Origin of the sequence: Roseovarius sp., assembly GCF_965228755.1 — a bacterium.
Taxonomy (GTDB): Bacteria; Pseudomonadota; Alphaproteobacteria; order Rhodobacterales; family Rhodobacteraceae; genus Roseovarius.
Window position 1 is genome coordinate 113,921 of sequence record NZ_CBDDIG010000005.1, and the last position, 113,306, is coordinate 227,226.

General features: G+C 64.6%; 103 protein-coding genes and 5 pseudogenes (2 of these 108 running past the window's edge). 58 read left to right on the plus strand and 50 right to left on the minus strand.

Features of this window, described 5'->3' with window-relative positions; genetic code table 11:
* The 8 genes from ACO07J_RS03875 to ACO07J_RS03910 all read left to right on the plus strand — a co-directional run.
* Positions 1–208: the end of a branched-chain amino acid ABC transporter permease gene (locus tag ACO07J_RS03875; protein ID WP_422026499.1), read on the plus strand. It extends 839 nt beyond the left edge of the window; 208 of the gene's 1,047 nt are visible here — the last part of the coding sequence; its start codon lies off the left edge, out of view; the stop codon is at positions 206–208.
* A gap of 49 nt (positions 209–257) precedes the next feature.
* Positions 258–1,436, plus strand: a complete 1,179-nt coding sequence (locus ACO07J_RS03880) for an ABC transporter substrate-binding protein (protein WP_422026501.1) — start codon at positions 258–260, stop codon at positions 1,434–1,436.
* 63 nt (positions 1,437–1,499) lie between these two features.
* Positions 1,500–2,990: an acetyl-CoA carboxylase biotin carboxylase subunit gene (locus ACO07J_RS03885; RefSeq protein ID WP_422026503.1), complete on the plus strand. Its 1,491-nt coding sequence runs from the start codon at positions 1,500–1,502 to the stop codon at positions 2,988–2,990.
* Entirely contained in the window at positions 2,990–3,493 is a 504-nt protein-coding gene (locus ACO07J_RS03890; protein WP_422026505.1) for a biotin/lipoyl-containing protein, read from the plus strand. The genes ACO07J_RS03885 and ACO07J_RS03890 overlap by 1 nt, the downstream gene beginning before the upstream one ends.
* Positions 3,486–5,093, plus strand: a complete 1,608-nt coding sequence (locus tag ACO07J_RS03895) for an acyl-CoA carboxylase subunit beta (RefSeq protein WP_422026507.1) — start codon at positions 3,486–3,488, stop codon at positions 5,091–5,093. The genes ACO07J_RS03890 and ACO07J_RS03895 overlap by 8 nt, the downstream gene beginning before the upstream one ends.
* The gene (locus tag ACO07J_RS03900; protein WP_422026509.1) at positions 5,090–5,710 is read left to right on the plus strand and encodes a 2-hydroxychromene-2-carboxylate isomerase; all 621 of its coding nucleotides are present in this window, start codon (positions 5,090–5,092) and stop codon (positions 5,708–5,710) included. Before ACO07J_RS03895 ends, ACO07J_RS03900 begins: the two co-directional genes overlap by 4 nt.
* Positions 5,707–6,465 (plus strand): enoyl-CoA hydratase-related protein, encoded by a 759-nt coding sequence (locus ACO07J_RS03905; protein ID WP_422026511.1) that lies wholly within the window; start codon positions 5,707–5,709, stop codon positions 6,463–6,465. Before ACO07J_RS03900 ends, ACO07J_RS03905 begins: the two co-directional genes overlap by 4 nt.
* Positions 6,466–6,492: 27 nt before the next feature.
* Positions 6,493–7,191, plus strand: coding sequence for a transglutaminase-like domain-containing protein (locus ACO07J_RS03910; RefSeq protein ID WP_422026513.1), 699 nt, complete (start codon positions 6,493–6,495; stop codon positions 7,189–7,191).
* Between the two features lie 4 nt (positions 7,192–7,195).
* On the opposite strand, the gene ACO07J_RS03915 is transcribed toward ACO07J_RS03910, so the two are convergent.
* The gene (locus tag ACO07J_RS03915; protein ID WP_422026515.1) at positions 7,196–7,765 is read right to left on the minus strand and encodes a dihydrofolate reductase family protein; all 570 of its coding nucleotides are present in this window, start codon (positions 7,763–7,765) and stop codon (positions 7,196–7,198) included.
* Between the two features lie 208 nt (positions 7,766–7,973).
* Between ACO07J_RS03915 and ACO07J_RS03920 the strand changes: the two genes are divergently transcribed.
* Both ACO07J_RS03920 and ACO07J_RS03925 read left to right on the plus strand, forming a co-directional pair.
* Positions 7,974–8,459 (plus strand): hypothetical protein, encoded by a 486-nt coding sequence (locus ACO07J_RS03920; protein WP_422026517.1) that lies wholly within the window; start codon positions 7,974–7,976, stop codon positions 8,457–8,459.
* A 9-nt stretch (positions 8,460–8,468) separates the two neighbouring features.
* Positions 8,469–9,155: a TetR/AcrR family transcriptional regulator gene (locus ACO07J_RS03925; RefSeq protein ID WP_422026519.1), complete on the plus strand. Its 687-nt coding sequence runs from the start codon at positions 8,469–8,471 to the stop codon at positions 9,153–9,155.
* An 18-nt stretch (positions 9,156–9,173) separates the two neighbouring features.
* Here ACO07J_RS03925 and ACO07J_RS03930 read toward each other — a convergent pair whose 3' ends face one another.
* Entirely contained in the window at positions 9,174–9,830 is a 657-nt protein-coding gene (locus ACO07J_RS03930) for a winged helix-turn-helix transcriptional regulator (RefSeq protein WP_422026521.1), read from the minus strand.
* 110 nt (positions 9,831–9,940) lie between these two features.
* Here ACO07J_RS03930 and ACO07J_RS03935 point away from each other — a divergent pair, with 110 nt between their 5' ends.
* The 4 genes from ACO07J_RS03935 (at position 9,941) to ACO07J_RS03950 (ending at position 13,692) form a co-directional block, all read left to right on the plus strand.
* On the plus strand, positions 9,941–11,434 hold the full coding sequence (locus ACO07J_RS03935; protein WP_422026523.1) for an MFS transporter: 1,494 nt from the start codon (positions 9,941–9,943) through the stop codon (positions 11,432–11,434).
* A 121-nt stretch (positions 11,435–11,555) separates the two neighbouring features.
* Positions 11,556–12,206 (plus strand): dihydrofolate reductase family protein, encoded by a 651-nt coding sequence (locus ACO07J_RS03940; protein ID WP_422026525.1) that lies wholly within the window; start codon positions 11,556–11,558, stop codon positions 12,204–12,206.
* A gap of 7 nt (positions 12,207–12,213) precedes the next feature.
* On the plus strand, positions 12,214–12,720 hold the full coding sequence (locus tag ACO07J_RS03945; RefSeq protein ID WP_422026527.1) for a GNAT family N-acetyltransferase: 507 nt from the start codon (positions 12,214–12,216) through the stop codon (positions 12,718–12,720).
* Between the two features lie 147 nt (positions 12,721–12,867).
* Entirely contained in the window at positions 12,868–13,692 is an 825-nt protein-coding gene (locus tag ACO07J_RS03950; RefSeq protein WP_422026529.1) for a helix-turn-helix domain-containing protein, read from the plus strand.
* Between the two features lie 27 nt (positions 13,693–13,719).
* On the opposite strand, the gene ACO07J_RS03955 is transcribed toward ACO07J_RS03950, so the two are convergent.
* From ACO07J_RS03955 to ACO07J_RS03965, 3 genes are all read right to left on the minus strand, one after another.
* Positions 13,720–14,145, minus strand: a complete 426-nt coding sequence (locus ACO07J_RS03955; RefSeq protein ID WP_422026531.1) for a VOC family protein — start codon at positions 14,143–14,145, stop codon at positions 13,720–13,722.
* A 256-nt stretch (positions 14,146–14,401) separates the two neighbouring features.
* Entirely contained in the window at positions 14,402–15,625 is a 1,224-nt protein-coding gene (locus tag ACO07J_RS03960; RefSeq protein WP_422026533.1) for an MFS transporter, read from the minus strand.
* 112 nt (positions 15,626–15,737) lie between these two features.
* Complete coding sequence (locus tag ACO07J_RS03965; RefSeq protein WP_422026535.1) at positions 15,738–16,655, minus strand: LysR family transcriptional regulator; 918 nt, start codon at positions 16,653–16,655, stop codon at positions 15,738–15,740.
* Between the two features lie 60 nt (positions 16,656–16,715).
* Here ACO07J_RS03965 and ACO07J_RS03970 point away from each other — a divergent pair, with 60 nt between their 5' ends.
* From ACO07J_RS03970 to ACO07J_RS03980, 3 genes are all read left to right on the plus strand, one after another.
* On the plus strand, positions 16,716–17,042 hold the full coding sequence (locus ACO07J_RS03970) for a cupin domain-containing protein (RefSeq protein ID WP_422026537.1): 327 nt from the start codon (positions 16,716–16,718) through the stop codon (positions 17,040–17,042).
* Positions 17,043–17,158: 116 nt separating this feature from the next.
* Complete coding sequence (locus ACO07J_RS03975; protein ID WP_422026539.1) at positions 17,159–17,572, plus strand: SRPBCC family protein; 414 nt, start codon at positions 17,159–17,161, stop codon at positions 17,570–17,572.
* Positions 17,573–17,622: 50 nt separating this feature from the next.
* Complete coding sequence (locus ACO07J_RS03980; protein ID WP_422026541.1) at positions 17,623–18,486, plus strand: alpha/beta fold hydrolase; 864 nt, start codon at positions 17,623–17,625, stop codon at positions 18,484–18,486.
* A 77-nt stretch (positions 18,487–18,563) separates the two neighbouring features.
* Here the strand turns inward: ACO07J_RS03980 and ACO07J_RS03985 are convergent, their stop codons facing one another.
* On the minus strand, positions 18,564–19,493 hold the full coding sequence (locus ACO07J_RS03985; protein WP_422026543.1) for a LysR family transcriptional regulator: 930 nt from the start codon (positions 19,491–19,493) through the stop codon (positions 18,564–18,566).
* Positions 19,494–19,592: 99 nt separating this feature from the next.
* Here ACO07J_RS03985 and ACO07J_RS03990 point away from each other — a divergent pair, with 99 nt between their 5' ends.
* The 10 genes from ACO07J_RS03990 to ACO07J_RS04035 all read left to right on the plus strand — a co-directional run bounded on the left by ACO07J_RS03990 (position 19,593) and on the right by ACO07J_RS04035 (position 30,103).
* Positions 19,593–20,534, plus strand: coding sequence for an SMP-30/gluconolactonase/LRE family protein (locus tag ACO07J_RS03990; protein ID WP_422026545.1), 942 nt, complete (start codon positions 19,593–19,595; stop codon positions 20,532–20,534).
* Between the two features lie 62 nt (positions 20,535–20,596).
* A complete protein-coding gene (locus ACO07J_RS03995; protein WP_422026547.1) occupies positions 20,597–21,631 on the plus strand; it encodes a TRAP transporter substrate-binding protein in 1,035 nt (344 codons plus the stop codon).
* Positions 21,632–21,735: 104 nt separating this feature from the next.
* Positions 21,736–22,266, plus strand: coding sequence for a TRAP transporter small permease (locus ACO07J_RS04000; protein ID WP_300895623.1), 531 nt, complete (start codon positions 21,736–21,738; stop codon positions 22,264–22,266).
* Positions 22,263–23,528: a TRAP transporter large permease gene (locus ACO07J_RS04005; RefSeq protein ID WP_422026549.1), complete on the plus strand. Its 1,266-nt coding sequence runs from the start codon at positions 22,263–22,265 to the stop codon at positions 23,526–23,528. Before ACO07J_RS04000 ends, ACO07J_RS04005 begins: the two co-directional genes overlap by 4 nt.
* A gap of 47 nt (positions 23,529–23,575) precedes the next feature.
* The gene (locus ACO07J_RS04010; protein WP_422026551.1) at positions 23,576–25,267 is read left to right on the plus strand and encodes a thiamine pyrophosphate-binding protein; all 1,692 of its coding nucleotides are present in this window, start codon (positions 23,576–23,578) and stop codon (positions 25,265–25,267) included.
* A 16-nt stretch (positions 25,268–25,283) separates the two neighbouring features.
* Positions 25,284–26,051 carry an SDR family NAD(P)-dependent oxidoreductase gene (locus ACO07J_RS04015; RefSeq protein ID WP_422026553.1) on the plus strand — a complete coding sequence of 256 codons (768 nt, stop codon included), beginning with the start codon at positions 25,284–25,286 and terminating at the stop codon, positions 26,049–26,051.
* The gene (locus ACO07J_RS04020; RefSeq protein ID WP_422026555.1) at positions 26,048–26,935 is read left to right on the plus strand and encodes an NAD-dependent epimerase/dehydratase family protein; all 888 of its coding nucleotides are present in this window, start codon (positions 26,048–26,050) and stop codon (positions 26,933–26,935) included. The genes ACO07J_RS04015 and ACO07J_RS04020 overlap by 4 nt, the downstream gene beginning before the upstream one ends.
* A gap of 142 nt (positions 26,936–27,077) precedes the next feature.
* The gene (locus tag ACO07J_RS04025) at positions 27,078–28,034 is read left to right on the plus strand and encodes a tripartite tricarboxylate transporter substrate binding protein (RefSeq protein WP_422026557.1); all 957 of its coding nucleotides are present in this window, start codon (positions 27,078–27,080) and stop codon (positions 28,032–28,034) included.
* Between the two features lie 50 nt (positions 28,035–28,084).
* On the plus strand, positions 28,085–28,579 hold the full coding sequence (locus tag ACO07J_RS04030) for a tripartite tricarboxylate transporter TctB family protein (protein ID WP_422026559.1): 495 nt from the start codon (positions 28,085–28,087) through the stop codon (positions 28,577–28,579).
* A gap of 45 nt (positions 28,580–28,624) precedes the next feature.
* Entirely contained in the window at positions 28,625–30,103 is a 1,479-nt protein-coding gene (locus tag ACO07J_RS04035) for a tripartite tricarboxylate transporter permease (RefSeq protein ID WP_422026561.1), read from the plus strand.
* A gap of 21 nt (positions 30,104–30,124) precedes the next feature.
* Here the strand turns inward: ACO07J_RS04035 and ACO07J_RS04040 are convergent, their stop codons facing one another.
* Complete coding sequence (locus ACO07J_RS04040; RefSeq protein ID WP_422026563.1) at positions 30,125–31,465, minus strand: PLP-dependent aminotransferase family protein; 1,341 nt, start codon at positions 31,463–31,465, stop codon at positions 30,125–30,127.
* A 114-nt stretch (positions 31,466–31,579) separates the two neighbouring features.
* Here ACO07J_RS04040 and ACO07J_RS04045 point away from each other — a divergent pair, with 114 nt between their 5' ends.
* The 4 genes from ACO07J_RS04045 to ACO07J_RS04060 are packed head-to-tail and all read left to right on the plus strand — an operon-like array spanning position 31,580 to position 35,846.
* Positions 31,580–32,887, plus strand: coding sequence for a hydroxymethylglutaryl-CoA reductase, degradative (locus tag ACO07J_RS04045; RefSeq protein ID WP_422026565.1), 1,308 nt, complete (start codon positions 31,580–31,582; stop codon positions 32,885–32,887).
* Between the two features lie 26 nt (positions 32,888–32,913).
* Positions 32,914–33,954 carry a TRAP transporter substrate-binding protein DctP gene (gene dctP, locus ACO07J_RS04050; RefSeq protein WP_422026567.1) on the plus strand — a complete coding sequence of 347 codons (1,041 nt, stop codon included), beginning with the start codon at positions 32,914–32,916 and terminating at the stop codon, positions 33,952–33,954.
* A gap of 60 nt (positions 33,955–34,014) precedes the next feature.
* On the plus strand, positions 34,015–34,524 hold the full coding sequence (locus ACO07J_RS04055) for a TRAP transporter small permease subunit (RefSeq protein WP_422026569.1): 510 nt from the start codon (positions 34,015–34,017) through the stop codon (positions 34,522–34,524).
* Positions 34,524–35,846, plus strand: a complete 1,323-nt coding sequence (locus ACO07J_RS04060) for a TRAP transporter large permease (protein ID WP_422026571.1) — start codon at positions 34,524–34,526, stop codon at positions 35,844–35,846. Before ACO07J_RS04055 ends, ACO07J_RS04060 begins: the two co-directional genes overlap by 1 nt.
* A 30-nt stretch (positions 35,847–35,876) precedes the next feature.
* Here ACO07J_RS04060 and ACO07J_RS04065 read toward each other — a convergent pair whose 3' ends face one another.
* The 6 genes from ACO07J_RS04065 to ACO07J_RS04090 form a co-directional block, all read right to left on the minus strand.
* Complete coding sequence (locus ACO07J_RS04065) at positions 35,877–37,253, minus strand: aldehyde dehydrogenase family protein (RefSeq protein WP_422026573.1); 1,377 nt, start codon at positions 37,251–37,253, stop codon at positions 35,877–35,879.
* A gap of 1 nt (position 37,254) precedes the next feature.
* Positions 37,255–38,619, minus strand: a complete 1,365-nt coding sequence (locus ACO07J_RS04070) for a glutamine synthetase family protein (RefSeq protein WP_422026575.1) — start codon at positions 38,617–38,619, stop codon at positions 37,255–37,257.
* An 80-nt stretch (positions 38,620–38,699) separates the two neighbouring features.
* Positions 38,700–39,734, minus strand: coding sequence for a TRAP transporter substrate-binding protein (locus ACO07J_RS04075; protein WP_422026577.1), 1,035 nt, complete (start codon positions 39,732–39,734; stop codon positions 38,700–38,702).
* A gap of 57 nt (positions 39,735–39,791) precedes the next feature.
* Entirely contained in the window at positions 39,792–41,117 is a 1,326-nt protein-coding gene (locus tag ACO07J_RS04080) for a TRAP transporter large permease (RefSeq protein WP_422026579.1), read from the minus strand.
* Positions 41,117–41,692 (minus strand): TRAP transporter small permease subunit, encoded by a 576-nt coding sequence (locus tag ACO07J_RS04085; RefSeq protein ID WP_422026581.1) that lies wholly within the window; start codon positions 41,690–41,692, stop codon positions 41,117–41,119. Before ACO07J_RS04085 ends, ACO07J_RS04080 begins: the two co-directional genes overlap by 1 nt.
* Positions 41,689–42,462, minus strand: a complete 774-nt coding sequence (locus tag ACO07J_RS04090) for an N-formylglutamate amidohydrolase (RefSeq protein ID WP_422026583.1) — start codon at positions 42,460–42,462, stop codon at positions 41,689–41,691. The genes ACO07J_RS04085 and ACO07J_RS04090 overlap by 4 nt, the downstream gene beginning before the upstream one ends.
* A 97-nt stretch (positions 42,463–42,559) precedes the next feature.
* Between ACO07J_RS04090 and ACO07J_RS04095 the strand changes: the two genes are divergently transcribed.
* The 4 genes from ACO07J_RS04095 to ACO07J_RS04110 all read left to right on the plus strand — a co-directional run bounded on the left by ACO07J_RS04095 (position 42,560) and on the right by ACO07J_RS04110 (position 46,792).
* Entirely contained in the window at positions 42,560–43,426 is an 867-nt protein-coding gene (locus tag ACO07J_RS04095; protein WP_422026585.1) for a MurR/RpiR family transcriptional regulator, read from the plus strand.
* A gap of 593 nt (positions 43,427–44,019) precedes the next feature.
* Complete coding sequence (locus ACO07J_RS04100; protein ID WP_422026587.1) at positions 44,020–45,237, plus strand: ABC transporter substrate-binding protein; 1,218 nt, start codon at positions 44,020–44,022, stop codon at positions 45,235–45,237.
* Between the two features lie 69 nt (positions 45,238–45,306).
* On the plus strand, positions 45,307–46,071 hold the full coding sequence (locus ACO07J_RS04105) for an ABC transporter ATP-binding protein (RefSeq protein ID WP_422026589.1): 765 nt from the start codon (positions 45,307–45,309) through the stop codon (positions 46,069–46,071).
* Positions 46,064–46,792, plus strand: coding sequence for an ABC transporter ATP-binding protein (locus tag ACO07J_RS04110; protein ID WP_422026591.1), 729 nt, complete (start codon positions 46,064–46,066; stop codon positions 46,790–46,792). Before ACO07J_RS04105 ends, ACO07J_RS04110 begins: the two co-directional genes overlap by 8 nt.
* Positions 46,793–46,798: 6 nt before the next feature.
* Here ACO07J_RS04110 and ACO07J_RS04115 read toward each other — a convergent pair whose 3' ends face one another.
* The gene (locus ACO07J_RS04115; protein ID WP_422026593.1) at positions 46,799–47,650 is read right to left on the minus strand and encodes an AraC family transcriptional regulator; all 852 of its coding nucleotides are present in this window, start codon (positions 47,648–47,650) and stop codon (positions 46,799–46,801) included.
* Between the two features lie 101 nt (positions 47,651–47,751).
* Here ACO07J_RS04115 and ACO07J_RS04120 point away from each other — a divergent pair, with 101 nt between their 5' ends.
* From ACO07J_RS04120 to ACO07J_RS04140, 5 genes are read left to right on the plus strand one after another with little or no spacing between them, the layout of a single operon-like run.
* Complete coding sequence (locus ACO07J_RS04120; protein ID WP_422026595.1) at positions 47,752–48,642, plus strand: branched-chain amino acid ABC transporter permease; 891 nt, start codon at positions 47,752–47,754, stop codon at positions 48,640–48,642.
* A 1-nt stretch (position 48,643) separates the two neighbouring features.
* Positions 48,644–49,609 carry a branched-chain amino acid ABC transporter permease gene (locus tag ACO07J_RS04125; RefSeq protein WP_422026597.1) on the plus strand — a complete coding sequence of 322 codons (966 nt, stop codon included), beginning with the start codon at positions 48,644–48,646 and terminating at the stop codon, positions 49,607–49,609.
* Positions 49,610–50,443 (plus strand): phosphoenolpyruvate hydrolase family protein, encoded by an 834-nt coding sequence (locus ACO07J_RS04130; RefSeq protein WP_422026599.1) that lies wholly within the window; start codon positions 49,610–49,612, stop codon positions 50,441–50,443.
* A gap of 19 nt (positions 50,444–50,462) precedes the next feature.
* Complete coding sequence (locus ACO07J_RS04135) at positions 50,463–50,912, plus strand: SRPBCC family protein (RefSeq protein ID WP_422026601.1); 450 nt, start codon at positions 50,463–50,465, stop codon at positions 50,910–50,912.
* On the plus strand, positions 50,909–52,117 hold the full coding sequence (locus ACO07J_RS04140; RefSeq protein WP_422026603.1) for a Tm-1-like ATP-binding domain-containing protein: 1,209 nt from the start codon (positions 50,909–50,911) through the stop codon (positions 52,115–52,117). Before ACO07J_RS04135 ends, ACO07J_RS04140 begins: the two co-directional genes overlap by 4 nt.
* A 79-nt stretch (positions 52,118–52,196) precedes the next feature.
* Here the strand turns inward: ACO07J_RS04140 and ACO07J_RS04145 are convergent, their stop codons facing one another.
* From ACO07J_RS04145 to ACO07J_RS04160, 4 genes are all read right to left on the minus strand, one after another.
* Entirely contained in the window at positions 52,197–53,252 is a 1,056-nt protein-coding gene (locus tag ACO07J_RS04145) for a dihydrodipicolinate synthase family protein (protein WP_422026605.1), read from the minus strand.
* Positions 53,252–54,082: a GNAT family N-acetyltransferase gene (locus ACO07J_RS04150; protein WP_422026607.1), complete on the minus strand. Its 831-nt coding sequence runs from the start codon at positions 54,080–54,082 to the stop codon at positions 53,252–53,254. Before ACO07J_RS04150 ends, ACO07J_RS04145 begins: the two co-directional genes overlap by 1 nt.
* Positions 54,069–55,130 carry an NAD-dependent epimerase/dehydratase family protein gene (locus ACO07J_RS04155; RefSeq protein ID WP_422026609.1) on the minus strand — a complete coding sequence of 354 codons (1,062 nt, stop codon included), beginning with the start codon at positions 55,128–55,130 and terminating at the stop codon, positions 54,069–54,071. Before ACO07J_RS04155 ends, ACO07J_RS04150 begins: the two co-directional genes overlap by 14 nt.
* Positions 55,131–55,275: 145 nt before the next feature.
* Positions 55,276–55,932, minus strand: coding sequence for a TetR/AcrR family transcriptional regulator (locus tag ACO07J_RS04160; protein WP_350130782.1), 657 nt, complete (start codon positions 55,930–55,932; stop codon positions 55,276–55,278).
* A gap of 239 nt (positions 55,933–56,171) precedes the next feature.
* On the opposite strand from ACO07J_RS04160, the gene ACO07J_RS04165 reads away from it, so the two are divergent.
* From ACO07J_RS04165 to ACO07J_RS04190, 6 genes are read left to right on the plus strand one after another with little or no spacing between them, the layout of a single operon-like run.
* Positions 56,172–56,786, plus strand: a complete 615-nt coding sequence (locus ACO07J_RS04165) for a cysteine hydrolase family protein (RefSeq protein WP_422026612.1) — start codon at positions 56,172–56,174, stop codon at positions 56,784–56,786.
* Positions 56,777–57,724 (plus strand): ABC transporter permease, encoded by a 948-nt coding sequence (locus ACO07J_RS04170; RefSeq protein ID WP_422026614.1) that lies wholly within the window; start codon positions 56,777–56,779, stop codon positions 57,722–57,724. The genes ACO07J_RS04165 and ACO07J_RS04170 overlap by 10 nt, the downstream gene beginning before the upstream one ends.
* Positions 57,721–58,686, plus strand: a complete 966-nt coding sequence (locus tag ACO07J_RS04175) for an ABC transporter permease (RefSeq protein WP_422026616.1) — start codon at positions 57,721–57,723, stop codon at positions 58,684–58,686. Before ACO07J_RS04170 ends, ACO07J_RS04175 begins: the two co-directional genes overlap by 4 nt.
* Before the next feature lie 28 nt (positions 58,687–58,714).
* A complete protein-coding gene (locus tag ACO07J_RS04180; RefSeq protein WP_422026618.1) occupies positions 58,715–59,776 on the plus strand; it encodes a substrate-binding domain-containing protein in 1,062 nt (353 codons plus the stop codon).
* On the plus strand, positions 59,773–61,293 hold the full coding sequence (locus ACO07J_RS04185; protein ID WP_422026620.1) for a sugar ABC transporter ATP-binding protein: 1,521 nt from the start codon (positions 59,773–59,775) through the stop codon (positions 61,291–61,293). The genes ACO07J_RS04180 and ACO07J_RS04185 overlap by 4 nt, the downstream gene beginning before the upstream one ends.
* On the plus strand, positions 61,290–62,126 hold the full coding sequence (locus ACO07J_RS04190; RefSeq protein ID WP_422026622.1) for a carbon-nitrogen hydrolase family protein: 837 nt from the start codon (positions 61,290–61,292) through the stop codon (positions 62,124–62,126). The genes ACO07J_RS04185 and ACO07J_RS04190 overlap by 4 nt, the downstream gene beginning before the upstream one ends.
* Before the next feature lie 54 nt (positions 62,127–62,180).
* On the opposite strand, the gene ACO07J_RS04195 is transcribed toward ACO07J_RS04190, so the two are convergent.
* The 5 genes from ACO07J_RS04195 to ACO07J_RS04215 form a co-directional block, all read right to left on the minus strand.
* The gene (locus ACO07J_RS04195) at positions 62,181–63,329 is read right to left on the minus strand and encodes a hypothetical protein (RefSeq protein ID WP_422026624.1); all 1,149 of its coding nucleotides are present in this window, start codon (positions 63,327–63,329) and stop codon (positions 62,181–62,183) included.
* 324 nt (positions 63,330–63,653) lie between these two features.
* On the minus strand, positions 63,654–63,977 hold the full coding sequence (locus ACO07J_RS04200) for an AtuA-related protein (RefSeq protein ID WP_422026626.1): 324 nt from the start codon (positions 63,975–63,977) through the stop codon (positions 63,654–63,656).
* A complete protein-coding gene (locus tag ACO07J_RS04205) occupies positions 63,964–65,307 on the minus strand; it encodes an acyclic terpene utilization AtuA family protein (RefSeq protein ID WP_422026628.1) in 1,344 nt (447 codons plus the stop codon). The genes ACO07J_RS04200 and ACO07J_RS04205 overlap by 14 nt, the downstream gene beginning before the upstream one ends.
* Positions 65,304–67,166: a TRAP transporter permease gene (locus ACO07J_RS04210; RefSeq protein ID WP_422026630.1), complete on the minus strand. Its 1,863-nt coding sequence runs from the start codon at positions 67,164–67,166 to the stop codon at positions 65,304–65,306. Before ACO07J_RS04210 ends, ACO07J_RS04205 begins: the two co-directional genes overlap by 4 nt.
* A gap of 10 nt (positions 67,167–67,176) precedes the next feature.
* Complete coding sequence (locus tag ACO07J_RS04215; protein WP_422026632.1) at positions 67,177–68,139, minus strand: TAXI family TRAP transporter solute-binding subunit; 963 nt, start codon at positions 68,137–68,139, stop codon at positions 67,177–67,179.
* A gap of 97 nt (positions 68,140–68,236) precedes the next feature.
* Between ACO07J_RS04215 and ACO07J_RS04220 the strand changes: the two genes are divergently transcribed.
* Entirely contained in the window at positions 68,237–69,166 is a 930-nt protein-coding gene (locus ACO07J_RS04220; protein WP_422026634.1) for a LysR family transcriptional regulator, read from the plus strand.
* 258 nt (positions 69,167–69,424) lie between these two features.
* Here ACO07J_RS04220 and ACO07J_RS04225 read toward each other — a convergent pair whose 3' ends face one another.
* The 7 genes and pseudogenes from ACO07J_RS04225 to ACO07J_RS04255 form a co-directional block, all read right to left on the minus strand.
* Entirely contained in the window at positions 69,425–69,976 is a 552-nt protein-coding gene (locus ACO07J_RS04225) for an alpha/beta hydrolase (protein ID WP_422026636.1), read from the minus strand.
* A 44-nt stretch (positions 69,977–70,020) separates the two neighbouring features.
* Positions 70,021–70,365 (minus strand): annotated as a pseudogene (locus ACO07J_RS04230) (IS6 family transposase); the annotation flags it as partial.
* A gap of 102 nt (positions 70,366–70,467) precedes the next feature.
* Complete coding sequence (locus tag ACO07J_RS04235; RefSeq protein WP_422026638.1) at positions 70,468–71,343, minus strand: ABC transporter permease; 876 nt, start codon at positions 71,341–71,343, stop codon at positions 70,468–70,470.
* A gap of 4 nt (positions 71,344–71,347) precedes the next feature.
* Positions 71,348–72,214 carry an ABC transporter permease gene (locus ACO07J_RS04240; protein WP_422026640.1) on the minus strand — a complete coding sequence of 289 codons (867 nt, stop codon included), beginning with the start codon at positions 72,212–72,214 and terminating at the stop codon, positions 71,348–71,350.
* Complete coding sequence (locus ACO07J_RS04245; protein ID WP_422026642.1) at positions 72,214–73,284, minus strand: ABC transporter ATP-binding protein; 1,071 nt, start codon at positions 73,282–73,284, stop codon at positions 72,214–72,216. The genes ACO07J_RS04240 and ACO07J_RS04245 overlap by 1 nt, the downstream gene beginning before the upstream one ends.
* Positions 73,285–73,348: 64 nt before the next feature.
* On the minus strand, positions 73,349–74,425 hold the full coding sequence (locus ACO07J_RS04250) for an extracellular solute-binding protein (protein WP_422026644.1): 1,077 nt from the start codon (positions 74,423–74,425) through the stop codon (positions 73,349–73,351).
* Positions 74,426–74,462: 37 nt separating this feature from the next.
* Positions 74,463–77,153 carry a hypothetical protein gene (locus tag ACO07J_RS04255; RefSeq protein WP_422026646.1) on the minus strand — a complete coding sequence of 897 codons (2,691 nt, stop codon included), beginning with the start codon at positions 77,151–77,153 and terminating at the stop codon, positions 74,463–74,465.
* Positions 77,154–77,357: 204 nt separating this feature from the next.
* Here ACO07J_RS04255 and ACO07J_RS04260 point away from each other — a divergent pair, with 204 nt between their 5' ends.
* The 6 genes and pseudogenes from ACO07J_RS04260 to ACO07J_RS04285 all read left to right on the plus strand — a co-directional run.
* A complete protein-coding gene (locus tag ACO07J_RS04260; RefSeq protein ID WP_300895491.1) occupies positions 77,358–78,248 on the plus strand; it encodes a LysR family transcriptional regulator in 891 nt (296 codons plus the stop codon).
* A gap of 130 nt (positions 78,249–78,378) precedes the next feature.
* Positions 78,379–78,684 (plus strand): annotated as a pseudogene (locus ACO07J_RS04265) (IS6 family transposase); the annotation flags it as partial.
* Between the two features lie 344 nt (positions 78,685–79,028).
* Positions 79,029–79,910, plus strand: coding sequence for a phosphotransferase (locus ACO07J_RS04270; RefSeq protein WP_422026648.1), 882 nt, complete (start codon positions 79,029–79,031; stop codon positions 79,908–79,910).
* Between the two features lie 8 nt (positions 79,911–79,918).
* Positions 79,919–82,366 carry a GcvT family protein gene (locus tag ACO07J_RS04275; protein ID WP_422026650.1) on the plus strand — a complete coding sequence of 816 codons (2,448 nt, stop codon included), beginning with the start codon at positions 79,919–79,921 and terminating at the stop codon, positions 82,364–82,366.
* A 6-nt stretch (positions 82,367–82,372) separates the two neighbouring features.
* The gene (locus ACO07J_RS04280) at positions 82,373–83,170 is read left to right on the plus strand and encodes an inositol monophosphatase family protein (RefSeq protein WP_422026652.1); all 798 of its coding nucleotides are present in this window, start codon (positions 82,373–82,375) and stop codon (positions 83,168–83,170) included.
* A 228-nt stretch (positions 83,171–83,398) separates the two neighbouring features.
* Positions 83,399–84,429, plus strand: a pseudogene (locus ACO07J_RS04285) (glutamine synthetase family protein); the annotation flags it as partial.
* Between the two features lie 46 nt (positions 84,430–84,475).
* Here the strand turns inward: ACO07J_RS04285 and ACO07J_RS04290 are convergent.
* The 4 genes from ACO07J_RS04290 to ACO07J_RS04305 form a co-directional block, all read right to left on the minus strand.
* Positions 84,476–85,267 carry a DeoR/GlpR family DNA-binding transcription regulator gene (locus ACO07J_RS04290; protein WP_422026654.1) on the minus strand — a complete coding sequence of 264 codons (792 nt, stop codon included), beginning with the start codon at positions 85,265–85,267 and terminating at the stop codon, positions 84,476–84,478.
* Between the two features lie 125 nt (positions 85,268–85,392).
* Positions 85,393–87,471: an ABC transporter permease gene (locus ACO07J_RS04295; RefSeq protein WP_422026656.1), complete on the minus strand. Its 2,079-nt coding sequence runs from the start codon at positions 87,469–87,471 to the stop codon at positions 85,393–85,395.
* A gap of 1 nt (position 87,472) precedes the next feature.
* Positions 87,473–88,582 carry a quaternary amine ABC transporter ATP-binding protein gene (locus tag ACO07J_RS04300; RefSeq protein WP_422026658.1) on the minus strand — a complete coding sequence of 370 codons (1,110 nt, stop codon included), beginning with the start codon at positions 88,580–88,582 and terminating at the stop codon, positions 87,473–87,475.
* A 124-nt stretch (positions 88,583–88,706) separates the two neighbouring features.
* Positions 88,707–89,693 carry an ABC transporter substrate-binding protein gene (locus ACO07J_RS04305; RefSeq protein ID WP_422026660.1) on the minus strand — a complete coding sequence of 329 codons (987 nt, stop codon included), beginning with the start codon at positions 89,691–89,693 and terminating at the stop codon, positions 88,707–88,709.
* A gap of 313 nt (positions 89,694–90,006) precedes the next feature.
* Between ACO07J_RS04305 and ACO07J_RS04310 the strand changes: the two genes are divergently transcribed.
* Positions 90,007–92,358: a DUF1989 domain-containing protein gene (locus ACO07J_RS04310; protein ID WP_422026662.1), complete on the plus strand. Its 2,352-nt coding sequence runs from the start codon at positions 90,007–90,009 to the stop codon at positions 92,356–92,358.
* Between the two features lie 125 nt (positions 92,359–92,483).
* Here ACO07J_RS04310 and ACO07J_RS04315 read toward each other — a convergent pair.
* The 9 genes and pseudogenes from ACO07J_RS04315 to ACO07J_RS04355 all read right to left on the minus strand — a co-directional run bounded on the left by ACO07J_RS04315 (position 92,484) and on the right by ACO07J_RS04355 (position 102,597).
* Positions 92,484–93,629: pseudogene (locus tag ACO07J_RS04315) on the minus strand (IS3 family transposase).
* A 227-nt stretch (positions 93,630–93,856) separates the two neighbouring features.
* The gene (locus ACO07J_RS04320) at positions 93,857–94,561 is read right to left on the minus strand and encodes an IS6 family transposase (protein WP_422029695.1); all 705 of its coding nucleotides are present in this window, start codon (positions 94,559–94,561) and stop codon (positions 93,857–93,859) included.
* Positions 94,562–94,712: 151 nt separating this feature from the next.
* Complete coding sequence (locus tag ACO07J_RS04325) at positions 94,713–95,420, minus strand: IS6 family transposase (protein ID WP_422026664.1); 708 nt, start codon at positions 95,418–95,420, stop codon at positions 94,713–94,715.
* Between the two features lie 253 nt (positions 95,421–95,673).
* Complete coding sequence (locus ACO07J_RS04330) at positions 95,674–97,035, minus strand: GntR family transcriptional regulator (RefSeq protein ID WP_422026666.1); 1,362 nt, start codon at positions 97,033–97,035, stop codon at positions 95,674–95,676.
* A 38-nt stretch (positions 97,036–97,073) separates the two neighbouring features.
* Positions 97,074–98,528, minus strand: a complete 1,455-nt coding sequence (locus ACO07J_RS04335) for an amidohydrolase family protein (protein ID WP_422026668.1) — start codon at positions 98,526–98,528, stop codon at positions 97,074–97,076.
* Between the two features lie 7 nt (positions 98,529–98,535).
* Positions 98,536–99,699, minus strand: coding sequence for an ABC transporter ATP-binding protein (locus tag ACO07J_RS04340; protein WP_422026670.1), 1,164 nt, complete (start codon positions 99,697–99,699; stop codon positions 98,536–98,538).
* An 88-nt stretch (positions 99,700–99,787) separates the two neighbouring features.
* The gene (locus ACO07J_RS04345) at positions 99,788–100,939 is read right to left on the minus strand and encodes an ABC transporter substrate-binding protein (RefSeq protein WP_422026672.1); all 1,152 of its coding nucleotides are present in this window, start codon (positions 100,937–100,939) and stop codon (positions 99,788–99,790) included.
* Positions 100,940–100,984: 45 nt separating this feature from the next.
* Entirely contained in the window at positions 100,985–101,818 is an 834-nt protein-coding gene (locus ACO07J_RS04350) for an ABC transporter permease (protein ID WP_422026674.1), read from the minus strand.
* On the minus strand, positions 101,815–102,597 hold the full coding sequence (locus ACO07J_RS04355) for an ABC transporter permease (protein WP_422026676.1): 783 nt from the start codon (positions 102,595–102,597) through the stop codon (positions 101,815–101,817). The genes ACO07J_RS04350 and ACO07J_RS04355 overlap by 4 nt, the downstream gene beginning before the upstream one ends.
* Before the next feature lie 360 nt (positions 102,598–102,957).
* On the opposite strand from ACO07J_RS04355, the gene ACO07J_RS04360 reads away from it, so the two are divergent.
* Both ACO07J_RS04360 and ACO07J_RS04365 read left to right on the plus strand, forming a co-directional pair.
* On the plus strand, positions 102,958–104,214 hold the full coding sequence (locus ACO07J_RS04360; RefSeq protein ID WP_422026678.1) for a M20/M25/M40 family metallo-hydrolase: 1,257 nt from the start codon (positions 102,958–102,960) through the stop codon (positions 104,212–104,214).
* A 126-nt stretch (positions 104,215–104,340) separates the two neighbouring features.
* A complete protein-coding gene (locus ACO07J_RS04365; protein WP_422029697.1) occupies positions 104,341–106,734 on the plus strand; it encodes a xanthine dehydrogenase family protein molybdopterin-binding subunit in 2,394 nt (797 codons plus the stop codon).
* A 40-nt stretch (positions 106,735–106,774) separates the two neighbouring features.
* On the opposite strand, the gene ACO07J_RS04370 is transcribed toward ACO07J_RS04365, so the two are convergent.
* From ACO07J_RS04370 to ACO07J_RS04385, 4 genes are read right to left on the minus strand one after another with little or no spacing between them, the layout of a single operon-like run.
* Positions 106,775–107,947, minus strand: coding sequence for a M24 family metallopeptidase (locus tag ACO07J_RS04370; protein WP_422026680.1), 1,173 nt, complete (start codon positions 107,945–107,947; stop codon positions 106,775–106,777).
* A gap of 56 nt (positions 107,948–108,003) precedes the next feature.
* Entirely contained in the window at positions 108,004–108,792 is a 789-nt protein-coding gene (locus ACO07J_RS04375) for an FAD binding domain-containing protein (RefSeq protein WP_422026682.1), read from the minus strand.
* A gap of 27 nt (positions 108,793–108,819) precedes the next feature.
* Complete coding sequence (locus tag ACO07J_RS04380) at positions 108,820–109,305, minus strand: (2Fe-2S)-binding protein (RefSeq protein WP_422026684.1); 486 nt, start codon at positions 109,303–109,305, stop codon at positions 108,820–108,822.
* Between the two features lie 29 nt (positions 109,306–109,334).
* Positions 109,335–109,928, minus strand: coding sequence for a helix-turn-helix domain-containing protein (locus tag ACO07J_RS04385; RefSeq protein ID WP_422026686.1), 594 nt, complete (start codon positions 109,926–109,928; stop codon positions 109,335–109,337).
* Positions 109,929–110,451: 523 nt separating this feature from the next.
* Between ACO07J_RS04385 and ACO07J_RS04390 the strand changes: the two are divergent.
* Positions 110,452–110,544: pseudogene (locus tag ACO07J_RS04390) on the plus strand (ABC transporter substrate-binding protein); the annotation flags it as partial.
* 66 nt (positions 110,545–110,610) lie between these two features.
* On the opposite strand, the gene ACO07J_RS04395 reads toward ACO07J_RS04390, so the two are convergent.
* Positions 110,611–111,318, minus strand: coding sequence for an IS6 family transposase (locus ACO07J_RS04395; RefSeq protein ID WP_422026688.1), 708 nt, complete (start codon positions 111,316–111,318; stop codon positions 110,611–110,613).
* Here ACO07J_RS04395 and ACO07J_RS04400 point away from each other — a divergent pair.
* A complete protein-coding gene (locus ACO07J_RS04400) occupies positions 111,202–112,476 on the plus strand; it encodes an acetyl-CoA acetyltransferase (RefSeq protein WP_422026690.1) in 1,275 nt (424 codons plus the stop codon). The genes ACO07J_RS04395 and ACO07J_RS04400 overlap by 117 nt on opposite strands.
* Before the next feature lie 139 nt (positions 112,477–112,615).
* On the opposite strand, the gene ACO07J_RS04405 is transcribed toward ACO07J_RS04400, so the two are convergent.
* Both ACO07J_RS04405 and ACO07J_RS04410 read right to left on the minus strand, forming a co-directional pair.
* Positions 112,616–112,762 carry a hypothetical protein gene (locus ACO07J_RS04405; RefSeq protein ID WP_422026692.1) on the minus strand — a complete coding sequence of 49 codons (147 nt, stop codon included), beginning with the start codon at positions 112,760–112,762 and terminating at the stop codon, positions 112,616–112,618.
* Between the two features lie 197 nt (positions 112,763–112,959).
* Positions 112,960–113,306, minus strand: partial view of an IS6 family transposase gene (locus ACO07J_RS04410; RefSeq protein ID WP_422026694.1) — the end only. The gene runs 361 nt beyond the window's last position; the window shows 347 of its 708 coding nt (coding positions 362–708); its start codon lies off the right edge, out of view; the stop codon is at positions 112,960–112,962.

A 113,306-nucleotide genomic window follows, 5' to 3' on the forward strand; every position in this document is an offset into this window, starting at 1 on the left:
CATCGTCCTGCTGCCCGAGGCCACGCGCGAGGCGCTCGACCTGCTGCCCACCGGCGTCAACAACATGCTCTCGACCTACATCTACGAGATCCGCGGCCTGCTCACCGGCCTAACGATCATCGTCATGCTGCGCATCAAGCCGCAGGGCCTCGTCGGGCTCTGGCGCGACGTGCAGCGATACTGGACCCAGTGGCCCCTTTCCAAATGACAACAAAGCCAATGGCCACGGGCTGACAACGCACAGAGGAGGACCAACCATGAGACTATTGAAGACGAAAGCCCTCGGGCTCGCGGCACTGCTGGCATCCGCCACGCTCGTCACGGCGCAGGAGGAGGGCGTCACCGACGACGAGATCGTGATCGGCAACGTGCTGCCCATGACAAGCTCGGCCGCGCTCGTCGGGCGCGCCGCGCATTTCGGATCGGTCATCGCCGCGCGCGAGGCCAACGCCAACGGCGGCGTCAACGGCCGCCAGATCACCATCCGCACCGAGGATGACGGCTACGTGCCCGCCCGCACGGTGCAGGGCCTGCGCAAGCTGATGGACGAGGGGCTCTTCGGCCTCATCGGCACCGGGGCAGGGGCCGGCACCGCGGCCATCCTGCCCATCCTCGAGGAAGAGGAGATCCCCGCCATCGTGTCCTTCTCGCCCCTGCAGGCGGCGGTGGACCCGATCAAGCCCTCGGTATTCATGCTGGGCGCGTCCTACCAGGACCTGCTTTATGCCCAGTTGAAGTACATCCACGACAATGACAGCCCGGACAGTCCCAAATACGGCGTGATCCGGCAGGATGACGATTTCGGCAACCAGGTCGAGGAGGCGTTTCACCGCGCGGTGGACGAATTCGGCGCCGACACCGCCGAGCCGATCCGCTACAAGCGCGGCCAGAAGGATTTCGGCGCCGAGATCCTGCGCACCCGCTCCGACGGGGTGAACGTGCTGATCGCGGGCGGCGTGACAACCGAGATCCCGGCGATGCTGAAAGAGGCCAGCAAGTTCAAGCTCGACCTCAAGATCGCCACCGTGCCCACCTCGACCCTGCCGCCGATCATGCAGCTCTCGGCGCCCTTCAGCTACGACTACTACAGCGGCGACTACATCTCCCCGCGCGGCTCGGAAGGCAGCCAGCATTTCGAGGACATGGCCGTGGCGCACCTGAACGAGGAAGAGCAGGGCGCGCTCAACCGCTACGCCATCACCGGCTATATCGCGACGTCGATCATGATCGAGGCGATCCGCCGCTGCGGTGACGAGCCGACCCGCGCCTGCGCCGTCGAACAGATGGAATCGGGCGAGGCGTTCGACACCCACGGCATCACCCTGCCGCTCGACTTCGCGCCCGACAGGCACATCTCGGCCACCGCCGTGCGCGTGCTGAAGGTCGACCCCGAGGCCGGCTCGCTCACGCCCGTCACCGACTTCACCGAGTACTGACACCCACGCGGCGGGCCGGCCCCCGGCCCGCCGCATTCCCAGAATTCCCGGAGTATCCCCGCCATGGGCCACGACACCCCGCCCTTCAAACGCATCCTGATCGCCAACCGGGGCGAGATTGCCTGCCGGGTGATCGACACCTGCCGCAGGCTCGGGGTCGAGACGGTCGCGGTGCACCACCTGTCCGAGCGCGACGCCCGCTTCGTCCGGCTGGCCGACACCAGCGCCGAGATCACCGGCGACACCCCCGTCGCCGCCTATCTCGACGCCGACCAGATCATCGCCACGGCGCGGGAAACCGGCGCCGAGGCGATCCACCCGGGCTACGGCTTCCTGTCCGAGAACAGCGGCTTCGCCCGCGCGGTCGAGGCTGCGGGCCTCGTCTTCATCGGCCCCGCCCCCGACACGATCGACCTGATGGGCGACAAGATCCGCTCCCGCCAGTTCGCGCAGGAGAACGGCGTCCCCGTCGCCCCCTCGGTCACCGGTGGCGAGGATATCGACGCCTTCGTCGAGGAGGCTGCCAGCATCGGCTTCCCGCTCCTCATCAAGGCCTCCGCCGGCGGCGGCGGCAAGGGCATGAGCATCGTCGAGGGCAAGCAAGACCTGCTCACCCGCGCCCGCACCGCTCGCTCCGAGGCCGAGCGCTATTTCGGCGATCCGACCATCTATGCCGAGCGCTACATCGAACGCCCCCGCCATATCGAGGTGCAGGTGCTGGGCGACGGGCAGGGCAAGGTGCTGCACCTCTTCGAGCGCGAATGCTCGGTCCAGCGCCGCTTCCAGAAGATCATCGAGGAGGCCCCCGCCGGCCATCTCGACCCCGCCCTGCGCGACGAAATCTGCGCCGCGGCCGTCCGCCTGTCCGAGGCCGTGGCCTACCGCAATGCCGGCACCGTCGAATTCATCCTCGCCCCCGACGGGACCTTCTACTTCCTCGAGATGAACACTCGCCTGCAGGTGGAACATCCCGTCACCGAAATGGTTACCGGGCTCGACCTCGTGGCATTGCAGCTCGACATCGCCGCCGGGCGCGGGCTGCCGCTCGACCAGCCGGACATCACCCTTACCGGTCACGCGCTCGAATGCCGCGTCTGCGCCGAGGTGCCGGAACAGGATTTCATGCCCGCCACCGGCCGCATTCTTCATCTCGACCCGCCCGCGGGCGACAACATCCGCTTCGAGAACGGGTTGCGCGAGGGCACCGACGTGACCCTCGATTTCGACTCCATGCTCGCCAAGCTCGTCGTCGCCGCCCCCGACCGGCCCGCCGCGATCGCGGCGGCGCAACAGGCGCTGGAACGCACCGTGCTGCTGGGGGTCGAAACCAACCTCAACTACCTCGCCCGCATCCTCTCGCACCCGGCCTTCCGCGACGACCCGCTGCATACCGGCTTCGTGGCCGAGCATCAGGCCGCGCTGGCCGAACCCGACCTCTCCCCGCACGAGGCCGCCCGCGTGCTGATGGCCGCGGCGCTTACCTTCCGCGAATTCCGCACCCTCGCCTTCGACGCCCCCGAACCCTACGCCTCCATCGGCGGCTGGAGGAACTGATGAAACTGAAACTCCGCCTCAACGGCACGCCGCACGAGATGGACATCGCCGCCCTCAAGCCCGACCTCGAGCTCCGCATCGACGGCCGCGGCCATGCCTTGCGCGAAACCGGTACCACCGGCGCCCTCCGCCACGCCCGGATCGACGGAGAGGACATCGCGTATCACCAGGCCCGCAGCGGCAACCGCGCCTTCCTGCATCTGGGCGGCCGCAACTGGATCGTCGAATTCGTCGACCCGCGCGATGCCGCCCGCGAGAAGGTGCAGGGCAGCGGCGACATCCGTGCGCCCATGCCCGGCGTCGTCGTCAGTGTCGAGAAGCAGCCCGGCGACCCCGTCACCGCCGGCGACACGATCCTGACCATCGAAAGCATGAAGCTGCAAACCAACCTGCTGGCCGAACGCGACGGCGTGCTGGCCGAGATCCTGAAATCCGAGGGCGACGTCTTCGAGAAGGGCGCCATCGTGGCCCGGCTGCAAGAGGAGGAAGACGGCGATGCGTAGGATCACCTCCGCGATCAACCCGGCCAGCGCCGAGTTCAAGACCCGCGCCGCCTGCAACCGCGCCCGCGTCGCCGAGTTCCGCGAAATGCAGCGCGCCGCCCGCGACGACCGCCCCGAGCGCGACATCCGCCGGCTCGAGAAACACGGCAAGATGCGCCCGCGCGAGCGGCTGGAACTGCTGCTCGACCCCGGCACGCCCTTTCTCGAACTCTCCTCGCTCGCCGCCAATACCGAGTATGACGGCGAAAGCCCCGGCGCCAGCATCATCACCGGCCTCGGCATCGTCTCGGGCCGCGAGGTGATCATTCACGCCGACGACAGCTCGGTGAAGGGCGGCGCTTGGTACCCGCTCTCGGTCAAGAAGATCGTCCGCTGCCTCGATATCGCGCTGGAAAACCACCTCCCCGTGATCCACCTCTGCGACAGCGCGGGCGGCTTCCTGCCCCTGCAGAACCAGGTCTTCGCCGACCGCTACATGGCCGGCCGCATCTTCCGCAACCAGTGCCTCCTGTCCAAGGCCGGCATCAAGCAGCTTGCCCTCGTCTTCGGCCATTGCACCGCCGGCGGCGCCTACGTGCCGGGCCTGTCGGATTACAACGTCATCGTGCGCGGCACCGGCGCGGTCTTCCTCGGCGGCCCGCCCCTCGTCAAGGCCGCCACCGGCGAGGAGGTCACCGCCGAGGAACTGGGCGGCGCCGAGATGCACACATCCGTCAGCGGCACCTGTGACTACCCGGCCGAGACCGAGGAAGAGGCCATCGCCATCGGCCGCGAGATCGTCCAGCAGTGGGAGAAGCCGAAGAAGTGGGAGTGCCAGCGCGACGACCCGGTCCCGCCGCATTACGACCCGCAGGACCTCTACGGCATCCTCCCCGACGACATCAAGAAAGGCTTCGACATGCGCGAGGTGATCGCGCGCATCGTCGACGGCAGCCGCTTCCACGAATACCAGCCCGATTACGGCACCACGCTGGTCTGCGGCTTCGCCAACATCTGGGGCTGGAAGGTCGGCGTGCTGGGCAACAACGGCGTGCTCTTCAACGACAGCGCCCTCAAGGGCGCGCATTTCATCGAACTCTGCAACCAGAACAACACGCCGCTGGTCTTCCTGCAGAACATTACCGGCTACATGATCGGCCGAGAATACGAGCGCGACGGCATCACCAAGGACGGCGCCAAGATGATCATGGCCATGACCTGCAGTCACGTCCCGAAATTCACCGTCATGTGCAACGGCTCCTTCGGGGCGGGCAATTACGGCATGTGCGGCCGCGCCTTCGACGGGCGTTTCATGTTCTCCTGGCCCAACAGCCAGATCGGCGTCATGGGCGGCGAACAGGCGGCCAACACCCTGGCCGACGTGAAGGCCGCCCAGATGAAGCGCAACGGCGAGGAGGTCGACGACACCGTGCTAGAGGAGCTGCGCGAAACCACCGGCAAGGCCTACATGGAACAGCTCTCGGCCTATTACGCCACCTCGCATCTCTGGGATGACGGCATCATCGACCCGGTCGACACCCGCAACGCGCTCGGCATGGCGATCACCAGCGCGCTCAACGCGCCGCTGGGCACCCCCGGCTACGGGGTGCTGCGGCTGTGACCTCCGCCATCGACTTCTACTTCGACTTCGCCTCGCCCTACGCCTATTGCGCGGCGCCCCTGGCCGAGGATATCGCGGCGGCCCACGGCGCGCGGCTGGTCTGGCGCCCGGTCCTGCTCTGGGCCTGCCGCAACCATTTCGGCATGGTGGCCCCGCTGCAGGACGGGCCCAAGGCCGATTACATGCCGCTCGATTTCGAACGCTCCGCAGCCTTCCACGGCCTGCCCTTCGTCATGCCGCCCTCCTTCGCCAGGTCCACCCACGCGGCGGCGCGGCTCTATTACGGCATCGCCGCGCGGAACGCGGCACAGGCGACCGATTTCGCCCGCCAGGCGCTTTCCGCGCATTTCGGCCAGGGCGCAGACCTGACCGACCCCGCAACGCTGGCCGACCTCGCCGCGCATATCGGCCTCTCCCGGCCCGAGGCGGAGCACCTGGCAACGGCGGAGAGCTCCAAGGAAGCCCTCCGCCAGGCCAACGACACGGCCATCGCCGCCGGCATCTGGGGCTCGCCCTTCTTCCTCCTCGACGGCGAGCCTTTCTTCGGCGCCGACCGTCTGCCACAACTCGACTGGCGGCTGTCACGGCGCGCCGCGCGGGAAAAGGAACCGACATGACCCATCAGGATATCACCGTCGCCATCGACGGCCCCGTCGCCACCCTCACGGTCAACCGGCCCGACAAGCTCAACGCCATGAGGAACGAAACCGCAGACGAGATGCGCGCGGCGCTGGCCGAACTGGAGGGCAACCCCGCCATCCGCGCCGCAATCATCACCGGGGCGGGCCGTGCCTTCGGGGCGGGCTACGACCTCTCCACCGTCGATCTCAGCGAGGGCTGCGATCTCCGCTCGGTGCTCGAGGATCACTTCAACCCGCTCATCCGCGCGGTCCGGCGCTCCCGCCTGATCGTGATCTCGGCGGTCAACGGCGCCTGCGCCGGGGTCAGCGTGGGGCTCGCCTTTTCCGCCGATATCGTGCTGGCCGCCGAAACCGCCTTCTTCTACGAACCCTTCGCCGGCATCGCGCTGGTGCCCGACGGCGGCAACACGCTCTTCATCCCGCGCACGGCGGGCCGCACCCGCGCCCTGTCGATGATGCTGCTGGGCGAACGGATCGGCGCGGCACAGGCCCGTGACTGGGGGCTCGTCTGGGCCGTCCACCCGCCCGAGCGCCTGGCCGACGAGGCCCGCGCCACCGCCGAGCGTGTCGCTGCCCTGCCGCCATTGGCCGCGCAGCGCACCAAGCAGCTCGTCAATGCCGCCACCGACGACGCGCTCGACGCCCAGCTCGACCTCGAACGCGACTACCAGGCCGAACTGGCCGGCACGCCCGAAATGATCGCCGCCGTGTCGAAATTCGTCGGCAAGTAGGCCCGACACCAACCGATGGAAGACCAGATGACAACCGCCAGCGCCCCTCCGCCCGAGATCTACACCCGCCCCGGCCACTACGTCGACAGCGACGCGCCCGCCGTCCGCGCCTTCACCGAGGCGGCGCTCGAAACCCTCCCGCCCGACGCCACGCAAACCGAAAAGGCCATCCGCCTCTTCGACGCCGTGCGCGACGGCCTGCGCTACGACCCCTACACCTACGACCTCACCCCCGACGCCTACCGCGCCAGCGCCATCGCCGCGCAGGACGCCGCCTTCTGCGTGCCCAAGGCGATCCTGCTCGCCGCCTGCCTGCGCGCCGCGGGCCTCCCCGCGGCGCTGGGCTTCGCCGACGTGAAAAACCACCTCAACACGCCCAAGCTGGCCGAACTGATGCAGACCGACCTCTTCATCTTCCACGGCTATGTGCAGGTCTGGCTCGACGGCAAAAGCTACAAGATCACCCCGGCCTTCAACATGGATCTCTGCGACCGGTTCGGCGTGAAGCCTCTCGTCTTCGACGGCACCTCCGACGCGCTCTTCCACGAATACGACGCCGGCAACCGGCGCCACATGGAATACGTCAACGACCGCGGCCTCTACGCCGATTTCCCGGCCGAGGAATTCCTGGCCATGTTCCTCGAAACCTACCCGCGCCTCGCCGCGCTCAACGAACGGGGGCGCGACGTGGGCGACACCGGCTTCGGCCACGACCCGCAGGCCTAGCCGCTCAGCCCGCCGCCCGCCGGTACCGCAACAGCATCAGCCCGTCGTTCAAACCGGTGCTCTCGATCAGTCCGAACCGGGCCGCCTTGCCCTCGGGAAACAGCCGCACGCCCCGGCCGAGAACGACCGGGTAGACGATCAGCGACAGCTCGTCGATCAGGTCGGCCCGCATAAGCTGGTGGCACACCGACCCGCTGCCGAAGATCAGGATATTGCCCCCGGTCGCCTCCTTCACCCGCGCCACGGCATGCACCAGGTCCCGATCCAGCAGCGTGGTGTTGGACCATTTCGGATCGGCAACGGTGCGAGAGGCGAGGTACTTGGGCAGGGCATTCATCCGCGCCGCGTAATCGCCCGGCACGTCGGGCCAGACTGCGGCGAACCCGTCATAGGTCTTGCGCCCGTAGATCATCGCCGCGGCATCGCGCAGCTCGTTCTCCTTGAACGCATCGCCTACCGGCCCACGGCTGTAGGGCCCGGTCCAGTCACCCAGCCCGCTGTCCTCCATGCCCACGGGATCCTCGATCACCCCGTCGAGCGAGATGTACTGCGTTGCAATCAGCGTGCCCGTCATCGCCATCCTCTCCACGTTTCGCACGATCCCGCCCCGCGCGCTCGAATCCAGACGGTTTTGCTGAAAACCCTTCCAACGCGCAATTACGTCCCAGGTAATCCGGCCACCGCAATCCGCCGACCACAAGGCAAATCCAGTGGCCCGTGTTGACCATCCAAATATACACCGTATATTTAGGAGGCGAAATCCCTCGTTCGGAGATCTGCCCATGGTTCAGCCACTCTCCTTTCTCGCCCTGTTCCTCATCGCCACGACGATGGGCCTCGCGCTTGCGCATGCCCTCGAGTTTCCGGGCAAGCTCCGGCTGGATGAAGACACCTACAGGGCGGTCCAGCAGATCTACTACCCGGGCTTCACCATCGGCGGCCTGATCGGGGAACTGGGCGGCCTGCTGGTGCTCATCGCGCTCCTGGTCCTGCTTCCAGCGGGATCGGAACGATTCTGGTGGACGGCGGCGGCCCTTGCCTTCATGGCCCTCCTGCACGGCACCTACTGGCTCTGGACCCACCCGGTGAACAGTCAGTGGCTCGAGGATGCCGACCTCTCCGGCATCGGCGGCCTCTTCTTCTCGACCTTCGCAGGGGAGGGCGCAGACTGGCAACAACTCCGCAACGCGTGGGAGTACTCGCATATCGCCCGGTCGATCCTCGGCGCGGCGGCCTTCCTGTCCATGGCCATGGCCTTGACACAATAGGGAACAGCCATGGCCAGGAAACGCCGTCCGCCAGAACCGCGCAAGGGGGCGGCCCGGGATCTGACCCGCGAAAAGGTGATCGGAGCCGCACTCGAAACCCTCGACCGCGACGGGTTCGAGGCCTTGTCGATGCGCAGCCTCGCCAATCGTCTCGGCGTCACGCCCATGGCGCTCTACAACCACGTGAACGGCAAGCAGGACCTGCTCCGCGCCATCGCGACCCACGTGCTCGGGACGGCGGATTTCGATCGGCAGGAGGCGCACTGGCGCAACCGGGTCGAGGCCTGTTTCCGGCAGATACGCGCCCTGTGCCGGCGCCACCCCAGCCTGCCGCGGCTGCTGGAAACCGCAGGCGTGGCCCCCGCCGAGGTATTCGCGCCAATGGAAACCTCGCTGCGGGCCCTGCGCGAGGCCGGCCTCAACGACCTCGACGCGCTCCGCACCTACTTCACGCTGATCAGTTTCACGCTCGGGCAGACCTCCTATGAAACGCGCGGTCCGTTTCCCGGTCTGGAAGTGTCGGGGCAGCCGCGTGACGGCTCCCTTGCCGGCCATGGCTTCACGGCGGTCGAACAGGCTAAATTCCCCGATACCTGGGATTTCGATGCCGCCTTCGAGTTCGGCCTGCGCCTCATCCTCGACGGGGTAGGGCAGGCCGCCGCCGATGGCGACAGCCCGCGATCCGGAAAACCGTGACCGGCGGAAACCGCTCCGTTACCGCGGCACGGTTTCCGGAAGCGGAAATGCTCCCAGGAACCGCTCCAGCGCCGCCGGATCCCCTTGCCAGTGAAGCGCGCCGCTCTCCAGCGCATCCTGCAGCCTCGTCGCCCCATACAGAACCCCGTCAACGGCATCGACCGTGCCGGACAGCACCGCATCGGGCGTCTCGGGCCCGCCCGGCGGCTGGTCGATTGCCAGCCCCTCCGCCGTGCCGGTCACCCGCACCGGCCCCTGCGGCAGGTCGAGATCGACGCAGAACCGGGCCCCGCCCGGCCGGTACAGGGCGCGCAGCGACAGCAACAGCCCGGCGCGGCTCATCGGCAGGCCCTGCTGCAGGAACGGCGACCGCGCCGCCCACTGGCCGAGAACCAGGATCGGACCCTCCAGCTCGCGCCCCCACTCGGTCAGCTCGTACACCCACGAGGCCGCGGGCGGCGGCAACTGCCGCCGTTGCAGGATCGTCGCGGCTTCCAGTTCTTCCAGCCGTTGCGACAGCACGTTGGGGCTGATCTTGCGCAGGTCCGCGCGCAGGTCGGTAAACCGTTTCGGCCCGAACAGCAGTTCCCGCACGATCAGCAGGGCCCAGCGGTCGCCGATCAGATCCATGGCATGGGCGGTCGCGCACCCGTCATCGTAGGTTTTCTGGCTCATAATCCTAATTCAAAACTTTTTAGTTGCTTTTTAGGAGTGACTAGTCCCTTTATTGAATATCACACGCCCGCGCCGCTGATTCAAGCGCCCCGATGTAACGGAGACCTGCCATGTCCAGCCACGACACCACACCGCGCGCCGGCCGCCGGCAATGGGCCGCCATGGCCATCCTGGCCCTGCCGTGCCTGCTGTATTCCATGGACCTGACCGTTCTGAACCTGGCCATGCCCGAGCTTTCCACGGCCCTGCACCCCAGCGAGACCCAGTTGCTGTGGATCGTCGACATCTACGGTTTCGTTCTCGCGGCCGCGCTGATCCCGATGGGCGTGTTCGGAGACCGGATCGGCCGGCGGCGGCTTCTGCTATGGGGGGCCTTCGCCTTCGGCACCGCCTCGCTGATCGCCGCCCTGTCGGACAGCGCGCCCATGATGATCGCGGCGCGCGCCTTCATGGGGCTGGCGGCAGCCACCCTGGCGCCCTCGACCCTGTCGATGATCACCACCCTCTTCCCGCACCCGCAGGACCGGCAGAAGGCCATCGGCATCTGGATCGCCAGCTTCTCCTCGGGTGGGGCGCTGGGGCCGGTCATCGGCGGGCTGCTGCTCGAGCATTTCTGGTGGGGGTCGGTGTTCCTGATCAACCTGCCGATCATGGCGCTGCTGCTGGTGCTGGGGCCGCTGCTCCTGCCCGAGGCGCGCGACCGCAGCGCCCCGCGCCCCGACCTGCCCAGTGCCGTGGCGTTGCTGCTGACCGTGCTGGCGCTGGTCTACGCGATCAAGCACGCGGCGGCCCATGGCGGGGCGTGGCCCGTGCTGGCGGCACTGGGGGTCTGCGCCCTGGCGGGCCGGTACTTCCTGCAACGGCAGGGGCGGCTGGCCGATCCCTTCCTCGACCTGGGGATGTTCCGGTCGGTCCGGTTCTCGGCCGCGCTGGGGATCAACATCCTTGGCTTCTTTGCGGCCTTCGGCTCGTTCCTGCTGATCGCGCTCTACCTGCAGATGGGGCTGGGCCTGTCGCAGCTTCACGCCGGCCTCGCCGCAGCGCCCTCGGGCCTGGCCTTCATCCTCGGGGCGGTGACGGCATCGGCCCTGGTGCCGCGGCTGGGCATGGCGGGGCTGATGGCCTGCGGCTTCCTGCTGGCCGCCGCGGGGTTCGGTCTCTCCGGCATGGCCGCGGCCCAAGGCAGCCTGGCGCTGCTCATTGCCGGGTATTGCACCTTCTCGCTCGGCCTCGCGCCGGTCTTCACCCTGACCACCGACGTCATCGTCGGTTCGGTCCCGCAGGAAAAGGCGGGGGCGGCGGCGGGCCTGTCGGAGACCAGCAGCGAGCTGGGCGGCGCCCTGGGCATTGCCGTGCTGGGCAGCCTGATGACCCTTGTCTACCGCCTCATGCTGGCCGACAGCCCGCACCTGCTGAACCTGCCGATGGGCGCGGCCACCGGCGACGGACCGGCGGCCGACATGACCGCCGCCCGCGAAGCGCTGGGCCAGGCGCTGCAGGCTTCCGCCTGGCTCTGCGCCCTCATTGCGGTGATCGGCGCGGCCCTGTCTGTGATGATCCGGACGCGCCGACCGCTGGCCCGGCCCACGGAAGATCTTTCGTAACGCGCCCGGGACCGGGGCGGCGGGCCTTCGCCGCGCCGCCCCGATTACCTGGCACGTAGTTGAACCGTGCCCGCCATTGCCCTAACCGGTCGGCACATCATCTGTCTTTCGGGAGGGCGGCATGTCGCGGCTTCGTGTTCACTGTTTCAGCATCTCGCTGGACGGCTTCGGTGCCGGCCCGGGGCAGGACCTGGACAACCCGCTGGGCCGCGGCGGCACGCAGCTGCACGAGTGGTTCTTTCCGACCCGCACCTTCAGGGCCATGCAGGGCCAGCCGGATGGCGCCACCGGGCCAAGCGACGAGCTCGCGGCCCGCGGGTTCGAGAATATCGGTGCGTGGATCATCGGCCGCAACATGTTCGGCCCGGTCCGGGGGCCCTGGCCGGACGACGGCTGGAAAGGCTGGTGGGGCGATACCCCGCCCTACCATTGCGACGTGTTCATCCTCACGCATCACCCGCGCGACCCGGTCGAGATGGCGGGCGGGACGGTGTTTCACTTCGTGACCGACGGGATAGAGGCGGCGCTGGAGCGGGCGAAAGCATCGGCGGGGGGCAAGGATGTCCGCGTCGGCGGCGGGGCGAACGTCATCCGCCAGTACCTCTCCGCCGGCCTGGTGGATGAAATGCACCTGGCCGTCTGCCCGGTGATCCTCGGCGCAGGGGAGCCCTTGCTGACCGGGCTGGACCTGGCGGCATGCGGGCTGGACCGGGTCGAGTACCGGCCGACCCGCGCGGCCGCCCATTACGTGCTGACGCGGCAGGCGGGGTAGGCATCGCATGGCGGGTCAGACAATCCTGGTCACCGACCGTTTCCGCCTGCGCGAGTTCGAAGAGGGCGACCGCGCCGCTTTCCTCGCCTGTCACGCGGACCCGCAATTCGCGGGCTTCCACTCGGACGAGGAACGCCGGCCCGACCACCTGTCGTCGGTCTTCGACCTGTTTCTCGCCTGGCCCGCGGAACGCCCGCGACGCAACTTCCAGTTCGCCATCGCCCCGCGCGACACCCCCGGGGGCTATGCCGGGAACGTGGGGCTGCGCCTCGAGGGCCTGCCCCCGGGCGAGGGCGAGCTGGGGATCGAACTGATCCCGGCCTGGTGGCGATGCGGCGCCGCCTCCGAGATCCTGCGCGCCGTCCTGCCCTGGGCCAGGGCGGCCCATGGCATCGACAGGTTCATCGCCAGAACAGCGCCCGGCAACCTGGCCGCCGAACGTCTCGCCATGGGCGCGGGCCTGCACCTGGTCGGGCAGGACGGCAAGCGCCACTGGTGCTCGGCCCCGGAATGACCGGCCCGATACGCGCCTTCCCGCCGAGGGGCCCGGTCATCACGCCCGCCCGGCGGCCTCGGACCTTGGACAACCGGGCCCTCGCGGCCATACTTCCATCGGCGCCGCACACGCTCGCGGCCCGTCCTGCCTGAGAACGAACCGGTCATGCATGTCGGCACCATCCTCCGGACCGCGCGGGAAAAGGCGCAGGTTTCACAGCTTGCCCTCTCGCTCAGCCTGGGCGTCTCGCAACGGCATGTCAGCTTCGTGGAAAGCGGACGCTCGCGGCCGGGGCGGGATCTGATCGTCAGCTGGATGCGCGAGGTGCAGGCGCCGCGCTCCGTCGGCAACGCGGCCCTGCTCAGCGCGGGCTTCTCGCTGCTGCCCGATCACGGCCCCTCGGGCCCCGCCCGGCTCGAGGATGTCAGCCCGGTGCATCACCGCGTGCTCGACGTCCATGACCCGATGCCGGGGATGATCTTCAATGCCGACTGGCGGATGATGCGGCTCAATGCCGGGGCGACATGGCTGTTCACGCAGATCATGCCGGAATTCCTCGCGGCGCGGGGCAGGGATCAGGGCGGCTGGGACATGATCGCCGGCATCGCGCATCCCGGCGGCCTGCTGTCGCGGATGCCGGAGCCGCTGACCATCGGCCGGCGCCACCTCAACCAGCTCCGGATCGAACAACTGACCCGCCCCTGCCTGAAATCTCGTATCGACGGGCTGGAACACGTGCTGCAGGCAAAGTTCGGCGAGGCGCTGTACAACCCCGCCGCCATCGACCCCGAGCCGGGGCTCGACCTGCATTTCGACACGGCCCACGGCCGGCTGAATTTCTTCACCGTCCAGACGGTGTTCAAACTGCCGCAGGACGTGGCCCCGACGACGATCCGCACCGGGCTGTGGTACCCGGCGGACGATACGACCCGCCGGGTGCTCGAACGTCATGTCGCGCGGGCCGGGCCGCCGGATCAGGACGTGGCCTGACACCAGGGGGCCGGCCCGCAGCCCGGCCTACTCCTGCATGTACTGGTCCCAGAACCCCGCCTTTGGCTCGATCTGCTCCACCACGTCGACCAGGACACCGGCCGGGTCACGGGTCATGAAGCGCCGCTGTCCCCACGCCTCGTCCGTCAGCGGGTGAACGATGGGCGCGCCACCGGCCTTGAACCGCTCGTAGACCGCCGCCGCGTCGGACACCTCGACGGTCAGGATCATCCCCTTGCCGTCAAAGCTTTCGGGGCCGGGCGGGGTCGACGGGTGATCGGGATGCATGAACGCCAGCGTGGCGCCCCGGCCATCCGCCTCGGCGGGCCCGACCAGGTAGACGAACCAGCTCGCCTCGAACGCCACGTCAAAGCCGAACCGGGTGACATAGAAATCGCGTGTCGCCTCGAGGTGCGGGGTGGTGATCAGTGGATAGAGGTCGCGGACCTTCATGTCGGGGTCTCCTTCTGCATGGGTCAAACTGGCCAGTCCGGCGGCCAGAACGGCCGCGAGGGCAAGTCGCAATAGATGTCGGGCCGGCCACAGGGGCCGATTGCCGGGATACGTCATGGGGGGCCTTTCCAAACGGATGAGCAATACGGTTGCGAGCGCAATCAACCAGCCTCATCCCGTCCGAGCAATTACCTGCCTGGTAATCATTTTGCCCTCGCCCCGGCCCTTACTGTACCGGCCCTTTCCGTCCCGGCCCCTACCGCACCGCCGTACGGTCCCCGGGCCGCGCCAGGCTTTGGAAACTCGCGACGTTCCGCAGGTCGCTGAACCCCGCCACCGCGAAGGACATCACGAACGCCCCGGCCACCAGCACCAGCCCGCCCTGCGGGCCGGCCTGTCCCGCCACCACCCCGCCGATCATCGCGCCCAGCGGCCGCACGCCATAGATTGCCGTCTGGATCACCGCGTTGACCCGGCCCAGCATCTCCGGCGGCGACACCAGCTGGCGCACGGAATTCTGCGCCACCAGCCACATCGACGGCCCGAACCCCAGGACGAAGAAACACAGGTAAAGCCACGCCTCGGGCGACCCCGTCCCGATACCCAGCAGGCCAAGCGCCGCAAGGGCAGAACTGCCCGGCCCGAAAAGCAGGATGACCGACGGGGCGATACGCCCGCCCATCCGTCCCGACACCCATGCCCCGGCAATGGCGCCGATCCCGAAGGCGGACAGGGCCACGCCGAAGGCGCCCGGCGGGTACCGCCAATACCCCTGGATCACCGGAAGAAGCACCACCAGAAGCGCCGCGAATGCCAGGTTCCAGCACACGGCGCAAAGCGCGATCGGCCGTAACAGGTGATGGCCGGTCACGTACCGCCCGCCCTCCCTGATCCGCACCAGCACGGGAACCGCCGGTTTCGGCCTGACCTCGAACTCCGGCAGCGTCAGCGCAAGGCCAAGGGCCGTCACCGCCCCCGCGATCGCCAGCGCAAAGACGATCCAGGCCGGGATGTCCGCGATGATCCAGCCGATCACCAGCGGCACGGCAAAGGTACAGATGGCGCGCGGCACGTCCAGCGCGGCATTCGCCCGGGCAAACATCGCCGGCTCGACGGCGCGCGGCACGATCGACAGGGCGGTCAGGCTGAACAGCACCACCCCGAATCCCGCGAAGGTGATGGCAAGGCCGAAGACCACGACCGCCCCGGCCAGAACCCCGGCCAGCGCCATGCCAAAGCCCGACAGGGATATCAGCGCGGCGGCCAGCGCAAGCCGCCTGAGCTGGAACTGGTCCACCATGATCCCGAAGGGCAACGAGCCGAGCAGGTGCGCGGTCGACTGACAGGCAACCAGAAGCCCGATCACCTCGGGCGACGCGCCGAAGGACAAGAGGGCCACCAGCGGCACCGCCACCAGCGCGGTCTGATCGGCAAAGTGCATGCCGAAGGCCGCACCGGAAAGTCGAGACAGGATGGACATGACAAAACTCCGAAAGGGGATGCTCTGGCCTAGTCCCGTCGGCGCGGCTTGCCGACCCGGTTCTTGCGGTTCCGTCAAAGGGTGGGCGGTTTCTCCGGCCGGGCAGGGGGGCTCAGCCGCCCTCGCGCCCTTCGAACAGCGGCTGCAGCGCCCTGAATTCCGCGTTGAGGTGATCCGACAGCGCCCGCATCCTCGCCGTGTGGCGAAGCTCGGCATGGGTCAGGAACCAAAGGTCGCTGGCCAGCGCCTCGATCGGCGGTCCGACGCGCCGCATCCGCTTGTCGGGATCGGCCAGGTAGCAGGGCAGGATGCCAAGGCCCGCGCCGCTGGCCACGGCCGCCGCGAGCGTGAACAGGCTGTTGGCCTGCATCACCGCCCGCGCCATGTGGCCCTCCCGCGTCAGCCAGGCATGAGAGGCCAGGTGCGAAAGCTCCCCGTCCGGCACGACCCAGCCGTGACGGGCGAGATCGACGGGTTCGCCGGGCGCCGACGCCCTTGCACCATAGATGCACACGGCGATCCGGCACAGGCGCCGCCCGACCAGGTCGTCATCGGGCTCGCCCCCGGCCCTGAGGGCGGCATCGACCTCGCGCTGGCGAAAACTCGCCATGCCGACGCCCGACCGGATATCCAGCGTGATCCGCGGGAACGCGCCGCGAAACGCCGTCAGCACCGGCATCAGCGGGCCCGCCACCAGCGTGTCGACCGTGGCGAAACGGATCGTGCCGGTGGCGTCGGTATCGGCATCGCCGATCCGGGCCTCGAGCGTCGCGACCTCCCCGGCAAAGCGCTCCGCAAGGGCGGCGGCCTCCCGTCCGGCGGCGGTGAGGGTCACGCCGGTATTGTCACGCCGGAAAACCAGCGTGCCCAGGCGCGCTTCCAGTGACTTGGCCTTGCGGAACACGGTCGGGGTGCTGACACCCAGCATCCCCGCCGCCCCGGCAAAGGATCCGGCCCGCGCCACGTAGAGGATCAGGCGCAGATCGTCCCATTGCAGTCTGTGGTTCTCGAAATGCAGCATTACATTCATGTATCTACACGAATTTCAAATCTGATGATACACCGAACTCCGAAACCGGAGGATGCGGAAATGCCGATACACCATCACCCCCACGCGACCCACCCCTGCAGCAAAGAGATCGAGGGCCACGCGATCGGCTCCGACGTGTCGCTCATCTTCAACTTCCTCGACGCGCCCGGCCAGGGCCCCGACCTGCACCGCCACCCCTATGCCGAGACGTTCATTCTCCGCGAAGGGGAGGTGAGCTTCGTCATCGGGTCCGAGTCTGTCGAGGCCCGCGCCGGGCAGGTGCTCGTCGCACCCCCCGGCGTCCCCCACAGCTTCCGCAGCAAGAGCGCGCGGGTCGACATGATCGACATCCACGCCAGCCCGCATTTCGTCACCGAATGGCTGTAGCGGCCCCCGGCGCCGTCTCGCCATTACCTGCTGCGTAATTGATCCGCGTCAGGCCGGACCCTACCGATGGCACTGACATCCCGACCACCCAACCCACCACGAAAGGAAAGCCAGCCATGGCAGCCCGGAAAATCACCGTCGAAAGCAAGGTCGACGCGCCCGTCGAAACCGCGTGGCGCGCCTACACGTCGCCCGGCGACATCACGCAATGGAACGCCGCCTCCGACGACTGGCACTGCCCGGCCGCGACCGTCGACCTCCGCGAAGGCGGCGCATTCACCTCGCGCATGGAGGCGCGGGACGGCAGCATGGGGTTCGACTTCGCCGGCACCTACACGAAGATCAGGACGAACGAGCTGATCGAGTACACGTTCGGCGACCGCTCCGGCCGGGTCGAGTTCCTCCCCGACGGCGCCGCCACCCGGCTGCGCGTCACCTTCGACGCCGAGACCGAGTCGACCATCGAAGAACAGCGCGAAGGCTGGCAATCCATCCTCGACAGCTTCCGGCGCCACGTCGAAGCCAAGTGAAACCCCGGGGCCGGCCACCGCGCCACGCCCCTGCCTTCAAGAGGTTCCCAATGTTCCGTCACATCCTGCTCGGCGCGGTTCTCCTCGCCGCAACCCCCGTCCTCGCCTGGTCAGAGCCGCAAGGCCAACGCGTCGAGGTCAACGGCATGACGATGTATTACGAGGTCTCGGGCGAGGGCGATCCGCTGATCGTGCTGCACGGCGCCTACATGAACATCCCCACCATGGGCGGGATCATCCCCCGCCTCGCCGAAACCCACCGGGTCTACGCGCTGGAATTCCAGGGCCACGGCCGCACCACCGACATCGACCGGCCGATCACCTACCAGAACCTTGCCGACGACGTGGCGGCGTTCATGGACGCCGCCGGGCTCCAGACGGCCGACGTGTTCGGTTACTCCATGGGCGGCGTCGCCGGGCTGCAACTGGCGATCCGGCATCCCGAAAAGGTGGGCCGCCTCGCCGCGGCCTCGGTCGCCTACGACATGAAGGGCATGCAGCCCGACTTCATCGCCTTCCTGCCGAATCTCGTCCCCGAGCTGTTCGTCGGCACCCCGTTCGAGGACGAGTGGCGCAAGCTCGCCCCCGATCCCGAGGGCTATCGCGCGGTCGTGGAAAAGCTCATCGCGCTGGAATACGAGCCGATGGCATGGGAAGACGAGGTCGCCGCCATCGAGGCGCCCGTCCTGCTCATCGCGGGCGACGCCGATACCGCCACGCTGGAACACAGCGTCGCGATGTTCCGCCTGCTCGGGGGCGGCGTCATGGGCGACTTGGGCAAACCGCTTCCCGAGTCCCGCCTCGCCATCCTGCCCGCCACCTCGCATACCGCCGTGATCGGCCAGGCAGACCTCCTCCACGCCCTGATCGAGCCCTTCCTGCAAGGCGAGACGCCGAAAGGCATGTTCGAATAACCCCCACCACCACTCACGAAGATCGGCCACCCCTCCTCCCACCGGCGCGGGGGTGGCCGTACCCTTTCCCGCGCCACTCAAGGCTTCCTGACGAACAGGTTCTGCGCCTCGGCCGTGTCGAAGAACCGCTTGCACTGGTCGGCGAACGCCTTGGTCCGCCGGCTGATCCGGTTGCCCGCCCGCGTCGCCAGCACGATGTTCGGGCTGTTGCCGGTCTCCTCCAGCGGCCGGCAGGTCACGCTCAGCCCGCTATAGGTCGTGTCATAGGGCGGCCGGATATTCAGGATCGCCACGCCCAGCCCCGCCGCGGCGGCGCTGCGCACCATCTCGAAGGATTCCAGCTTCTGGATCGGTCCCGAGACCACGCCCGCCTGCTCGAACAGCGACCGCACGTAGTTCCGCGATTGCGGTAGGTTCAGCAGCAGCAGCGACCGCTCTCTCAGGTCGTGCAGCGATACCACCTCCTTGCCGGCCAGCGGATCGTTCTTCGCAAGCACGGCGTGCGGCGGCGCATTGGCCAGCGTCTCGTAACTGAATTCCGGCCACAGCCCCGCGTCATAGGTGATCAGCGCGTCGACCGACCCGTTCCGCAGGCTGTGCTGGATCGACATCATGTCGCCCTCGTTGAGATGCACGGTCAACTCCGGATAGCTCACCCGCAGGTCGCGGATCACCAGCGGCGCGATGCTGGGCGAGATCGAGGTGAACGCCCCCACCCGCAGCTCGCCCCGCAGGTCCGGCCCGGTGCCGCGCAAATCCTCGGCATAGGCCGCCGCCTCGTCCAGCAGCTGGATCGTCTTCGACACCGCCCGCTGGCCCGCCTCGGTCGTCGTCAGCCCCTTCGACCGGCGGCGCACGAAAAGCTGGATGTTGAACTCCTGCTCGAACGCGTCGATCGCCGACAGGATCGACGAGGTGGAGATGCTCAGCTCCGCCGCCGCCCCGCTGATCGAGCCGTGGCGGGAGGCGGCGATGACATAGTTGAGCTGACGCAGCGATATCTTCATTTTTTGTATCTAGCTTTCTCATTAAATACATTATGCTGGCGCGAAACGTTCGGCTAGCCTTTTCCAAAGCAGACATGCAATCCGTGGGAGGAGAACAGCATGGCCTTGGAACGGCAGGCCGCCGGCGATGCCCGATCACGCCCGACATCGCGCGACCGTGCCGTGCATTGCCTGTGGCAGGGCCCGGCCCGGCTGGGGGAATCCCCGCTCTGGGACACGCGCCGCAATCGCCTCTTCTGGATCGACTGCCTGGGGCAGACGCTCTGGTCGGCCAATGCCGACGGCGGCGATCCGCGCTCCTGGAACCTGCCCGATGTGATCGGCTCCATCGGGTTGTGCGAGGATGGCCGCCTCGTCGTCGGCTTCGCCCGCGGATTCGCGCTGGTCACGCCGGGGCAGGGCGGGGCCGAGGTGGAATGGATCGGCGACCCCGACCCCGACAATTCCGGCACCCGGCTCAACGACGGCAAGGTCGACCGGCAGGGGCGCTTCTGGTGCGGCACGATGAACATTGATTTCACGGCCACCAACGCCGCCCTGTTCCGGCTCGACCCGAATGGAACATGGGCCCGCATCGACGACGGCTTCACCGTCTCCAACGGCATCGCCTTCTCGCCCGACGGGGCGCGGATGTACTTCTCCGACAGCCGCGTCGACCGCTCCTACCAGTACGATCTGGACAGGGCGACCGGCCAGCTCTCGAACCGCAGGGCCTTCCTCGACACCACGGCCTACGAGGGTCGCGTCGATGGCGCGACGGTGGATGCCGATGGCTGCTACTGGGCCGCGCTCTTCAGCGGCGGCGCCGTGGCCCGCTTCGACCCCGACGGCACGCTGATGCAGAAGATCGACCTGCCGGTCAGCTGCCCCACCATGTGCAGCTTCGGCGGCCCGGATCTCGACATTCTCTACGTGACCTCGGCCACCTTCACGCTCGAGGAAGACGAACTGGCGCAACAACCGCTGGCCGGCGCGCTCTTCGCCATCGAAGGGCTCGGCGCACGGGGGCTGGAGGAGCCCCGCTTCGCAACACCGGGATGATAACCCGGATAAACGCCGGGGCAATCCCGGCACGTCGCAAGACGATCAAGGGAGGAAGAAGAATGAAGAAACTGTTTCAATGCCTGGCCCCCGCCATCGCGGTGGCCTTCGCGGGGCTCGGTGCATCGGCCCCGGCCAAGGCCGAGCCGCGGGTCACCCTGACCTTCGCGCATTGCTGCCCGGCCGAACACACCTACGGCGTCTACGCCCATACCTTCGCCGATCGCGTGGCCGAGAATTCCGGCGGCGAGATCAAGATCGAGGTGCTTGACGGCGGCGTCATGGGCACCGAACAGGCCATCGCCCAGAAGGTGCAGCTCGGCACCGTGCAGATGGGCGGGATCACCTCCAACAACGTGGCCCAGCTCGCCCCCTCGCTCAACGTGCTGGTGCTGCCCTATCTTAGCTCCGGCCCCGAGGACCTGACGGGCGAGGGCGGCCTCCTGCGCGCCGGCGCCTTCCGCGACGAGCTCAACGAGCGCGTGAAGGCCGAAAGCGGTACCCTGCGCATCGTCGGCGGCTTCACCAACGCCTTCCGCAGCCTCTTCGCCAAGGACCAGTGCATCGACAGCATCGACGACCTTCAGGGCCTCAAGATCCGCGCGCCCAAGAACCCGGTGATGACGGCGATGTGGGAAAGCTGGGGCGTCTCGACCTATCCCATCGCGTGGGGCGAAACCTTCGGCGCGGTCGCCACCGGCGTCGTCGACAGCTTCGACAGCCCCACCGACGTGGTCCTGAACATGGGCTTCCACGAGCACATCAAGTACATCACCGAGGCCACCTACCTGCCGCTCGCGGCGGTGGTGATCGTCAACGAACCGGCCTTCCAGGCGCTCTCGCCCGAGGACCAGGAGATCATCCTGACATCCGCCGACGAGACCGACGTGCTCCATGCCGAACACGTGAAGCAGAACCAGGCCAAGGTCCGCGAGACCCTGACCAACGACCACGGCGTCACCTTCTGCGAACTGGAGGATCCCGAGGTCTGGGCCGACCGCGCCCGCGGCGCCTGGCCCCAGCTCTACGACCTTGTCGGCGGCGGCAAGGAATGGGTCGACATGACGCTGACCTACAAGGAAACCGGCAGCTTCTAGGCCCCGGTCGCACAAAAGGCGCGCGCCCCGTGGCCCCACGGCGGCGCGCCCGACACCCCGATCCCGGCACCCCGGACGACCCCACACCCCCCGCGAGGAATGACATGCAGACCGGACTGATCAAGGCGCTCGACAGGTTCGAACTGGTCTTTTCCAATCTGTCTCTGGCCCTGCTGGTGGTGGTGCTCGCCCTGCAGGTGATCTTCCGCTACGTCTTCCAGATCGGCCTGACCTGGAGCGAGGAAATCTCGCGCTTCGCCTTCGTCTGGTTCGTCTACATCTCCGCCAGCCTCGCGGCACAGCGCGGCACCCATATCCGCGTTACCCTCTTCGTCAACCTGATCCCCGGCGGGCGCAACATCGCCCTCCTGCTGGCCGACGCCATCTGGATCGCGTTCAACCTCTTCGTCGTCGCCGCGGGCGTGATGCTGATCCAGCGCACACTGGCCTACCCGGTCTATTCCACCGCGCTCTTCCTGCCGCTCGCCTGGCTCTACAGCGTCGTCCCGCTGGCCCATGCGCTGATGATCCTGCGCATCCTCCAGCGGCAGTGGGGCTACTGGCGCCACGGCATCCCCGTCATCGCCTCCGAGGCCGCGGCCCACGCCGCCCGTACCGAAGGGCAGGGCGCATGATCTTCGTCGCCGTCTTCCTGCTCTGCCTCGTCCTCGGCGTGCCGATCTTCGCCACCCTCGGCGTGCCCTCCCTGATCGAGCTGCTGAGCTCCCCGATCCCGCTGGAATCGCTGGCCCACAGCCTCTTCGACGGGGTCGACAAGTTCCCGCTGCTGGCGATCCCCAACTTCGTGCTCGCCGGCGCCATCATGGCCCGCGCCGGCATCACCCGCGACATCATCGAGGTGATGCGCGCCGTGGTCGGGCAGGCCTATGGCGGCCTCGCCATCGTCACGATCCTGTCCTGCATGTTCTTCGCCGCCATCTCCGGCTCCGGCCCCGGCACGGTGGCGGCCATCGGCACCCTGCTGATCCCGGCCATGAAGGAAGACGGCTACCCGGCCGATTTCTCCGCCGCCGTGGCCTCCTCGGGCGGAACATTGGGCATCCTGCTGCCGCCGTCGAACCCGATGATCGTCTACGGCGTCCTCGCCTCGGTCTCGATCGGCGACCTGTTCCTGGCGGGGCTGCTGCCGGGCATGCTGATGGGCGCCCTGCTGGTCACGACCACGTGGTTCCTCTCCCGCCGCCACGGCTATCGCGGGGGCCAGGCCCGATTCGACCGCCGCGCCTTCGCCCTGGCCCTGTGGCGCGGCAAGTTCTCCCTCGCCACGCCATTCATCGTGCTGGGCGGCATCTACGGCGGCGTCTTCACCCCGGTCGAGGCCTCGGTCGTCGCCGTCGGCTATGCCCTGCTCGTGGGCCTCCTGGTCAAGCGCAGCATCGGCCTGCGCGCCACCTGGGAAGCCCTGGGCGAGGCCAGCACCGTCTGCGGCGGGCTCGTCCTGATCATGGGCACGGCGATCTTCTTCGGCGAATTCCTCGCCCTCAACATGATCCCGCAGAAGATCGCGGCCGCCCTCCTGAACATCACGACCGACCCCACGCTCATGCTGCTGCTGATCGCGCTGATCCTGATCGTGCTGGGCACCTTCATGGAAACCCTCTCGACGGTGATCATCCTCACCCCGATCCTGCTGCCGCTGATCCTCAAGCTGGGCATCGACCCGATCCATTTCGGCATCCTGCTCGTCGTCACCTCCGAGATCGGCTTCCTGACGCCGCCGCTCGGGGTCAACCTCTTCGTCGCCTGCGGCATCTCGAACCTGACGATCGAGGAGGTCTCGCGCCGCGTCCTGCCCTTCATCGCGACCATCATCCTGGGGCTGCTGATCCTGCTCTTCTTCCCGCAGATCAGCCTGCTCCTGCCATCCCTCAAGTAACCAAAGGAAACCGGCGCCCCCGGCGCCGGACAAGGAGACAAGACAACATGCTCACCAACGAAGGTGTCATCAACACGTTCCTCGAAGCAGGCATCACCCGTGGCTTCACCCTGCCGGGCCTCGGGATCACGTGGTCGCTGCCCGCGTTCCACGACCGCAAGGACGAGTTCGAGGTCGTGCTGGCCCGCAGCGAGCAAAGCGCCAGCGTGATGGCCCAGGTCGCGGGCAAGATGACGGGCAAGCCGGGCCTGCTGATGGCGCAGGGGCCGTTCTCCACCTCCACCGGCGCCTTCGGCATCCTCGAAGGCTACTTCTCCTCCTCGCCCATGGTCGTGCTGACCGACACCTCCTGCTATGACGGCTTCGCCCAGCACGGCGTCTACCAGACCATGACGGGCGATTACGGCGCGGCCGACGCTTTCGCCGTGCTCAAGACCATGACCAAATACGCCACCTACGCCACCACGCCGACCGAGGCGGTCTACGGCGCGCAACTGGCGGTCAAGCACGCCTCGACCCCGCGGCAGGGGCCGGCGGCGGTGGTGATGCGCACCAACGTCATCAAGCAGGAACTGCCGGAAACCGCCCGCGCCCGGCTCTACCCAGTCGACGGGCACCTGAAATACACCGCCCCGCGCGTGGATACCGACGCCGTCGATCGCATTGCCGCCCTGCTGGCCCAAGCGAAACAGCCCGTCATGATCGTCGGCAACGGCGTCTACGGCAGCCGCTGCGGCCCGGCGCTCCAGGCGCTGGCCGAACGCAATGGCATCGCCATCGCCTCCAGCTACCACGGCAAGGGCACCATCGACGAGGGCTGCGACATCGCCGTCGGCATGATGGGCACCTGGGGCTCCGCCGCCGCCAACCGCGCGGTACAGGCCGCCGATCTCGTGCTGGTCATGGGCTGCTCGCTCGGGCCGGAATACACCCGCTTCCGCGACGAGAAGATGATCCGCCCCGGCGACCAGACCATCATCCAGGTCGACCAGGACCCGCTCAACGCCGGCTGGGTCGTGCCCGTCGACATGGCGGTCACCGCCGACGTGGCCGAGGTCGCCGCGCTCCTGTCCGACACCGCCCCCCACGACGCGGCCCTGGTCGAACGGCGCAAGGCGGCCATCGCGAAGATCAAGCAGGAAAACGACTACGGCGTCCTGCCCAGCTACCAGTCCCGCCCCGGCACCGTGCATTACGCCGACATCATGCGCGGGCTGCAGGGCTTCCTTGGGCCTGATGACCTGATCACCATGGATGCCGGCACCAACCGCATCTGGGCCACCTGCCGGCTGCCCCTGCGCCATCCCAACCAGCTTGTCGCGCCGGGCGGGATCGGCGGCATGGGCTGGTCCACCCCGGCGGCCACCGGCGCCAAGATCACCGCGCCCGAAAAGCGCGTCACCGGCGTGATCGGCGATGGCGGCTTCATGATGACCATGGATGCCATCGCCACCGCCGCCGAACAGGGGCTCGACGTTGTCTACGTGGTGGCCAACAACGCCGGCCTCGGCATGGTGCGCGACAATCTCGGCAACCAGAAGATCGCGGTCGACTTCCTCGACCACGACTTCGCCAAGGTGGCCGAGGGGCTGGGCGGCAAGGGCCTGACCGTGACCGAGGGCGACCAGATGGGCGACGCGTTGCGCGAGGCGCACGCCATGGGCGGGCCGGTGGTGATCGACGCCAAGGTCGACCCGGCGGCCAGCCACCGCGACTGTTCCGACTATGCCGAGCTCTGAGCGAAAGGCCCCGCCGATGAGACGTTTCGAGAACCGCACCATCCTCGTCTCCGCCGCTGCCGACGGGCTTGGCCTCGCCATCGCCGAACGGCTCGCGGCCGAGGGCGGCACCGTCGTCGCCCTCGACCGCAGCGACGAGGCGATGACCGCCGCCCGCGCCCGCCCCGAGGCCGCCGACATCCGCTTCGAGAAGGTGGACCTGATGGACCCCGCCGCCATCACCGACACCGTCGCCCGCCTCGAGGCCGACGGGCTGCGCTTCGACACGCTGGTCAACAACGCCGGCGGCTCGCTGCACACCCCGCGCCCCTTCCTCGAGGAAACCGACGATCACTGGAAACTGGTGATGGACCTCAACGTCGCCGCCACCGTGCGGCTGACCCGGGCGATCCTGCCGCACATGCTGGAAAAGGGCTTCGGCCGCATCGTCAACCTCGGCTCGAAGGCCGGCCGCTACGGCAGCCTCTTCACCGGCGCCAATTACGTGGCCGCCAAGGGCGCGGTCCAGTCGATGACCCTGCAACTGGCACAGGAATTCGGCCCCTCCGGCATCACCTGCAACGCGGTCTGCCCCGGCGCCATCCTGACCCCCCGGGTCGAGCGGCTGCTCTCCGAGCGCATGACCCAAGCCGAACGCGACGCCGCCATCGCCCAGATCCCCTTGCGCCGCAACGGCCGGGTCGAGGACGTGGCCAGCGCCGTGGCCTTCTTCGCCGCCGACGAGGCGGGTTTCATCACCGGCCAGATGCTCGACGTGAACGGCGGGCAGGGGATGTGCTCGTGAGTAACGATCCCCTCGGCCCGGTCCTGATCACCGGGGGCGGCGGCTTCCTCGGCCGCGCACTCACCTCCCGGCTGCTCGACGCGGGCGAAACCGTCGTCACCCTCGACCTCCAGCCCGCCGAACGCGGCGACCCGCGCGCCACCCATCTCGGCGCCGACATCCGCGACGGCGCGGCCCTGCTGCACCTCGCCCGCACCCACGACATCCGCGCCATCGTCCACCTCGCCGCCCTGGTGATCCCCGACTGCCGCAGCAATCCCTTGCTCGGCGCCGAGGTCAACGTCATCGGCCACCTCAACATGCTCGAGCTCGCCCGCAGCCTCGGCATCCGCCGCTTCCTCTACACCAGCTCCATCGCCGCACGCCCCCGCCCGCCCTTTGACGCCCCCGTCAACCTCTACGGCGTCTGGAAACGCGCCTGCGAGGACGCCGCCAAGGTCTGGTTCCTCGACCACGGCCTGCCCTCCGTCGGCCTGCGCCCCAACGTGGTCTACGGCCCCGGCCGCGAAAGCGGCGAGACGGCGGCCATCACCCTCGCCATCAAGGCCGCCGCAAAAGGGCAGCCCTACGCCATGCCCTTCACCAGCCGCATGTGCTTCCAGCATGTCGACGAGGTGACCGACATCATGGAACGCTGCCTGCGCGTGATCCCCGCCGAGCCTGTCGTCAGCGACCTGACCACCGACATCGCCGGCACCGACGACGTCATCGCCGCGATCCGCGCCTGCGCGCCCGACGCCCGCATCACCCCGTCCGACACGGCGCGGCCCTCGCCGCCCGAGCTCGACAACCGCCCGCTGGTCGACCTGATCGGCGACTGGCGGAACATCCCCCTGGCAGAAGGAGTACGCCAAACGTTCGACCACTACCGAAAGACCGCCTGAGGGCGGACATCACGACCTGCCACGCGCCGAGGCGCGACGGGCGCGCAGATCGACCTCCCCCAGGGGGGTCCTACTGCGTCGCCCGGTTTTGCGTTACGACGGGGGGCAGGGCCGCATCATTGACAAGGTTCAGGAGGAAACCATGACTATCAGGAAATTCGCAACCGGAACACTCGCGGCCGGCGCCATCGCCGCCGCGCTGCTCCACGCCGGCACCGCCGCGGCACAGTCGGTCACCATCGTCGTGCCGTTCTCGGCCGGCGGCGGCACCGACATCACCACCCGCTCCATGCAGGAGGAGATGGCCAATTCCCTCGGCGCCAACGTGGTGGTCAAGAACACTGCCGGGGCAGGGGGCACCATCGGCGTGGCCGAGGCCGCCCGCGCCCGGCCCGACGGGCGCACCATCGCCATGGCCCCGGTCGGCCCGCTGACCACCCAGACCCACCTGCGCAAGCTGCCCTACTCGGTCGACAGCTTCGAATATATCTGCCTCGCCTACTCGGCCCCCACCGCCATCGCCGTCGGCAAGGATTCCGAGTTCGAAACGCTGGAAGACCTCGTGGCCCACGCCAAGGAAAACCCCGGCGATCTCACCTTCGCCGTCCAGGCCATCGGCTCCATCCCCCACGTCGCGGGGCTGGCCCTGGCCGACGCGGCAGGGATCGAGATGACCTTCCTGCCGGTCGACGGTGACGGCCCGGCGCTCAAGGCGCTGCTCGACGGCACGGCCGACCTCTTCATCCCCCACGTCTCCTTCCTCTACAGCAACGCCGACCAGCTCCGCTCGCTGGCGATCCTCAAGGACGGGCGGCTCGACACCATGCCCGACGAGGTGACGGCGATGGAACAGGGCTATGACCTCGACATCCCGATCTGGGGCGGGCTGGTCGCGCCCAAGGGCACCCCGGCGGAACAGGTCACGGCGCTCGAAACCGCCTGCGAGGCGGCGATCTCCTCGGCCCCCTTCCAGGAGCGGATGGACCAGCTTCAGCAGCCCACGGCCTACATGAACGGCGCCGATTTCGAGGCCTTCGTGAAAAAGCAGTACGACCGCAACCGCGGACTGCTGGAAAAGGCGGGCCTCTTGGCCGAATGATCGCGGGGGGCGCCCCCCGGGCGCGGCGTGCGCGGTAACAGGAGATGCAGATGAAGACGCATGACACCGACCCGACACACCCGCCCGGCGGGCGCGCCATCGCGATCGGCGTGGCCCTGGCGATCCTCGCCCTGGCCGCGCTGCTGTTCTCGCAGACCTTCGCGGAAATCAGCGCCTTCGCCCGGGCCAGCCAGGGGCGGGGGCCGTTCTTCTACCCACGCTTCATCCTCGCCGCCGTGGCGCTGCTGGGCCTGCTGTTGGTCCTGCGCCCGGTTCCCACGGACGAACCCGTGCCCTCGGGCGCTGGGCTGCGCCGCGCGACGGGGCTGATCCTCGCCGTCGCGGCCTACGCGCTGGGCCTGTCGCTGGCGGGCTTCCTGATCTCCAGCCTGCTCTTCGCCTGCCTCGCGCCGCTCTTCCTGGGCTACCGGCGGCTTGCCGTCACAGCCCTCGTCGCGGCGGTCTTCTGCCTCTCGGTCTGGTACCTGTTCGAGAACGCCTTCCTCATCATCCTGCCGCGCTCGCCGTGGTTCGACGGGTTCTGAACACATGCAAGCAGACACCTTACCCCAAGACGAAGGACCAAACGCATGGAGCTGATCCTCGGAACCCTGGGCGAGATCGCGACGCCGCTCGCGCTGCTTTGCATGGTCGCGGGCACGGTGGTGGGCGTCCTCGTCGGCGTCCTGCCGGGTCTCGGCTCGGTGGTGGGGCTGACCATGGTGCTGCCCTTCACCTTCTCCATGCCGCAGGTGCCGGCGCTGGCGCTCATGCTCGGGGTCTATTGCGGCTCGGTCTATGGCGGCTCGATCACCGCCATCATCCTCAACACGCCCGGCACGCCGCAATCGGCGGCCACCGCGATGGAAGGCTTCCCCATGGCCCGGCGCGGCGATGCCGACATAGCCATCGGCTGGGTGACCTCCGCCTCGACGCTGGGCGGACTGTTCTCGGTCCTCGTGCTGATGCTGGCGGGGTCGTGGCTCGCGGCCTTCTCGCTCAATTTCACGCCGATCGAGTATTTCGCCCTCGGCGTCTTCGCCCTGACCTGCATTGCCGGGGTCTCTGCAGGGGCGATGGTGCCGGGCCTCTTGTCCGGCGCCTGCGGCCTGCTGGTTGCCACCATCGGCGCAGACCCGGTCACCGGCGACCTGCGCTTCACCTTCGACAGTTTCGAACTCAGCGCCGGCATCACCCTGATCCCGGTCATCGTCGGCCTCTTCGCCTATTCCGAGATGTTCCTGCGCGCGGCCCGCATCGACCCCTCCGCCGCCCGCGAAAAGATCCGCGTGGGCTTCCGCCTGCCGCCGCTGAAAGAATGGCGCAGCCGCCTCGGCATGCTGGCGCGCGGCTCGGTGATCGGCTGTTTCGTCGGCGCCCTGCCGGGCACCGGCGCCGCCACCGCGGCCTTCATCGCCTATTCCGAGGCGCGCCGCACCTCGAAACGCCGCGACAATTTCGGCAAGGGAGAGCCCGACGGCCTCGTCGCCTGCGAAAGCGCCAACAACGCCGTGACCGGCTCGGCCCTCGTCCCGACCCTGGCGCTGGGAGTGCCGGGCGATCCGGTCACTGCCGTCATGCTGGGCGCGCTCATCATCCAGGGCGTCACGCCCGGCCCCCAGCTCTTCACCCAGAACATCGAACTGGTCTACGCGATCTTCGCCCTGCTGATCGTCATCAACCTGATCATGTTCGCCACCGGCGCCCTCGGCGCGCCGCTTTTCACCCAGGTCCTGCGCATCCCCGAACCGCTGCTCATCGCCATGGTGCTGATCGTCTCGACCCTCGGCGCCTACGGCGTGCGCGGCAACATGCTCGACGTGTGGATTGCGCTCGGCGCGGGCGTCGCGGGGGTGTTCATGCGATTGGCCGGAATGCCGGTGGCGCCCTTCGTCATCGGCATGGTGCTCAGCCCGATGATCGAGCAATCCCTCCGCCAGGGGCTGGTGCTGACCCGTGGCAATTTCCTCGCCTTCTTCGAGCGCCCCATCGCGCTGGTGCTCTTCCTCGTGACCGCCGGCATACTGCTCTGGCCGCTGATCCGCCGCTGGCGGGCCAAACGCGCCTGACCGCGCGCCGGGCCCCCGGTCTCAGCCCAGCGTGCGCAGGAAGGAATAGAACCGGCTGTCCTGCACCCGGCTCCAGTTGACCCGCATCGACGGCCGCTCCGACCGCCCGGTCACCCGGAACAGGCTGCCCGGCGCCAGCAGGATCCCCTTCTGCGCCGCCGCGTGCGACACCTCCATGTCGTCAAGCCCCTCGGGCAGGTGCACATACCCGTAAAGCCCCCCATCGGGCGGCGCGAACTGGCGGAAGCCCAGCCGTTCAAGCCGCTCCACCCCGTCCTCCCGCTCCCGGTCCAGCCGCCGGCGCAGCGACGTGCGCACCTTCTCGAACCGGCGCGACCGGATCACCTCGGCAATCAGCCGCTCGGTATGGCTCGAACTGTTCACCGCCAGGATCATCTTCAACTCGGCGATGCTGGCCGCGATCTCCGGCTCGGCGATCAGGAAGCCCGAGCGCAGCGACGGCGACAGGATCTTCGAATAGCTGCCGATCTGGATCACCCGCCGGAACTGGTCCAGCGCCGCCAGCCGCGTGCCCCGGACACCGGGCAGGTCGATGAACGGGTCATCGTCGATCACCAGCATCTCGTACCGGTCGGCAACCTTCAGGATGGCATGCGCGCTCGGCAGGTCGATGGAACAGCCGGTGGGGTTCTGCGCCAGCGACTGCGTGAAGAACAGCCGCGCCCGATGTTTCTGCGCCGCGGCTTCGAGGCTCTGCGGGTCCGGCCCGCTGGGCGTGCGCGGAATGCCCACGAACTTCACCTCCGCCAGCTTGAGCTTCGAGAAAAGCGGATAGTACCCGGGATCGTCCACCAGCACGGTATCGCCCGGCCGCGTGAAGCGGCGGATCACCAGGTCCAGCGCATGGTTCGCGCCGAAGGTGGTGACGATCTGCGCCGGCGTGGCAGTGATGCCCGCCGCCACCTGCGCCGCCGCGATGCACTCCCGCAGCGCCAGCAGGCCGTGGGGCGAACCATAGCCGCCTTCGCCCGCCGGCAGGGTGATCGCCGGCATGGTCGTCATCATCCACGATTCCGGCGGTCGCCCGTCGCCCGCAAGCACCGTGTAGGGCCGGTCAAGCTGGACATGCAGCAGCGACACCGTATCGCTGGCCTCGCGCAGGTTGGTGGGCTCGGCAATGCTGGGCGCCAGCCGCGTCACGTAAAACCCAGAGCCGCGCCGCGACCGGGCCAGCCCGTGCGCCACCAGCCTGTCATAGACGGTGACGATCACGTTCTTCGACGCGCCGAACCGGTCCGACGCCTGCCGGAGCGACATCAGCTTCGCCCCCTCGGCAAGCTCGCCGCTCTCGATCCGCTGGCGGAGTGTCTGGAAAATCCGGTCGGTCTTGCTCTGGGCCATGCGCTGATCTGTATCCGTTTCGAGACGGGTACAGATACCGATATTTTCCGAAACTGTACCAATACATCCGAAATTTTTTCCCCGATGGTCGGCGCCAAGGATGGAGGAGCCTTCATGACAGACGCGACCCGCGGCACGCCGACCGCACTCGATTCCCGTATCCCCGGCCTGCGCGATCTCGACCCCGCCGACCGCCGCAAGGCCGTCGTCGCGGCGGCCGGGCTCGACCCCTCGGGCGCGGCGGCCCTCGCGGGCGAGGGCACGCTGCCCCTCACCGTCGCCAACGGCATGATCGAGAACGTCATCGGCACGTTCGAGCTCCCCCTCGGCGTGGCGCCCAACTTCCTCGTCAACGGCCGCGACTACCTCGTGCCGATGGTGGTCGAGGAACCCTCCGTCATCGCCGCGGCCTCCTACATGGCCAAGCTCGCCCGTCCCGGCGGCGGCTTCACCGTGCGTGCCACCCCGCCGATCATGCGCGCCCAGGTCCAGGTCATCCGCGTCACCGATCCCTGGGGCACCCGCGCCGCGCTGCTGGCCCACGAGGACGAGCTGATCGGCATGGCCAATTCCCGCGACACCGTGCTCGTGGGCCTCGGCGGCGGCTGCAAGGGGATCGAGGTCGAGGTCTTCTCCGAAAGCCCCATCGGCCCGATGGTCGTCCTGCACCTGCTGGTCGATGTCCGCGACGCCATGGGCGCCAACACCGTCAACTCCATGGCCGAGATGGTCGCCCCCCGCATCGAGGAGATCACCCGCGGCACCGTCCGCCTCCGCATCCTCTCGAACCTCGCCGACCGCCGCCTCGTGACCGCCTCGGTCCGCCTCGCCCCCGCCGCGCTCGACACCAGGACCCTCAAGGGCGCCGACGTCGCCCGCGGCATGGTCGAGGCCTGCGCGCTCGCCATGGTCGACCCCTACCGCGCGGCCACCCACAACAAGGGCATCATGAACGGCATCGACCCCGTCGTCGTCGCCACCGGCAACGACTGGCGCGCGATCGAGGCGGGCGCCCATGCCTATGCCGCGCGCTCGGGCCGCTATACCTCGCTCACCACCTGGGAAATCGCCAGTGACGGCCACCTCGTCGGCACGCTGGAGCTGCCCATGGCGCTCGGCATCGTCGGCGGCGCCACCCGTACGCACCCCGCCGCCCAGGCCGCGCTCGCGCTGATGCAGATCACCTCGGCACAGCAGCTGGCCGAGGTCACCGCCGCCGTCGGGCTGGCCCAGAACATGGCCGCCTTGCGCGCCCTCTCCACCGAGGGGATACAGCGCGGGCACATGGCCCTCCATGCCCGCAACATCGCCATCACCGCCGGGGCCGGCGGGGCAGACATCGACAGGGTCGCCAAGGCCATCGTCGCGGCCGGCGACGTCAGCGTCGGCCGCGCAAAGCAGGTGCTCGACGGCACCGACTGATACCAACCAAAGGGAGGAAACCTACCATGACCAAGACCACACGGCGCCACATGCTGCGCCTCACCGCCGCCAGCGCGCTGGCGGCCCCCGCCATCGTGTCGGCCAGCGCCGTCCGCGCGCAGGGCACGACCCAGTGGCGCATGCAGGCGCTCTGGGGCGGCGGCACCACCCCCATGCTCTACGAAGAAAAATTCTGCGAGCGGGTGAAACAGCTCACCGGCGGCTCGCTCGAGATCACGCCGTTTTCCGGCGGCCAGATCGTGCCCGCGGCCCAGGCCTTCGACGCCGTGCGCGGCGGCGCCTTCCAGATGATGAAAACCTTCGACGGCTACACCGCCGGCAAGATCAAGGCGCATGGCTTCTCCTCGACCGTCCCCTTCGGCTTCCCCGAGGCCGACCAGTACGAGGCATGGTTCTACGAACGCGACGGGCTCGAAATGGCCCGCGAAAGCTATGCGCCGGCGGGCCTGACCTATGTCGCCCCCACCGTCTATGGCGAAGAGCCCATTCACTCCAAGGTCGAGATCCGCAGCATTGCCGACATGAACGGCCTCAAGGGCCGGTTCGTGGGGCTCGCCGCCGCCGTGATGGCCGATTTCGGCGTCTCCGTCTCGCCGCTGCCCACGGCCGAGGTCTATTCGGCCCTCGACAAGGGGCTGATCGACTTCGCCGACCGCGGCGATATCAAGGCCAATTACGAGGAAGGCCTGCACGAGGTCGCCAAGTACCTGATCCTGCCCGGCGTGCATCAGCCATCGACGGCCACGGCCTATGTCGCCAACACCGCCGCCTATGACCAGCTCGACGACCAGCAGAAAGCGGCGCTCGAAGTCGCGGCACGCGAAGTCTCCGGCGCCCTGCGCCAGAACATCATCGTCGACAACGGCGAGTACCTCGAGAAGTACCGTGAAGCCGGCGTCGAGATCGTCGACTTCGCGGCCGAAGACGTGGCCCAGGCCCGCGCCTCGGCCGTGGAAAGCTGGAAGAAGGCCGCGGGCGACGACGAACTCGCCACGCGCATGATGGAAAGCCAGATGTCGCTGATGGAAGAGCTTCGCCTGCTCTGATACCAGACGGGGGCCGCGCCGGCCATCGGCGCGGCCCCCGCAAGCCTCGGAGATGACCCCATGATTGCCCTCGCCCGGAGCGTGACCGCGCTGAACCGGCTGATGTTCTCGCTGGCCAAGTGGCTGGTCTACGGCATCGTTCTCTTGATGCTCTGGGAAGTGCTGTCGCGCTATCTTCTGCAGGCACCCACCTCCTGGGCCCCGGAACTGGCCACGCTCGTCTTCGGGCCCTTCTTCCTGCTCGGCGGGCCCTACCTGCTGCATCTGGGCGGACATGTGGCGGTCGATATCGTCTCCGAAAAGGCCACCGGCCGGCCCGCCGCGGTTCTGAAGATCATCGGCTTCCTGCTGGCGGCGGTCTTCGGGGCCATCCTGCTGTGGTTCAGTGTGCCCCTCGCCCTGCAATCATTCACCTATGGCGAGACCAGCTATTCGGCCTGGAACCCGGTCGTCTGGCCCGCCAAGGCCTTCCTGCCGCTGGCCGCGCTGCTGCTTGTGCTTCAGGCCCTGGCCGAGTTGGTCCTGATCTCCCGGCCCACCGAACCCACCGAACCCGCCGAAGCCGCGTGATGGAAAGCTCGCTGATACTTCTCTTCATGTTCACCTCGCTGGTGGTGTTCATGCTGTCCGGCGCGGGGCTGGCCTTCGTGCTGGGCGCCATCGCCTTCATCTCGACCATCCTCCTCTGGGGGCCCTCGGCCCTGATCGTGGCGGTGCTGAACACCTTCGACACGATGACCTCCGAGGCGCTGATGGCCATTCCGCTCTACGTGCTGATGGCCTCGATCCTGCAGAAATCGGCGATCATCGACGCGCTCTACGACGCGATGGAGGCATGGTTCTCGGGCGTCAACGGCGGGCTCGCGGTGGGCACCATCGCCATCTGCACCATCCTTGCGGCCATGACCGGCGTGGTCGGCGCCGCCGTCGCCGCCATGGGCATCCTCGCCCTGCCATCCATGCTGTCGCGCGGCTACCACCCGCCGCTGGCGCTGGGGGCGATCTGCGCGGGCGGCACGCTCGGCATCCTGATTCCGCCCTCGGTGGTGACCATCGTCTACGCGATCACCGCGCAGATCTCGATCGGCAAGATGTTCGCCGCCGGCATCGTCCCCGGCCTGATCCTCGCCGGAAGCTACGCCCTCTACGTGCTCGTCCGCACCTGGCTCAACCCCTCGCTGGCGCCCATCCCGTCCGACACCGTCTCGCTCCCCCTGCGGGTGAAACTCTCCAAGCTCAAGGCGCTCATCCTGCCGGGGCTGGTGGTGGTGGGCGTGCTCGGGTCGATCTATGCCGGCATCGCCACCCCGACCGAGGCCGCCGCCGTCGGCGTACTGGGCGCCGCCGCCTCCGCCATCGTGACGCGCCGGCTGTCGCTGCCCATGCTGTCCGACGCGGCAACCGACACCCTGCGCGTGACCGCCATGATCCTCTGGATCACCATCGGCGCACGGGCCTTCATCTCGGTCTTCGTGGCCACGGGCGGGGCGGATTCCCTCCTGACCTTCGTCGAAACCCTCGACGCATCGCGCTGGGTCATCCTCGGGGCCATGGTACTGGTGCTGATCTTCCTCGGCCTGTTCCTCGACGAGATCGGCATCATCCTGCTCTGCGTGCCGGTCTTCCTGCCGATCGTCGCGGCGCTCGAATTCGATCCCCTCTGGTTCGGCGTGCTCTTCATGATCACCGCCCAGATGGCCTATATCACCCCGCCCTTCGGCTACACGCTGTTCTATCTCAAGGGAGTGCTGCCCGCGGGCATCGGCATCGGCCAGGTCTATCGCGGCGTGGTGCCGTTCTTCCTGATCCAGGTACTGGTGCTGATCCTCTTCGCGATCTTCCCCGACCTCGTGACATGGCTCCCCGAGGCGCTGACCCGCAACGCGCGATAGCCCCGGGGCCCGTCACCGCCGGCCCCGCGGTCACGACCTCCGCAGATGGTAGGATTTCGGCCGTGTCAGCGCCTGGTAGGCAAGCGTCGACAATCCCTGGCCGCGCCCGGTCTCCTTGCAGCCGGTCCAGCACAGCGCGGGGTCGAGATAATCGCAGCGGTTCATGAACACCGTCCCGGTTTCCAGCCGCGCCCCGAGCGCTTCGGCCGCCTGCACGTCGCGCGTCCAGATCGACGCGGTCAGGCCGAAGCGGCTGTCGTTCATCAGGCGGATGGCCTCGTCATCGCCCTGCACGGGCATGATGCCGACAACCGGGCCGAAAGTCTCGTCGCGCATGACCCGCATGTCGTGGCTGACACATGTCAGCACCTGCGGGGTGACATAAGCCCCCTCGCCATCGTCGGCGGGCTTGGTCTTCACATGCGCCACGGCCCCGTCCGCCAGCGCCTCGGCCACCTGCGCGCGCACCTCGCGGGCAAAGCGGATATTGGCCATCGGCCCAAGCGTCGTCTCCGCGTCCAGCGGGTTGCCCAGCACCTGCGCCTCGGCCCAGGCCGTCGCCTTCTCGACGAAGGCGTCGAACAGCGGCTCGGCCACATAGATCCGCTCGACCCCGCAACAGCATTGGCCGGCGTTGAAAACCGCGCCATCCATCAGCGTCTCGACCGCCGCGTCGAGATCGGCATCGGCGCGCACATAGCCGGGGTCCTTCCCGCCAAGCTCGGTCGAAACCGGCAGGAAGGTGCCCGCCGCCGCACGCTCCATCGCCTGGCCACCGCCGACGGACCCGGTGAAGTTCACGAAATCCACCTTTCGCCCGGCAATCAGCGCGCTTGTCGTGTCGTGGTCGATCACGACGTTCTGGAACACCTCCGCCGGCACGCCGGCCTCGTGAAAGGCCTCGGCCAGGCGCTCGCCCACCTGCAGCGTTTGCGTGGCATGTTTCAGGATCACCGTGTTGCCCGCGATCAGCGCCGGCGCAACCGTGTTGATTGCCGTCATGTACGGATAGTTCCACGGCGCGACCACCAGGACCACGCCATGCGCCTCGCGCTTGATGATCCTGCGGAATGCGTCGCTGTCCTCGATCACGTCCGGGGCCAGGCAGCCCGGCGCGATCTCGGCCATGTGGCTCAGGCGCTCGTCGAACCCCCCGAACTCGCCGCCATAGCGCACCGGGCGGCCCATCTGCCAGGCAAGCTCCAGCGCCATGCGGTCCGTCGTCTGGCCGACGATATCCCTGGCCTTCAGCACCAGCGCGATACGCTCCTCCAGCGGGCGCGCGGCCCAGTCGGGCTGCGCCTTGCGGGCCCGGTCCGCCGCCGCAAACGCCGCGTCCCGGTCCAGGATGTCCCGGCTCAGATAGACCGAACCGTCGATGGGAGAGATGAGATCCACACGTGTCATGTCAGGCCCTTTCAAATCCGCGGGCGACTTCCCAGTCGGTGACGACCGCGTCGAACGCTTCCTGTTCCACTTCCGCCGCGCGGGTATAGTGGTCGACGACCCAGTCGCCCATTGTCTTCCGAAGCATCTCGGAATGCCGCAGCGCCTCGGTCGCGGCGCCAAGCGTGTGGGGAATGTCGGGCACGTCCCGCATGCTGTAGACATCGCCGTTCACCGGCGCATCAAGCGCCAGCCCCTCCTCGATCCCGGTCAGGCCGGCGGCAAGCTGGGCCGCGCAGGCAAGGTAGGGGTTCATGTCCGCACCCGGAATGCGGCACTCGATCCGGACACCCTTGGTGCCGTCCCCGACCAGCCGGTAGCCGGCTGTCCGGTTGTCGATCGACCAGGCGATCTTGGTGGGCGCGAAGGTGCCCGGCAGGAAACGCTTGTAGCTGTTCACGTAGGGCGCAAGAAAGAACGTCATGTCGGTGGAATACTTCAGCAGCCCCGCAACGTAAGAGCGCATGGTGGCCGACATCGTCAGGTCGGCGCCCGCGTCGTGAAAGGCCGGGCCCTCGGCCGCCATCAGCGACTGGTGGATATGCGCCGCGCTGCCCACCCGTGCGTGATGCCACTTGGCCAGGAACGTGGCCGAACGGCCGTGCTGCATGGCGATTTCCTTCGTCGCCTGCTTGGCGATGGTGTGGTGATCGGCGGCCAGGACCGCATCCGCGTAACGGATATTCAGTTCCTCCTGCCCGGCCTCGGCCTCGCCCTTGGTGTTCTCCACGGGGATGCCCGCGCCGAAAAGCGCGTTGCGCAGCGGCCGCATGACGTGCTCGTCCTTGGTGGATAGCTGGATCGCGTAATCCGCGTTATAGCCCGCCAGCGGTTCGAGATCGCGGAAACCGGATTTCCGAATGTCGTCGAAGGACTTCTCGAACAGGAAGAATTCCAGCTCGGTGGCCATCATCGGGGTAAAGCCCATCTCCTGCGCCCGCGCCACCTGCGCCTTCAGCACCTGGCGCGGCGAATGCGGCACCGGCTCGTGCGTGTGGTGGTCGATCAGGTCGCAGATCACCATCGCCGTGCCCTCCAGCCAGGGCAGGCGCCGCAAGGTGGCAAGATCGGGCTTCATGACATAGTCGCCATATCCCTTCTCCCACGATGTGGCGGCAAAGCCGTCGGGCGTTTCCATCTCGATATCGGTCGCGAGAAGGTAGTTGCAGCAATGGGTTTCTTCGTGCCCGCTTTCAAGAAAGTTGGACACGTGGAAACGCTTGCCCATCAGGCGCCCCTGCATGTCCACGAGGCATACCAGAACGGTATCGAGCGCGCCGCTTGCGGCCTCGTCCCTGAGCGTCTCGAGCGTGAGATTGGCAGACATTCGAAAATCCTGGTTGGGAAAGGGGGGGGCAGGGGGCCCTGTCGGGTCCCCCGCGATGTTCGGTTCAGGCTGTAACCGGATCAGGTATAGCGATACGGGCGGCCTGCGCGTTCCATGTCGGCATTGTACTTCTTGAAGATCTCGACCACCTTCGCCTTGGTTTCGCTTTCCGCGGCGATCTCGTCCCAGAAGGTGCGCGCGGCAGCCTCGACCGTGGCCCATTCCGCATCGGGAATGGTGGTCAGCTCCATCTTCGTGCCATTGACCCGCAGGTCGGCCTCGCCGCCCCAGTACCAGTGCTGCCGATAGTAATGCGACTGCTCGCAGCACACCATGAACAGCGTCTGCAGATCCTCGGGAAGTTCGTTCCAGCGGTCCATGTTGGCAAAGAAATGCCCGATCCACGCGCCCGAGATGTTGTTGGTTAGGAAGTAGTTGGTCACATCGGCCCAGCCGACCGTGTAATCCTCCGTGATGCCGGACCACGCGATGCCGTCAAGCTCGCCGGTCTGCACCGCCACCTCGATGTCTTCCCACGGCAGCGTCACCGGAACCACGCCGAACTGGGCCAGGAACCGCCCGGCCGTGGGGAAGGTGAAGACCCGCTTGCCCTTGAGATCCTCGAGGCTGTTGATCGGGTCCTTGGTCGCGAAGTGGCAGGGGTCCCAGGCGCCGGCCGAGATGTGCTTCACGCCGACCTTGGAATACTCCTCGTCCCAGATCTCCTTCAGGCCGTAACGGTCGAACAGCACGGGCACGTCCAGCGAATAGCGCGAACCGAACGGGAAATAGCCGCCGAACACCGTCACTTCCGTGGGCGACGCCATCGAGTCGTCATCCGACTGGACCGCGTCGATCGTGCCGCGCTGAAGCGCCTGGAACAGCTCGCCGGTCGGCACCAGCTGGTCGGCATAGAACACCTCGATCTGCATCCGGTCGCCGGCGATCTTGTTGAACATCTCGATCGCCGGATCGAGAACGTGCTCCGCCAGCGCCGGGCCGGCATAGGTCTGCAGCCGCCAGGTGATGGTCGACTGCGCGATCGCGGGCGCGGCAAGCGGCGCCGCGGCCGCGCCAAGCGTGGCGGTCTGAAGGAACTTGCGTCGTGTCGTCATGGTCTTGTCTCCTTGTTGGCTTCGGGTTGAGCGCCCCGTTGCGCGGGGTCTTATCAGTTAAAAACCATACACCTGCGCCGGCAGCCACAGCGCGATCTCCGGAAGCGCCATCACGATGACGAGCGCCGCCACCATCACCAGCACGAACGGCAGGATCGAGTTGTAGATGTCCCGCAGCGAAATCTCCGGCGGCGCCATCGCCCGCATCAGGAACAGGTTATAGCCGAACGGCGGCGTCATGTAGGCGATCTGCGTGGTGATCGTGTACAGCACCCCGTACCATATCAGATCGAACCCCAGCGCATCGACCAGCGGCACGTAGAGCGGCGCCACGATCACCAGCATCGCCGTATCGTCCAGGAACGTGCCCATCACGATGAACGAAAGCTGCATCAGGATGAGGATCATCCAGGGCGAAAGCCCCAGCCTCTCGGTGAACAGGTCGTCGATGGCGCGCACCGCGCCAAGCCCGTCGAACACCGCGCCAAAGGCCAGCGCCGCCAGGATGATCCACATGAACATGCAGGTGATCCCCAGCGTCTTGCGCACCGAGGTCTCGAACACCGCCCGCGTCATCCGCCCCTTCAGCACGGCGGCCACAACGGCCGCCAGCGCGCCGATGGCCGAGCTTTCCACCAGCGATGTCCACCCGTTCACGAAGGGCACCATCATCACGAAGAAGATGCCCAGCGGCAGCAGCCCCGCGGACAGAAGCCGAAGCTTCTCGCCCATCGGCAGCGCCCGCTCCTCGGGCGGCAGTGTCGGGCCGAGCGCCGGATTGATGCGGCAGCGGATGACGATATAGACGATGAACATCGCCGCCATCATCAGGCCGGGCAACACCCCCGCCAGCCAGAGCTGGCCCACCGGCTGGCGCGCGATCATCGCGTAGAGCACCAGCACCACGGAAGGCGGCACAAGGATGCCGAGCGACGATCCCGCCTGTATGACCCCGGTGACCATCCGCTTGTCATACCCTCGCTTCAACAGCTCCGGCAGCGCGATCGTGGCGCCGATGGCCATGCCCGCGACGGAAAGCCCGTTCATCGCCGAGATCAGCACCATCAGCCCGATCGTGCCCACCGCCAGGCCGCCCCGCAGCCCGCCCATCCAGACGTGGAACATCTTGTAGAGATCGTCCGCGATGCGGCTTTCCGAAAGGACATAGCCCATGAAAATGAACATCGGCAACGTCAGCAGCGGATACCACTTCATCACCTTCATCGCCGCCGAGAAGCCGAGGTCGTAACCGCCCCGGTCGCCCCACAGGAAAAACGCCGCCATCACCGCGACAAAGCCGATGGCGCCGAACACCCGCTGCCCGGTGAACAGCATCAGCATCATCGACGCGAACATCAGCAGCGCAATGGCTTCATAGGGCATCAGCGCGTCTCCGGTCCGGTTCCGGGCCGCGCATCGGCGTCGGCGTCCTTGGGGCCCATGTCATGTCCCCGCAGCCGCAGGACATCCTTGAACAGCTCGCTGACCGCCTGCAACAGCATCAGGAAAAGCCCCAGCACCATGATCGACTTGATCGGCCACAGATAGGGCCGCCACGCCGTGGGGCTGCGCTCGCCGCCATATTTCAGCGAATACATCAGGCTGTCCCACCCGCCCCACAGAAGAAAGCCGAGATAGACGATGAGAAACAGCACCGTAAGCGTATCCACCTGCGCCTTTCGGCGGTCCGTCCATTCGCCGTAGAACAGGTCCATCCGCACGTTCGAGCCCATCTGCACCGCGTAGGGCCCGCCGAGAATATAGTAGGCCACCATTGCGAACTGGGCCATTTCCAGCGTCCAGAGCGAGGGCAGGAAGAAGGTCTTCGTGATCGACGACCAGAGCAGGATGCCCATCATCACAAGGATGCCGTACATGACGATGCGCCCGATCGCGCGATTGAACGGATCGACGATGCGCACGTATCGCAGCATCCCGCCGGTGACCACGCCAGTCATGCGACCTCCTCGATGGCGGGAAGCAGCATCTCCAGCAGCTCGTCGGCAATCGCCTCGGTTCCGGCCTCGTCCCCCAGCAGGTCGTTCCGGACCTCGATCATCACGTTCGGGATGCCCCGCGCGGTTCCGTGTAGGGCGATGGTGTGGGTCACGCCGTCGGCGGCGGAATAGGGGGCGTTCAGCTCTACGCCCGCCCTGTCGTTCCCGTGTGCCAGCATCGCCCGGGCAAGCGCCGGATCGGCATCGTGCAGCAGGCCGATGCGTGTCTCGCGCGGGGTTCCGTGCCAGACCGGCGTGAAACTGTGCACGGTCACCAGCACCGGCGCCTGCATGGCGTCGAGCCTGTCCTCGACCGCCCCGTGAAACGGATGGTACAGCGCCGCGGCCCGGGCCTCCCGCTCCGATTGCGGCACGTCGCGATTCCGCGGCACCTCGACCACCTCGACCAGGGACGGGATGCTGTCCGGCGCGCCGACCGGGCGGTTGAGGTCCAGCAGCAGTCGGGAAAGCCCGGCCACGATCAGCGGCGCCTCCAGCCTTTCGGCAAGCCGCGCCGACAACGCCTCCGCGCCGATATCCCAGGCCGCGTGGCTGTGCCGATGCCTCGGCTCCAGCCCCAGGTCGTCAAGCTCTGCCGGGATATGTGCCGATGCGTGTTCGCAAACGACAAGAACCTGCCGGGGCCGGTCGGCGCCGTACACCCGATAGGGGGCAACATCGATCCTGAAGACCGGTTCCGTATGTGTGTCGGCGGTGTCCACACGGTCCATTGCTACGTCGCGGGCCGGCCCTGTCAAGGAAATATTGTAGACTATGGTACGCCGCTAATGTTACTTGTACCAATCACTTCATTTTCGGGGCAGGCCCTTGGGAAAGCTCATCGTCAAGGATCGCATAGAAGATCAGAGGGCCGACCTGACACAGGCCGAAAGGCAGATCACGAATGTCCTGATGCGGGATTACCCGGTCGCCGGGCTGCAATCCGTGACCCGCCTCGCCGAGGCGGCCGAGGTGTCGACCCCCACGGTCATCCGGCTGGCCCGCAAGCTCGGGTTCGAGGGCTTTTCCGACATGCAGCAGGCGCTCCGCGAGGAAGCGGCGGCACAGATCAAGCGCCCGATGCTGAAATCGGACGGCTGGCAAAAGCAACGGCGCACATCGCCGGCCTTTCGCGAATTCGCCGAGGCGGTCTTCGACAACCTCAACCGCACGATCGAGCGGCTCGACCCGAAGACATTCGACGCCATCGGCCGCATCCTCGCCTCTCCCGGGAACCGGCTCTACCTCTCCGGCGGGCGGATCACCCGGTCGAATGCCGATTACTTCTTCAACCACCTACAGATCATTCGCCCCGGCGTGACGCTCCTCAGCCAGTCGCCGAACGTCTGGCCGCAATTCCTTCTCGACATCGACAAGGACTCGGTCCTCATCCTGTTCGACATCCGCCGGTACGAGCGCGACCTGGAGCGGCTCGCCCACCTGGCGAAAGAGCGCGGCGCCACGATCATCCTGTTCACCGATCAATGGGGCTCGCCGGTATCGAAACAGGCAGACCACGTCGTGAACGCACTGGTCGAGGTGCCGTCGAGCTGGGATTCGACCATCGCCATGAACCTCGTGATCGAGGCGCTCGTGGCAGAGGTACAGCGCCGCAGGTGGGACGCCTCGAAGGACCGCATCGAAGCGCTCGAAGACATGTTCAACGCGACCCGGATTTTCCGCAAGGGGCCCTAGGCGAACCGCGGGCCGGCAAACCGTGCCAAGGCGCGCCCGCTGCCCCGAAACCTGCCCGGGACAGCCCCGATCGCGGGACCGCGCCGGGCGGTCCACCCGGGATGCACGGATGACCGCCCGTCCCGCCGTTTCGCGATGTTGCACCGGGGCCCACATCTTGCGTGTTGCGCGCTGTACGCAACATCAACCTCCCCGCCTGCCGACGCCGATACCGACGTGATACCGACAAAATACCGACGTGATACCGACGTCGGCCTCCCAGCAGAACAAGGCCGTTAACCATCGAATCGCCAAACCGGCGAAAGCGACCCGCCCGGCCCGCTCCCGCCGGTCCCCGCCCTTGGCCCGCGGGTCTTTCCGCAGAAACCGGCCCTCTCCGACGCCCGGGCCCCGGCCACGGGGCGCAGGCCTGACACGCACGCGATCGGGGCAGGGGAGGGGGTGGGGATCGGGTGGGCGCAGTGTCAGTCAAGGATGTGCATTTTGGATATTTTATCTTGTGTAATACACATTGTGACTGGCCTCCGAGGCGGTAAGATAGTGGAAAACACTACTGGACCAAAACGATATTCCAACCTGAGGAGGAGGAAAGAATGCGTAAAATGATAGGGCGTCTCATGGCGTCATGTGCCTGTGTTACCGCCGCGGTTGCCGCGCAAGCCCAGGTTTCGGACGATGTCGTCCGGATCGGCGTGCTCACCGACATGAGCGGCATCTACAGCGATCTCGCCGGGGAGGGCGCGGTCGAAGCAGTGCGCATGGCCGCCGAGGATTTCGGCGGCGAAGTCCTCGGCGCCCCCATCGAGGTGATCTTCTCCGACCACCTCAACCAGGCCGACACCGCCGCCGCAAAGGCACGCGAATGGTTCGACGTCGAAGGCGTCGACATGATCAATGACCTGTCCAACTCCGGCGCGGCCCTGGCCGTGGCGGCCGTTGCCAAGGAGGCCGAGCGCCACATCATCGTGAACGGTGCCTCGAACATCGGCATCACGAACGACGCCTGCTCGCCCTATGCCATTCATTACGCCTATGACGCCTATTCCCTCGCCCATGGCACAGGCAAGGCGGTGGTCGAGGATGGCGGATTGTCCTGGTACTTTCTGACCGTCGATTTCGCCTTCGGCATCGGTCTCGAGGAACAGGTGACCGAGGTCGTCGAGACTGCCGGCGGCAAGGTGCTGGGCTCCGCCCGTCACCCGCTATCGGCCAGCGACTTCTCGTCCTACATGCTGCAGGCGCAGTCGTCCGGGGCCGAGATCATCGGCATCGCGTCCACCGGCGGTGACGCGGTCAACGCGATCAACGCCGCCGCCGAGTTCGGCCTGACCCAGAACCAGACGCTGGCCGCCCTGCTGTTGTGGATCAACGATGTCCATTCCATCGGGCTCGAGGCCGCGCAGGGGTTGATGCTGACCAACGCCTGGTACTGGGACATGAACGAGGAATCGCGAGAGTTCGCAAAGCGTTACTTCGAGCGGGTCGGGTCGATGCCCAACATGAGCCAGGCCGCGAACTACTCTTCCACCATGCACTATCTGCGCGCGATCGAACAGGCCGGCACGGACGAGTCCGGCGCCGTGTCCGAGGCGATGCGCTCCATGCCGATCAACGACTTCTTTGCAACGGATGGCTACATCCGTGAAGACGGCCGGATGATGCACGACATGTACCTGTGGAAGGTCAAGACGCCCGACGAGGCCCAGGGCGAGTGGGATTACCTCAAGGCGGTGTCCACCATCCCGGCCGAAGATGCCTTCCGCCCCCTGGACCAGAGCACCTGTTATCTGGTGACGGGCGAGAACGGCTGATAAAATCGGTGAGAAAGGCCGGGCCGCCCCTTGCGGCCCGGCATCACCATACGCTCCTGCGAGACATCCATGACTGCCCCAATGACAGCCAACGTGCTGGAGGCCCAGGGCCTCACGAAGAGTTTCGGCGCCTTCACGGCCGTTGACGGCGTCGACCTCGCGCTTCGCAGGGGCAGCATCCATGCGCTCATCGGCCCCAACGGCGCGGGCAAGACCACCTGCTTCAACCTTCTCACGAAGTTTCTGACGCCAAGCAAGGGCACGATCCGGTTCAACGGCCGCGACATCACTGCGCTCGACCCGAGTGCCATCGCACGGTTGGGCCTGGTACGGTCTTTCCAGATCTCTGCGGTGTTCAACAGCATGACGGCGCTCGAGAACGTCATGCTCGCCCTGCAACGCCGGCGTGGCGAATCCTACGACTTCTGGGTCCGCAAATCCGCCCTTGCGTCCAACCGCGACAGGGCGCTGGAGCATCTCGACAGCGTCGGCATCGCCCACCTGGCCAAGGTCGAGGCCGGCGACCTTTCATATGGCCACCGCCGGGCACTGGAAATCGCAACGACCCTTGCGCTGGAACCGGAAGTGATCCTGCTGGACGAACCCACCGCGGGTATGGGGATCGAAGACGTGGACCGTGTCACCCGCCTGATCCACGATGCCGCGCAGGGCCGCTCGGTCCTGATGGTGGAGCACAACCTCGGCATCGTGTCCGAAATTTGCGACGGGGTGACCGTGCTGGCCCGCGGTCGCGTTCTGGCCCAGGGCGATTATGCCAGCATCGCCGCCAACGAAGACGTCATCGAGGCCTACCTGGGGGGCAGCCATGTCTGAGGCACAAGCAGAGGCCGCCACGCACACGGTTCTGGACATCGCGAACCTTCAGGCCTGGTACGGGCCCAGCCAGGCCCTGCACGACATCGCCCTGACCGTCCGCGCCGGCGAGCTGGTAACCATGATCGGCCGCAACGGCGCGGGGAAGACCACGACCCTGCGTGCCATCGTCGGCATGACCTCCCGCCGGGCAGGCTCGATTGTCATCAACGGAACCGAGACCGTCGGCCTGCCGTCGCATCGAATTGCCCGTACCGGCGTTGTCTTCTGTCCCGAGGATCGGGGCATCTACGCCAGCCTCACAGCCGAGGAAAACCTCGTCCTCCCGGCCGTCGTGGCCAAGGGCGGGATGAGCGTGACCGAGATCCTGACGTTGTTCCCCGGCCTCAGGGACCGGATGAGCAGCCCAGGCACCAAACTGTCGGGCGGCGAGCAGCAGATGCTCGCCATCGGTCGCATCCTTCGCACCGGTGCGCGGCTCTTGCTTCTGGACGAACCGACCGAAGGGCTGGCCCCTGTCGTGGTTCAGCAGATCGGCGCCGCCATCGCAGACCTCAAGGCACGCGGCTATACCATCCTGATGGTCGAACAGAACGTGCGGTTTGCATCCACCATAGCTGACCGGCACTATGTCATTGACCGCGGCCACGTGGCAGAAACCTTCGACAACGCCACCCTTCTGGCAGATTTCGACCGAATCAGCGCCCGGCTCAGCGCCTGAGACGGTTCACTCCCCCTCCACCTCGGGCGGCTTGCGGCCGCGCTGAAACCGCGAGGGCCGGAACCCGGTCATCCGCTTGAACGTGTTCGAAAAGGCGAAGGGGTTCTGGTAGCCGACCTCGAAGGCCACGTCCTCTACTCTCCGGTCCGTCGTCGCCAGAACCTGGGCAGCCTGCTGGACGCGCAAATAGGTCAGTTGCTGCATCGGGCTGCGCCCCAGGCGGGTCTGGCAAAGGCGGCGCAGGTGCTCGCCGCTGATCCCTGCGATCACGGCCAACTGGTCAAGCGTCCAGGGGTGACCCAAGTCGGCCGTGACCTTCGCCCAGAGCTTGCTGAGCCGTTCCTCATTGCGCAGCGGCTCGGTATAGCGTTTCACGTAATGCTCGATCAGGTCGATCCAGAGCGCTGTCGCCGCGATGTCGCCGCCGCTGTTCACCTCGTGGTAGAGGCCCAGGATCGCGTCGGACAGGGGCTTCGGATCCACCCGTGTGACCAGCGGGGTCATCCCCTCGATCGCGGACCGTGGGGATTGCGGCATGTAGCGGACCCAGCAATATTGCCATCGCTTGCCCTGCACCGCGTGGAAGGCGTGCAGCACGTGGGCCGGGGCGAGGGTCACCATCCCCGCGCGGTGCGGTCGCCAGCGACCGTCCAGCAGCATGCGGCCCTCGCCGCCAAGGCAGGCGTGCAGGTAAGCTCCGCTGAGGTTCGTCCGAACCACCTGGTAGGGCGGCGCCGCGTCGCCCACGCCCACATGTGACACCAGCCGCCGGGCCAGCGACGGGCAGTCTTCCGCGCGGACGATCTGTTGATGCGTGTCCTCGCCGACAATGTGGGTTTCAGATAGTTTATCGTGCATGGCGGCTATTGTTTCGGGCTTTGTCACGACAGTAAAGTGGTTAACAGTAAAAAACGGCGCGCCGGGTCGCGCTGTTCAGGGGCGGTCGAGCGGGAGGGCAAATGATCGAGATTTTCGGAGTGCCGCTTGTTGCGCTGACCGGGCAGATCATGCTCGGAATCGTCAACGGCGCCTTCTATGCCGTCCTGAGCCTCGGCCTCGCCATCATCTTCGGGATCGTAAAGGTCGTGAATTTCGCTCACGGCGCATTCTTCATGATGGGCGCGTTCCTGTCGTTCCTTCTGCTCGATACCCTCGGGATCGGCTACTGGGGCGCAATCTTCATCGCGCCGCTTGTCGTGGGCCTTCTCGGGATCGTCGCCGAACGGCTTCTCCTGCGCCGCATCTACGGGCTCGACCCGATCTACGGGCTGCTCCTGACCTTCGGGATGGTGCTTGTGGTCGAAGGTGGATTTACCGTTGCCTTCGGCTCGTCCGGTCAGATCTACACCGCGCCTGACCAGCTGCGCGGGGCGGTGAATCTCGGGTTCATGTTCATGCCGATTTACCGGCTGTTCGTGATCGGCGCGGCGGTGGCGATCTGCGTGGCGACCTGGCTGGTGATCGAACGAACCTCCATGGGCGCCAAGCTGCGCGCGGCAACCGAACGGCCGCAGCTCACCCAGGCCTTCGGAATAAACGTGCCACTGCTGATGACCCTGACATATGGCGCCGGCGTGGCGTTGGCCGCGCTCGCCGGGGTCCTGGCGGCGCCGATCCAGAACGTCAGCCCGTCGATGGGCTCTGAACTGGTGGTCATCGTCTTTGCGATCGTGGTGATCGGGGGGCTGGGCTCGGTCTCGGGCGCAGCGATCACCGGGCTGTTGCTCGGCGTGGTCGAGGGGCTGACCAAGGTGTTCTATTCGGAAGCCTCGACGATAATCGTGTTCCTCATAATGGCGATTGTCCTGCTGGTCCGGCCCGCGGGCCTCTTCGGACGGGAGGAGGGCTGAGATGAGCCGGATACTTCTTCTTGCGCTGGGCGCAGCCCTTCTGCTGGCCCTGGTCCTCGTGCCGTTCTATCCGCATGTGATCTATCCGGTCTTCGTGATGCGGGTCCTGTGCCTGGCGCTCTTCGCCTGTGCATTCAATATCCTGCTGGGGCACACCGGAATCCTGTCCTTCGGCCACGCGGCGTTCTTCGGCAGTGCCGCCTATTTCTGCGGCTACATGCTCAAGGAACAGGGCCTTCCGCCGGAAATCGGACTTTTGACCGGGGTGTGCAGCGCGGCGCTGATGGGTGCGGTGTTCGGGGCGCTGGCGACACGGCGGTCGGGGATCTATCTGGCCATGATCACGCTTGCGCTGTCGCAACTGGTCTATTTCCTTTTCCTGCGACTGCCCTGGACCCACGCCGAGGACGGCATGCAGCAGATCCCGCGCGGGGTGCTTCTCGGCGTCCTCGACCTGCGGGACGGTCTGACGCTCTACTTCGTGGTGATGGTGTTGACGTTGGCCGGGCTGGCCCTCGTCCACCGCATCGTGCATTCGCCCTTCGGCGAGGTGCTGCGGGCGATCCGCGAGCACGAGCCACGCGCGAAATCGCTCGGTTTCCCGGTCGCCCGATACAAGATCCTCGCCTTCACACTCTCTGCCGCGCTTGCGGGGTTGGCCGGCTCGCTCAAGGCAATCGTCTACCAGGTCGCCTCGCTGCGTGACGTCCACTGGAGCATGTCAGGCGACGTCATCCTGATGACGCTGCTGGGAGGCATGAACTCGGTTCTCGGACCGGCGCTGGGCGCAGCACTCATCTCCTCGCTCTACCACTACTTCGACGCGCTGGGGGGCTGGGTGACCATCATGGTCGGCGGCATCTTCATCGGCTGCGTACTGCTCTTCCGCAGGGGGATTGTGGGGGAACTCCATGCGGCGCTCTCGGCCCGTCGCACCGCCAAGGTTTCACACGAAAGGGACAAGTAAATGTCACGAATTGACCGCTCCACGATACTGGAACGACTGAACAAGCAGATCGCGGACGGTGTGCCCATCGTGGGCGGCGGCGCGGGCACCGGCATCTCGGCCAAAAGTGAAGAGGCCGGCGGGATCGACCTGATCATCGTTTACAACTCCGGTCGTTATCGCATGGCGGGCCGAGCCTCGTCCGCCGGTTTGCTGGCCTATGGAAACGCCAACGAGATCGTCAAGGAAATGGCGCTCGAGGTTCTGCCCGTGTGCAAGACGACACCCGTGATCGCCGGGGTCAACGGCACCGATCCCTTCGTCATCATGCCCAAGTTCCTGCGCGAGCTGAAAGAGCTGGGCTTCTCCGGCGTGCAGAACTTCCCGACGGTCGGCATCATCGACGGCACCTTCCGTGTCAGCCTCGAAGAGACGGGCATCAACTACGCCTCCGAGGTCGACATGGTCCGGCAGGCGCGAGAGATCGACCTGCTGACGACACCTTACGTCTTCGACCCGGATCAGGCGACGGATATGGCCAGGGCCGGGGCCGACATCATCGTGCCGCACATGGGTGTGACCACCGGTGGCACGATCGGCGCCACGACCTCGAAATCGCTCGAGGATTCGGTCCGACTGATCGACGAATGCGCCGAAGCCGCCCGCAAAGTGCGCAAGGATATCATCATCATCGCCCATGGCGGCCCCATCGCGACGCCGGATGACGTGGCCTTCGTTCTGGAGCACAGTCAGCATTGCAATGGCTTTTACGGCGCTTCGAGCGTCGAGCGCCTGCCGGTCGAGACCGCGATCAAATCCAACATCGAGGCCTTCAAGGCGCTCAAGATGAAATGAACCACGCAGGGAGGAGAGCATGGCGAGAGTATATATAAGCGCGGTTATCGATGCGCCGATCGAGGCCGCGTGGGACGTGCTGCGCGATTTCAACGCGTTGCCGCGTTATCATCGGTTCTTCAGCAGCAGCGAGATCGAGGACGGTCTGCCTTCTGATCAGATCGGCTGCGTGCGCAATTTCCATACCCACGAGGGCGGCCATATCCGCGAGAAGCTGTTGACCCTGTCGGACCGGGAGCATCGCTGCTGCTATTGCATCCTCGAGGCGACGCTTCCCGTCCGCAACTACGTGGCGGAAATGACGTTGAAACCGATCACCGAGGGCGGCAGGACTTTCGGGGAATGGTGGGCCGAATACGAGGTGGACGACGCCGATGCGGCCGAGGTTCACCAGATCGTTTCCGACACATTCCGCTTTGCCTTCGAGGGGGCCGAGGACGTGATCCACGGCCGCGAGGTCGAGCGGTGACAAAAGGAAGTGTTTACGTCGTCGGCACCTTCGACACCAAGGCCGAGGAGCTTTCCTTTGTCGCGCGACTGATCCGCGAGACGGGCATTGCCGTCACCACCGTCGATGTCAGCACCGCGAAGCGCTCGACAGAAGCGGACATTGCCGCGCAAGATGTGGCATCGCACCATCCTCAAGGCGCCGAACGCGTTCTGTCAGCGGACGGCCGGGGCAACGCGGTCATGGCGATGTCAGAAGCGCTGACCCGTTTCATCGCGTCACGCAGCGATATTGCCGGGATCATCGGGCTGGGCGGCTCTGGCGGGACGTCGTTGATCGCACCGGCGATGCGGGCTCTCCCGCTGGGGGTTCCCAAGCTTATGGTATCGACCGTCGCCTCGGGCGACACTTCGGGTTATGTCGGCGTCTCGGACATGACGATGATGTTTCCCGTGACCGATATCGCCGGGCTGAACACCGTGTCACGACGTATCCTTGCAAACGCGGCGCACGCGGTTGCCGGCATGGCCGCAGGCGACCCGGCCGAAACGCCCGGCGACACGCGGCCGGCGCTCGCCATGTCCATGTTCGGCGTGACGACGACTGCCGTCCAACAGCTTCGCGCACGGCTCGACGAGGCATTCGACTGCATCGTCTTCCACGCCAACGGGGCAGGGGGCCGAGCACTAGAGGCCATCGGCGACAGTGGCATGATCTCTGCCATCGTCGACGTCACGACCACCGAGATCGCCGACCACCTGATGGGCGGCATATGCTCGGCCGGGCCGGAGCGGTTCGACGTTCTGGCGCGGACCGGCATTCCGTGGATCGGGTCCTGCGGCGCGCTCGACATGGTTAATTTCGGCCCGCGCGAGACGGTGCCGGACCGGTACGCCGACCGGCAATTCTTCGTACACAATGCCAACATCACCCTGATGCGGACAACGCCGGACGAAAACGCGGAAATGGCGCGCTGGCTGGCGGCAAAGCTGAACGCCTCGCCCGGTCCCGTCGATCTTGTCCTGCCGCTGGGAGGTGTCTCCGCGCTCGACGCACCGGGAGAGGCCTTTTGGAATCCCCGGGCGGACGCGGCCCTTTTCGAGACGTTGGAGGCTGCGTTCGACCGGTCGGAGACGCACCAGCTCCACCGGCTTGACGCCCATGTCAACGACGCGGCCTTCGCCGATTTCGTCGCGGGCTTCGTACGCGATCGCCGGACCCGATAGCGCGGTTACTCAAGACAAGGTTCGGACTCGCGTTCCTAGACCTTTTGGTCGAGGCGTGCGGAAAGGGCGGCGTTACGGTTCAGGTCTCAAGCCATCGCTCGAGGTTGGCCGCCACGAAGGCGTCGTCGGCAAGGTCGGGGTGATCCCGCAGGACCCGGTCGATCCGCTGACGCTGGCCCGGCCCGAGCCCTTCTTCGGGGTCGAGGCACCACACCCCTTCCAGCAGCCCCTGCCGCCGCAGCACCTCGTGACAGCCGGCGATGCATCCGGCGAAATCATTCTCCACATCGAAGAACGCCGCGTTGGATTCGGTCACCCGGCTGTCGAGCGCCAGCAGGTCTTGCGGGATGGCCCCCGCCTCGGCCGCCGCCCGGCAGTGCCGGTAGAGCTGCATCGCCTTCTGCGTCCAGACCGACCAGTGCCCGAGCAGCCCGCCCTTGAACCGGACCGTCACCGGTGCGCCTTCGCGCATCATGTGGAACGGCAGCAGCAGGTCGAGCACGATGTGGTCGTCATTGCCGGTATAAAGGGTGATCCGGTCTTCCGCGCCGGCCTCGACAAGGCCGCGCATGACATCGAGTGTCCTGTACCGGTTGAACGGCGCGACCTTGATCGCGATGACGTTCGGCAAGGCGCAGAACCGGGTCCAGAAATCGGCATCCAGATGCGCGCCCCCCACGGCGGGCTGAAGGTAGAAGCCGATCAGCGGGATCTGCGACGCGACCGCGGCACAGTGCTCGATGATGCCATCGGCGCTGCGCGACGAGACCGCGGCGAGGCTGAGCAGCCCGGCATCGTAGCCGAGCGACACTGCTGTCTTAGCCTCGGACATGGCCTGTTCGGTGTCGCCGGCCAGCCCGGCGACCATGGCGAGCGGGCGGTCGGACCATTGCCGCGCGGTCTCTGCCGCGATTTCCAGGACCCGGTCGTAAAGCCCGGCCTGCCGTATCTCGAACTGCGTGGTGTGAACCCCGACCGCAAGCCCGCCGGCGCCCGCATCGACGTAATAGCGCGACAGCGCGCGTTGTCGGCGCTCGTCAAGCGTGCGGCGCGCATCCAGCGCGAGGGGATGGGCCGGGATGGCCGTACCGGCGCGGAGCAGTTTCAGCCCGGGCGTGTCACCGTCTTTTGTCATCATCCGAACTCCGGTCCTGCTGTCGCGAAAAGCCTGTCCGGTGTGCCGAACGGCTCTTGCCGATGGTAGCCCATGCGCGCGAAGCTGCGTTGCACGGCGAACCCCCGTGCCTTCAGCCACGTGCCGATCTTCCGCCAGGTTTGCGGAACGTCGATGAAAAGCGGCACGGCGCCGATCGGCAGACGCTCCAACAGGCGGAGCGCCGCGTCTTCCGAGTCGGAGACGACCGGACCGGCCTGCCACGCGCGGCTTCCACGGCGCAGGAGGGCGAAGCCGCTTGTGCCTTCGGTGATCACCACGGTGTCCGGCCTCGACAGGAACGTCTTTAGCAGTGCGGGCCGTTTGCCGCCGAACGCAGCGGCATCGAGGCGGGCGATATCCTTTGGCCCGGCCGAGGAGACCGGCACGTCGGCGGGGGCAGGCCCGTTCCCGGCAATCTGCCATCGGTCGTACCGGAACTGCGGAAGAAACCCCTGTTTTTCATAGACGGGCTGCCCCTGTTCCGTGGCGTCGAGAACCGGGACAAGGCCGAGCTGGCGCAAGTACCCGGTACATTTGCCCACGAGTGCCGTCGCCAGCCCGCGCCGCCGCATGGTGTCCGAGACGATCACCATGCTGATGAACCCGAACGGGCCGTCATAGGGCAGGGCGGCACTTGTCGCGACAAGGCGGCCGGACCGGTCCCGCAGGCCGAGTGTATGGCCCTTTTCGATGAAGTGGCGCCAGTCGCCGGGCACCTGGTTCCAGCCCACCTCGCGCGAGAGGACCATCGCCTCGACCTCGTCGCCGGGGGCCAGCCTGACCTGCTGCAGCCCCTCAAAATCCGCCATCGCGCACCTCGTACTTGGTGGGCTTGTTGAGGCTCGGCATGTCGCGCATCACCCATTCCGCCACCCAGTCCAGCATCACGCTGACCGGGACGGCGGGATAGCCGAAAAGCTTTGCCGCTTGGGCGCTGTTGGACAGCCAGGCGCTGGGGGGCTCTTCGCCGGTGAGTCGGGGGGCGATACCCATGCGCGCGCACAGCTCTTCGACCAGCCAGCGCACGGACAGGGTTTCCGGCCCGCTGACATTGATCGGGGTGGTGGGTGCGGTGCAATGCTTGAGCAGGCGCAGCGCCTGGGCGTTGGCATCGCCCTGCCAGATGACGTTGACATGGGCCATCGGCGCAAGGTCGATCGTCTGCCCGCCCTTGAGCCGCGTCGCGAGGTCATGCAGGACGCCGTAGCGCAGGTCGATCGCGTAGTTCAGCCGGTAGAGCCGGCCCGGCGTGCCGTGGCGGCGGGAGAAATGCTCGAAGATCCGTTCGCGCCCGAGGCAGGACTGGGCGTATTCCCCGCGCGGGCCCGGCGGTGTGTTCTCGGTCGCGCCCTGGCGGGCCACGTCGATCAGGGGATAGACGTTCCCGGTGGAGAAGGCGACGATCCGCGAGTCGCGGAAGGCATTCGCAACAAGGGCCGGGCAATAGGTGTTCATGGCCCATGTCAAAGGCTGGTTGCCGCTTGCCCCGAATTTCATCCCGGCCATGAAGAGGACGTTCTCGAGTTTCGGAAGGTCGTTGACCTGCCCTTCGTCGAGGAGGTCGGCCTGTATGGTCTCGATGCCCCAGTCTTCCATCCGCTGCCGGCATTCGGGTTCCGAGAACCGTGCCACCGCCACCACGCGCTTGCCCGGGGCCGCGTTGCGGGCGAGGCGGGCCAGCGTGGGGCCCATCTTGCCGGAGGCGCCGAGGATGATGATGTCGCCTTCGACATCTTCCATGTCCCGGACGAGATCTTCGCCGGGGAGGGAGAGGAATTCGTCCAGCGCGTCGGGGGTTTCGAACCTGTCGGGCAGCGATGGCCGGCCATGTGCGGTCTGCATGTCTGATCTCGGCATTTACCACTCCCGTCGGTGGCGTCGAGGGGTCGACGCGTGTGTTATATGTAACCAGTTGGTTGAAACTGTAGTAAAGCCGCCGAGCCATGGCAAGACAAAACGTCCGGTGAGCGGGGAAGGCGTTCGGTGGGGCGCGGTTTGCGCGTCAGACCCTGAGGCCGTTGATCGTCATCGAGACGATGTGATCGCGATAGGCGACGATGGAATCCGTGCGGTCGAGATCCCTGCCGAATATGGCGGACAGCGTGGCGCCGTTGGCAAAGTAGAAATAGGTCATGCCCGCGATGGAGATGTAGAGGTTGAGCGGGTCGATGCCCTTGCGGAATACGCCGTCTTCCACGCCGCGTTCGAGGGTTTCGGAGACGAGGCGAAGGAGCGGCGAGTTGGTGCGCTGGGCCAGTTCCGAATCATGCAGGTGCCGGGCGCCCTGCGCGTTCTCGTCGGCGAGAAGTCGGATGAATTCGCGATGCGAATTGAGGTAGTCGAGCGAGAATTCGATGAGGCGTTTCATCGCGTCCACGGGCGACAGGGCGCTCAGGTCGAGCTCGGTCTCGCGCGCCCGAATCTCGGCGTAGGTCGCCTCGAGCGCGGCACGGTAGAGGTCTTCCTTGCCGCCGAAATAATAATAGACGAGTTGCTTGTTCGCCTTGGCCCGGTCGGCGATCCGGTCTATCCGCCCGCCTTTCAGGCCATGTTCGGCGAACTCGATCTGTGCCGAGGCGAGGATCGAGGCGCGGGTGGCTTCCGGGTCGCGGCGATGCCGGCCCTGGGCCTTGGGCAATATGTTGTCCGACAGTGACATGTTCTACCTATAGCTGCTCGACCGGCATTCACAATCCCGCAGGCGCCGCTTTGTACCTCCGCGCCGGATTCGGCTGACCGAATTTTCTGCGGCAGGGGCCGGTCCTATCAATCTTGTAACTAAATAGTTGGTTGCAATTGACAAGGCAATACATCTCACTCATGCTCGCGGTTGAAACTTCAGCAGGGCGGGAACAGCCAGTGCTTCACTCCGGTGAACTTGCAACACGCGCAGACCAGGTGCCGACGGCCGAGCGCGTTCGGGATGCCGCCCTTGTCGTCGTCGACATGCAGAATGATTTCGTGCGGAAGGGCGCGCCGCTGGAGGTGCCAGATGCGCGCGCGACGGTCCCGGTCATCGCCGGGCTGATCGGGCGGTTCCGCGAAAAGGGGCGGCCGGTCGTCTTCACGCGCTTCGTCTCGGGCGCCGAGCCCGGGCTCATGTGGCTCTGGTCGCCGGAATGCCGGCCGGACACGAAATGCTGCTGGCCCGGACATATGCGACGCTATCCGGACGCCGATGGCCCGCTCGACTGTGCCGAGGTGATCGAGGAACTGCGACCGCAGGACGAGGACATCGTCATCGACAAGCGCGGCTATGGCGCGTTCCACGGCACCGACCTTTCGGCGAGGCTGTGCTACATGTCGGTCACATCATTGGTGATCACCGGCACCGTGACGCAGATCTGCGTCGAGGAGACTGCCCGCGAGGCCTTTCACCACGGGTTCAGGACGACCATCGTGTCCGATGCCGTCTCGTCCTTCGCGCCCGGCCTTCATGCCGCGACGCTGGAGAATTTCGCGATGAAGTTCGGCTGGGTGGCCGGGGCGGAGGACGTGTCGTCATGGCTGTAGGGTCAGCTCGCCCCCGGTTCGATGCCGGGCAATCCGGCATCTGGCTGATCCTTGCGGCGGGGTTCGGCTTTGCGCTGCTGTTCCTGCCCGATTTCCGCACGTTCGAGAACCTTGCCAACATCCTGCGCCAATCCGCGGTGCTGGGCCTGATCGCCATCGGGCAGACCTTCGTGATCCTTCTGGGCATGATCGATCTCAGCGTCGGCATGATCGCGGGGCTGGTCGTGGTGCTGTCCTGCTGGATGCTGGAAATCTATCCCGCCATGACGCTTCCTGTCGCTTTGGCGATGGTCATGCTCGGGATGGCGATCGGGGTGGTGAACGGCTCTCTCGTGCGGTGGCTGAAGCTGCATCCGCTGATCCTGACCTTCGGTATGCTGTCGGTTTTGCAGGGGCTGATCTTTACCTTCACCGACCGCAGCGTCGGGCGCGCGTCGGACCCGCTGAAGGCGCTTGCCAACGGAGAGGTGTTCGGCCTGCCGCTTTCCGCGATCCTTCTTGTCGTGCTGGTGCTGGTGACGCAGGCGATTCTGTCGCGGACGCGCTTCGGGTTCCACCTGCTGGCGGCGGGCGGCAACCCCGACAGCGCCCGGAAGGCCGGGATCAACGCCGGCCGCATCCAGGTGGCCGCCTTCGCCATCGCGGGGGGATTCGCGGCGGCCGGGGGGCTGGTGCTGGCCGGTCGGCTGGGCACGGGCTATCCACTGGCCGGGACCGGGCTGGAGCTTGATTCGATTGTCGCCGTGGTGCTGGGCGGTGCCGCGCTCGGCGGGGGGCGGGGCAGCATCGTGAACACGCTGGCCGGTGTTCTGGCGCTTACGCTGGTGTCCAACCTGCTCAACCTCTTCGGCATCTCGGCCTTCGTCCAGATGTTCGCCAAGGGCGCCATCGTGGTGGTCGCCATCCTCGCCAACCAGCCGCGGAAGGCGATGCGATGAATGCTCTCGTGCCCACCCGCGACGGCGTGCTGCGCTTCCTTTCGGCCCATGCGATCGTCGTGGTTCTTGCCGCGGTCTTCCTGCTGGCGGTGCTGATCTCGGACGCGTTTCTGCAGCCCAAGTACCTGTTCAACGTGATCCGCCAGATCGCGCCGGTAGGCATTGCCGCGGTCGGCGTTACCTTCGTGATGATCCTTGGCGGCGTCGACCTGTCGATCGGCGCGATCATATCGCTTTGCGCGGTGGTGAGCGCCGTGCTGATGAATGGCGAGGCGGCCAACATGCCGATGGCGATTGCCGTCACCTGCCTTGTCGGCGCGGCGGCCGGGGCCTTCAACGGTATCGTCCTTGCCTTTTCGCGGGTCTCGCCCTTCATCCTGACGCTGGCCACCGGTATCGCGATCCTCGGGATCACGCAGATATTCTCGGGCGGCACGGCGCGGGGCATCGTTTCGCCGGGCTTTCGCGAGTTCTTCAACTATCGCATCGACGGCATTGTGCCGGTCCTGTCGCTGGCCTTCCTTGTCGCGGTGCTGGTGGGGGTGCTGATCCAGAAGCGGACACTTTTTGGCCAGTATGTCTTTCTCACCGGCTCGAACAGGCGCGCGGCGATCCTTGGCGGGATCCCGGTGCGTGGCGTCATCATCATGGCCTATGCGCTTTCCGGTCTGTTCGGTGCCCTGGGCGGGCTTGCGCTGCTCGCCCGGTCCGGCGTTTCCAGCACGATGTCGGGCCAGGGGCTGGAGTTCCAGATCCTCGCCGCGATCGTGCTGGGCGGAACCACCTTCGAAGGCGGGCGCGGGGGTGTCGTGGGAACGCTAGCCGGGGTTCTCGTGCTGGTCATCGCGTTCAACATCGTGAACATCAGCGGCCTGCCTTACCACCTTCAGATGGTGGTCATGGGCCTCATAATCATCGCGGCCTCGGCCGTGTACGGCCAGATCAATGCCCGTTCACAATGAAGCACCAACAAGGAGAGGTAGACTCAAAATGAAACTGACGAAAAGACTGCTCATGACGACAGCGGCGGCCTTAGCCGCGATTGGCCTCGCGGGGCCGGCCCTTGCGGACAAGGAGACCGAGGAACGGCAGACCGCCGCGGCGAAGGAGGCGGTGGATACGTCGAAATTCGCCAAGGAGGGGCCTTACACGATCGGTGTATCGGCCGGGTACCTGTCAAACTCGTGGGTCGTGTTCGCCCTTCAGCACATCCATTGGGAGGCCTCCAAGCATGACGAGATCGAGGAGGTCATCGTCACCGACGCGGCCTTCAACCCCACCAAGCAGATATCGGATATCGAGGATCTGCTGCGCCAGGATATCGACCTTCTGATCTACTGGCCGGTGGATGACGCTGCGATTGCGAGCGTCTTGGAGCGCACGGTCGAGGACGGCATTCCGACGGTGCAGGCGGGGGGCGGCTTTACCGACAATGCCGGCACCGTCTCCAACGCCTATATCAGCCAATGGCGCCTTGGCGAGATGGTTGCCCGCAACCTGGTGGAAGACCTGGGCGGCGAGGGCAAGATCATCGCCATGCTGCCGATCGCCGGCACGACCGCGGCGGTCGATCAGCTCGACGCGCTTGAAACCGTGCTCGAGGAGTATCCGGACGTGGAACTGCTCAGCGCCGAGTATGGCGACTGGAACCGTGCGAAGGCCAAGCAGATCACCGAGAACCTGCTCCAGCGCTTCCCGCAGATCGACGGGGTGTTTTCCCCGGCCGGCCAGATGTCGATCGGCGTGGCCGAGGCGTTCGAGGAGGCCGGGCGGCTGGAAGAGGTCACCATGTCGCCCGGCGACGAATACAATGGCTGGCTGAAATGGGTGGCCGAACACGGGCAGGGCGGGGCCGTGACCTTCCCCACCCGCGCCGGGCAGGAAGCCGTGCAGATCGGCCTCTCGATCCTGAAAGGCGAGGAGGTGACACGCGGCACGGCGGTCGAATCGGAATACATCGCACCGGAAGACATCGGCGATTATGTCGAAGCGGACGCGCCGGACGACTGGTGGTCCACGGAGCTTCCCGAGGAATTCCTGCCGAAGCAATGACCGTGAACGACGCGCTGCCTCTTCTCGAAACCCGCGACCTGTGCAAGCAGTACCCGGGCAACACGGCGCTCGACGGCGCGTGCTTTTCAGCAAGACGCGGCGAAGTGCATGCGATTGTCGGCGCCAACGGCGCCGGCAAGTCCACCTTGATGAACATCCTGTCCGGGGCGACCCGGCCAAGCGGTGGTTCCGTCCTGATCTCGGGGAAACAGAACGCCTTCGCCAGCCCGGCCGACGCACTGTCGGCCGGGATCGCTTGTGTCTATCAGGAACTCAGCCTCGTTACGCAGATCGACGTGGCCCGCAACGTCTTCCTCGGCCGAGAACCTCGCACGAGCTGGGGCACCGTCGATGTGCCGCGGCTGTATGAACTGACGTCTGCTTTATTGAACCGGTTCGGCCTGAACGTGCGTCCGGATGCAAGAACCGAGGCGCTGAGCGTGGCCGACCAGCAGTTGGTCGAATTGGCCCGCGCCCTCTCGATGGAGCCGCGCGTTCTGATCCTCGATGAGCCGACAGCCGTTCTCTCGATCGCCGAAAAGCAGAACCTTTTCGGGATCATCCGGCGCCTGCGCGATGACGGGATACTCGTGATCTATGTCTCTCACTTCCTCGGCGAGGTGATCGAGATCGCGGACAGGGTCACGGTCGTGCGCGACGGCCGGCTCGTCGGCACGCACGATGCAGGGGGCATGAATGTCGAAATGCTGGCCGATCACATCATCGGCGAAGCGGGTTTGCAGGTCTCGGCGCCGGGCACGACAACCGTGTCCTCAGATGCAAGGCCCCTCGATGTCGAAGTGGAGCAGGGGGAGCGCCGCACCAGCCTCTGCGTCAAGGCGGGTGAGATCTTGGGCATAGCCGGGCTTGGCGGATCGGGACGAACGGCCTTTGCCCGCACCCTCGCCGGCGCGGGCCGCCGCCGGGCGCGCGTTCGCCTGTCCGATGGCACGTTCTCGACCAGTTACACCAGTGTCGCGCAAGCCATTGCGAAAGGCGTCGTCTACCTTACGGAGGACCGCAAGACCTCTGGGCTGTTTTCCACTTTGAGTGTGACGGACAACGTGACCGCCTCCGCGCTCGGTGCGTTCTCGGTTCTTGGCGTTCGCCGGCCCCGGCAAGAGCAGGCGGCCGCGTCGGAGCTGCTGAAGCAGCTCAAGCTCGTGGCGGCCAGTGTGCGGATGCCGGTCACCGAGCTCAGTGGCGGCAACCAGCAAAAGGTGATGCTTGCACGTGCCCTTCTCACACGACCGCGCCTGCTGATTTGCGACGAGCCGACCCGCGGGGTGGATATCGCTGCCAAGGGCCAGATCCATCGCATCTTACGCGAGCTTGCCTACCGAGGTGTCGCCATCATCGTGGTATCCTCGGAGAACGAAGAGCTTCTGAGCCTGACGGACAGGCTGCTCGTCATGAAAAACGCCGAACTTGTCGGAGAGCTTCGAACTGCCGATACGGACGAAACGAAACTGCTTGTCGCCATGTCGGGCGGCCCGCGAAAAGGAACCCCGGAATGAATGAGAAATCTGTCTCGGCCCCCGACCCGTTGCAGGTCTCGGTGGCGCAGATGCACTGCGTGCCCGGAGACGTGGACGCCAATCTCGAAATCATCGCAAAACTTGTGGCGCTGGCCGCGCAAGAGGGCGCGAAGCTCATCATCCTGCCGGAAATGGCAACGACAGGGTACTTCATCAACGACCGCCTGGACGAGCTGGCCGAGGAGGAAGACGGCCCGACATCGTCCCGGCTTGGAAAGATCGCAAAGCGGTACCGCGCGTACCTCGTGGTCGGTGCGCCGATCCGGGCGGACGGGGCATTCTACGACGCTCAGCTACTGTTCTCGCCAGAAGGTGAGCGTATCGCGACCTATCGCAAGACCCACCTGTTCTCTGCCGAGCGCGAATGGTTTTCCGCGGGTGACGCGCCAATGGTGGTCGAGACGCCGATCGGCCGCATCGGCATGTCGGTCTGCTACGACCTGATCTTTCCGGAATACGTGCGTAGGCTGACCGATATGGGCGCCGACCTCGTCATCAACAGCACGAACTGGATTACCGATGAGTTCCAGCGACAGCGATGGGGCTGGGACGCGCCGACAGTCACGGCGCTGGCCAAGACGCGGGCCCTCGAGAACGGGGTATGGCTGGCCATGTCGTGCTGTGTGGGGCCGGAGGCTCAGTTCGATTCCATCGGCCACTCCTGCATAGTTGCCCCTTCAGGCCAGGTTGTCGCGTCGCTCGGTCGTTCCGTCGGGACTGCAACCCACAAGGCCGTCTTTCACGAGAAGGACCTCGACAAGTGGCGGGCCATTGCCACTTACCGAGCTGACAGGCGCCCCGAACTTTACTAGCCCGGCGCCCGGATTGGGCCACGCCACAGGATGTCGGCCGTGCGCGCGTCCGGTTCAGTCGGCGGCCACTTTGTTGGCGAGGTCTTCGACCATCGCGGTCAGCGCCGCAATCTGGCGGTCGTGCTCGGCCTTCATTTGCGCGATCTGCACCTCTTGCGCCGCGTTCTGCCGGTGCAGGTCCTCGATGTAGATGTGCGCGTGCTCCAGCGCGTTCAGCATCCCGCCCAACTTTTCCGTCATGTCGAAGGGGGCGTTCGGCCCGGTCGGCCCCACATGGGGCAGATGGCCATCGGCCCACATCCGGGCGGCATAGTCCTGCGCCGGGATGATCTGCCGCTCGGTGAACACCCGGTCGCAACCCGCACCGCAGGTCGGGCCCTGGGTGGTCAAAGTGCCCGCGAGGATCATGTTGCCGTTGGCATCCAGCGACATTTCCTGGTTGTCGCCGTCGACGATGTTGTAGCGCAGCTGCCCGGTGCCCAGCGGCCCCTCGGTAAAGACCACGTCGACCGAGTCGTTGGTGGCCGCCCCGGTGGCCGTGATCCGGAAGAAACTGAAGCTGGCGCTGTCCACGACATGCAGCGGCGCAGCGGGGTTGCTGGTGCCCACGCCGACATTGCCGGTATCCTCGATCCAGAATGCGTTGTTTGGCGCGTTGTTTTCCACGAAGAACGGGAAGGAGAGGACATTACGCTCGAAAAAGCCGATGCCGGTATTGCCGACGGAAACCTCCCAGTCGGCGCCGGAGATGATTTCCTCCATGCGGATCTTGGCGGTGTTGATGGACACTGTGTGCAGATCGGCCGTGGGCAACTCGGTGCCGAGACCCACCCGGCCAGTGTCGTCCAGAACCATCGTCGAAGTCGGCGCGCCGGACTTGATCGTCAGGATTTCGGCGCCGGTTCCGAGGTCGACGAACAGGAGCTGATCCTCGCCACTGGTAAACCTGTCATTGGCCTGGATCGCCCAGTCGACGGTGGGAAAGCCCGCGGTGGACGACGTATCTTCAAACACGAGACGTGTGCTGTTCGCCTTGATTTCCAATTGGTTGAAGTTGCCGCTGAAGCTTTCGCTGGCGTCGCAATCCAGCCCGACGCACAGGTTGTTGCGGATGGTGGGGTTGGTCGTCGACAGCACCTCGGCCCCGGCGGGCGCGGCAAGGCTGACAAGGCAGGACAGGAGCAGGGAAGTTTTACGCGACATCAGTGGGCCTTTCTCTGGTACGGTTGCGGGTCAGGCGGGGTCTTCAGCGCCCGCGCGGATCGGCGTCATCTTGCCCGACATTCGCCAAAAGGGCTGCCTCTGATGACAAAATCGACTGAAATTGCCAGTCGAACAAGCATTTTCCGCACCCTTCACGCCGGCTTGTTGGATGGGGCATGCGGCGAGGTGAATGATTGCAGATGCGAAGAGCGGCCCGTCCGATGCCGCCAGTATCTCACGGCTTCACGAGTGACACCGATACCTCGCTCGTGCAGGAGATTGAACAGGGCTCGGAACGGGACGGCTGCAAGCTCAAGTCGCCGGTCAGCGGGCCCGGGTCTTTGCGTTGTCTATTTCCATGTCCAGCAACACAGAAGCGAGGCACTTGCCATGCGCATCCAGCGCCAGGGATCGCGTGACCCCGCCGGTCAGCGCCCTGCGGATCACAAAGTTGAGCGCGCAGAGTTGGGGCAGCACGTAGCGCGTAACGTCCTCCGTGGCGAAGCTGCCGAAATAGGTCGCGACCCGTTCCGGGGTGACCTGATCATGGATCAGGGGCCAGTGCGCCGGATCGTAGGCAATGACCGAGATGTTGGAAACGTCGCCCTTGTCGCCGGTACGGGCATGCGCGATCTCATGCAATTTCATGTCGGGCCTCCAGTATCTCGACATCGGCATTGATCGTGGTGGCGGGCATCAGGGTCGAGGCAATGGCCAACACTTCGCGCACCGTTCCCGTGGCGCCTCCGCCGCCCGCAGGACCGGCGAGGTAGAGGCCCTCGACCTCCTCCGCGACCCGCCGCGCCGTCTCCGGGTCCGCACAGCGGGCCGCGTAGCGAAGGCGAACCTCGGGCGGTGACGCATTTCCGTGCGCCTCCTGCCAGATCGAGTTGACGCCGATCAGCTCGCCGCGTTCCTCGAAAATCTCGGCCCGGTGCGGAGCGAGGCGGGCGCGCACTGTATCGACCGCAAGCTGACCGCGCGCGACGCAGTTCGCACCGGCATAGCTGATCTGGCCTTCGCCGATCCAGCCGTCGCGATACCCGACCGAGACCTTGAATTGTCCCGTCGCCGGGTGTCCGCCCGCGCCGTTTACGCCGATGCGGTCCGCGCCCAGGTCGTGGAAATCGACGCCTGAAAAGTCGGCCACCACGTCGGGTTGAAGATAGCGCGCGGGATCGTGGATTTCGTAGAGCAGCTGTTCGATGCAGGTGGCGCGGGTGATCCGGCCGCCAGTGCCTGGAAGCTTGGTGATCGTGGCATTTCCATCTGCATCGACCTCGGCCAGGGGTTGCCCTATCGCAGCAAGGTCGGGCACATCCTTGACGCCGGGATCGGCGAAGTACCCACCGGTGATCTGCGCCGCGCATTCCAGAAGATGGCCGACGAGCACGCCTTGGCCCAACCTCTTCCAATCGTCGCGTGCCCAGCCGAATTCATACACCAATGGCGCAAGAAAGAGCGTCGGGTCGGACGCGCGGCCGCAAATCACCACATCCGCCCCGGCGGCCAGAGCCGAGACGAGCCCGTCGATCCCGACATACGCATTGGCCGAGACAAGGCGGTCGCCGAGATCCGCGGCAGGGGCGCCGGTTTCATCCAGCACGAAGTCACCGATCCGGTCGAGCACGTCATCGCCGGTGACCGCGGCCACCTTGAGCCCGGACAACCCAAGCTCTCGCGCAATCCGCGCGGTGAGCTGCGCGGCGCCCATGGGGTTCGCCGCGCCCATGTTGGTCACGATCTTCGTGCCATTCTTGGCGCAGGCCGGCATCACCGCCCGCATCCGCCGTTCGAGCAGCGGGTCAAAACCGCCAGATGGGTCTTTACTGCGTGCCTGTTGAGCGAGGGCAATCGTCCTTTCCCCCAGGCATTCGAACACGAGGTAGTCGAGCTTGCCGCGTTCCGCCAAGTCGACGGCGGGGGGCAGCCTGTCGCCCTGGAACCCTGCGCCTGCACCGATCCTGATAACGCTCATGCCGTTGCTTTCCGTTTGACTGTACGTCCGGCGAGATAGGCGCCTGACAGCAGCGCCAGGGCGATGAAGGGCGTGACCGGATGGGGATATATCGCGAGGGCTATGATTGCGATGTAGAGCGCCATGTCGACGGCCCGCACATTGGAAAGGCGCGCCCCCGACAGAAGCCCCGGCACCGCGATGACCAGCACGAGCCCCGCCGCAATGGCCTCGAGGATGGCAAGCGGTCCGCCGCCCAGCAGCATGCCGGGATAGAGCAGCAGCAGGAATGGCACGATATAGGTGACGGCACCCAGCCGCACGGCCTCGCCTGCGGCGGGAAGCCAGTTGGTCCCGGCGATTCCCGAGCCGACGAAGACCGCCACGCAGACCGGCGGCGTGATGACCGAGATCGTCGCGAAATAGAATACGAATAGATGCGCGGCCAGCGGGTCCACGCCGACGGCCGTCATGGCCGGGGCCAGCACGGCGGCGACCAGCACGTAGGCGGCCGTGGTCGGCAGGCCCATGCCCATGATCAGACAGACTGCGCCGACGATCACCGCAACAAGCACGATGCTGTCGCCCGCGACCGAGACGATGAGCGAAGACAGTGTCACACCGATGCCGGTCAGGTTGATCATCGCCACCAGCACCTGCGCCCCCGCCAGAAGGACGCCGATGATAACCATGCCCTTGCCCGCATCCTCGAGCCCATTCAGCAACTTGCGGACCATCTCGTGCAAGCTCAACCGCCCGGTTTCGGTGGCGAAGAAGGCGATCAACAGGCCGACGATACCGTAGAATGCCGAGGTCGCGATGGACCTTCCCAGCCAGATGCCGACGCCAAGCCCTCCGAGCGCGGCGAGGATCGGCACCACCCGGCGAGGGGCGAGGATCGTGGCCCATTGCGGCATTTCCTCTTCCGGCACCACGGCCAGCCCGCGCCGCAGCGCGACGAAATGCACGGTCATGAAGACCGACAGGTAGAACAGAACAGCGGGAACGATCGCGCCCACGATGATCGTCAGGTATGGTACGCCAAGGATTTCTGCCATGACGAAGGCCGCAGCCCCCATGATCGGCGGTGCGATCTGCCCGCCGGTGGAGGCCACGGCCTCGACCGCCGCTGCAAAGGGGCGGGGATAGCCGAGGCGGATCATCATCGGGATGGTGAAATTGCCTGTGGTCGCGACATTGGCCACCGCCGAGCCCGAGATCATGCCGAAGAGGCCCGAGGCGATGGTCGCGATCTTGGCCGCGCCGCCCGGTTGCCTGCCGCCAAGTCGCATGGCGAGGTCCATGAACGCCTGCCCGCCGCCCGTATGCAGCAACAGCGCGCCGAAGAGGACGAAGGCCGCAATGACGGTGGCGGCGACACCGGTCAGCATGCCCCAGATGCCGAGGTCGCCCAGGAAGATCGTTTCCGTCACGAAATCCGGCCCGAAGCCGCGATGGCGCAGCGGGCCAGGAAGCGAATTGCCGAAAAGTGCATAGCCGAGCCCGAGCAACACGAGGATCGGAAAGATCAGCCCGACGGTCCGCCGTCCGAGTTCGAGCACCGCCAACACCAGACCGGCTGTCAGAACCATGTCCATGCGTGTCGCCCAGGGCAGTTCCGTCATGATGCGGTCGTAGTTAATGACCACATAGCCACAGGCTGCGAGCGTTACCGCCGTAAGGGCAAGGTCGATGGTCAGCCCTACCGGGCGCCAGGATCTCCCGGCGCCCATTGGATAAAGTGAAAAGCCGAGCGCGGTGACCAGCGCAAGGAAAAGCGCGCGCTGGATCAGCCCCTCGAAAGGGCCGGTTGCCGCGGTGTAAAGGACGAAGAGCCCGACAAGGATTGCCAGCCCCTTCTGGATGCGCTCGGTCGTCATGATGCGCCCTTTACTCGGCGGGTTTCAGTTTGGCTGGCAGCTCGATGCCCTGTTCTGCGAACCATTTCGCGGCACCCGGGTGCAGCGGGATGGTTCCGAACTGAAGCGTCATGTCCGCCAGGTTCGCACCCTTCAGGCTTGCCATGGCGTTGGCCTGTGCGGTCTCGTCTTCCATCACCGCCTTGACGATCTTGTATGCCGTGTCTTCGTCCATCGAAGCAGGCGCCGCAACGCCGACGCCGAAGCTCCAGGTCGTGTAGGCCGGGATGCCGTCCGCTGCGCCTTCGGGGATGTCGACGACCGAGATGTCCGGCATTTCCGCCCGAAGCGTGTCGGCCTGTTCCGGCGTCAGGCCAAGGATGGCGATGTCGGTCGAAGTCGCGATGTCCATCGTGGACCCGTCCAGCTTGTTGCCCGAGCCGGACTTTACGTAACCCGCGACCCGATTGTCCTTGATCATGCCGACGATATCAGTGGTGGAACCGCGTACATAATCAGCGGTCAGGCCGAGGGTGGAGAAGACCGCTTCGGTTGTCGCCTCTGTCGCTGACCCCTTGATGCCGGGGTTGAAGCGGACGTCGCTGAGGCCCGCGAGGCTGTCGACCCCGGCATCGGCCCGCATGACGACGTTCTGCGGCGCACCGGTGTAGACCCACAGCAGTTTCAGATCCTGCGGCTTGCCCTCGAAGTCGTTCTTCCCGGCGGCAGCATGCTGGACGACGTTCGTGGTTACGAGCCCCAGATCAACCTGCCCGCGCTCCATCCGGCGAATGTTGTCCATGGTCGCGCCGGTCTCCACGACAGTGGCCCGCAGGCCTTCCGCGTTTTCGTTGATTAACTGGCCGACGGCCACGAAATAACCGTAGTGGCTCGACGAGGCCGAGGTGGACCCGATCAAAAGGTCGGTGTCCTGGGCCGATAGCGGACTTCCAAGCAGGGTTGCGCCCATAAGGGCGAATGCGAAATGCTTCATGATTTTCCTCCCAATTGCCCGCGATGCGGGACATACGAACAGCCTCGCATAGTTTATCTGTTGTCAGAATTGCGATATTGGCGATAATTAATGCATTATGCGCAACACACCCTCCCTTTTCGACTATCGTATGGTCCTGACCCTTTGCGACTGCCAGTCGTTCCGGCTCGCGGCCGAAGTTCTGGCCATGTCGCCCTCGGCGTTGTCGCGCCAGTTGGCTGCGCTTGAGGCCAACCTTGGCGTTCGCCTGTTCGACCGGGATACGCGCAATGTCTCGCCAACCGCCTCGGGTCACACCTTCGCCCAGCTGGCCGAGCGGATGCTGAACACCGCCGATAACGTCATGGAAGAATTCGACGCCCATCTTTCGGCCAGTCGCGGACGCCTGACGATTGCCGGTTTGCCTTCGGTCACTGTCGGCTTACTGCCGGGCTTGCTGAAGAGTTTCGCCGAACAGCATGCCGGGATCGACCTGCGGATCATGGACGCACTATCCGAAAGCGTGGTGGAAGCGGTTGCGGCAGGCCGGGCCGACATTGGCTTCACCGCAGGCACCATTGCCGCGCGCGACCGGCTGTCCTTCCATCCGCTGCTGGACGATTCCTTCGTCGCGGTCGGCGCAGCGCGCGGCCCGCTGGCCGAGGAACGAAGCTACGGGATGGGGGAACTCATCGCCATGCCGATTATCGCCATGGAGATCGGAACAAGCGTCCGCGAACTGCTGGACGGTGCTTGTCAGCGCCACGGACTTGCGCTGAGTCCCCGCTTCGAGGTCGCCCATCTTGCGACCGCCGGCGCGCTCGTGGCGGAGGGGCTGGGCGTGTCGATCCTGCCCACGCTGACGCTGCCGGTGCTCCCGATGGAGCGCCTGATACAACGGCCGGTGCGGGACTTCGGTGCCAAACGCCGCATCGGGCTCGTGCACCAGCAAGGCCGCTCGCTCTCTCCGACCGGAATGGCATTTCTCGAACACACCAAGCAGAACCTGCCAGTTCTGCGGCAGCGTGAGTTGCATTCGTCCATGTGACGCCCGTCTTGCCGCGGTCGAACATCTGTCACAGCGGCAGATCAGCTTGAATCTTGCTGGCCATCAGTCAGCTGCATGAGCAGGTCTATCGAGGACGGTCGCGCCCCACGCACCACGTCCTTCCGACCGGAAAAGATTTAGGCGGCCCGGACTTCGGGCTGCGACATGCTCTTCAACAGTGCGCGGCGGCGGATCAATGCCGGCTGGATCGCCTCGGGCTTCTCAGTGGCCCGGATGCAAGGAGTTGGCGCGCCTTCTTCAGGGCTTCGCCCATTCAGCGATATGAAACGGCGGCACAGCGGCTTCCCGTTCGCATGCGTCACCGAGTTCCCGATCCGGGTTGTCGAAGAAGGCGTGCGCCAATTCGGCGACGCAGGGCTGGAACCGGAACGCGACATGGCCGGCTTCCTGCATCATGAAGGTCTTCGAATTGCTCAGGCCCTCAGTTGCCAGCGCCGCCCAACTGCCTGCCGTGTTCTGATCCCAGGCGGAGCCGATGGTGATGGTCGGGATGTCGCTGACGACCACCTCGTGAAACCCTTCGCGCGGGTGCTGGTCGAAGGCCTCGCACATCGCAAAGAGCTTCCTGGCCAGGTCGTCCCAGCCTTCCCGGAGCGGATAGGGCAATGCCGCGGTCAACTCTTCGTATCCCTCGGGGCTGTTGTAGGGGATATCCTCCTGGCAGTAAAACACGGCAAGGTCCAGGTCCTTCTGGAAGGCGGCAAAGCTCGCCGGCTCGAAGGCGGTGTAGACATCTTCGAAGAACCCCGCGACTTCGGCGTCGGTCATGGCCTCGATCAACGCCAGCAAGCGCGCTTCGTGAGATCCCGCGAAATGGGTCGTGACGAAGGTGGACGCTTTGTGACAAAGGCATCTAGAACCTCGCCCTCGTGATCGACGGCGCGCCACGTGTAATGGGTTTCGCCGTTGATCTTCACGAAAACCTCGTTGAGATGCCATTGCCAGTTCGAATAGGATCGCATCCGCAGGATCCTGGCTTTGCGGATCTCAGATGCGAAAATTGGGCCAAACCGCATCCACCAAAAGCGGACCGACTCGTGGCTAACGTCGATGCCGCGCTTGGGCAGAAGATCTTCGACATTGCGCAGCGACAGCGGAAATCTGACGTACATCATCACCGCCAGGCGGATGATTTCAAGGCTCGTTCGAAAGTAGCGGAATGGGTTCGGCTTGCTCATTCAGGCAGGGTAGGCGACGGCAACGTCGGTCGCAAGCTCATCGCTCTGACACTTCCATCGCGTTTGGACATGTCGGCAGGGTAGGTCGGGTCAAATCCCGCCTCAAGCCAAGGTTCCTTTGACAGTGCCCTCCGCTTTCTTCGTTCTTTGCGCCAGCACCGAGGCTAGCGCCAGCAGGCCGGAGCCGAGCATCAGCACCACTGACATGGCATTGAGAACCGGGGTGGACCCGACCTTCACCATGCGGTCATACATTGTGATCGTCAGCGGCGCGTCGGAGCCGACCAGCATCAGCGTGGTGTTGAAATTCTCGAAAGATACGAGAAAGGCCACCACGAACGCCGAGAATAGCGCCGGGAACAGGAACGGCAGCGTGACGGTCGTCAGAACCCGGACCCGGCTTGCCCCGAGGTTCAGCGCCGCCTCCTCCAGCGCGATGTCGAATTTTTGCAGCCGCGCGGCAATGACGAGCGATGTGATGGTCGTCAGGAAGGAGAACTGCCCCAGCACAATGAGCGGGATTCCGGGGCGGAGCGACAGGAGGAAGATGCCGAACTCCCGGTCGAGAAAATTGGCCACCATCGAGGCGAGGAGAAGGATCGATATGCCGATGATGACGCCGGGAATGACCAGCGGGATGATCATCAGGATATAGAGCAAGGATTTCATCGGGAACTGCCGGCGCTCGAACAGGAAGGCGTTGCAGGTGCCTGCCGCCACCGACAGCGCGGCGACGATCACCCCGATGTAAAGCGAATTGCCCATGCCGCGCAGCAGCCGGTCGTCATGCAGCAGGCCAACCTTGGGATCGCTTGCGGAAAAGAACCAATCCCAGGTGAAGCCCTGCCACGGCAGCGAGGGGAACATCGAGTCGTTGAAGGCAAAGACCCCGGCGGCCACGAGCGGCGCGATCAGGTAGATGAAGAAGATCAGCACGTAGGCCCGGAACACCCAGACGAGCGATTTGCTGCCCTGCATCGGCCTACTCCTTCGCCACCGTGGTGGCGAGGCTCTGCCCCGTCAGCCGAAGGCCGAGCCAGACCACCAGCGAGGTGAAGATCAGCAGCAGGACACCGAAAGTGGAGCCCATCTCCCAGTTATAGCGGGTGATGAACTGGGTGTAGATCTGCTCTGTGAACCAGCTCGAATTCTTGCCGCCCAGGAGGATGGGCGTCAGGTAGCTGCCCGCCGTCAGCATGAAGGTGATGATGCAGCCCGCCACGATGCCCGGCGTGGCATAGGGCACGATGATCCGCCGGAACACCGTCAGGCGCGAGCCGCCAAGGTTGTAGCCCGCTTCCAGCAGCGCGTCGTCCATCCCCTGCAAGGTCGAGACGAGCGGCACGATCATGAACAGGATCACCGTGTAGACAAGGCCGATGATCACGGTCACATCGTTGTAGAGCATCTCGACGGGGCCGGAGATGATGCCGAGGCTGACCAGCGTGGTGGAAATGACGCCGGTTTCCCGAAGCAGCAGGATCCAGCCATAGGCGCGCACGAGGTCGGATACCCAAAGCGGGATAAGACACATCAGGAACAGGCCCGCGCGGCTGCGCTCCTTCGCGATCTTGGCGATGTAATAGGCAACCGGAAAGCCCATGATCAGCGCCAGAGCGGTCACCAGGATGGAAATCCACGCCGTGCGCAGCAGGGTATTGCGATAGATCGGCTCCTCGAAGAAGGCGGCGTAGTTCCCGAAGCCGAAGGTGAACTCGTTCACCCCCACCTTCTCCCGAAGGGACACGTAGCCGATGCCAAGCTGCGGCAGCACGATCAGAAGCCCGATCCACAGCGCGAACGGCGTGAAGAGCAGGACCAGGGACAGCCTGTCGGCGCTGCGGCCCATCAGCCGGCCCTCCGCGCGAAGACCAGCGCGTGGTCGGGGCGCCAGTTGACGGTGGCGGCATCGCCCTCGGCAATCGCAGGCGCCTCGGCCGGGATCGCGACCTCCAGAAGCTGTCCCGTGCCGGCGCGCATCAGGATGCGGGAATTGGCCCCGTTGAAAAGCAGGCTGTCCACCTTCCCCTCTAGGCTCTGTCCTGCCCCGCCCGCGCCGAGATGAAGCGCCTCGGGTCGCAGGAACACCTCCACGTCGTCGCCTGTCCGGCTGCCGTCGCAAAGCTTGCCGATCACCTCGCCGCCCTGCGGCAGCTCCACCAGCGCCTCGCCGGAACGTATCTCGGCGATCTTGCCGGGGATGCAGTTGGCATCGCCCACGAAACCCGCGACGAAGCCCGACACGGGCCGGTCATACAGCTCCCGAGGGCTGCCGATCTGTTCGAACCGGCCGGCATTCATCACCGCCACCTGATCCGACATCACCAGCGCCTCGGACTGGTCGTGGGTGATGTAGAGAAACGTCGTCTCGAACTGGTGCTGAAGCTGCTTCAGCTCGATCTTCATATGCTCGCGCAGCTTGAGATCCAGCGCACCGAGCGGTTCGTCGAGCAGGAGAACATCCGGCTCCAGCACCATGCAGCGGGCGATGGCGATGCGCTGTTTCTGCCCGCCCGATAGCTGCTCGATCCGCTTTTCCTCGACCCCGGGCAATCCGACACGGTCCAAAACGCGGGCCACCTTTTCGGCGATGCCGGACCGGGCATCGCCCCGGCAGCGCAGGCCATAGGCAATGTTTTCGCCCACGTTCATCATCGGGAAAAGCGCCAGATGCTGGAACACCATTTTCACGTTGCGCCGGTTGGGCGGCAGGCCCAGCACGCTTTCCCCCTTGATCCGGATGTCGCCGGAGCTGGGCGTCTCGAACCCCGCGATCATGCGCATCAGGGTGGTCTTGCCACAGCCCGACGGCCCCAGGATCGAGAAGAAGGCACCGGACGGGACGTCCAGCGACACTTCCGAGACGGCGGTGAAATGGCCGAATCTCTTGGTAACGCGCTCACAGCTCAGGTCATTCATCGCGGCTCATCCGTCAAGCAAGGGGTCCACCCGGCGCACGGCGCGCGCCGGGTGGCCTGTACACTCATTCCGAGTTGGCGGCCTTCACGCGGTCCAGCACCCGGCCTTCCAGGTCTTCCAGCCCTGGCGGAACGCTGGGCATGAACTTGAGGTTGTCCAGCGCCTCCTCGTCAAAGGCGGCCGCGACGGCCTCCCGCGCGCCTTCCGGCATCAGCTCGACCCCGCCCTTCACCGCGCTGACCGCGCCGCTGGACTCTGAAATCATGGTGACGATCTCGGGCTGGTTGACGAAGTTGATCCACTTGTAGGCCGCATCGTCCGCCTCGCCCCGCTTGGGCAGGGTGAAGGTGTCGATCCAGGCCAACGCGCCGGTCCGGGTCGGGATGAAGCGGATATCGGGGTTTTCCTTGTACAGCTTGAAGGCGGTGGAATCCCACGCGTCGGACACGACGATCTCTCCGGAAAGCAGCAGCGCGGACAGGTCATCCCCGCCGGTCCAGTAGGTCTTCACGTTGTCCTTGCAGTCAATCAGCGTCTGCCCGATCTCGTCGATCATGGCCTCGTAGGCTTCGAAATCGTCATAGGCGGCAAACGGATCTTTCCCCGTGTCGAAGGCAAAGCCCAGAAGCAGCGCCCGCTTCAGGCGCATAGAGACGCGGCCCTTGTATTGCGGGTCGCAAAGATCGGTCCATCCTTCCACGTCCGGCGCCTTGGAGATGTCGACCACAAGGCCTTGGGTCCCCCAGACATGCGGGATGGAATAGATCTCGCCCTCGATTTTGGCGTATTTCTCCATCGCCTCCATCATGTTCGTCTGAAAGACCGAGGTGTCGACCTGCGACAGATCGATCGGTTTGTAGATGCCGTACTCAACCTGCGCTGCCTTGATGCGCGACACGCTCGGCTGCGCAAGATCATAACCCGAGCCGCCGGTGGCGCGCAGCTTGGCGACCATTTCCTCGTTGTTGGAGAAGGTCACTTCCACGTCGATATCGGGATATTTCTCTTCGAAGAGCTCGATCACCGAGTCCGGGGCATAGCCGCCCCATGTCAGCAGCCGGAGCGTTTCCGCTTGCGCGCCGTGGGCCGAAAAACCGAGAGCCACGACACCGGATACGAATGCGTTCATCTTTTTATTCATCGTCTTCTCTCCTATTGGATGGCAGTTTCTGGTTGTTCTAGTTTCTTGTTTTTATGTGGAAATAAGGCGTGCTCGATACATCCTCGCCTAGGCCCGGAAAGAAGGACGACACCCCGTCGCAGGCGATCTCGAAATAGTAGAGGATCGCGTAGGGGCTGTCTGTGTACTCTCCGGGAATGGTGGCATGACAGGCACCGCCGGCCCACGTCATCGGGGCCTCCTGCCACGTGGCTGTCTGCAGCGTCTGGCGGTAAAGCAGGCGGACGTCGCGGCGCGAGGTGCCGAAAGGGATGCAGGTGATCCGGACGGGCTCGCCCCGCGTGACCTCGGGCCGGGGGACATGCTGGAAGGGCATGATCTGCGCGGCGGACCAGTGCAGGATGCGCGCCATGGCCAGCGCGTCCTGCCGCGTTCCCTCGCCGGCGCCATCCGCTGCCAGTCTTGCCGCCATGTCCTCGATATCCGCGTCGATCGCGGGCAGTCGGTCATCCCAGCGCCCACGCAACCAGCGGAGCGGGCCGAAGGCGATATCCTCCAGGTAAACCTCGCGGCTGATCTCGGCCGCCACGCCCCACGCGGCGCGAGCCGCGCGGTAGCAGCGCAGCGCCTCCCGGCCCGCCCCGGCGGCGCCGGACAGCAGGTAATATTCCCAAAGCGTCGCGGCGCGGATCTTCTCGGCGAAGAACCGGCCGATCCCGGCCATGATCGTTACATCGACACGCAGCAGGTAAAGCGCCGTGCTTTCCTCCCCCGTCTCGTCCAGCGCGCGCGCCATTCCGGCCTCGGCCGTGTCGGCGAACTGTTCCAGCCAGTTGGCCCATGTCAGGGGGGCCAGCTTGCGGATCGGCGCGCCGTCTCGAAGCGCGCGGGCGAACCCTGCGGGAGAAAGGAACATCTGCGGATCGGTCGCGCCCACCGTGCCGAAGCGGGATCCGACAGGCAGTTCGTACCCGTAGGGCAGCGGCGGCGCGTCATGCAGGATCGACATGTTCTCGTACATCTCCGGCCAGTAGGAGTTGTTCGAGGCGGTGGGCGCATGGGCATGGGCGATCAGCGGCATGATCCGGCTGGCCGAGGCAAGGGCCGTCGCGCAATGCGGCGCGGCGGGCCCGTACTTCGCGGCCATTCCCCGCTCGAACGCCTGCCCGTCGGCGCGCGGGTCATAAAGCGACCGGCCCCAGACGCGGTAGGTATAGGTGAATTTCTCCCAGTCGCGGGACCGCGGGAAATAGGGCTTGTTGTAACCGATCCGGTCCTTGTCCTGCGCCGCGCCCATGCGGCCCTTGAAGGACAGCGGATCGCACAGCTCGATCCCTGCCGCACCGCTGAAACTGCCATTTGCCCCGAACCCCGCGGCCAGCACCGGATCGCCCCAGAGCAGCACCCGCTGCGTGCCCGGCCAGATGCGGAACATCAGGTCATAGGGCCGGTCCGCGGTCAGCAGGTCGCCATAGGAATAACGCATGAACTTGCGCGAGCCCTCGCTGAACTTCCACAGCCCGTCAAAGCGATGCGCATCGTCGCCCGAGTAGAGCGTCTTGCGCGCGCTTTCCTTGCCGCCTTCCAGATCCAGCTCCAGCGGCCGGATCGAGGCCTGGTGATAGGCCAGCCCCATATGCTCCAGCGTGTACTTGGGAGATACCGTCACCGGCATGCCCGTCTCCAGCGCCATGCCGATCAGCGTCTCGTCGATCCCCTTGGCATGAAGATCGAGCCGCAGGGTGCGACCGGCGCCGGTCACCGCGCCGAAATAGGTCTTCCAGAAGGCGTAATCGCCCTCGGGAATACCCGATTCCACGTGCACCCGCAGGGTCAGGCCGCTGATCTCCGGTACCTCCGCAAGGATCAGCGCCAGCGCGTCGCGGCAGTAGGCGGCCAGGTTGTCCGGGCCCAGTCCCTGCACCTGGTGGCGCGCGCCGGGGTAATGGTCGAAATCGTAATTCTGGGTCCAGAGCGCAAGCTGGAACTCCAGCCCGCGCCGCGCGGCCTCTCGCGCGATGAACTTCAGCGTGTCGAGATTCTCGCGCCGCTCCGCCTCGGGCAGGTTGGCGATGGTGACGCCATGGCCCGGCACGTCGACAAGGAAAGGATAGGCGAAATGCAGGTAGACATCTGAGAGGAACTCGTTTCCGTAGGGGTAATTGTAGTGCATCCCCAGCGTCAGGGTCAGGCGGTTGAACCGGTGGGTGACCAGCTCGTCGAGATACGCCTGCCAGCCGTCGCGGTCACGGAACCACGGCAGGTCCTCCACCTCGCTTGAAAAGCATTTGGAGAGGCTTCGCACCCGTGTGGCGGGCTCTCCGACCAGTGGCAGGGGCATGTCGAAGGCCTGCTCCGGCGTGGGCATGGTGCGCAGGCGGTCGGCCAGCTCGGTGATGGCGTAGATCAGCCCGCGCAGGTCTGCGCCGTAAAGGCAGAGCGGCGCATGCGCCTCGCGGCCGTTGCGGAAGATCGCAAAGCTTTCCGCCCCCTCGGGAAGGGTCACGTCGCAGGCGGCAGCGCTGCGGGTGATTTCCGCCCCGGCGCCCAGCGCAAGGACCAGGTGATCGCGACCGCCCGCACCCGGCGCAGCCGCCTGTCGAAGCGCCGCGCCGCAGGTGCCCAGCCGGTCCGCCAGCAGGGCGATGCCCCAGTCTAGCCCGTCCCGCTCCGCCGCGCTTTCCACGCCAATCACGCGGAAAGACACGGAATCTTCCTGGTCCAGAACCATCTCACCCTGTCGCGTCATTGCGGCCATCCCCACGTCTCGGGGTCGTCTTGCGCCTGCGCGGCGTCTTTCCCCTTGAGCCAAGGCTAGGTCACGAGATTAAACCGATAAAGCGAATATATTTGCGCAATATAATCGGAAAATCCGATTGAATATCGACAGGCCGACGCGCCGGGTGCTAGCCTTGCCTGCGCCCTCAGACCCCGCACGGAGAAGCGAAGAGCGATGCATATCGACCAGATCCGCACCTTTCTCGAAGTGGTGGCGACCGGGAATTTCAACCGCGCCGCCGAGAACCTCAATGTCACGCAATCCACCGTCAGTGCGCGCATCCGCTCGCTGGAGGAGGAGTTGGGCCGCGCGCTGTTCGAACGCGGCCGCAACGGCGCGCGACTCACCGCTGCGGGGGATCGGCTGCTGCGGCACGGGCACAGCATGCGGCGCCTGTGGCAGCGCGCACGCAATGACGTCGCCCTGCCGGATGCCTATGATTCCTCGCTCAGCCTTGGCGTGACGCTCAGCCTCTGGGAGGAGATAGAACTGCCCTGGGTCAACTGGATGCACCGGGAGGCGCCGACGGTCTCGCTCCATGTAGAGGCGGATTATTCCCCCGGCCTGATGCGCCACCTGCGCGACGGCATCCTCGATATCGCGGTGATGTACGAGCCGCTCCAGATGCAGGAACTGGTGATCGAGGAATTCCTGCGGGACGAGCTGATCCTGTTCACCACCCATCCCGCCTGCGACGTGGCCGATGAGATCTGGCGGCAGGATTACGTGCTGGTCGATTGGGGCGAGGATTTCCGCTACGACCACGATTCCATGTATCCGGACCTCGTGCACAGCTTCTCTGCCGGGCTCAGTTCGGTCGCGGTGCAATACCTGGAGCAGAACGCCGCCAGCGCCTATCTTCCGGCGCGTCTGGTAATGCGGCAGTTGAAGAAGGGGTCGGTCCGGCCGGTGCGCAATGCGCCGGTCTTCGAACGCACCGGCTGCCTGATCTACAGCAAGTCACCGGCGGATGGCGATCTTCTCCATCTGGGGTTGGAGGGGCTGCGCAGTGTCACCGCCGAACTGGAAGCGCAGACGGCGCGGCTTGTCGAAGCCGCGCGCTGAATCGCTCCGGGGTTTGACGGAGTCTCCAAAGCGAGGAAGGACTGAAGCCAAGAAAAAGGACAACAGAGCGAACGGCATTGTCAGAGAAAACCGGGTTGAGACGCAATCGGCTGCGGCCTAGCCTGCCCGGATGACAAAACGCGATCCATTCAAGTATTTCAAAACCTGCCGGGAAATCATCGGCCTGGCAGTGATGATGTACGTGCGGTTTCCGCTTTCACTGAGAAATGTCGAGGACCCGCTTCTCGAACGAGGCATCGATGTCAGCCACGAAGCCGTGCGGTATTGGTGGCATCGGTTCGGCCCCCTCTTCGCGGCGGAGATCAAAGAACGCCGCATTGCCGGGATGAAATCCAGTCGTTGGCGCTGGCACTTGGATGAGACGTTCGTGAAGATCAATGGCGAGAGGCACTACCTCTGGCGAGCAATAGATCACTAGGGGGACGCCGAGGCGGGTATCCACAGCGCTGAAATCAACATTTTACAACACCTTAGAACTTTATTTGTTGATTTATGTTGTGATAGATGTGTGAATGCTCACCAGCGACCCAAGGAAGGAATCTGCCGTGATCCCTGCCACACCCGTCCCGCCCGACCGGACAGGCTCCTCCGTGCAATGCGTGTGGCAAGGCCCTGTTCGGCAGGGGAAAACCGCCTTTCCGCACTGTCTTGCCGACGCTCCACGCCGACCCCCCCCGACCAGGGCCGCCACGCTCTTCTCGGTGGGGCGCTGCCCCGGGCCTGTCGTTTGCATCCAGAATTGTCTAGAAAGTTGATATCATGAGCGAAAACGACCTGATCCCCCGCATCCAGGCCTTGCCGATCTGGAAAGGCAGGATCACGGCCACCCCCCTCACCGGCGGTATCACCAACGTGAACTACCGCGTCACCGACGACCAGGCCACCTACGTCGTCCGCGTCGGCGACGACATCCCCCTCCACCAGGTCCTGCGCTTCAACGAACTATCCGCCGCCCGCGCCGCCCACGCCGCCGGCCTCTCCCCGGCGGTCGTCCATGCCGAGAACGGCCTGACCGTGCTCGACTACATCGAAAGCCGGACCCTGACCGAGGAAGACGTGCGCCGCCCCGACATGCTGCCCCGCATCCTCGACCTGGTGACCCGCTGTCACCGCGAGGTGCCCGCCCACCTGCGCGGCCCGGCCCTTGTTTTCTGGGTGTTTCACGTCATCCGCGACTATGCCGCCACGCTCACCGAAGGCCAGAGCGACCACAAGGCGATGCTGCCCGAGCTGGTCGAAACCGGCAACGAGCTGGAACGCGCCGCGGGCCCGTTCGAGATCGCCTTCGGCCATAACGACCTTCTCTGCGGCAACCTGCTCGACGACGGCACCCGGCTCTGGCTGATCGATTTCGACTATGCCGGTTTCAACACGCCCCTCTTCGACCTCGGCGGACTGGCCTCCAACAACGGGCTGAGCCCTCAACAGGAAGACTGGATGCTCGAGACCTATTTCGAGACCCCGGTCACCGACGACCTGCGCCACCGCTATGCCGCCATGAAATGCGCCTCGCTCCTGCGCGAAGCGATGTGGAGCATGGTCTCGGAACTGACCTCCGACATCGACTTCGACTACCGGGCCTACACGGCCGAGAACCTCGCGCGCTTCCACGCCGCACTGGAAAATTTCAAGCAAGGCTGAATACGGACATGAGCGAACTACCCTCAACCGCAAAGGCGGTCATCATCGGCGGCGGGATCATCGGCTGTTCCACCGCCTACCACCTGGCAAGGCTCGGCTGGACCGATACGATCCTGCTGGAACGCAACAAGCTCACCAGCGGCACGACCTTCCACGCCGCGGGCCTTGTCGGCCAGCTCCGCTCGAACGCCAACATCACGCAATTGCTGGGCTATTCGGTCGATCTCTACAACAAGATCGAACAGGAAACCGGGCTGGGCACCGGCTGGAAGATGAACGGCGGGCTGCGCCTGGCCTGCACCGAGGAACGCTGGACCGAGGTGAAGCGCCAGGCGACGACGGCCCATTCCTTCGGCCTGGAAATGAACCTGCTCACACCGAAGGAGGCACAGGAGCTCTGGCCGCTGATGGATGTCTCCGACGTCATCGGCGCGGCCTTCCTGCCCACCGACGGGCAGGCCAACCCCTCCGACATCACCCAGGCGCTGGCCAAGGGCGCCCGCATGGCCGGCGCGAAGCTGTTCGAGGACACGGCCGTCACCGATATCGAGATCGAGGATGGCGTCATCCGCGCGGTGATCACCGATGCCGGGCGGATCGAATGCGAAAAGTTGATCTGCTGCGCCGGACAGTGGACACGCGCCTTCGCCCGCCGGTTCGGCGTGAACGTGCCCCTGGTCTCGATGGAACATCAGTACATGGTGACCGAACCCTTCGACGGCGTGCCCGCCAACCTGCCCACGCTGCGCGACCCCGACCGCCTGACCTACTACAAGGAAGAGGTCGGCGGGCTGGTCATGGGCGGCTACGAGCCGAACCCCATTCCCTGGGCGGTGGACGGCATTCCCGAGGGCTTCCATTACAGCCTGCTCGACAGCAATTACGAGCATTTCGAACAGCTTATGGAACTCTCGCTCGGTCGCGTGCCGGCGCTGGAAAGCGCGGGCATCAAGACCCTGACGAACGGTCCGGAAAGCTTCACCCCCGACGGCAACTTCATCATCGGCGAGGCGCCGGAACAGCGCAATTTCTTCGTCGGCGCGGGGTTCAACGCCTTCGGCATCGCCGCCGGCGGGGGCGCCGGCATGGCGCTCGCCGAATGGGTCCACAAGGGAGAGCCGCCCTTCGATCTCTGGTCCGCCGACATCCGCCGCTTCGGGCGCCCGCATTTCGACACCGACTGGGTCCGCACCCGCACGGTCGAGGCCTACGGCAAGCACTACACCATGTCCTGGCCCCACGAAGAGCACGACAGCGGCCGCCCCTGCCGCAAGTCCCCGCTCTATGACATCCTCAAGGCCCAAGGCGCCTGCTTTGGCGAAAAGCTGGGCTGGGAACGCCCCAACTGGTTCGCCGACACGGCCCGGGGCGAGACCCCGGAGGACATCTACAGTTTCGGTCGCCAGAACTGGTTCGACGCGGTCGGCCGCGAACACGCCGCCGCGCGCAATGCCGCCGTCCTGATCGACCAGACCTCCTTCGCCAAGTTCCTGCTGAAAGGCCCCGACGCCCTCGATGCGCTCACGTGGATCTGCGCCAACGATATCGACAAACCGGTCGGCGCCCTGACCTACACCCAGATGCTCAACGACCACGGCGGCATCGAGTGCGACCTCACCGTCGGCCGCATCGCCCATGACGAGTTCTACATCGTCACCGGCACCGGCTACGCCACCCACGATTTCGACTGGATCAGCCGCAACATCCCCGCCAGCATGAACTGCCAGCTCGTCGACATCACCTCCGCCAACGCGGTGCTTTCCCTCATGGGCCCCAACGCCCGCAAGATACTCGGGACCGTCACCCGCGACGACGTCTCCAACGCCGCCTTCCCCTTCGGCACCCTGCGCACCATCGGGATCGCCGGCTGCCCGGTGCGCGCCCTGCGCGTCACCTATGTGGGCGAGCTTGGCTGGGAGCTGCACCTGCCCGTCGAATACGCCCAGACGATCTACCAGGCGATCATGCAGGCGGGCGAACCGCTGGGCCTCGTCAATGCCGGCTACCGCGCCATCGAGTCCCTGCGGCTGGAAAAAGGTTACCGCGCCTGGGGCGCCGATATCGGCCCCGATCACACCCCGGTCGAAAGCGGCCTCGGCTGGGCCGTCAAGCTGCGCAAGAACGTCGATTTCAAGGGCCGCGACGCCGTGAAGGCGCAAAAGGAGGCAGGCGTGAAGAAGAGGCTCGTCTGCTTCACCACCGACCCCGATGTCGTTCTCCTGGGCCGCGAGACGATCTATCGCAACGGCGAACGCGTCGGCTGGCTCAACTCGGGCGGCTTTGGCTACACGGTCGGGAAATCCATCGGCTTCGGATACGTGCGCTGCGCCGATGGCGTCGATGTCGATTATGTCACCGCCGGCACCTACGAGCTGGAAGTGGCCACCGAACGGGTCGCGGCGCAGGCGACCCTTGCCCCGCTCTACGATCCGAAGATGGACCGCGTCAAAGCCTGAGCCGTGATGCCCGCCAAAGGAGACCCCACCGTGACGGAGATCGACCAGCTGGAGCATCACGCCCTCGGTGCCGCCCGGCTCGCCGCCGACACCGCGATGCGGTATTTCCGCAACCCCCTCGATATCGAGATCAAGCCCGACGAAAGCCCCGTCACCCAGGCCGACAAGGCGGTCGAAGCCGCCGTCCGCGCCCATCTCCGGCAGGCCTTCCCCGATCACGGCATCTTCGGCGAAGAGCACGGAACGGAAGGCGGCACCGCCCGCGACCTCTGGGTCGTGGACCCGATCGACGGCACGCGGTCCTTCCTGTCGGGCCATCCGCTCTTCGGCTTCCTGCTGGCCCACCTGAAGGACGAGACGGTCGATCTCGGCGTGATCGGGATGCCGGCGCTGGGCGAAACCTATCTCGGTGTGCCCGGCCGCGGCGCCTCCCGCAACGGCGCGCCGATCCGGGTGTCCGGCCAGACCGAGCTGGCCCGCGCCGTCTTCTACCTGAACGAGGCCGAGAAGATCTATCGCGACCACCCGCGGCTCTTCGCGACGCTGGCGGTTTGCGGCCAGACGCGCCGCTTCGGCTATGATTGCTACCCCCATGCGCTGCTGGCCTCAGGCCTTGTCGACGCGGTCGTCGATTATGACCTTCAACCTTATGATTTCCTCGCCGTCTCGGCGGTGGTCGAGGCCGCGGGTGGGGTCATGACCGACTGGCAGGGCAACCGCCTGACCCGGCAGTCCGACGGGGCGGTCGTGGCCGCCGCCACGCCCGGCCTGCACGCGGAGCTGCTGGCGCTTCTGTATGGCTGAAGGCGCGCCCGGGCGGACAGGGCAGGGCACGGCGCCCTACGCGCCCGCACCCGCCGTCAAAGTCCAATTCTTCACCTCCTTGCCCCCGACCGCTCCGCGCCGCCGGGATCGGCTTGCCGATCGTCCTTCGCCCTCGCATGGTGAACGCACGACCGGCCACGCGGCCCAGACCATCTTGATCACACGCCCCGACTTCACTGGAGACACCGACATGTCTATCAGCTTTGAAAGGGCACGGCGATGGTGCTCTGCGACATCCTCGATCACTACACGCACGAGGAAGTACGCCCCCCGCAGCATCCTCAAGCGCCAGCTTCGCCGGCTCGATGATGGCGACCGAGCTGGAATTCTTCCTCTTCGCCCGAAGCTACGACGATATCCGCAAGTCCGGCTTCCGCGACCTCGAACCGATCTCGGGCTAAAACGAGGAATACCACATCACCCAGACCACCCGCGAAGAGCACGTGATGCGCCCGGTCCGCAACCACCTGTGGAACGCTGGTATCCCGATCGAGAACTCCAAGGGCGAGGCCGAGACAGGCCAGGAAGAGCTGAACATCAAGTATGCCCCAGCGATGGACACCGGCGATTACCACACCATCGCCAAGCACGCGATCAAGGACATCTTCCACGCCATGGGCCGTGCCGCCAGCTTCCTGCCGAAATGGCACCACGACAAGGTGGGCAGCTCAAGCCACGTGCACCAATCGCTCTGGAAAGACGGCTCCCCGGCCTTCTACGAGGACGAGCTTGGCATGAGCGGGCTGATGAAGAGCTACATGGCGGGGCTGCTCAAATACGCGCCCGATTTCACCTATTTCCTCGCGCCGTACGTCAACATCTACAGGCGCTTCCAGGTCGGGACCTTCGCCCCGACCCGCATCATCTGGTCGGTCGACAACCGCACCGCGGGCTTCCGCCTGTGCGGGTCCGGCACCAAGGCGGTTCGCGTCGAGTGCCGGGTCGGCGGTTCTGACATCAACCCCTACCTCGCCATGGCCGTCCAGATCGCCGCCGGGATCGCCGGGGTCGAGGAAAGGCTGACGCTTCAGCCCGCCTTCTCGAGCGATGCCTACCAGGGGCAGGATGGGATGATTCCCTCCGACCTGCGCGCCGCGCTCCTGGGCTCCGACATGCTGCGCAAGGCCCTGGGCGACGACGTGGTCGACCACTACGCCCGCGCGGCCGAGGTCGAGCCTGAGGATTTCGCCCGCGTGGTCACCGATTACGAAATCGCCCGCGGTTTCGAAATGGCCTGATCGGGTCGGCGAAAGACCGGGCAGCGCAGGCAGGGCAGGCGGTCCGCTAGCGGACCAGCTTCGCCTTTTTGCCCGCGACAGCGCCTTCAGCCACCACAAGGTGCGGCCCCACCAGCGTGTCGAAATCCTCGTGCGGGCGGGCCTCGCTGACCACAATGTCATTGGGCCGCAGCTTCGGCAGGCGTATCGGCGGGAATTTGTCCGCGATCCGGAATTTCGAACTGTCCACGGCGAAGATCGACCTGTCGGATATGGCGATCATCGATCTCGCGATGTCCACCTCGCATTGCTCGTAGCCCAGGAACCCCATTTCCGGGTGCACGCCTGAGGCCGACAGGATCGCGTATTCGACGGACAGGCTCGCGATGACGTCATAAGCCGCCCTGTCGAAGGCCGCCCCGTCATGGTTGCGCAGCTGCGTGCCGGCCATGAACACCCGGTTTCCCTCGACCAGCGACAGGGTGCTGGCGATGAAGGCCGAGTTGGTCACCACGCTCAGGTTGCGCTTCTGCCGCAGGATCTGCGCCACGAAGCCCGAGGTCGAGCCGGTGTCGATCGCCAGCGAACTGCCGTCCTCGATCATGTCGGCGACGCAATTGGCGATCGCCACCTTGGCCGAGCGGTTGGTCTGCATCCGCGACAGGAAGGGCGGGTCCATCGTGTCCTGGTTGCTCACCAGCGCTCCGTGCACCTTCTTCAGCTCGCCGCGTTTTTCCATCGGCTTGACGATGCGGCGGATGGTCTGGTCCGAGACATCGAGAAGCTGCGCGATCTCGGCCACCGTCACGGTGCCCCGCGTGTTGACCGTGTTCAGGATTTTCTGCTCATATTTCGACATCTGCGCGCACTCTTCCTTGTCTGACGGGCCGGATCGGGGCGAAATCGACCTCTGGATACTTCCATACCGGCGCGTGACGCCACCCCCAAAGCTGGCAAATAAACATTTTCCAACACCGCGCGCGGCTACGCCAGCCCCAGCATCCGCTTCCTGTTGTTCGCCCATGTTCGAATCACCTGGTCCACCGCCAACCCGATAAACGCCACACAAACCCCCAACACCAACCCGATCCCCGTGCCCTGCGGATCGGAAATTGCCTTTAGAATCAATTGCCCAAGGTCGGTTGTGCCGATGAAAGCGCCGATGATGACCATGAAAAGCGCGAAGATCACGGTCTGGTTCAAACCCAGCATGATATGCGGAAACGCTACCGGAAATTCGATCGAGACAAGCCGCTGAAGGCGCGACACCCCCGCCATCGATCCCGCGTCCTGCAGCACCTCCGGAATGCTCAACAACCCCTCGATCGTATAGCGCGTGGCCGGCACGGTCGCATAGGCGATGGCCGCGATGATCACCGACGTGTCGGTGATCCCGAACAGAAGGATCACGGGGATGAGGTAGATAAAGGACGGAAAAGTCTGGAAAAAGTCGCACAGCAGAAGCGCCGCCCGGCTTGCATGGGCGTTCTGCGCGCAAAGCGTGCCGACCGTGACGCCGAGGATCGCCGACACGACCACTGCGAAGGACGCCATGTAGGCCGTGATCAGCGCCCGGTCCCAGTATTCCGAGAAAGCGATGAACAGGAGGTAAAGCAACACGATCACCGCCGAGCGCAGGCCCGCCAGGATATAGGCCATCCCGCACACCAGCAGGAAGGTCGCAGCCACTGGCATCGCCAGGTAGGCATCGCGCATCGGCACCAGCACGCTGGAAATCAGGAACTTGTTGAAGGCATTCAGCGGCTCGAAGAACGCGTTCCAGATCCAGTCGACGAGCCCCTGCCAGAAGGTCTCGGTCGTCAGCCCCTTGTTGTGCGGGATCTGGTGGAGGTAATTGAAATCCTCCCGGAAAATGACGGTTCCCAGCAAGGCCAGAAGCGCCCCCGCCACCAGGATTGCCGCCCCCAGAAGTAGCGTCGCATTCCGCTGCAGGAAGCTCCGGTCGGCGAAGTAATCCGTCTTCCGGTTGGCCCAGGCAATCGACACCTTGTCGAGGTAGACCGCCATGAGCACGATACAGATGCCGATCTCGATCCCCGTCCCGATCTTCAACGAATTGAGCGCGATCATCAGGTTCGATCCCAGCCCCTTTGCCCCCACAAATGAGGCGATCACGGTCATTGCCAGGCACTGCATGACCACCTGGTTGACACCGAGCAGCACGTCGCGTTTCGCGGCCGGGATCAGCACCTTGAAGGTCTGTTGCCTGGTGCTGCACCCGGTCATCAGTCCGGCCTCCACCACGTTGTTCGGCACGCCGTTGAGGCCGAGAAGCGTCAGGCGGACCATCGGCGGAGTCGCGAAGACGATCGTCGCCACGGCAGCCGCATGATCGCCCACGCCGAAGAGCACGATCACCGGAACGAGGTACGAGTAATGCGGCATCGTCTGTGCCACGTTCAGGAGCGGGTTCATCGCCGCCTCGACCACGCTGCTCCGGTAGCACCAGATTCCCAGGCCCAGGCCCAGGAGCGCGGCGGCCGGCGCCGTGATCAGCACGAATGACAGGGTTTGCATCGACGGCTCCCACTGTCCGAAGATCGCGATGAAACAGGTGGTGGCCGCCCCCAGCACGGCAAGGCGCATCCCCTCGAGCCGGTACCCCAGAAGGGCGGCCCAGCCTGCGACCACGGTCCAGGGCAAGGCAGGCCAGTAGACCCATTCATGCTCGTTGATGAAATCCCACCCGGTAAAGGCAACGATGGTGTTCACGCCCCCCAGCAGGACCTCGCGCACGAAATTGATGACGAACAGCAGCCCGTCGGACACGCCGCGCGTGACCTCCCGCAGCAGCGGTTTCTGCTCGTAGAGGTCCATGATCGGGTCATAGACCGGGATCGGCATCCACTCGAACAGCATGTACTGAACGGCGTCGTTGATCGCGTAGGGCAGGGCCTGCAGCAAGGGCGGCAGCCGCCACAGTGGGTTAGTCTCGCCCGGATCGATAATCGCGCAGAGCAGCAGGAAGACCGCGATCAGCAGGATGCTCATCGCCCATTTCGATCGGTACCAAGGCGGGCGGATCTCGGGTGCGGCGCTCATCCTATGCCCCGCCCGCCGGCCGTTGTTTTGCCCCTGCGCCGAACAGCACGCTCAGCACGTGCGAGGGGTGCAGCACCCCGATCACGGCGCCGCCGCCGTCGACCACCCCGACCGGCAGTGACTGTCCGAGCACATCTTCGGCCACGTCCTCGATCAGCGCGTCGCCCGGCACCCGCAGCGCTCCCGGTGTCTCGCCCGCGGCGGGCGCTTCCATTACGCTTTCGACACGCAGCACCTTCTCTCGCGGCACGTCCTCGGTGAACTTGCGCACGTATTCCGTCCTGGGGTTCAGCACGATATTGGCCGGCGTATCCAGCTGCTCGATGATCCCGTTCTTCATGATCGCGATCCGGTCGGCCAGGCGCAGCGCCTCATCGAAATCGTGCGTCACGAACAGGATCGTCTTGTGCAGCACCTTCTGTAGCCTCAGGAACTCGTCCTGCATCTCCTTCCGGATCAGCGGGTCCAGCGCTGAAAAAGGCTCGTCCAGGAACCAGATGTCCGGCTCGATCGCCAGCGAGCGGGCGATGCCCACCCGCTGCTGCTGCCCGCCCGAAAGTTGGCGCGGAAAATAGTTCTGGCGGCCATGCAGCCCGACCAGTTCGATCATCTGCATCGCGCGGTCCATGCTCTCGCGCGTCTTCCAGCCCTTCACCTGAAGCGGAAAGGCGATGTTCTCCAGGACGGTCTTGTGCGGCAGAAGGCCGAAATTCTGGAAGACCATCCCCATCTTGTTGCGCCGCAACTCGATGAGCTGCTTGTTGTTCATCGCCAGCAAGTCGCGCCCATCGACGATGACCTTGCCCGCCGTCGCTTCCGTCAGGCGCGAGATACAGCGCAGGAGGGTGGACTTGCCCGAGCCGGACAGCCCCATGATCACCAGCAACTCCCCCTCGCGGACTTCAAAACTGGCGTTGTTCACCCCGACGATACAGTCGGCCTCCGCCGCCGCTTCCGGGGTGATGTAGCCCTCCGCCGCATTCACCAGCCGCTGCGCGTTCTTGCCGAAGACCTTGAAGACGTTCTCGCAGCGAATGGCGACCGGCGTCATCCCGACATCCGGGATGTCGCTTGTGGAGCCGGCGGGTGTCCCGGTCGGTGCTGGAGTCATGTGAGCCTCGGATGGTTGCTGTTGCTCTGAAAGCCTGGGCGCCTGTGGAACTCGGCCTCCGCCCGGCACGGGCAGAGGCCGTCAGCCACACCGGGGCAACCAGCGCCCCGGCAGGACAGGGAGATCAGTTTGCCTCTTCGAGGACCGATGCCGTCCACGGCTTCCAGACCTCTTCATTGTCTGCAAGCCATTTCTTGGCGGCGTCTTCATGGGTCATCTTGTCCTGGTCCACGAGGGCCGCCATCGTGCCGATCTGGTCCGTTGTGAACGACACTTTCGTAAACGCCGTGTAGGCCTGCGGATGCGTCACCGGGAACCGGAAATTCGCCGCCTTCTTCAGCCAGCCGCGCGGAGAGCCGCACCCGGTTGTGCTCATGTCGCCGCCATCGACGATCCGGCAGCCGTCGAAATAGGGCGGGAACTCGATGAAGGTGAAGCCCTCGGCATCCGTGAAGTTCGGCGTCCAGTTGAAGATGATCGTGCCGCGCCCTTCCTTCTTGGCCGCCTCAAGCTCGACCCACAGCGCGTCGCCCGTGCCCGCGAACTTGACCATCCACTTGTCCTCCAGCCCCAGGCCATTCAGCCGGTTCGGCATCACGTCGCCGTGCCAGCTTTGCGGACCTTCGAGCCAGCGGCCCTTGCCGCCCGAATCCGGCGTGGCGAAATTCTCGTGGCAATCCTTCAGCGCCTCCCAGTTGGGAAGGCCGGGGCAGAGATCCTGCTCGATCACCCAGTTCGGAACGCCCATCTCCTCGAGCGTTTCGGCGGCGTGGGTGCCCGCGTCGATAAGCCCGCCCTTTTCCATCGCGTTGTAGAAGGCATTCTGGTGCGTCGCCTGCCAGACCTCGTGGCCGATGGTCAGGTCGCCGTTCCGGATGGCCTCGAAAGCCGCCTGGTTGTCGACGGGCACGTATTCGACCCGACTGCCCATCTCCTCGAACATGCCGCCGATCACGTGCGCCATGACGATCTGGCTTGACCAGTTCTTGATTGGGATCTTGATCGGCTCGCTGCTGTCTGCGCTGACGGGGCCGGCAACCGATGCGACGGCCATCGCCGTGGCGGTGAAAAGGCCGCGCGCGGCTTGCCTGGATATTGCTTGAATTCTCATGAATTACTCCCTGTTTTATCCGTTCCCTTGGCCCCATGCGGCACGTGGGCGCGCTCGGGCCCGTCCGGTAAAGCCGCCATCTGCCCTGTCGGCAGATACACATCTCTCCGCGTCAACCAGAATGAACAGATTAAAACACCAATCAACAATTTTCTGTCCTAAATTGTCCAAACACCCCCTTATAAGCAACAATAACCAACAAAATGATTTGAGTGGAGGCCGTTTCGCGCTTACAACTCAACGCAGGCAACCGCGCCGGGCGGCGAATCCCGACCAGCCTTCCGGGCACGATTCGACAGATAGGAGAGGGCACATGTCTCTGTTTGATCCGGCATCAAGTCGATGGGGCCACCTTGTCGAGCCGGGCGTCTCTCTCTGGCAGCAGGGCAAGGAACGCCACGAGCTGATCAGCCGCCAGGTTGTCGTCCTTCCACTCGCCGAAGGCGATCGCATCGACATCCTTGACGTTGAGGGCGCGCAAACGTGCTACCTCTGTTTCGTCGACCAGTCGGGCCGCCCCGATCCCGCCGGGCTTGACCAGTCTTCCGGTGAGCCGGCGCCGGTCACGCTCGACTGGAATGACCTAAGCGAAAAGCTGGACCCGGCCGCGCGTGCGCGCCTCGGGGCCTTCGGCCGCCGGTCCGCCACGCCCGCGCTTGCCCTTTTCCACGGCCCCCTAGCGCCGCACCGCCACTATGGGTTTGTCGCCAACCGGCCAGGAACCTGTCTTATCGTTGCACCGACCCCGGAAATGACCGTGACCGGCGATCATGCACCCGCCACGGTCGAGCTGCTGATCACCCGCCGATCCCCCCGCGAAACCCTCTGGGGCAAGCCGCCGGAGCCCCTGGCCGATCCGTTGCAGGATATCCACGTGCCGCACTCCTCGGCCGTGGAGTACGAGGTCCGCGCCGGCGAGTTCATCCAGATCATCGACCTGTCCGGCCGGCAATGCTCGGATTTCCAGGGGCTCACCCTGCGCGGGCTGGACAAGGGGCGCGAACTGGAGATCGACCACACCACCACCCGCTCGCTCAATGGCAACGCCTATCCCGGGCCGGGCCTGCATTCCAAGTTCTTCAATGTCGACCAGGAACCCATGTTCGAGGTCATCAGGGATACGGTCGGCCGCCACGACACGTTCGGGCTGGCATGTTTCGCCCGCTTCTACGAGGAGATGGGCTATCCCGGCCACATCAACTGCACCGACAACATGAACGCGGCGCTCGAGCGCTACCAGGTTGGCCCCCGTGTCGGTTGGGAAGCGGTCAACTTCTTCTTCAATTCCCGCGCCGAACACGACAATTCCCTCAGCTTCGACGAAGCATGGTCCCGCCCGGGCGACTACGTCCTCCTGCGCGCGCTGACGGATTGCGTCTGTGTCTCGACGTCCTGTCCGAACGATCTCGATCCCGCGAACGGCTGGAACCCGACCGACATACAGGTGCGGACCTACAGCGAAAAACAAGTCTTCTCAAAATCGGTGGCCATCAGAATGACGCCTGACTCTTCCCCGAAACTGACCCGCGACTCCGCCTTTCATCCCCGAACCTCGGAGATCGCGAAAGAGTTTACCGACATGGCCGGGGTCTGGCTGCCGGCAAGCTATCGCAACCACGGCGCCATCGCCGAATATCACGCCTGCCGCGAGGGGGTGATGATGATGGACATGTCGTCGCTGCGAAAGTTCGAGGTGACAGGCCCGGACGCCGAGGCGTTGCTGAACCTCGCGCTGACCCGCAACGTCGCGAAACTTTCGGTGGGGCAGGTGGCCTATTCCGCGATGTGCCACGAAACCGGCGGGATGATCGACGACGGCACCCTGTTCCGCCTCGGGCAGGATCTCTTCCGCTGGGTCTGCGCAGAGGATTACTGCGGCGTGTGGCTGCGCGAGCTTGCCGAGAAGAACAACTTCAAGGCCTGGGTGAAATCCTCGACCGAGGTGCTGGCGAACATGGCAGTGCAGGGGCCGATGAGCCGCGATACCCTGCGCAAGGTCATCTGGACGCGCGACAACGAGACGCCCCTCGACGGGCTCGACTGTTTCCGCTTCTCCGTCGCCCGGCTTGGCGGTTTCGATGGTGCGCCGCTCGTCGTGTCGCGCACCGGCTATAGCGGCGAGCTTGGATACGAGATCTTCTGCCATCCGAAACACGCGGTTGAGCTGTGGGACGCGGTGGCCGACGCGGGCGCGCCGTTCGGCATCACGCCCTGCGGCTTCGACGCGCTGGAGATGATCCGGATCGAGGCGGGACTGGTGATGAGCCACGCCGAATTTGACGGCTCGGTCGATCCGTTCGAGGCCGGTATCGGCTTCACGGTCCCCCTGAAGTCGAAGTCAGCGGATTTCGTTGGCCGGACAGCGCTCGAAGCCCGAAAGCAGAACGGGCGCGTCTGTCTAGTCGGGCTCGAGTTGGCCGGGAACGAGGTGCCAACTCACGGAGACAAGGTCTATGCCGGCCGGGCCGAGATCGGCGTCATTACCAGCGCTACGCGCTCGCCCATCCTGAACAAGACCATCGCCCTTTGCCGCCTGGACAAGATCCATGCGCAGGCAGGGACGGGCGTGGAGGTAGGCAAGCTGGATGGTTACCAGAAGCGATTGAAAGCGAAGGTGGCAGGTTACCCCTTCTTTGATCCCGAGCGGCGACGCATGAGAGCGTAAGGAGCTGCCAAACGAAGTCGAACCAGTCTCGGCATGGACAGAGGTGCTGCCCTTTATGCCGCGCAGAGCCCGCGCCACTCAGCAAGAGCGACGGCATGGACTTGCCCGCGTTTAGTGGAGAGCGATTAGCTTACTTCCTTGGCCTTTCGCTCGAATGCAATCGGGCTCTGGAAGTCGAGCGATGAATGCCGCCTGACGGGATTGTAGAACCCGTCGATGTATCTGGCGATAGCGTTCGGCCTGCGTTCGGGTTTGCCAAGGGAAGGGCCACAACAGCTCCGACTTGATGGTCTTGAAGAACGTCTCGACCATGGCGTTGTCATAACAGTTCCCCTTTCCACTCATGGAGATCAGGATGCCGCGCTTTCGGAGCTCGGCTTGGTATTCGACAGAGCAGTATTGGCTGCCGCGGTCGCTGTGATGGACCAGGCCAGACTGCGGATTGCGAGCCGCGAGAGCACGGCGCAGGGCCTCGACCGCCAGGCCGCGCTTCAGTCGATCACTCGTGGCCCAGCCGACAACCCGTCTTGAGTAGAGGTCGATGATCACGGCTAGGTAGAGCCAACCCTCAGCAGTCCAGACGTGGGAGATGTCAGCGCCCCACTTTCTGTCAGGGGCTTCCGCCGAGAAGTCCTGTGCAACATGGTTGGGCGCGATCGGCCAGGCATGCTCGCTGTCGGTCGTGCGCTTGAACCGGCGCTTCTGGCGGGCCACCAGCTTGTTCTCTTTCATCAGGCGAGCGGTTCGGTGCCGCCCGATCTGGTGCCCCTCATCGACGAGATCGCGGTGCATGCGGGGACTGCCGTAGGTCCCGTTCGACAGCGCAAAGGCCGTTCGGATGTGGGCAAGATGGATCATGTCCTGCCGCTGGCGATGACACGCGGGGCGGTCCCGCCAGGCGAAGAACCCGCTCTGGCTGACACCGAGAACATGGCACATCCGCTGGATCGGGAAGCTGGCCTTCTCCGCCTCTATGAAAGCGAAGCTCATCGACTTGCGTCTTTCGCGAAGAAGGCTGCGGCCTTTTTTAGGATGTCGCGCTCCTGCTTCAGAACCGCGTTCTCGCGTCGCAACCGCTTCAGTTCCGCGTGTAGGTCCACCGACGCCTCGACCGGCTCACCGGCCTCCCGTTCGCGACTGAGCCATCGCGTCAACGTCGATAGGCCAATGCCCAGATCCTCTGCGATCTCGCGCCGTGTCCGGCCGCTTGTCAGCGCAAGTCTAATCGCTTCCCGCCGAAACTCCGGCGTCGGTCTGTTTCCGTTTCCCATAGAACACCTCCTGGTTCCTCAGCTGGTGCTCTCCACTTTTTCAGGGCAAGTCCACAAAGACCCATGTGGTGAACCTGCTCCACAGGCTGGTGGATGGCACGCCGAGCGACCAGCCGGACGTGACGCCGCCTTCGAGGCTCGTCATCACGAAGGAACCGGAGGCCAACGTCGCACGGTGCTGGCCGACAAAGTCGAACCAGTCTCAGCAAGGACATAAATGCTGTCCCTTATGCGGCGCCGAGACCGCGCCACTCGGCAAGAGCGACGGCGCGGTTTCGTTTGAAAATGTGTCTCGAACTGAGGTTTCTTTCCGAGTTGAAAAGGTTGTATATCGAGGCGTGAACAGCGGCGAATTTCTGTAAACTTCGCATATGTCGGAAGCGAAGCATCGCCCGTTCTCGCCTTCGGAAGGGCAGGTGCGAGTTTTCCGCTCGGTTGTTCAACCAGCGGCCAGTTTCCTGTCGGTCGGTCGCGCCGATTTCCTTCAGGGCAGCGCCATATGACCGAAGCTGGTCAGTCGCAATAATCTCGGGTCGACCGTGTTTCCGCATTGTTTTCTTGAGAAATTTCAACGCGGCCTTCTTGTCGCGTGTCTTGGTCACGAAGCTTTCCAGGACGTCGCCTTCATGATCCACCGCCCGCCAGAGGTAATGTCTCTCGCCGTTGATCTTGACGAACATCTCGTCCAGGTGCCAGCGCCACCGGCTGGATTTCATTCCCGACACGCGGCGCTGCCTGATCTCGGCGGCGAACATCGGGCCGAACCGATGCCACCAGTACCGCACTGCCTCGTGGCTTACATCGATGCCACGCTCATGCAGCAAGTCCTCGACATTCCGCAGTGAGAGTGGGAACCGGACGTACAGCATAACAGCCAAGCGGATGATCTCTCGGCTGGTTTTAAAATACTTGAATGGATCGCATTTGGCCATGCCTGCAGGGTAGGTCGGGCCAAATCCCGCCTCAAGCCAAGGTTCTTTTGACAGTGCCAACGGGCCTACTGTAGTGCCCATTTTTGTTCGGGAATGGCGGTGCTGTCAGACGGATTCGAACTCGTCTCGCCTTGGACAGTAACGCTGCCCTTTATGCGACGCAGAGTTGACGCCACTCTGCGAGAGCAGCGGCTCGGTTCCGTTTGAAATTCTGTCTGCTGTAGAGGCTTCGCTCCGAATTGAACAAGTTGTGGATTGAAGAGTGAACGGCGGCAAATTTCTGTAGACTTCGCATGCGCCGGAAGCGGGACATGGCACGCTCTCGTCGTCGGAATGGCAGGTGTGAATTTTCTATTCGGTTGTTCAGCCAGCGCCCTGTACGCTGCCGATCCGCGTTCCCGATTTCCTTCATTGCCGCACCATAGGAACGCAGCTTGTCGGTGACGATGCGGTCTGGCTGCCCATAGCGCTTCATCAATTTCCTGAGGAATTTCAATGCCGCTTTACGATCGCGACGCTTGGTGACAAAGGCATCGAGAACCTCGCCTTCGTGGTCGACAGCCCGCCACATGTAATGGGTTTCGCCGTTGATCTTCACAAAGACCTCGTCCAGATGCCACTGGTGGTTGGAGTAGCAGCGCATCCGTTGGATCCTGGCTTTGCGGATTTCAGAGGCGAAAAGCGGGCCAAACCGCATCCACCAAAATCGGACGGACTCATGGCTGACATCGATGCCGCGCTCGTGCAGGAGGTTTTCGACATTGCGTAACGAGAGCGGAAATCTGACGTACATCATTACCGCCAGCCGGATGATTTCACGGCTTGTTCGAAAGTAGCGAAACGGATTGGGCTTACTCATTCAGGAAGGGTAGGGGCCAGCGAGGTCGCTCGCAAGCTCATCCCTCTGACACTGCCGCCCGGCTCGATGCAGCGATTTCTGTCCGTCCACGATGCCATCTACAATCAATTGCAACCTGCAACGCCACCTTATCTCCCGCCGGACCCTCCGTCAGACGCGCGCCAATGCGATGGCCGCCTGGCATCAAATCGTTGCCGCTTGAATGCGGACTGAAGCAATTTCTAGGGCAACCCGAAGTTACCGTGACAACGCCCTACCGATGGCGATCTCTGACAGGGGTGGTGCGGACCATGTAGACGATCTCGGAAAGTAGCTGTTCGACTTTCAAGCGGGCTTCATGTTCCTTTCCGCTCGCAATGGCATCCAGAACCTCTGACAAAATGATGATCATGTCCGAGGACATGATCACCTGCCTATGGTTCAGATAGCCCCGCAGAAGGCTGTGCAACGGAACGATCGCATCCTGCAGGTACATTTGATCCGCCTCCTTCACCAGCAGCTTTTCCAGCCTGCGATCCAGCAGTATCGCGGTGTCCGGGTGGCCACGGTTCCGCGCAGAGTATAACAGCGCATTCGTCCGTACCAGGAAACGGCGAAAGGCCGGCGACGCGTTTCGGCAGACCAGCCGCGCCAACATCCGTTCCAGTGGCCTCAGGGCCTCGATCAGGCCGGAAAAATCCAGCCCCTCGAAATCGACGACGCGGACACCCCGCCGCGGCAAGATCGTGGTGAGCGACCGCGCCGCCAGGTGCTGAAGGGCCTCGCGCACGGGCGTTCTGCCAAATTCCAGGTCTTCGCAAAGCCGCCGTTCATTCAGTTCTTCACCGCCACGATAATGTCCGGCGATTATCCGATCCTCGATCCGGGTATACGCGATCGACGACAGGCGCTGGACCTTGTTGGCGCTGGCGTCTTCGGCGGCGTTGCCGTTACCCCCCTTTCCGGCATGCCGTGCCCGGCTCTGCGTGCCGAACCGGATCAGCGCATTGATGACAGAATCGTTCGCCGACAATGCCGCCTCGATGTCGCCGCGCGCGCTGTGCCTCATTATCTCCGCGATCGACGTGGCCAGCTTTCTGACCGGGGTGCGCGCCTCGGCGAAGTAGACACGCCGGCTGATGGCATGAAACGGCCGGACAGCCATCGTCAGGAACGGGTTGTCGGAAATCTCGATCTGGATCTGCTTGAACTGACGGTCAGTTTCCAGTGCGAGATTGATATCGGCGGTATCGGCCGCCCGAGCCATGCGCTCGGACATGTGGAACAGAAGGCGTCTTTGCCACCGGCAAGCCTTGTGCGTGATCATGCTGAAGAGAACACACTCGATCTCCCGGCGGATTTCCAGCCCGTCTAGAAACTGGTCAATGTCTACAGTGTTGACGCGGAATCCCTGCCTTGGAACCGGTGTGACCATCCGCTCCCTGACTAGCCTCTGCAGGGCCTCACGCACCGGAGTGCGCCCGATATTCAGGGATTTGCTGAGCGAAACCTCGGAGATCATGCTGCCCTCGGGAATTTCCCCGCGGATCAGCAGGACCTCGATGATGTTGTATGCTTCATCTGCCAGCGATCGCGCAACGAGAACACTGCCGGTCTTCATCTCGTGTCCGGACATGACACCCTCGTCTTCCTTCGCTCAGTTCCTGATGAACCTCAGGAATCATAGGTAGGGTAGGTCTTGGGGGCAACCTCTTCGGCGGTGCGGCCCTTACGGTCGCGGTTGGGCATGTCGCGCACCACGGCGGCCTGGATTTCCGAAACGCCTTCGGCGATTTCCTGGTGATCCATTGTCAGGACCCGGCCTTCGGCGACTATTTGCTGGCCTCCGACATACACATCCTTTACCGCGCGATCACAGGCACTGAAGATCAGGCTGCGCAGCGGGTCATAGAGCGGCAGCATCATGGGGTTTGTCACATCGACGACCACGATATCGGCCTTGGCCCCTTGGCTGAGCCGCCCGATATCGTCGCGCAGCAACGCTTTTGCGCCGCCCACTGTCGCCGCGTCGAATACATCCGCCGTCAAGGCGGAAAACATATGCTGGTCGGAAACCCGGCTCATGATCGCAGCCTCGCGGATTTCCTCTAGCATGTTGTGGGGATGGCAATCCGTGCCTATCCCCAGGTTTATGTCCGCCTTGCGATAGCGGCCAAAACTTTCCAGCGTGACGCCGTATCGGCTCAGAACGACCGGACAATGCGAAACCGACGCGCCGGAATTTGCCAGAATATCGATGTCGTCCTTGGTGTGCCAATGCACCCAGGAGTGGTGATCGAGAACGGCGCCATGCCCGATGATGGTGTTCCGGCCCAGCAGACCCTGATCATGCGCCCACTGGATCGAGGTCTGGCCGGTGCGTTTCACCATCTCGTGGAATTCGATCACCGACATCCCCGCGTGCAGGTGATACGGCCAGTTCCGCTCGGTTGCCATGTCATGCGCCCGGCGCAGCAACTCGGGCGTGCAAGTATCCACTGTCATAGGCGACATCATCGCCGACAGACGCCCAGATGGATGATCGTCGGCTGCATCCAGCAATTTTACCGCGGCCTCGAAATCGGCGCTGCCACCATCCTCTGCCCAACGGTATTCAAGCGCGTGATCGTTCGTCGCGGCAGTCTTGGCGGAATCGAACAACGGTGAAAGGAATGCACGGATGCCCGACTGGGCGACTGCATCGGTCCAGCCCGGATATGGATACGACATATCGACGTAGGTCGTGACTCCGCTCAGCAGCATTTCGCATATCGCGGCCCGTGTCGTTGTGCCCCTGACCTCTGCGGGGGGCATGAACAGGCCCCATCCTTCGTATACACCGCTGAAGTAGAAATTGGGGTTGCCCATTTCCTCGCGGACGCCCCGGAATGTCGGCATCGAGGCTGAATGCGTGTGCAGGTCCACGAGGCCCGGCATCAGGCACTGGCCGACAGCGGAAATCTCCCGGTCGCAATCCCCCTCGTACCGGCCGGGACCGGCAAAGATGATGCGTTCGCCCCTGAACGCGAGATCGGAATCGCGGTAATAGCAATGCGTCCCGCGATCATCGTTCCAACCGACGATCCAGTCGGCATTGCGAAAACAAACGATTTCTTTTGTCACGATCATGTACCTCTCAGGTGGAAAACAGAATGCGGCACGCCTCCTGAGGGATATTCACCCTCACCGGCGCATCGGATTCCAGCATCTGGTCGGCCTCCTGGCCTTTCTGACGCCCAAACCGCGAGATGACCTTCATGTTGAGGTCATCGGTGCTGATCAGGTAATGTGCGTCGTCGCCGAGATAGCTGGAATCGACGATCTGGCCCGAAAACCGGTTCACCCCTGCCTCGGCACTGCCTGTTTCCGTCGGGCTCGTCTCTGGTGACAGGCTGATCTCTGAACCCCGAATGACGATCGTTGCCGCTTGTCCGGCCTCTTTTGCCGCTGCGGTCGCGTCGGATGTGCTGGCGTCGCCCACCAGTTCCATGCCGTTCTCCAGACGTACCCGCAACAGGTCGGCGGATGCCTCGGCAGGGCCCAGAATGGTGCAGGGAAACACATTCGCCTGCCCCAAGAACCCCGCCACGAACGGGTTGCAGGGGCGTCGGTAAACCTCTTTGGGCTGGCCGACCTGCTGAATGCTGCCTTGGTCCATGACGACGATCTCGTCGGACATGGCAAGCGCCTCCTGCTGGTCGTGGGTCACCAGGACGGTCGTAACTCCGAGCGCCCTCTGAATGAGCTTGATCTCAACCCGCATTTCTTCGCGCAGGTTGGCATCGAGCGCCGAAAGAGGCTCATCCAGCAACAACACATCCGGTTCGAACACCACTGCCCGCGCAAGCGCAACACGCTGTTGCTGCCCGCCCGACAACTGGTTGGGATAGCGATCCTCGATGCCAGGTAGTCTGACGATATCCAGTGCCTGCTTGACCTTTTCCATGGTCTGGGCCTTGGGGACCCTGCGGTGTTTCAGCCCGAAGGCGATGTTTTGGCCGATGGTCTTGTGCGGAAACAGCGCGTAGTTTTGAAATACGAGACCGATGTTGCGCTTGTGTATCGGCAGCCCGTCGACCGACCGCCCCTTGATCCTGATCGTGCCGGTCGAACAATGCTCGAGACCCGCGATCAATCGAAGCAACGTCGTCTTGCCGCACCCCGAGGGGCCCAGCAGGCTGGTCAGCGTACCTTCGCGAAGTGCCAGGTTGGCATCCTGAACGGCGGTGACACTGCCGAACCGCTTGCTGACATCCTTCAGTTCGACGACATGAGCGCCGCGCGCCCGGTCGTCGGCCATGTCGCCAGCCTGATGTCGCCGCTCGGATCCGAGCGGCGACGTTGTGGTATTTTGTCCCTTTTCTTGGGACGATGATGCGTTCATCAGATTAAAATCCCTTTTCGATCCGGGCGTATTTGGGTTTCCAGTCCTTTTCGTACTTCGTCCAATAGAACGGGTCGGAAAAGGCGAATTTGTCGAGTGTCCCGGTCGGATCGAAATTCGGAAGCGATCTGATCTTGTCGGTCAACTCGATCTTGGTCGGGTCCACGGACGGCGGATAGAGCTGTGCCTCGGCCGTGGCGATCATCACGTCCTTTTCCAGAATGAAGTTGAGGAATTCCTCGCAGACCTCCACCGGAGACCCTTTGAGAACCAGCAGGTCCGAACACCAGCAGTAGCCTTTCGAGTAATCGACATAGCCGAAATTCGGATCCCGCTCGATCAACGATGCGGCACGGCCCGACCAGATGTCGCTGGCGTAGACTTCGCCCGACGCCAGAAGTTCGATCGACTCCGCGCCAGAGCCCCAGTATTTCTTGACCAAGCTGCGGTTCTCGCGAATCTTTGCCCATACCGCATCGAGATCCTCGATGTTGTTGGGGTTCTGCCCGGATTGCAGGGCCGCGACCCACATCCTGGTCTGAAAGTCGTTGTGACCGCTGAGCTTGCCCTCCAGTTTCGGATCGATCAGCAGTCCTTCACGCTGCGTTAGCGCCTGCTCTTGGCTGATGTACTTCTTGTTGTAGGCGATCCCCGTGTTGCCATAGCTGAACGGCAGCGCGGACAAGCCCTCTGGCGTGATGTCCCAGAACGGCTGCATCAGGGCCGGCATGAGACTGTTCATGTTGGGAATGTTGGCTTCGTTCAGCACGACGCCGAAACCGGCATCCATCCATCGCTTGTACCACGCGTTGCCGGCAGAGTTGACGATGTTGTAATCGCCGGGCCGGCCAGCCCGGGCCTTGGCCAGCACTTCCTCTTCCAAGCCAAAGGTCCCTTCGACGACCTTGACACCGGTGGCGTCTTCGAACGCGGCGATGCCCGTCCGACGCATGGCTTCCTGCACCACGCCGCCCCACGAATGGTATTTGATCTCCTCGACCTTGTCTTTGGCCATGGATGTGCCGGGCAGGCCGACGATACCGACGGACAGACCCGCCATGCCGACCGACCGTAGAAAGGACCGCCGGTCGATGTCGCCATCATTGTATCGTTGCTTTAGTTCTTCGAGAAACTTGGTCGTAGGGTATTTCGTCATTTTCTTCTCCACTTTCTGACGGTCGTTGGTCTGGGCTTGGTTGGCCTAGGGCTTGGGGCCGGAGCCGGCCTGACTGGCAAGCTGGCTGCCGATCGCGCCGGCCAATAGAGACAGGCCAATGGTTATGCTGACCATGACCGTGCCGAGGGCGTTGATTTCCGGGCTCACCGAATCCTTGAGCATGGCAAAGATCTGGGTGGGGACCGTCTCGATCCCGTTCGGACGCCAGAACAGCGATGCCGTGAGGTTGTCGAACGAAATGGTGAAGGCAAACAGCAGCGCGGCAACCAATGCAGGTGCGGTCAGCGGCAAGGTGATTTCCCGAAACACCGTCAGGGCATTCGCCCCGAGGCTTGCAGCAGCCTCCTCGTAGGTTTTACCCAGGCCTGACAGGCGGGCCTGGATGACCAGGAACGCGAAGGGCAGCGTGATCAGGACGTGCCCGATGAGCAGCAGCATGTAGGTGCGCGGCAAACCCAGAGAGCGCAGCAAAAGCAGCAATCCGACCGCAAGCGCCGTTTCTGGGATCAAAAGGGGGGCGATCGTCAGGCTGCTGAAGAGTTTGCGCCCGGGCACGCGATACCGCACGAGCGCCATTGCGCTCATCATTGCAACTAGCGTGCCGATCAGCGCCGTCAGAATGCCCAATGAGGCCGACGTTATAAACGCATGGATGATGACCTCATTCGACCACAGCTTCTCGAACCACCGCAGCGACAGCCCTTCGATCGGGAAAGCCCCGAAATCCGACGAGTTGAAGGAAAGAAGAATGACCACGATGATCGGCGCGAACATGAAGATATAGACAAGAAACGTGAATCCGTTCAGCAGGTAATCCCCCCACCGGCGCGGCGCTTTGTTGGGTGCGGTCTCGCTCATGTCAGACCCCTCGTCAGCCGCTCCAGCCCGAAATACCGGCTATAGATCATGATGATCCCACCCAGGATCAGCGCGAGCGCGATCGCCAGCGTCGATCCCATGGGCCAGTTCAGCTGTGTCATGATGGTTTCGAAAATCAGGTTCCCGAACAGGAAGTCGTCAGGTCCGCCCAGGATGATCGGCGTCACATAGGAACCGGCCGATAGGACAAAAACCAGCAGTGCGCCCGTGGCCACACCGGGCATCGACAGCGGCAGGGTGACGCTGAGAAAGGCGCCGATTGGTGTGGCGCCCAGCGTGCGCGCCACTGCAACCAGGCTTCGGTCGCTGGATTCGATGGAAACAAAGATGTTAAGGATGGCGAACGGCATCAGGAAATGGACCAACCCCATGATCACCGCGCCTTCGGTGTAGAGCATTTCAAGAGGGGCATCGATCAGCCCGGTCCACATTAGGAACGTGTTCACCGCACCATGGGCGCCCAGCACATGAATCCATGACATTGTCCTGATGACGAAGCTGATCCAGAACGGCAGCAGCAACAGCAGCATCAATAGCCACCGGTGCCTGGAGCGTGTCGTTGCGATCACGTAGGCGGGCACATAACCAACAACTACGCTGACCACTGTGGTGATCAGCGCAACACGCGCGGTCTTCCAGACGGCGTAATGATAGTACGGATCCGTAAAGAAGGCGCTCCAGTTCCGCAGGCCTAGGTCGGGCGCATCTACCCCGATGTCGACATATAGGAACAGCGTGTATGCACCCATGATCGTCATGGGCAATATCATGAAACAAAACAATATTATCACGGAAGGTGACAGGAGAAGCCAAGGTTTCGCAGCGTCGAGACCACCTGATTTACCGGAATTATCCGCAAGACTCATGACATATCACCCTTTTGCCTCTCGCCTCATATACTACCGATCATTTTTTGCGTTCTGTCAACCGGATGAATCTGGAAAATGCGAATGTTCTTGCTTTATAACAGCTTACCGTGGTGTAATTCAGAAGTGTCCCATCCGGCGCTACCTATTGCTTTTCAGAAACTGATATGTCACAAAATATGGCATTGCATACTTGCTCATTGCCGCGCGTGGATGCGTGATGGCGGTTGCGGAGTTGAAAGGCAGGATATCATGACGCCATTGCGCCAGCAGGTTCTCGACTGGATCAAAGAGGACGAACAGAAGTTGATCGACTTTTATCAGGATATGGTGAAGGCCAAGTCGCCGAACCCGCCGGGCGACACCAGGGAGGTGATGCGCTTGGTCTCCGACTTCCTGGACCAAGAAGGGCTCGCTTTCGACGAAGTAACAGCCAAGGAACATCTGCCCAACCTCGTGGCCACATTCGATGGGGACACGGAGGGCAAGCACCTTGTTCTCAATGGCCATGTCGATGTTTTCCCCGTCGGAAACGAACAAGCATGGGATCGTGATCCCTGGAGCGGCGATATCGAGGACGGGGTCATCCACGGGCGCGGCGCAGCCGACATGAAGGGGGGTACGACGGCAGCGATTTTCACCTACCGCTACCTGCACCGCTTGCGTGACAAGCTGGCTGGCAAGCTGTCGCTGATGGTCGTTTCGGACGAAGAGACAAGCGGACGCTGGGGAACAGGATATGTTCTCGAAAAACTGGGGGACGAAGCATTGGGCGATTGCCTGCTTTCGGGCGAGCCGGTCGGGGTCAAGACGATCCGATTTGGTGAAAAGGGCATTCTGCAATTCACGGTAGAGGTCCGCACGCGCGGTGCGCATGGCCCCTATGCGCACCTCAGCCCGAGCGCGATCAACATCATGTCCGACATCATGACCGAGTTGAAGGCCGTGACCCGGGTCGAGCAGAATCTGCCGCCCGAGATTGCGACCAGGCTGGCGGACAGCAAGACGCAGACCGTCATCGACGAAACCATGGGCGAGGGAACCAACGAGGCAATCACCGCCGTCGTGCTGAACATCGGAACCATCAAGGGTGGTTCCAAGGTCAACATGGTGCCCTCCGATTGTACCATAGAGGTCGATATTCGCGTGCCCTGGGGTGTCGAACGCGATGATATCCTCAAGATGGTGCATGATATCGTCGGCGCCCATCCCGAAGCCACGATCAGGGACATCGTCGGGGGGCCGGCGCTCTACTCGGATCCCGAGCACGAGATGGCGGAACTTCTGTCGGCCAATGTCACGGCGCTGGGTTACGACGAACCGGTGCGCATTCCGATGGTCGCGGCCTCCGATTGCCGGTTCTGGCGCGAACGCGGCGTGCCCGCGCTTGTCTACGGAACTTCGCCACGCAACGTCAGCGCCCCCAACGAATCGGCCGTCATCGAGGATTTCCTGCATGTCGTCCGGGTGCACGCCCTGAGCGCGTTGGATTATCTCAACCCTGAATGAACGCGACTGCAGATCAACCTGCCTGCGCGCCGAAGGAGTGGCCCTCTGACGGAGCGTGGGCACCTAAACCCGTGATAGATGGAGCCGTCATTCGAGATGAGAAAAGACCCGTTCGACGTTCGCACAATGAGCACCGGTTCGCAGGACGGGTCGGACGCTTGCGGCGCCTCTGTCAGGCGGACCGAGGATATCCGCTTCCTGACCGGGAACGGTGCGTATGTAGATGATCTGAACACGCCGGGGGCATTTCACCTCGTTTTCGTGCGGTCCCCCCATGCGCACGCCCTTATCGCGCATATTGACACGGCGGCCGCAGCGCTTTCCCCGGGGATTCAGGCGGTCTTTACCGGTCAGGATCTGCGGGATGCGGGCGTGGGCAGCATTCCCTGTGCATGGCAAATCAGGGACCGGATGGGTAACCCGATGGCCGAACCGCCCCGGTACCCCTTGGCTGTCGGCAAGGTCCGGTTCGTCGGTGAAGCCGTCGCCGTCGTGGTGGGTGACAGCGCCAACGCGACCAGGGCCGCGGCTGAACTCGTCAGCATCGACTATCATGAACTGCCGGCGGTGACCTCGCCTGTGCAAGCCTGCCGCCCGGATGCGCCACTGGTGTGGGACGCGGTGGATCAGAACATCTGCTGTGACTGGGAAATCGGCGACCGCGCCCTGACCGATGCGGCATTCGGAAACGCAGCGCACGTGGTCGACATCGAGATCACCAACAACCGCCTGATACCCAATGCGCTCGAACCGCGCGCGGCGGCGGCGCTGTATGACCCCGCCAGCGGCGATCATACCCTCTACACTACCAGCCAGAACCCCCATCTCGTCCGCGCGGCGCTGAGCACGGTGCTGTCGATTCCCGAAACGCACCTGCGGGTGATTTCACCGGATGTCGGCGGGGGCTTCGGCTCCAAGGCGCCTATCTATCCCGAGGAAACGGTCGCGACCTGGGTGGCCGGACGGCTAAGGGCGTCGGTGCGGTGGTGCGCCGACAGGTCCGAGGCGTTTCTCTCGGACGTGCACGGCCGTGATCACCATTCGACAGCCGAGATGGCGCTCGCCGGGGATGGTCGGTTCCTGGGGCTGCGGGTCAGAACCCATGCCAACGTCGGTGCCTATCTGACATCGGGCGGTACGGTCATTCCCAGCTACTATTACGCTCAGCTCCTGGCCGGCCCTTACGCGACACCGGCGATCTACTGTAATGTCCTGCTTTGCTTTACCAATACCAACAGCGTCGACGCCTATCGCGGGGCTGGCCGACCAGAGGCGACCTATCTGCTGGAACGGCTGATAGACAAGGCCGCTGCCGAAACCGGCATCGACCGGGTCGAATTGCGGCGGCGCAATCTGATCCGCAAAAATCAATATCCCTACATGACGCCCTTGGGGCTGGAGTACGACTCTGGCGATCATGTTGGTACGCTGGACATCGCGCTAAGGGCCTCCGAATGGAACGATTTCGAACAACGCAGGGCCGCTTCCGAAGCGCGGGGCAGGTTGCGCGGGATCGGCATGTCCACCTACTTGGAGGTCGCAGGCGGCACGCCTTCGCGGATGGCGGGGAAAATGGGGGCGCGCGGCGGGCGCTCGGAATCCGCCCAGATCAGGGTTCATCCCAGCGGCAGCGTCAGCGTGTTCAGCGGCGTCCATAGCCACGGACAAGGCCACGAGACCACCTTTGCGCAACTGGTGTCCGAACGGCTGGGCATTCCGATCGAGGATGTCCGTATCATCCAGGGCGATACCGACAGGGGCCCCTTTGGCCGCGGCACGATCGCGTCGCGTTCTCTGGTGATCGGTGGCTCGGCCATCGTCCAAGGAGTGGGCCGGATCATTGTCAAGGCGACCAGGATCGCGGCGCACCTGCTGGAGGCCGAATACACAGATGTGCATTTCGAGAACGGCATGTTCAAGGTTGCAGGCAAGAACCGCACGCTCAGTTTCGGCGACATCGCCAGGGCCGCTTATGCCGCGCATGATTTTCCGGTCGATCAGTTGGAGCCGGGCCTGGAGGAAACCGTGTTCTACGATCCTCCGAACTGGAGCTTTCCCGGCGGCTGCCACATCTGCGAATTGGAGATTGATCCCGAGACGGGCAAGGCCGAGATCCTGCAGGTGGTCGCCGTCGACGATCTAGGCCGCATCATCAATCCGATGATCGTGCACGGGCAGCTGCACGGCGGCCTGGCACAGGGAATCGGCCAGGCCTTGTTCGAAGGCTGTGTTTACGACGAGACCGGCCAGCTGCTGAGCGGAACGTTCATGGATTACCGGATGCCCCGGGCCGCCGATTTTCCCGGGTTCACGGTGCTCACCCATGGCACCGACTGCGCCACCAATCCGCTCAAGGCCAAGGGGTGCGGCGAGGTCGGATCGGTCGGCGTGCCCCCTGCCGTGATCAACGCGTTGCTGGACGCGCTACGCGGGCTGGGTGTCCGAGACATCGCGATGCCGGCGACGCCGTTTGCCATCTGGCAAGCCATACAGCGGGCCGGTGATAGGACGCCCCGATAGGCCCCGGGACGGCGTTCGCGGAGCACCTCGGAAAACAGCCTCACTTGACAAGGAGTTCCGGCTTCAGGTCGGTGAGGCGCTCGATCCCGGTTTCGGTGATGATCAGCGGCATGCTGCAGCAGACACAGCCGATCCCCTCTACATAGATCGCTGGCACCAAGTGAAAGCACATTCCGGATTCCAGAACCCGCTGGTCCTCCGGCATGATCTGCATGACGGCGGGTTCGCCCCAGCCGGGTGCGATGGCCACGCCCAGCCCATAGGCCGCCCGCACGACGAAATTCTCGCCATATCCTTGCTTTTCGATCGCGCGGCGCACGACGCTGTCGGCCTCGTGCGATGTCATCCCGGCACGGATCCCGTCCAGCCCGGCGTGCAGCCCCGCCTCGGATGCCGCCTGCATGCGCAGGATCTCATCAGACGGCTGGCCGAGAGAAAACACCCTGAAAATCGGCACATGATAGGCCTTGTAAGCGCCCGCCAGTTCGGCATTCACGATTTCGCCCCGACCGATCCTCGCGCCGACCCACGAGGCATGGGCGCAATAGCTGCGCGACCCCGCCGACACGAAAGGCAGCATGCCCATCCGGTCCCCGCCCTCGCGAATGGCCCGCGACAGCATTGCGGCCGCGAGATCCGAATCCGCCACGCCCTCTTGCAGGGCCTCGTACCCGGCCTCGACCGCCCGGCTGGCGATCCCGCCGGCCTTGCGCATATGGTCGAGCTCACGGGGGCTCTTTACCCGTCTTTCGTGTTCGATCAGGCCGGTGATATCGTGAAACGCCGCATCGGGGAATAGCGCCGTCAGCTGTTCATATTGTGCGATGGTAAAGAAGAGTGCTGCTTTTTCGATGCCCAGCCGCGCCCGGTCCAGCCCCATGTCCCGCAGGCTGTGTGCCAGAATCGCAATCATGTCCTCCGAGTCGGCAACGCCGATCCCCCGTTTCGCCCACATATGCGGTGCCAGCGCCCTCACATTGCTCATTTCCGTCTTGCGCGTGATCCATAGCGGATCGCCCTTTAGCGGAAACACCAGAAACATGAGCGAATGCGCACAACCGGTGATGAACCCGGTCAGATAGTAATAATTCTGCGGCACGCAGATCAGCAGCGCATCGAGGCCGCGGTCACGCATGCGCGTTCTAATTTTTTCAACGCGCGCCTGGTACTCGGTGTCCGGGAACGGCAGCGCCTCATGCGTTTCGGTTTTCATTTTCCCTCCGGACGATCCCTGGGTTTGTCAGAATGGCGCCCAGCCACCTGTGGGCGCTAACCTGCGGCTGCGACGGCCTGCCGTGCGAGCACGCCGGTCAGATGCGCGCGGTACTCCGCCGATCCGTGCAGGTCCGAAATCATGTCATCGGCTGGTGCAGTCACGTCCTTCAGCACGTCCGCATGAAACCGCTGCGTCAGCGCCGCTTCCGCATCGGTCCAGCGGAACACACCGTCATCCGACGCGCCCGTGACGGCCACGCGGACGCTGTCCGCGTATTGCGCGACGAAAACCCCGACCAGCGCGAACCGCGAGGCGGGTTGCGAAAACTTCTGATAGTTTGCGCGCTCCGGCACGGGAAAGCGGACCTCGGTGATGATTTCGCCGTCATCCAGCGCGGTGGTGAACATGCCCTCGAAATAATCGTCTGCAGCGATTTCCCGCCGGTCGGTCACGATGGTCGCGCCGCTCGCCAGCGCGGCGGATGGATAGCAGGCGCTGGGATCGTTGTTGGCAAGGCTGCCGCCGATCGTTCCCCGGTTGCGCACGGCGGGATCGCCGATCTGTCCGGCCAAGTCGGCCAGCGCAGGATAGGGCGCAGCCGCATCTGCAGCAACCGTGGCATGTGCTGTGGCGCCGCCGATGCAGACCGTCCCGCGAGTGGACCGGACAAAGCGCAACTCTGCGACGCCTCCGAGCGACACCAGCTTTGACGGCATCGCCAGTCGCTGTTTCAGCGTCGGGATCAGGGTCTGCCCGCCACCCAGCACCTGGGCGTCTTCCTGTTTCAGAGCAGCAACCGCCTCTGCGACGGTCTGCGGGCGTTCGAACTCAAAATCGTACATTGCAAACCTCTTGAGAAATCAGGGCGGTCATTCGACCTCCATCGGCGCGACCTCTTGCCCGGAGGCGGCCAGAATCGCACGTATGATGTTGTGATACCCCGTGCAGCGGCAAAGGTTGCCTTCGAGGTATTGGCGTATCTCGGCCTCGCTGGGCTTGGGGTTGTCCCGCAGCAACGCTGCGGCGCTCATGACCATGCCGGGGGTGCAATAGCCGCATTGCAGCCCGTGATGATCCTGAAACGCCTGCTGGATCGTGTTGAGCGTTCCATCCTCGGCTGCCTGGCCTTCTATGGTGATCACATCGGCGTTCATGGCTTCTAGCGCAAACATGGTGCAGGATTTCACGGCCTTTCCGTCCATATGCACCACGCAGGCGCCGCATTGGCTGGTGTCGCAGCCCACATGCGTACCGGTCAGCCCCAGATCCTCGCGCAGAAATTCGACCAACAGCCGGCGTCCCTCGACTTCGCCCGATACCGGTTTGCCGTTCACGGTCATCTCTACCTTATTCATGTGCGCCTCTCTTCTGCTGTCATGTGCCGTCATCCGAACTCGCGCGAGCGGATCACCCAGATAATCTGGGTCTCGGTATCGGCCAGATTGCGGAACGAATGGGGTTGGCTGCTGTCGAATTGAAAGGCGTCACCGGTTTCAAGTTCATGATAATGTTCCCCTATCATCAACTCGAAACGCCCGGCCAGCACCATGCCGCATTTTTCGCCGATACGATGAAAAGGCTCCGGCCCCGAGTTACCCCCGGGGTCGAGCTTGAGCAGAAAGAACTCCAGCTCCGAATTCCGCTCGGGCGACAGTAGTTCCTTCGTCAGCCCGACCGCGTCGAAATACAGCACGGGCCGTTTGTGTCGGCGGGTCACGACATTCTGCTCGCCGGTGCGCGGCTCCGCATCGCTGAAAAAATCCGCAAGAGGAACGCCAAGCGCGATTCGCAGCCGATCGAGAACCTTGATGGAGGGCGATGTACGGCCCCTTTCGATGTGGCTCAGCATGGCGACTGAAACCTGGCTCTGCTTCGACAGCGCGCTAAGCGTCAGGCCTTTGCCGGTTCTCAGGGCGCGTATGCGGTCACCTATGCCGCGCAAGGTCTCTGCGTTGAGGTCGTCCTGTGTCTGTTTCATGGGTCGCCGTATGAATCGTGAAAATGATGCCGTGTAACACCTGAAGTCCTACCGTTATCACAGGACGATACAATTTTTTTCGATAGTTACACAACATTCTTTCTTGAAAAATATCATCATATGAGAAAACAATACTGCCCGAGAGGGGTTGAGAGAGCCAATCTCGCTGAAGGAAGGGCGTAAAATGTCTTTAAAGCAATAGCTTTAGATCGTACTGACCCTGCTTGTGAGAATCGCTGCGCGGCTTGTGATGTTCACTAATAATGAAAACTCTCGCTGATATGAAAAACCTCAGGAGGTTGAAATGTTCACTATGAGAAGAAGAGCCCTCTGCAAGGCGGTGGTTGCCAGCCTTGCGAGTGCGGCCATGCTTGCCCTGCCGGTATCTGCAGAGCCCAAGCGCGGCGGAACCGTCGTCATCACATCTACACCAGAGCCACCAATCCTCACCAATGCGCTGAGCTCGGCGCCGGTCACCAACGAGGTCGCGACCAAGATCTTCGACGGGCTGCTGGAATACGACATGGATCTCAATCCGTTGCCGTCCCTGGCGACCTCTTGGGAAGTTAGCGACGACGGCAAGACCGTGACGTTCAACCTGCGCGATGACGTGACTTGGCATGACGGTGGGAGGAGTCAGACCAAGTCGAACTCGTCTCCACTTGGACAGAGCCACTGTCCTTTAGACGACGCCGAGTTGGCGCCACTCGGCAAGGGCGGCGGTACGGTTCAGCTTGAAGATGTCGCGACTGGAGAGGCTGCGGTCTTGGTTGAAATGGTTGAATACAGAAGAATGAACGGAGGCGAATTTCTGTAGACTTCGCATTCTGCGGAAGCGTTGCATGGCCCGCTCTCGTCGTCGGAATGGCAGGTGTGAATTCTCCGCGCGGTTGTTGAGCCAGCGACCGCAGGACTGCAGATCGCCGCACCCGAGTTCTCTAAGCGCCGCCTGATACGATGGTAGGCGGTCTGTAACCAAGACATCTGGCCGGCCAAATCGGCGCATCAATTTTCTTAGTATTTTCAATGCGGCACGCTTGTTTCTCCGCTTGGTAACGACGCTTTCCAGGACCTCACCCTCGTGATCCACGGCGCGCCAGAGATAGTTGCGCTCACCATTGATCTTCACGAAGACCTCGTCGACGTGCCACTGCCATTGAGGCCATGCACGCAGTCGCTCGGCACGTTTCTTTCGAATCTCGGAAGCGAACAATGGACCGAACCGGTTCCACCAATACCGTACTGTCTCGTGGCTTACCTCGATGCCGCGCTCGTGCAACAAATCTTCGACGTTCCGCAACGAAAGGGGAAAGCGAACGTAGAGCATCACCGCCAGGCGGATGATCTCCGGGCTCGATTTGAAATACTTGAATGGGTCACGTTTTGCCATCCCGAGAGGGTATGGCGCCGATCAGCCAGCCTCAAGCCAAGTTCTTCTGACATGACCATCCAGAGCATGCACGTCGGCAATTTCACGGCTGAGCTCTTCTGCGAGCAAGGTCAGCTCGGCGGGATTGCCGCGTCGCTCCACCCCAGCTTGTCGGGCGTACCCACCAGCAGGCACGAGGCCGCGTGCGCTTCGGGTTCCATAGCTATCCTCTCGGCCATGAGCGAGATTGAGGCCGGCCGCTACGATCTGGTCTGCGTGCTCGGGGTTGAGTACATGCGCAACGTTCCCGGCCGTAAAGCGGCCGAGCATCTGGGCGTTGCCGCCTGGCACGGTCGGGAATGGTCCGACGCACGCTACCTCTGGCCGGCGGCCTTTTCTGACCTGAATGACGCTTACTCCGAGAAATACGGTGCGATTGATTACCGCTACCTAGGCGAGATCTCACGCATCAATTACGAGAACGGCCGGCGCAACCCTAATTCCCAGACCCGCAACTGGACTTTCTCCGAGAGGAGTTTCCAGCCGGACGACGAGTTGAACCCCGCGATTGAGGGCAACGTGCGCCGCAACGATTGTGGGCAAGTCACTGACGGCGCCGCCGTGATATTCCTCGCGTCCGAAGCCCGCGCGCGCGACTACGCGAAGGCACATGGCATCTCCACCGACGACCTGGCGCGAATTGAAGGATGGGGCCACCGCACCGCACCGATGCTTTTCGCAGACAAACTGGAGGAGAGCCGCAACAACCGCTATGTGCTGCCTCAGGTGCGCCAGGCAATTCAGGAATGCTTTAAGCGTTCCGGTATCACCGACACATTCCAGCTCGATGCAATCGAGACGCATGACTGCTTCGCGATAACGGAATACGCCGCCATCGACAGTTTCGGGATTACCGGTCCGGGAGAAAGCTGGAAGGCCATCGAGGAAGGGGTCATTCATTTCAACGGCAAGCTCCCGGTCAATCCATCGGGTGGGCTGATCGGCTCAGGGCACCCGGTGGGCGCGACGGGTGTGCGGATGATGCTGGATGGCTTCAAGCAGGTGACGGGCCATGCGGGCGACTATCAAGTCGAAGGCGCACGTCACGTGGGTCTTTTGAATATCGGCGGCTCGACCACCACAATCGTCAGCTTCGTGGTGGGACCGGCCGAATGGTAATGTCAGAGCGGTCATGTCATTTGTTGATGGCGTGGATGCCCCTTCATACGGCATCGCAATGTGCCAATGTGATGGCGTTGTCACGGTAACTTCAGGTTACCCGAGAAATTGCTTCAGGCCGCATTCAAGCGGCAACGATTTAATGCCAGGCGGCCATCGCATTGGCGCGCGTCTGACGGAGGGTTTGGCGGGAGATCAGGTGGCGTTGCAGGTTGAATTGATTGTAAATGGTAGCGTGGACGGACAGAAACCGCTGCATCGAGCCGGGCGATTTGAAGCGGCCCATTCGCCGTTCTCGTCGGCGTGTTGGTTGATGTGAGACTTCAGCCCGATTGTTCGATCGACCTCCTGTGACATGAAGGTGGTTCAGGCCGAGCTCTCGAAGCGGAGCTGCCAGACGAAGTCGAACCAGTCTCGGCATGGCCAGATGGGTGCTGTCAGACGGATTCGAACTCGTCTCGCCTTGGACAGTAACGCTGCCCTTTATGCGACGCAGAGTTGACGCCACTCTGCGAGAGCAGCGGCTCGGTTCCGTTTGAAATTCTGTCTGCTGTAGAGGCTTCGCTCCGAATTGAACAAGTTGTGGATTGAAGAGTGAACGGCGGCAAATTTCTGTAGACTTCGCATGCGCCGGAAGCGGGACATGGCACGCTCTCGTCGTCGGAATGGCAGGTGTGAATTTTCTATTCGGTTGTTCAGCCAGCGCCCTGTACGCTGCCGATCCGCGTTCCCGATTTCCTTCATTGCCGCACCATAGGAACGCAGCTTGTCGGTGACGATGCGGTCTGGCTGCCCATAGCGCTTCATCAATTTCCTGAGGAATTTCAATG

What these genes read in the sequence shown, in the direction of transcription:
- ACO07J_RS03880 (WP_422026501.1), top strand. Translation starts at nt 258, where the DNA reads ATGAGACTATTGAAGACGAAAGCCCTCGGGCTCGCGGCACTGCTGGCA.
- ACO07J_RS03885 (WP_422026503.1), top strand. Translation starts at nt 1,500, where the DNA reads ATGGGCCACGACACCCCGCCCTTCAAACGCATCCTGATCGCCAACCGG.
- ACO07J_RS03890 (WP_422026505.1), top strand. Translation starts at nt 2,990, where the DNA reads ATGAAACTGAAACTCCGCCTCAACGGCACGCCGCACGAGATGGACATC.
- ACO07J_RS03895 (WP_422026507.1), top strand. Translation starts at nt 3,486, where the DNA reads ATGCGTAGGATCACCTCCGCGATCAACCCGGCCAGCGCCGAGTTCAAG.
- ACO07J_RS03905 (WP_422026511.1), top strand. Translation starts at nt 5,707, where the DNA reads ATGACCCATCAGGATATCACCGTCGCCATCGACGGCCCCGTCGCCACC.
- ACO07J_RS03910 (WP_422026513.1), top strand. Translation starts at nt 6,493, where the DNA reads ATGACAACCGCCAGCGCCCCTCCGCCCGAGATCTACACCCGCCCCGGC.
- ACO07J_RS03915 (WP_422026515.1), bottom strand. Translation starts at nt 7,765, where the DNA reads ATGACGGGCACGCTGATTGCAACGCAGTACATCTCGCTCGACGGGGTG.
- ACO07J_RS03920 (WP_422026517.1), top strand. Translation starts at nt 7,974, where the DNA reads ATGGTTCAGCCACTCTCCTTTCTCGCCCTGTTCCTCATCGCCACGACG.
- ACO07J_RS03925 (WP_422026519.1), top strand. Translation starts at nt 8,469, where the DNA reads ATGGCCAGGAAACGCCGTCCGCCAGAACCGCGCAAGGGGGCGGCCCGG.
- ACO07J_RS03930 (WP_422026521.1), bottom strand. Translation starts at nt 9,830, where the DNA reads ATGAGCCAGAAAACCTACGATGACGGGTGCGCGACCGCCCATGCCATG.
- ACO07J_RS03935 (WP_422026523.1), top strand. Translation starts at nt 9,941, where the DNA reads ATGTCCAGCCACGACACCACACCGCGCGCCGGCCGCCGGCAATGGGCC.
- ACO07J_RS03940 (WP_422026525.1), top strand. Translation starts at nt 11,556, where the DNA reads ATGTCGCGGCTTCGTGTTCACTGTTTCAGCATCTCGCTGGACGGCTTC.
- ACO07J_RS03945 (WP_422026527.1), top strand. Translation starts at nt 12,214, where the DNA reads ATGGCGGGTCAGACAATCCTGGTCACCGACCGTTTCCGCCTGCGCGAG.
- ACO07J_RS03950 (WP_422026529.1), top strand. Translation starts at nt 12,868, where the DNA reads ATGCATGTCGGCACCATCCTCCGGACCGCGCGGGAAAAGGCGCAGGTT.
- ACO07J_RS03955 (WP_422026531.1), bottom strand. Translation starts at nt 14,145, where the DNA reads ATGAAGGTCCGCGACCTCTATCCACTGATCACCACCCCGCACCTCGAG.
- ACO07J_RS03960 (WP_422026533.1), bottom strand. Translation starts at nt 15,625, where the DNA reads ATGTCCATCCTGTCTCGACTTTCCGGTGCGGCCTTCGGCATGCACTTT.
- ACO07J_RS03965 (WP_422026535.1), bottom strand. Translation starts at nt 16,655, where the DNA reads ATGAATGTAATGCTGCATTTCGAGAACCACAGACTGCAATGGGACGAT.
- ACO07J_RS03970 (WP_422026537.1), top strand. Translation starts at nt 16,716, where the DNA reads ATGCCGATACACCATCACCCCCACGCGACCCACCCCTGCAGCAAAGAG.
- ACO07J_RS03975 (WP_422026539.1), top strand. Translation starts at nt 17,159, where the DNA reads ATGGCAGCCCGGAAAATCACCGTCGAAAGCAAGGTCGACGCGCCCGTC.
- ACO07J_RS03980 (WP_422026541.1), top strand. Translation starts at nt 17,623, where the DNA reads ATGTTCCGTCACATCCTGCTCGGCGCGGTTCTCCTCGCCGCAACCCCC.
- ACO07J_RS03985 (WP_422026543.1), bottom strand. Translation starts at nt 19,493, where the DNA reads ATGAAGATATCGCTGCGTCAGCTCAACTATGTCATCGCCGCCTCCCGC.
- ACO07J_RS03990 (WP_422026545.1), top strand. Translation starts at nt 19,593, where the DNA reads ATGGCCTTGGAACGGCAGGCCGCCGGCGATGCCCGATCACGCCCGACA.
- ACO07J_RS03995 (WP_422026547.1), top strand. Translation starts at nt 20,597, where the DNA reads ATGAAGAAACTGTTTCAATGCCTGGCCCCCGCCATCGCGGTGGCCTTC.
- ACO07J_RS04000 (WP_300895623.1), top strand. Translation starts at nt 21,736, where the DNA reads ATGCAGACCGGACTGATCAAGGCGCTCGACAGGTTCGAACTGGTCTTT.
- ACO07J_RS04005 (WP_422026549.1), top strand. Translation starts at nt 22,263, where the DNA reads ATGATCTTCGTCGCCGTCTTCCTGCTCTGCCTCGTCCTCGGCGTGCCG.
- ACO07J_RS04010 (WP_422026551.1), top strand. Translation starts at nt 23,576, where the DNA reads ATGCTCACCAACGAAGGTGTCATCAACACGTTCCTCGAAGCAGGCATC.
- ACO07J_RS04015 (WP_422026553.1), top strand. Translation starts at nt 25,284, where the DNA reads ATGAGACGTTTCGAGAACCGCACCATCCTCGTCTCCGCCGCTGCCGAC.
- ACO07J_RS04025 (WP_422026557.1), top strand. Translation starts at nt 27,078, where the DNA reads ATGACTATCAGGAAATTCGCAACCGGAACACTCGCGGCCGGCGCCATC.
- ACO07J_RS04030 (WP_422026559.1), top strand. Translation starts at nt 28,085, where the DNA reads ATGAAGACGCATGACACCGACCCGACACACCCGCCCGGCGGGCGCGCC.
- ACO07J_RS04035 (WP_422026561.1), top strand. Translation starts at nt 28,625, where the DNA reads ATGGAGCTGATCCTCGGAACCCTGGGCGAGATCGCGACGCCGCTCGCG.
- ACO07J_RS04040 (WP_422026563.1), bottom strand. Translation starts at nt 31,465, where the DNA reads ATGGCCCAGAGCAAGACCGACCGGATTTTCCAGACACTCCGCCAGCGG.
- ACO07J_RS04045 (WP_422026565.1), top strand. Translation starts at nt 31,580, where the DNA reads ATGACAGACGCGACCCGCGGCACGCCGACCGCACTCGATTCCCGTATC.
- dctP (WP_422026567.1), top strand. Translation starts at nt 32,914, where the DNA reads ATGACCAAGACCACACGGCGCCACATGCTGCGCCTCACCGCCGCCAGC.
- ACO07J_RS04055 (WP_422026569.1), top strand. Translation starts at nt 34,015, where the DNA reads ATGATTGCCCTCGCCCGGAGCGTGACCGCGCTGAACCGGCTGATGTTC.
- ACO07J_RS04060 (WP_422026571.1), top strand. Translation starts at nt 34,524, where the DNA reads ATGGAAAGCTCGCTGATACTTCTCTTCATGTTCACCTCGCTGGTGGTG.
- ACO07J_RS04065 (WP_422026573.1), bottom strand. Translation starts at nt 37,253, where the DNA reads ATGACACGTGTGGATCTCATCTCTCCCATCGACGGTTCGGTCTATCTG.
- ACO07J_RS04070 (WP_422026575.1), bottom strand. Translation starts at nt 38,619, where the DNA reads ATGTCTGCCAATCTCACGCTCGAGACGCTCAGGGACGAGGCCGCAAGC.
- ACO07J_RS04075 (WP_422026577.1), bottom strand. Translation starts at nt 39,734, where the DNA reads ATGACGACACGACGCAAGTTCCTTCAGACCGCCACGCTTGGCGCGGCC.
- ACO07J_RS04080 (WP_422026579.1), bottom strand. Translation starts at nt 41,117, where the DNA reads ATGCCCTATGAAGCCATTGCGCTGCTGATGTTCGCGTCGATGATGCTG.
- ACO07J_RS04085 (WP_422026581.1), bottom strand. Translation starts at nt 41,692, where the DNA reads ATGACTGGCGTGGTCACCGGCGGGATGCTGCGATACGTGCGCATCGTC.
- ACO07J_RS04090 (WP_422026583.1), bottom strand. Translation starts at nt 42,462, where the DNA reads ATGGACCGTGTGGACACCGCCGACACACATACGGAACCGGTCTTCAGG.
- ACO07J_RS04100 (WP_422026587.1), top strand. Translation starts at nt 44,020, where the DNA reads ATGCGTAAAATGATAGGGCGTCTCATGGCGTCATGTGCCTGTGTTACC.
- ACO07J_RS04105 (WP_422026589.1), top strand. Translation starts at nt 45,307, where the DNA reads ATGACTGCCCCAATGACAGCCAACGTGCTGGAGGCCCAGGGCCTCACG.
- ACO07J_RS04110 (WP_422026591.1), top strand. Translation starts at nt 46,064, where the DNA reads ATGTCTGAGGCACAAGCAGAGGCCGCCACGCACACGGTTCTGGACATC.
- ACO07J_RS04115 (WP_422026593.1), bottom strand. Translation starts at nt 47,650, where the DNA reads ATGCACGATAAACTATCTGAAACCCACATTGTCGGCGAGGACACGCAT.
- ACO07J_RS04120 (WP_422026595.1), top strand. Translation starts at nt 47,752, where the DNA reads ATGATCGAGATTTTCGGAGTGCCGCTTGTTGCGCTGACCGGGCAGATC.
- ACO07J_RS04125 (WP_422026597.1), top strand. Translation starts at nt 48,644, where the DNA reads ATGAGCCGGATACTTCTTCTTGCGCTGGGCGCAGCCCTTCTGCTGGCC.
- ACO07J_RS04130 (WP_422026599.1), top strand. Translation starts at nt 49,610, where the DNA reads ATGTCACGAATTGACCGCTCCACGATACTGGAACGACTGAACAAGCAG.
- ACO07J_RS04135 (WP_422026601.1), top strand. Translation starts at nt 50,463, where the DNA reads ATGGCGAGAGTATATATAAGCGCGGTTATCGATGCGCCGATCGAGGCC.
- ACO07J_RS04145 (WP_422026605.1), bottom strand. Translation starts at nt 53,252, where the DNA reads ATGACAAAAGACGGTGACACGCCCGGGCTGAAACTGCTCCGCGCCGGT.
- ACO07J_RS04150 (WP_422026607.1), bottom strand. Translation starts at nt 54,082, where the DNA reads ATGGCGGATTTTGAGGGGCTGCAGCAGGTCAGGCTGGCCCCCGGCGAC.
- ACO07J_RS04155 (WP_422026609.1), bottom strand. Translation starts at nt 55,130, where the DNA reads ATGCCGAGATCAGACATGCAGACCGCACATGGCCGGCCATCGCTGCCC.
- ACO07J_RS04160 (WP_350130782.1), bottom strand. Translation starts at nt 55,932, where the DNA reads ATGTCACTGTCGGACAACATATTGCCCAAGGCCCAGGGCCGGCATCGC.
- ACO07J_RS04170 (WP_422026614.1), top strand. Translation starts at nt 56,777, where the DNA reads ATGGCTGTAGGGTCAGCTCGCCCCCGGTTCGATGCCGGGCAATCCGGC.
- ACO07J_RS04175 (WP_422026616.1), top strand. Translation starts at nt 57,721, where the DNA reads ATGAATGCTCTCGTGCCCACCCGCGACGGCGTGCTGCGCTTCCTTTCG.
- ACO07J_RS04180 (WP_422026618.1), top strand. Translation starts at nt 58,715, where the DNA reads ATGAAACTGACGAAAAGACTGCTCATGACGACAGCGGCGGCCTTAGCC.
- ACO07J_RS04185 (WP_422026620.1), top strand. Translation starts at nt 59,773, where the DNA reads ATGACCGTGAACGACGCGCTGCCTCTTCTCGAAACCCGCGACCTGTGC.
- ACO07J_RS04190 (WP_422026622.1), top strand. Translation starts at nt 61,290, where the DNA reads ATGAATGAGAAATCTGTCTCGGCCCCCGACCCGTTGCAGGTCTCGGTG.
- ACO07J_RS04195 (WP_422026624.1), bottom strand. Translation starts at nt 63,329, where the DNA reads ATGTCGCGTAAAACTTCCCTGCTCCTGTCCTGCCTTGTCAGCCTTGCC.
- ACO07J_RS04200 (WP_422026626.1), bottom strand. Translation starts at nt 63,977, where the DNA reads ATGAAATTGCATGAGATCGCGCATGCCCGTACCGGCGACAAGGGCGAC.
- ACO07J_RS04205 (WP_422026628.1), bottom strand. Translation starts at nt 65,307, where the DNA reads ATGAGCGTTATCAGGATCGGTGCAGGCGCAGGGTTCCAGGGCGACAGG.
- ACO07J_RS04210 (WP_422026630.1), bottom strand. Translation starts at nt 67,166, where the DNA reads ATGACGACCGAGCGCATCCAGAAGGGGCTGGCAATCCTTGTCGGGCTC.
- ACO07J_RS04215 (WP_422026632.1), bottom strand. Translation starts at nt 68,139, where the DNA reads ATGAAGCATTTCGCATTCGCCCTTATGGGCGCAACCCTGCTTGGAAGT.
- ACO07J_RS04220 (WP_422026634.1), top strand. Translation starts at nt 68,237, where the DNA reads ATGCGCAACACACCCTCCCTTTTCGACTATCGTATGGTCCTGACCCTT.
- ACO07J_RS04235 (WP_422026638.1), bottom strand. Translation starts at nt 71,343, where the DNA reads ATGCAGGGCAGCAAATCGCTCGTCTGGGTGTTCCGGGCCTACGTGCTG.
- ACO07J_RS04240 (WP_422026640.1), bottom strand. Translation starts at nt 72,214, where the DNA reads ATGGGCCGCAGCGCCGACAGGCTGTCCCTGGTCCTGCTCTTCACGCCG.
- ACO07J_RS04245 (WP_422026642.1), bottom strand. Translation starts at nt 73,284, where the DNA reads ATGAATGACCTGAGCTGTGAGCGCGTTACCAAGAGATTCGGCCATTTC.
- ACO07J_RS04250 (WP_422026644.1), bottom strand. Translation starts at nt 74,425, where the DNA reads ATGAATAAAAAGATGAACGCATTCGTATCCGGTGTCGTGGCTCTCGGT.
- ACO07J_RS04255 (WP_422026646.1), bottom strand. Translation starts at nt 77,153, where the DNA reads ATGACGCGACAGGGTGAGATGGTTCTGGACCAGGAAGATTCCGTGTCT.
- ACO07J_RS04260 (WP_300895491.1), top strand. Translation starts at nt 77,358, where the DNA reads ATGCATATCGACCAGATCCGCACCTTTCTCGAAGTGGTGGCGACCGGG.
- ACO07J_RS04270 (WP_422026648.1), top strand. Translation starts at nt 79,029, where the DNA reads ATGAGCGAAAACGACCTGATCCCCCGCATCCAGGCCTTGCCGATCTGG.
- ACO07J_RS04275 (WP_422026650.1), top strand. Translation starts at nt 79,919, where the DNA reads ATGAGCGAACTACCCTCAACCGCAAAGGCGGTCATCATCGGCGGCGGG.
- ACO07J_RS04280 (WP_422026652.1), top strand. Translation starts at nt 82,373, where the DNA reads ATGCCCGCCAAAGGAGACCCCACCGTGACGGAGATCGACCAGCTGGAG.
- ACO07J_RS04290 (WP_422026654.1), bottom strand. Translation starts at nt 85,267, where the DNA reads ATGTCGAAATATGAGCAGAAAATCCTGAACACGGTCAACACGCGGGGC.
- ACO07J_RS04295 (WP_422026656.1), bottom strand. Translation starts at nt 87,471, where the DNA reads ATGAGCGCCGCACCCGAGATCCGCCCGCCTTGGTACCGATCGAAATGG.
- ACO07J_RS04300 (WP_422026658.1), bottom strand. Translation starts at nt 88,582, where the DNA reads ATGACTCCAGCACCGACCGGGACACCCGCCGGCTCCACAAGCGACATC.
- ACO07J_RS04305 (WP_422026660.1), bottom strand. Translation starts at nt 89,693, where the DNA reads ATGAGAATTCAAGCAATATCCAGGCAAGCCGCGCGCGGCCTTTTCACC.
- ACO07J_RS04310 (WP_422026662.1), top strand. Translation starts at nt 90,007, where the DNA reads ATGTCTCTGTTTGATCCGGCATCAAGTCGATGGGGCCACCTTGTCGAG.
- ACO07J_RS04320 (WP_422029695.1), bottom strand. Translation starts at nt 94,561, where the DNA reads ATGGCCAAATGCGATCCATTCAAGTATTTTAAAACCAGCCGAGAGATC.
- ACO07J_RS04325 (WP_422026664.1), bottom strand. Translation starts at nt 95,420, where the DNA reads ATGAGTAAGCCCAATCCGTTTCGCTACTTTCGAACAAGCCGTGAAATC.
- ACO07J_RS04330 (WP_422026666.1), bottom strand. Translation starts at nt 97,035, where the DNA reads ATGTCCGGACACGAGATGAAGACCGGCAGTGTTCTCGTTGCGCGATCG.
- ACO07J_RS04335 (WP_422026668.1), bottom strand. Translation starts at nt 98,528, where the DNA reads ATGATCGTGACAAAAGAAATCGTTTGTTTTCGCAATGCCGACTGGATC.
- ACO07J_RS04340 (WP_422026670.1), bottom strand. Translation starts at nt 99,699, where the DNA reads ATGGCCGACGACCGGGCGCGCGGCGCTCATGTCGTCGAACTGAAGGAT.
- ACO07J_RS04345 (WP_422026672.1), bottom strand. Translation starts at nt 100,939, where the DNA reads ATGACGAAATACCCTACGACCAAGTTTCTCGAAGAACTAAAGCAACGA.
- ACO07J_RS04350 (WP_422026674.1), bottom strand. Translation starts at nt 101,818, where the DNA reads ATGAGCGAGACCGCACCCAACAAAGCGCCGCGCCGGTGGGGGGATTAC.
- ACO07J_RS04355 (WP_422026676.1), bottom strand. Translation starts at nt 102,597, where the DNA reads ATGACGATCATGGGTGCATACACGCTGTTCCTATATGTCGACATCGGG.
- ACO07J_RS04360 (WP_422026678.1), top strand. Translation starts at nt 102,958, where the DNA reads ATGACGCCATTGCGCCAGCAGGTTCTCGACTGGATCAAAGAGGACGAA.
- ACO07J_RS04365 (WP_422029697.1), top strand. Translation starts at nt 104,341, where the DNA reads ATGAGCACCGGTTCGCAGGACGGGTCGGACGCTTGCGGCGCCTCTGTC.
- ACO07J_RS04370 (WP_422026680.1), bottom strand. Translation starts at nt 107,947, where the DNA reads ATGAAAACCGAAACGCATGAGGCGCTGCCGTTCCCGGACACCGAGTAC.
- ACO07J_RS04375 (WP_422026682.1), bottom strand. Translation starts at nt 108,792, where the DNA reads ATGTACGATTTTGAGTTCGAACGCCCGCAGACCGTCGCAGAGGCGGTT.
- ACO07J_RS04380 (WP_422026684.1), bottom strand. Translation starts at nt 109,305, where the DNA reads ATGAATAAGGTAGAGATGACCGTGAACGGCAAACCGGTATCGGGCGAA.
- ACO07J_RS04385 (WP_422026686.1), bottom strand. Translation starts at nt 109,928, where the DNA reads ATGAAACAGACACAGGACGACCTCAACGCAGAGACCTTGCGCGGCATA.
- ACO07J_RS04395 (WP_422026688.1), bottom strand. Translation starts at nt 111,318, where the DNA reads ATGGCAAAACGTGACCCATTCAAGTATTTCAAATCGAGCCCGGAGATC.
- ACO07J_RS04405 (WP_422026692.1), bottom strand. Translation starts at nt 112,762, where the DNA reads ATGGGCCGCTTCAAATCGCCCGGCTCGATGCAGCGGTTTCTGTCCGTC.